General features: G+C 60.1%; 111 protein-coding genes and 1 riboswitch (2 of these 112 only partly in view). Of the genes, 30 read left to right on the forward strand and 81 right to left on the reverse strand.

Going from position 1 to position 113423, the window contains the following annotated elements; all coding sequences use genetic code 11:
• The 7 genes from cobU to cobO form a co-directional block, all read right to left on the reverse strand.
• Positions 1 to 492, reverse strand: the 5' portion of a protein-coding gene (gene cobU, locus AB4N48_RS16265; RefSeq protein ID WP_039763697.1) for a bifunctional adenosylcobinamide kinase/adenosylcobinamide-phosphate guanylyltransferase. The gene continues 30 nt to the left of window position 1, outside the view; 492 of the gene's 522 nt are visible here — the first part of the coding sequence; it begins with the start codon at positions 490 to 492; the stop codon falls past the left edge of the window.
• Between the two features lie 120 nt (positions 493 to 612).
• Positions 613 to 2064 (reverse strand): cobyric acid synthase, encoded by a 1452-nt coding sequence (locus tag AB4N48_RS16270; RefSeq protein WP_460093955.1) that lies wholly within the window; start codon positions 2062 to 2064, stop codon positions 613 to 615.
• Positions 2061 to 3053 carry a threonine-phosphate decarboxylase CobD gene (cobD, locus tag AB4N48_RS16275; RefSeq protein WP_150636724.1) on the reverse strand — a complete coding sequence of 331 codons (993 nt, stop codon included), beginning with the start codon at positions 3051 to 3053 and terminating at the stop codon, positions 2061 to 2063. Before cobD ends, AB4N48_RS16270 begins: the two co-directional genes overlap by 4 nt.
• On the reverse strand, positions 3046 to 3954 hold the full coding sequence (cbiB, locus tag AB4N48_RS16280) for an adenosylcobinamide-phosphate synthase CbiB (RefSeq protein ID WP_041479543.1): 909 nt from the start codon (positions 3952 to 3954) through the stop codon (positions 3046 to 3048). Before cbiB ends, cobD begins: the two co-directional genes overlap by 8 nt.
• Positions 3951 to 4601, reverse strand: a complete 651-nt coding sequence (bluB, locus tag AB4N48_RS16285) for a 5,6-dimethylbenzimidazole synthase (protein ID WP_460093956.1) — start codon at positions 4599 to 4601, stop codon at positions 3951 to 3953. The genes cbiB and bluB overlap by 4 nt, the downstream gene beginning before the upstream one ends.
• Positions 4598 to 5980, reverse strand: coding sequence for a cobyrinate a,c-diamide synthase (locus tag AB4N48_RS16290; RefSeq protein ID WP_460093957.1), 1383 nt, complete (start codon positions 5978 to 5980; stop codon positions 4598 to 4600). The genes bluB and AB4N48_RS16290 overlap by 4 nt, the downstream gene beginning before the upstream one ends.
• On the reverse strand, positions 5977 to 6588 hold the full coding sequence (cobO, locus tag AB4N48_RS16295) for a cob(I)yrinic acid a,c-diamide adenosyltransferase (RefSeq protein WP_016773703.1): 612 nt from the start codon (positions 6586 to 6588) through the stop codon (positions 5977 to 5979). The genes AB4N48_RS16290 and cobO overlap by 4 nt, the downstream gene beginning before the upstream one ends.
• An 82-nt stretch (positions 6589 to 6670) precedes the next feature.
• Positions 6671 to 6900: riboswitch (cobalamin riboswitch) on the reverse strand.
• A gap of 162 nt (positions 6901 to 7062) precedes the next feature.
• Here cobO and AB4N48_RS16300 point away from each other — a divergent pair.
• Both AB4N48_RS16300 and AB4N48_RS16305 read left to right on the forward strand, forming a co-directional pair.
• On the forward strand, positions 7063 to 7647 hold the full coding sequence (locus AB4N48_RS16300) for a hypothetical protein (RefSeq protein ID WP_457263926.1): 585 nt from the start codon (positions 7063 to 7065) through the stop codon (positions 7645 to 7647).
• Positions 7648 to 7713: 66 nt separating this feature from the next.
• Positions 7714 to 9027 carry a PQQ-dependent sugar dehydrogenase gene (locus AB4N48_RS16305; protein ID WP_460093958.1) on the forward strand — a complete coding sequence of 438 codons (1314 nt, stop codon included), beginning with the start codon at positions 7714 to 7716 and terminating at the stop codon, positions 9025 to 9027.
• A 127-nt stretch (positions 9028 to 9154) separates the two neighbouring features.
• Here AB4N48_RS16305 and AB4N48_RS16310 read toward each other — a convergent pair whose 3' ends face one another.
• From AB4N48_RS16310 to AB4N48_RS16330, 5 genes are all read right to left on the reverse strand, one after another.
• Complete coding sequence (locus tag AB4N48_RS16310; RefSeq protein WP_041479547.1) at positions 9155 to 9691, reverse strand: C40 family peptidase; 537 nt, start codon at positions 9689 to 9691, stop codon at positions 9155 to 9157.
• A gap of 215 nt (positions 9692 to 9906) precedes the next feature.
• A complete protein-coding gene (locus tag AB4N48_RS16315; RefSeq protein WP_236169126.1) occupies positions 9907 to 10524 on the reverse strand; it encodes a C40 family peptidase in 618 nt (205 codons plus the stop codon).
• Positions 10525 to 10715: 191 nt separating this feature from the next.
• Entirely contained in the window at positions 10716 to 11420 is a 705-nt protein-coding gene (gene hda / locus AB4N48_RS16320) for a DnaA regulatory inactivator Hda (RefSeq protein ID WP_007919828.1), read from the reverse strand.
• Between the two features lie 206 nt (positions 11421 to 11626).
• Positions 11627 to 12700: an AI-2E family transporter gene (locus tag AB4N48_RS16325; RefSeq protein WP_016773697.1), complete on the reverse strand. Its 1074-nt coding sequence runs from the start codon at positions 12698 to 12700 to the stop codon at positions 11627 to 11629.
• 34 nt (positions 12701 to 12734) lie between these two features.
• Positions 12735 to 13793 carry a DUF2066 domain-containing protein gene (locus tag AB4N48_RS16330; protein WP_460093959.1) on the reverse strand — a complete coding sequence of 353 codons (1059 nt, stop codon included), beginning with the start codon at positions 13791 to 13793 and terminating at the stop codon, positions 12735 to 12737.
• 373 nt (positions 13794 to 14166) lie between these two features.
• Here AB4N48_RS16330 and purM point away from each other — a divergent pair, with 373 nt between their 5' ends.
• The 3 genes from purM to AB4N48_RS16345 are packed head-to-tail and all read left to right on the forward strand — an operon-like array spanning position 14167 to position 16597.
• Positions 14167 to 15225 (forward strand): phosphoribosylformylglycinamidine cyclo-ligase, encoded by a 1059-nt coding sequence (purM, locus tag AB4N48_RS16335; protein WP_016773695.1) that lies wholly within the window; start codon positions 14167 to 14169, stop codon positions 15223 to 15225.
• The gene (purN, locus tag AB4N48_RS16340) at positions 15225 to 15875 is read left to right on the forward strand and encodes a phosphoribosylglycinamide formyltransferase (RefSeq protein WP_256811542.1); all 651 of its coding nucleotides are present in this window, start codon (positions 15225 to 15227) and stop codon (positions 15873 to 15875) included. Before purM ends, purN begins: the two co-directional genes overlap by 1 nt.
• Positions 15876 to 15883: 8 nt before the next feature.
• Positions 15884 to 16597: a DUF3108 domain-containing protein gene (locus AB4N48_RS16345; protein WP_056783915.1), complete on the forward strand. Its 714-nt coding sequence runs from the start codon at positions 15884 to 15886 to the stop codon at positions 16595 to 16597.
• A gap of 240 nt (positions 16598 to 16837) precedes the next feature.
• On the opposite strand, the gene AB4N48_RS16350 is transcribed toward AB4N48_RS16345, so the two are convergent.
• The gene (locus AB4N48_RS16350; RefSeq protein WP_406228573.1) at positions 16838 to 18463 is read right to left on the reverse strand and encodes a methyl-accepting chemotaxis protein; all 1626 of its coding nucleotides are present in this window, start codon (positions 18461 to 18463) and stop codon (positions 16838 to 16840) included.
• Between the two features lie 138 nt (positions 18464 to 18601).
• Positions 18602 to 19648, reverse strand: a complete 1047-nt coding sequence (locus AB4N48_RS16355; RefSeq protein WP_460093960.1) for an amidohydrolase family protein — start codon at positions 19646 to 19648, stop codon at positions 18602 to 18604.
• A gap of 129 nt (positions 19649 to 19777) precedes the next feature.
• Here AB4N48_RS16355 and AB4N48_RS16360 point away from each other — a divergent pair, with 129 nt between their 5' ends.
• Positions 19778 to 20194 (forward strand): OsmC family protein, encoded by a 417-nt coding sequence (locus AB4N48_RS16360; protein ID WP_095180751.1) that lies wholly within the window; start codon positions 19778 to 19780, stop codon positions 20192 to 20194.
• A 61-nt stretch (positions 20195 to 20255) separates the two neighbouring features.
• Positions 20256 to 21122 carry a pirin family protein gene (locus AB4N48_RS16365; protein ID WP_056783908.1) on the forward strand — a complete coding sequence of 289 codons (867 nt, stop codon included), beginning with the start codon at positions 20256 to 20258 and terminating at the stop codon, positions 21120 to 21122.
• A 457-nt stretch (positions 21123 to 21579) separates the two neighbouring features.
• On the opposite strand, the gene AB4N48_RS16370 is transcribed toward AB4N48_RS16365, so the two are convergent.
• The 4 genes from AB4N48_RS16370 to AB4N48_RS16385 all read right to left on the reverse strand — a co-directional run bounded on the left by AB4N48_RS16370 (position 21580) and on the right by AB4N48_RS16385 (position 25290).
• Positions 21580 to 22308 (reverse strand): dienelactone hydrolase family protein, encoded by a 729-nt coding sequence (locus AB4N48_RS16370; RefSeq protein ID WP_310215068.1) that lies wholly within the window; start codon positions 22306 to 22308, stop codon positions 21580 to 21582.
• 69 nt (positions 22309 to 22377) lie between these two features.
• Complete coding sequence (htpG, locus tag AB4N48_RS16375; RefSeq protein WP_150741309.1) at positions 22378 to 24282, reverse strand: molecular chaperone HtpG; 1905 nt, start codon at positions 24280 to 24282, stop codon at positions 22378 to 22380.
• Positions 24283 to 24364: 82 nt separating this feature from the next.
• Complete coding sequence (locus AB4N48_RS16380) at positions 24365 to 24817, reverse strand: PaaI family thioesterase (protein WP_150741308.1); 453 nt, start codon at positions 24815 to 24817, stop codon at positions 24365 to 24367.
• The gene (locus AB4N48_RS16385) at positions 24814 to 25290 is read right to left on the reverse strand and encodes a PaaI family thioesterase (RefSeq protein WP_024012154.1); all 477 of its coding nucleotides are present in this window, start codon (positions 25288 to 25290) and stop codon (positions 24814 to 24816) included. The genes AB4N48_RS16380 and AB4N48_RS16385 overlap by 4 nt, the downstream gene beginning before the upstream one ends.
• 158 nt (positions 25291 to 25448) lie before the next feature.
• Between AB4N48_RS16385 and AB4N48_RS16390 the strand changes: the two genes are divergently transcribed.
• Positions 25449 to 25685, forward strand: coding sequence for a hypothetical protein (locus AB4N48_RS16390; protein ID WP_007959016.1), 237 nt, complete (start codon positions 25449 to 25451; stop codon positions 25683 to 25685).
• Between the two features lie 62 nt (positions 25686 to 25747).
• On the opposite strand, the gene AB4N48_RS16395 is transcribed toward AB4N48_RS16390, so the two are convergent.
• Together AB4N48_RS16395 and AB4N48_RS16400 are read right to left on the reverse strand one after the other, a co-directional pair.
• The gene (locus AB4N48_RS16395) at positions 25748 to 26149 is read right to left on the reverse strand and encodes an MAPEG family protein (RefSeq protein WP_056783897.1); all 402 of its coding nucleotides are present in this window, start codon (positions 26147 to 26149) and stop codon (positions 25748 to 25750) included.
• Positions 26149 to 26886: a DUF599 domain-containing protein gene (locus AB4N48_RS16400; RefSeq protein ID WP_016773682.1), complete on the reverse strand. Its 738-nt coding sequence runs from the start codon at positions 26884 to 26886 to the stop codon at positions 26149 to 26151. Before AB4N48_RS16400 ends, AB4N48_RS16395 begins: the two co-directional genes overlap by 1 nt.
• A 232-nt stretch (positions 26887 to 27118) precedes the next feature.
• Here AB4N48_RS16400 and AB4N48_RS16405 point away from each other — a divergent pair, with 232 nt between their 5' ends.
• On the forward strand, positions 27119 to 28348 hold the full coding sequence (locus AB4N48_RS16405) for an NHL repeat-containing protein (RefSeq protein ID WP_460093962.1): 1230 nt from the start codon (positions 27119 to 27121) through the stop codon (positions 28346 to 28348).
• Between the two features lie 95 nt (positions 28349 to 28443).
• On the opposite strand, the gene brnQ is transcribed toward AB4N48_RS16405, so the two are convergent.
• The 10 genes from brnQ to sdhC form a co-directional block, all read right to left on the reverse strand.
• Positions 28444 to 29757, reverse strand: a complete 1314-nt coding sequence (brnQ, locus tag AB4N48_RS16410; protein WP_056783892.1) for a branched-chain amino acid transport system II carrier protein — start codon at positions 29755 to 29757, stop codon at positions 28444 to 28446.
• Between the two features lie 482 nt (positions 29758 to 30239).
• A complete protein-coding gene (gene sucD / locus AB4N48_RS16415) occupies positions 30240 to 31124 on the reverse strand; it encodes a succinate--CoA ligase subunit alpha (RefSeq protein WP_016773680.1) in 885 nt (294 codons plus the stop codon).
• The gene (gene sucC / locus AB4N48_RS16420; RefSeq protein ID WP_016773679.1) at positions 31124 to 32290 is read right to left on the reverse strand and encodes an ADP-forming succinate--CoA ligase subunit beta; all 1167 of its coding nucleotides are present in this window, start codon (positions 32288 to 32290) and stop codon (positions 31124 to 31126) included. The genes sucD and sucC overlap by 1 nt, the downstream gene beginning before the upstream one ends.
• A gap of 182 nt (positions 32291 to 32472) precedes the next feature.
• On the reverse strand, positions 32473 to 33909 hold the full coding sequence (lpdA, locus tag AB4N48_RS16425) for a dihydrolipoyl dehydrogenase (RefSeq protein WP_460093963.1): 1437 nt from the start codon (positions 33907 to 33909) through the stop codon (positions 32473 to 32475).
• A 108-nt stretch (positions 33910 to 34017) separates the two neighbouring features.
• Positions 34018 to 35244 carry a 2-oxoglutarate dehydrogenase complex dihydrolipoyllysine-residue succinyltransferase gene (gene odhB, locus AB4N48_RS16430; RefSeq protein ID WP_024012151.1) on the reverse strand — a complete coding sequence of 409 codons (1227 nt, stop codon included), beginning with the start codon at positions 35242 to 35244 and terminating at the stop codon, positions 34018 to 34020.
• A gap of 44 nt (positions 35245 to 35288) precedes the next feature.
• The gene (locus AB4N48_RS16435; RefSeq protein ID WP_041479560.1) at positions 35289 to 38120 is read right to left on the reverse strand and encodes a 2-oxoglutarate dehydrogenase E1 component; all 2832 of its coding nucleotides are present in this window, start codon (positions 38118 to 38120) and stop codon (positions 35289 to 35291) included.
• Positions 38121 to 38371: 251 nt separating this feature from the next.
• The gene (locus AB4N48_RS16440) at positions 38372 to 39076 is read right to left on the reverse strand and encodes a succinate dehydrogenase iron-sulfur subunit (RefSeq protein WP_016773675.1); all 705 of its coding nucleotides are present in this window, start codon (positions 39074 to 39076) and stop codon (positions 38372 to 38374) included.
• A gap of 11 nt (positions 39077 to 39087) precedes the next feature.
• Positions 39088 to 40860 carry a succinate dehydrogenase flavoprotein subunit gene (gene sdhA, locus AB4N48_RS16445; RefSeq protein ID WP_024012149.1) on the reverse strand — a complete coding sequence of 591 codons (1773 nt, stop codon included), beginning with the start codon at positions 40858 to 40860 and terminating at the stop codon, positions 39088 to 39090.
• Between the two features lie 3 nt (positions 40861 to 40863).
• Positions 40864 to 41232: a succinate dehydrogenase, hydrophobic membrane anchor protein gene (gene sdhD, locus AB4N48_RS16450; RefSeq protein ID WP_008049683.1), complete on the reverse strand. Its 369-nt coding sequence runs from the start codon at positions 41230 to 41232 to the stop codon at positions 40864 to 40866.
• Complete coding sequence (gene sdhC, locus AB4N48_RS16455) at positions 41226 to 41600, reverse strand: succinate dehydrogenase, cytochrome b556 subunit (RefSeq protein ID WP_016773673.1); 375 nt, start codon at positions 41598 to 41600, stop codon at positions 41226 to 41228. Before sdhC ends, sdhD begins: the two co-directional genes overlap by 7 nt.
• 363 nt (positions 41601 to 41963) lie before the next feature.
• Between sdhC and gltA the strand changes: the two genes are divergently transcribed.
• Positions 41964 to 43253 (forward strand): citrate synthase, encoded by a 1290-nt coding sequence (gene gltA / locus AB4N48_RS16460; RefSeq protein WP_003222994.1) that lies wholly within the window; start codon positions 41964 to 41966, stop codon positions 43251 to 43253.
• A gap of 1012 nt (positions 43254 to 44265) precedes the next feature.
• On the opposite strand, the gene AB4N48_RS16465 is transcribed toward gltA, so the two are convergent.
• The 3 genes from AB4N48_RS16465 to AB4N48_RS16475 form a co-directional block, all read right to left on the reverse strand.
• Complete coding sequence (locus tag AB4N48_RS16465) at positions 44266 to 45924, reverse strand: cation acetate symporter (RefSeq protein ID WP_016771015.1); 1659 nt, start codon at positions 45922 to 45924, stop codon at positions 44266 to 44268.
• Positions 45921 to 46232, reverse strand: coding sequence for a DUF485 domain-containing protein (locus AB4N48_RS16470; protein WP_016771016.1), 312 nt, complete (start codon positions 46230 to 46232; stop codon positions 45921 to 45923). Before AB4N48_RS16470 ends, AB4N48_RS16465 begins: the two co-directional genes overlap by 4 nt.
• 240 nt (positions 46233 to 46472) lie before the next feature.
• Entirely contained in the window at positions 46473 to 47324 is an 852-nt protein-coding gene (locus AB4N48_RS16475; RefSeq protein ID WP_056783890.1) for a glycine betaine ABC transporter substrate-binding protein, read from the reverse strand.
• A 297-nt stretch (positions 47325 to 47621) separates the two neighbouring features.
• Here AB4N48_RS16475 and AB4N48_RS16480 point away from each other — a divergent pair, with 297 nt between their 5' ends.
• Positions 47622 to 49217, forward strand: coding sequence for a glycoside hydrolase family 17 protein (locus tag AB4N48_RS16480; RefSeq protein ID WP_460093966.1), 1596 nt, complete (start codon positions 47622 to 47624; stop codon positions 49215 to 49217).
• A 120-nt stretch (positions 49218 to 49337) separates the two neighbouring features.
• Here the strand turns inward: AB4N48_RS16480 and AB4N48_RS16485 are convergent, their stop codons facing one another.
• Positions 49338 to 49706 (reverse strand): hypothetical protein, encoded by a 369-nt coding sequence (locus tag AB4N48_RS16485; protein WP_150741304.1) that lies wholly within the window; start codon positions 49704 to 49706, stop codon positions 49338 to 49340.
• Between the two features lie 224 nt (positions 49707 to 49930).
• Between AB4N48_RS16485 and AB4N48_RS16490 the strand changes: the two genes are divergently transcribed.
• The gene (locus AB4N48_RS16490) at positions 49931 to 51229 is read left to right on the forward strand and encodes a serine/threonine protein kinase (RefSeq protein WP_258707793.1); all 1299 of its coding nucleotides are present in this window, start codon (positions 49931 to 49933) and stop codon (positions 51227 to 51229) included.
• Positions 51222 to 52010 carry an MlaA family lipoprotein gene (locus tag AB4N48_RS16495; protein ID WP_041479602.1) on the forward strand — a complete coding sequence of 263 codons (789 nt, stop codon included), beginning with the start codon at positions 51222 to 51224 and terminating at the stop codon, positions 52008 to 52010. The genes AB4N48_RS16490 and AB4N48_RS16495 overlap by 8 nt, the downstream gene beginning before the upstream one ends.
• Positions 52011 to 52137: 127 nt before the next feature.
• Here the strand turns inward: AB4N48_RS16495 and AB4N48_RS16500 are convergent, their stop codons facing one another.
• A complete protein-coding gene (locus AB4N48_RS16500) occupies positions 52138 to 53052 on the reverse strand; it encodes a DUF808 domain-containing protein (protein WP_310215026.1) in 915 nt (304 codons plus the stop codon).
• 135 nt (positions 53053 to 53187) lie between these two features.
• Here AB4N48_RS16500 and AB4N48_RS16505 point away from each other — a divergent pair, with 135 nt between their 5' ends.
• Positions 53188 to 53796 carry a TetR/AcrR family transcriptional regulator gene (locus tag AB4N48_RS16505; RefSeq protein ID WP_041479604.1) on the forward strand — a complete coding sequence of 203 codons (609 nt, stop codon included), beginning with the start codon at positions 53188 to 53190 and terminating at the stop codon, positions 53794 to 53796.
• A gap of 128 nt (positions 53797 to 53924) precedes the next feature.
• Here AB4N48_RS16505 and AB4N48_RS16510 read toward each other — a convergent pair whose 3' ends face one another.
• Both AB4N48_RS16510 and AB4N48_RS16515 read right to left on the reverse strand, forming a co-directional pair.
• Positions 53925 to 54383 carry an REP-associated tyrosine transposase gene (locus tag AB4N48_RS16510; protein ID WP_056783876.1) on the reverse strand — a complete coding sequence of 153 codons (459 nt, stop codon included), beginning with the start codon at positions 54381 to 54383 and terminating at the stop codon, positions 53925 to 53927.
• Between the two features lie 212 nt (positions 54384 to 54595).
• On the reverse strand, positions 54596 to 55036 hold the full coding sequence (locus tag AB4N48_RS16515) for a GlcG/HbpS family heme-binding protein (protein WP_041479606.1): 441 nt from the start codon (positions 55034 to 55036) through the stop codon (positions 54596 to 54598).
• 268 nt (positions 55037 to 55304) lie between these two features.
• Here AB4N48_RS16515 and gcl point away from each other — a divergent pair, with 268 nt between their 5' ends.
• From gcl to AB4N48_RS16560, 9 genes are all read left to right on the forward strand, one after another.
• Complete coding sequence (gcl, locus tag AB4N48_RS16520; protein ID WP_460093968.1) at positions 55305 to 57080, forward strand: glyoxylate carboligase; 1776 nt, start codon at positions 55305 to 55307, stop codon at positions 57078 to 57080.
• 178 nt (positions 57081 to 57258) lie between these two features.
• Positions 57259 to 58041 (forward strand): hydroxypyruvate isomerase, encoded by a 783-nt coding sequence (gene hyi / locus AB4N48_RS16525; RefSeq protein ID WP_095180741.1) that lies wholly within the window; start codon positions 57259 to 57261, stop codon positions 58039 to 58041.
• Between the two features lie 162 nt (positions 58042 to 58203).
• Entirely contained in the window at positions 58204 to 59097 is an 894-nt protein-coding gene (locus AB4N48_RS16530; protein WP_056783869.1) for a 2-hydroxy-3-oxopropionate reductase, read from the forward strand.
• 154 nt (positions 59098 to 59251) lie between these two features.
• Complete coding sequence (locus AB4N48_RS16535; protein WP_460093970.1) at positions 59252 to 60526, forward strand: glycerate kinase type-2 family protein; 1275 nt, start codon at positions 59252 to 59254, stop codon at positions 60524 to 60526.
• Positions 60523 to 61938, forward strand: a complete 1416-nt coding sequence (gene pyk, locus AB4N48_RS16540) for a pyruvate kinase (protein ID WP_076566648.1) — start codon at positions 60523 to 60525, stop codon at positions 61936 to 61938. Before AB4N48_RS16535 ends, pyk begins: the two co-directional genes overlap by 4 nt.
• 226 nt (positions 61939 to 62164) lie before the next feature.
• Positions 62165 to 63079: an urea transporter gene (locus AB4N48_RS16545; protein WP_460093974.1), complete on the forward strand. Its 915-nt coding sequence runs from the start codon at positions 62165 to 62167 to the stop codon at positions 63077 to 63079.
• Positions 63080 to 63100: 21 nt separating this feature from the next.
• A complete protein-coding gene (locus AB4N48_RS16550) occupies positions 63101 to 63925 on the forward strand; it encodes an ion transporter (RefSeq protein WP_041479613.1) in 825 nt (274 codons plus the stop codon).
• Positions 63926 to 64028: 103 nt separating this feature from the next.
• Entirely contained in the window at positions 64029 to 65027 is a 999-nt protein-coding gene (locus AB4N48_RS16555) for a sulfate ABC transporter substrate-binding protein (protein WP_136492212.1), read from the forward strand.
• A gap of 167 nt (positions 65028 to 65194) precedes the next feature.
• Entirely contained in the window at positions 65195 to 66394 is a 1200-nt protein-coding gene (locus AB4N48_RS16560; RefSeq protein WP_353188651.1) for an MFS transporter, read from the forward strand.
• Between the two features lie 112 nt (positions 66395 to 66506).
• Here the strand turns inward: AB4N48_RS16560 and AB4N48_RS16565 are convergent, their stop codons facing one another.
• Both AB4N48_RS16565 and AB4N48_RS16570 read right to left on the reverse strand, forming a co-directional pair.
• Entirely contained in the window at positions 66507 to 66911 is a 405-nt protein-coding gene (locus AB4N48_RS16565) for a type II toxin-antitoxin system HicB family antitoxin (RefSeq protein WP_016771035.1), read from the reverse strand.
• Positions 66911 to 67123: a type II toxin-antitoxin system HicA family toxin gene (locus AB4N48_RS16570; RefSeq protein ID WP_041479616.1), complete on the reverse strand. Its 213-nt coding sequence runs from the start codon at positions 67121 to 67123 to the stop codon at positions 66911 to 66913. The genes AB4N48_RS16565 and AB4N48_RS16570 overlap by 1 nt, the downstream gene beginning before the upstream one ends.
• 184 nt (positions 67124 to 67307) lie before the next feature.
• Here AB4N48_RS16570 and AB4N48_RS16575 point away from each other — a divergent pair, with 184 nt between their 5' ends.
• Both AB4N48_RS16575 and AB4N48_RS16580 read left to right on the forward strand, forming a co-directional pair.
• Positions 67308 to 67775, forward strand: coding sequence for a helix-turn-helix domain-containing protein (locus AB4N48_RS16575; protein ID WP_056783858.1), 468 nt, complete (start codon positions 67308 to 67310; stop codon positions 67773 to 67775).
• Positions 67772 to 68347 (forward strand): PIN domain-containing protein, encoded by a 576-nt coding sequence (locus tag AB4N48_RS16580; RefSeq protein ID WP_460093979.1) that lies wholly within the window; start codon positions 67772 to 67774, stop codon positions 68345 to 68347. The genes AB4N48_RS16575 and AB4N48_RS16580 overlap by 4 nt, the downstream gene beginning before the upstream one ends.
• Positions 68348 to 68391: 44 nt before the next feature.
• On the opposite strand, the gene AB4N48_RS16585 is transcribed toward AB4N48_RS16580, so the two are convergent.
• The 10 genes from AB4N48_RS16585 to ccmA all read right to left on the reverse strand — a co-directional run bounded on the left by AB4N48_RS16585 (position 68392) and on the right by ccmA (position 75788).
• Positions 68392 to 68796, reverse strand: a complete 405-nt coding sequence (locus AB4N48_RS16585) for a hypothetical protein (protein ID WP_016771039.1) — start codon at positions 68794 to 68796, stop codon at positions 68392 to 68394.
• 25 nt (positions 68797 to 68821) lie between these two features.
• Positions 68822 to 70021: a c-type cytochrome biogenesis protein CcmI gene (ccmI, locus tag AB4N48_RS16590; RefSeq protein ID WP_056783853.1), complete on the reverse strand. Its 1200-nt coding sequence runs from the start codon at positions 70019 to 70021 to the stop codon at positions 68822 to 68824.
• Positions 70018 to 70488 (reverse strand): cytochrome c-type biogenesis protein, encoded by a 471-nt coding sequence (locus AB4N48_RS16595; protein WP_252869016.1) that lies wholly within the window; start codon positions 70486 to 70488, stop codon positions 70018 to 70020. The genes ccmI and AB4N48_RS16595 overlap by 4 nt, the downstream gene beginning before the upstream one ends.
• Positions 70485 to 71021 (reverse strand): DsbE family thiol:disulfide interchange protein, encoded by a 537-nt coding sequence (locus tag AB4N48_RS16600; protein WP_024012128.1) that lies wholly within the window; start codon positions 71019 to 71021, stop codon positions 70485 to 70487. Before AB4N48_RS16600 ends, AB4N48_RS16595 begins: the two co-directional genes overlap by 4 nt.
• A complete protein-coding gene (locus tag AB4N48_RS16605) occupies positions 71018 to 73006 on the reverse strand; it encodes a heme lyase CcmF/NrfE family subunit (protein ID WP_460093983.1) in 1989 nt (662 codons plus the stop codon). Before AB4N48_RS16605 ends, AB4N48_RS16600 begins: the two co-directional genes overlap by 4 nt.
• A gap of 3 nt (positions 73007 to 73009) precedes the next feature.
• Positions 73010 to 73465, reverse strand: coding sequence for a cytochrome c maturation protein CcmE (gene ccmE / locus AB4N48_RS16610; protein WP_056783845.1), 456 nt, complete (start codon positions 73463 to 73465; stop codon positions 73010 to 73012).
• Complete coding sequence (gene ccmD, locus AB4N48_RS16615) at positions 73462 to 73638, reverse strand: heme exporter protein CcmD (protein ID WP_016771045.1); 177 nt, start codon at positions 73636 to 73638, stop codon at positions 73462 to 73464. The genes ccmE and ccmD overlap by 4 nt, the downstream gene beginning before the upstream one ends.
• Positions 73635 to 74390 (reverse strand): heme ABC transporter permease, encoded by a 756-nt coding sequence (locus AB4N48_RS16620; RefSeq protein WP_122506031.1) that lies wholly within the window; start codon positions 74388 to 74390, stop codon positions 73635 to 73637. The genes ccmD and AB4N48_RS16620 overlap by 4 nt, the downstream gene beginning before the upstream one ends.
• 97 nt (positions 74391 to 74487) lie before the next feature.
• A complete protein-coding gene (gene ccmB, locus AB4N48_RS16625; RefSeq protein ID WP_039763615.1) occupies positions 74488 to 75156 on the reverse strand; it encodes a heme exporter protein CcmB in 669 nt (222 codons plus the stop codon).
• On the reverse strand, positions 75153 to 75788 hold the full coding sequence (gene ccmA / locus AB4N48_RS16630) for a cytochrome c biogenesis heme-transporting ATPase CcmA (protein ID WP_073472746.1): 636 nt from the start codon (positions 75786 to 75788) through the stop codon (positions 75153 to 75155). Before ccmA ends, ccmB begins: the two co-directional genes overlap by 4 nt.
• Before the next feature lie 197 nt (positions 75789 to 75985).
• On the opposite strand from ccmA, the gene fliK reads away from it, so the two are divergent.
• The 3 genes from fliK (at position 75986) to AB4N48_RS16645 (ending at position 79433) form a co-directional block, all read left to right on the forward strand.
• Positions 75986 to 77560 carry a flagellar hook-length control protein FliK gene (fliK, locus tag AB4N48_RS16635; RefSeq protein ID WP_406228554.1) on the forward strand — a complete coding sequence of 525 codons (1575 nt, stop codon included), beginning with the start codon at positions 75986 to 75988 and terminating at the stop codon, positions 77558 to 77560.
• Positions 77557 to 77886, forward strand: coding sequence for an EscU/YscU/HrcU family type III secretion system export apparatus switch protein (locus tag AB4N48_RS16640; RefSeq protein WP_041479625.1), 330 nt, complete (start codon positions 77557 to 77559; stop codon positions 77884 to 77886). The genes fliK and AB4N48_RS16640 overlap by 4 nt, the downstream gene beginning before the upstream one ends.
• A gap of 152 nt (positions 77887 to 78038) precedes the next feature.
• Positions 78039 to 79433 carry an RCC1 domain-containing protein gene (locus AB4N48_RS16645; RefSeq protein ID WP_252869013.1) on the forward strand — a complete coding sequence of 465 codons (1395 nt, stop codon included), beginning with the start codon at positions 78039 to 78041 and terminating at the stop codon, positions 79431 to 79433.
• A gap of 142 nt (positions 79434 to 79575) precedes the next feature.
• Here the strand turns inward: AB4N48_RS16645 and AB4N48_RS16650 are convergent, their stop codons facing one another.
• The 14 genes from AB4N48_RS16650 to flhA form a co-directional block, all read right to left on the reverse strand.
• On the reverse strand, positions 79576 to 79971 hold the full coding sequence (locus AB4N48_RS16650) for a DUF2802 domain-containing protein (protein ID WP_016771049.1): 396 nt from the start codon (positions 79969 to 79971) through the stop codon (positions 79576 to 79578).
• Between the two features lies 1 nt (position 79972).
• Positions 79973 to 80458, reverse strand: a complete 486-nt coding sequence (locus AB4N48_RS16655; protein WP_016771050.1) for a chemotaxis protein CheW — start codon at positions 80456 to 80458, stop codon at positions 79973 to 79975.
• A 90-nt stretch (positions 80459 to 80548) separates the two neighbouring features.
• Positions 80549 to 81502 carry a CheW domain-containing protein gene (locus tag AB4N48_RS16660; protein ID WP_305382452.1) on the reverse strand — a complete coding sequence of 318 codons (954 nt, stop codon included), beginning with the start codon at positions 81500 to 81502 and terminating at the stop codon, positions 80549 to 80551.
• Between the two features lie 91 nt (positions 81503 to 81593).
• Positions 81594 to 82382, reverse strand: a complete 789-nt coding sequence (locus AB4N48_RS16665; RefSeq protein ID WP_024012121.1) for a ParA family protein — start codon at positions 82380 to 82382, stop codon at positions 81594 to 81596.
• A 43-nt stretch (positions 82383 to 82425) separates the two neighbouring features.
• The gene (gene motD / locus AB4N48_RS16670) at positions 82426 to 83316 is read right to left on the reverse strand and encodes a flagellar motor protein MotD (protein WP_016771054.1); all 891 of its coding nucleotides are present in this window, start codon (positions 83314 to 83316) and stop codon (positions 82426 to 82428) included.
• 12 nt (positions 83317 to 83328) lie between these two features.
• Entirely contained in the window at positions 83329 to 84069 is a 741-nt protein-coding gene (locus AB4N48_RS16675) for a flagellar motor protein (protein ID WP_016771055.1), read from the reverse strand.
• On the reverse strand, positions 84069 to 85214 hold the full coding sequence (locus AB4N48_RS16680; RefSeq protein ID WP_056783833.1) for a protein-glutamate methylesterase/protein-glutamine glutaminase: 1146 nt from the start codon (positions 85212 to 85214) through the stop codon (positions 84069 to 84071). Before AB4N48_RS16680 ends, AB4N48_RS16675 begins: the two co-directional genes overlap by 1 nt.
• Before the next feature lie 49 nt (positions 85215 to 85263).
• Positions 85264 to 87549: a chemotaxis protein CheA gene (locus AB4N48_RS16685; protein WP_150636672.1), complete on the reverse strand. Its 2286-nt coding sequence runs from the start codon at positions 87547 to 87549 to the stop codon at positions 85264 to 85266.
• Between the two features lie 53 nt (positions 87550 to 87602).
• A complete protein-coding gene (locus AB4N48_RS16690; protein ID WP_016771058.1) occupies positions 87603 to 88391 on the reverse strand; it encodes a protein phosphatase CheZ in 789 nt (262 codons plus the stop codon).
• An 18-nt stretch (positions 88392 to 88409) separates the two neighbouring features.
• Positions 88410 to 88781 (reverse strand): chemotaxis response regulator CheY, encoded by a 372-nt coding sequence (locus AB4N48_RS16695; RefSeq protein WP_024012118.1) that lies wholly within the window; start codon positions 88779 to 88781, stop codon positions 88410 to 88412.
• Between the two features lie 167 nt (positions 88782 to 88948).
• Positions 88949 to 89689 (reverse strand): RNA polymerase sigma factor FliA, encoded by a 741-nt coding sequence (fliA, locus tag AB4N48_RS16700; protein WP_016771059.1) that lies wholly within the window; start codon positions 89687 to 89689, stop codon positions 88949 to 88951.
• Positions 89686 to 90516, reverse strand: a complete 831-nt coding sequence (fleN, locus tag AB4N48_RS16705; protein WP_016771060.1) for a flagellar synthesis regulator FleN — start codon at positions 90514 to 90516, stop codon at positions 89686 to 89688. The genes fliA and fleN overlap by 4 nt, the downstream gene beginning before the upstream one ends.
• 116 nt (positions 90517 to 90632) lie before the next feature.
• Positions 90633 to 91973 (reverse strand): flagellar biosynthesis protein FlhF, encoded by a 1341-nt coding sequence (gene flhF / locus AB4N48_RS16710; RefSeq protein ID WP_024012117.1) that lies wholly within the window; start codon positions 91971 to 91973, stop codon positions 90633 to 90635.
• Between the two features lie 11 nt (positions 91974 to 91984).
• Positions 91985 to 94114: a flagellar biosynthesis protein FlhA gene (gene flhA, locus AB4N48_RS16715; RefSeq protein WP_460093988.1), complete on the reverse strand. Its 2130-nt coding sequence runs from the start codon at positions 94112 to 94114 to the stop codon at positions 91985 to 91987.
• A gap of 623 nt (positions 94115 to 94737) precedes the next feature.
• Between flhA and AB4N48_RS16720 the strand changes: the two genes are divergently transcribed.
• Together AB4N48_RS16720 and AB4N48_RS16725 are read left to right on the forward strand one after the other, a co-directional pair.
• On the forward strand, positions 94738 to 95097 hold the full coding sequence (locus tag AB4N48_RS16720) for a DUF6124 family protein (RefSeq protein WP_217850644.1): 360 nt from the start codon (positions 94738 to 94740) through the stop codon (positions 95095 to 95097).
• Positions 95098 to 95373: 276 nt separating this feature from the next.
• Positions 95374 to 97683 carry an Ig-like domain-containing protein gene (locus AB4N48_RS16725; protein ID WP_460093991.1) on the forward strand — a complete coding sequence of 770 codons (2310 nt, stop codon included), beginning with the start codon at positions 95374 to 95376 and terminating at the stop codon, positions 97681 to 97683.
• Positions 97684 to 97975: 292 nt separating this feature from the next.
• Here AB4N48_RS16725 and AB4N48_RS16730 read toward each other — a convergent pair whose 3' ends face one another.
• The 18 genes from AB4N48_RS16730 to fliF form a co-directional block, all read right to left on the reverse strand.
• Positions 97976 to 98212, reverse strand: coding sequence for a hypothetical protein (locus AB4N48_RS16730; RefSeq protein WP_150636666.1), 237 nt, complete (start codon positions 98210 to 98212; stop codon positions 97976 to 97978).
• A 139-nt stretch (positions 98213 to 98351) separates the two neighbouring features.
• The gene (gene flhB / locus AB4N48_RS16735; RefSeq protein ID WP_016771065.1) at positions 98352 to 99491 is read right to left on the reverse strand and encodes a flagellar biosynthesis protein FlhB; all 1140 of its coding nucleotides are present in this window, start codon (positions 99489 to 99491) and stop codon (positions 98352 to 98354) included.
• A 3-nt stretch (positions 99492 to 99494) separates the two neighbouring features.
• Entirely contained in the window at positions 99495 to 100280 is a 786-nt protein-coding gene (gene fliR / locus AB4N48_RS16740; RefSeq protein WP_016771066.1) for a flagellar biosynthetic protein FliR, read from the reverse strand.
• Positions 100281 to 100283: 3 nt separating this feature from the next.
• Complete coding sequence (fliQ, locus tag AB4N48_RS16745; RefSeq protein ID WP_016771067.1) at positions 100284 to 100553, reverse strand: flagellar biosynthesis protein FliQ; 270 nt, start codon at positions 100551 to 100553, stop codon at positions 100284 to 100286.
• Positions 100550 to 101308 carry a flagellar type III secretion system pore protein FliP gene (gene fliP, locus AB4N48_RS16750; protein WP_150636664.1) on the reverse strand — a complete coding sequence of 253 codons (759 nt, stop codon included), beginning with the start codon at positions 101306 to 101308 and terminating at the stop codon, positions 100550 to 100552. Before fliP ends, fliQ begins: the two co-directional genes overlap by 4 nt.
• Entirely contained in the window at positions 101308 to 101760 is a 453-nt protein-coding gene (fliO, locus tag AB4N48_RS16755; protein ID WP_460093993.1) for a flagellar biosynthetic protein FliO, read from the reverse strand. Before fliO ends, fliP begins: the two co-directional genes overlap by 1 nt.
• Entirely contained in the window at positions 101761 to 102219 is a 459-nt protein-coding gene (gene fliN / locus AB4N48_RS16760) for a flagellar motor switch protein FliN (protein ID WP_016771070.1), read from the reverse strand.
• Between the two features lie 54 nt (positions 102220 to 102273).
• Entirely contained in the window at positions 102274 to 103242 is a 969-nt protein-coding gene (fliM, locus tag AB4N48_RS16765; protein WP_003222890.1) for a flagellar motor switch protein FliM, read from the reverse strand.
• Positions 103243 to 103251: 9 nt separating this feature from the next.
• A complete protein-coding gene (gene fliL / locus AB4N48_RS16770; RefSeq protein ID WP_016771071.1) occupies positions 103252 to 103755 on the reverse strand; it encodes a flagellar basal body-associated protein FliL in 504 nt (167 codons plus the stop codon).
• Between the two features lie 338 nt (positions 103756 to 104093).
• Positions 104094 to 105461, reverse strand: coding sequence for a flagellar hook-length control protein FliK (locus AB4N48_RS16775; RefSeq protein WP_460093996.1), 1368 nt, complete (start codon positions 105459 to 105461; stop codon positions 104094 to 104096).
• Positions 105462 to 105566: 105 nt separating this feature from the next.
• The gene (locus tag AB4N48_RS16780) at positions 105567 to 105914 is read right to left on the reverse strand and encodes an Hpt domain-containing protein (protein WP_056783810.1); all 348 of its coding nucleotides are present in this window, start codon (positions 105912 to 105914) and stop codon (positions 105567 to 105569) included.
• Between the two features lie 30 nt (positions 105915 to 105944).
• Positions 105945 to 107648, reverse strand: a complete 1704-nt coding sequence (locus AB4N48_RS16785) for an ATP-binding SpoIIE family protein phosphatase (protein WP_460093999.1) — start codon at positions 107646 to 107648, stop codon at positions 105945 to 105947.
• 5 nt (positions 107649 to 107653) lie between these two features.
• On the reverse strand, positions 107654 to 107959 hold the full coding sequence (locus tag AB4N48_RS16790; RefSeq protein WP_056783805.1) for an STAS domain-containing protein: 306 nt from the start codon (positions 107957 to 107959) through the stop codon (positions 107654 to 107656).
• A 164-nt stretch (positions 107960 to 108123) separates the two neighbouring features.
• Complete coding sequence (gene fliJ, locus AB4N48_RS16795; RefSeq protein ID WP_016771076.1) at positions 108124 to 108573, reverse strand: flagellar export protein FliJ; 450 nt, start codon at positions 108571 to 108573, stop codon at positions 108124 to 108126.
• 6 nt (positions 108574 to 108579) lie between these two features.
• A complete protein-coding gene (gene fliI, locus AB4N48_RS16800) occupies positions 108580 to 109938 on the reverse strand; it encodes a flagellar protein export ATPase FliI (RefSeq protein ID WP_016771077.1) in 1359 nt (452 codons plus the stop codon).
• Positions 109928 to 110734, reverse strand: a complete 807-nt coding sequence (gene fliH, locus AB4N48_RS16805; protein ID WP_236167926.1) for a flagellar assembly protein FliH — start codon at positions 110732 to 110734, stop codon at positions 109928 to 109930. Before fliH ends, fliI begins: the two co-directional genes overlap by 11 nt.
• A gap of 4 nt (positions 110735 to 110738) precedes the next feature.
• Positions 110739 to 111758 (reverse strand): flagellar motor switch protein FliG, encoded by a 1020-nt coding sequence (fliG, locus tag AB4N48_RS16810; RefSeq protein WP_016771079.1) that lies wholly within the window; start codon positions 111756 to 111758, stop codon positions 110739 to 110741.
• Positions 111751 to 113423, reverse strand: partial view of a flagellar basal-body MS-ring/collar protein FliF gene (fliF, locus tag AB4N48_RS16815; RefSeq protein ID WP_041479017.1) — the 3' portion only. The gene runs 115 nt beyond the window's last position; 1673 of the gene's 1788 nt are visible here — the last part of the coding sequence; the start codon falls outside the window, past its right edge; the stop codon is at positions 111751 to 111753. Before fliF ends, fliG begins: the two co-directional genes overlap by 8 nt.

A 113423-nucleotide genomic window follows, 5' to 3' on the forward strand; every position in this document is an offset into this window, starting at 1 on the left:
CAGGCCGGCAACAGTCAGGACAACTCGCTGACAACGCTCGGCCAGAGCTTGATGCAGCCAACCGGCTTCATCGACATAGCGGCGAGTCAATTCGCCCAGCGGCACGACACCCATTCCGGTCTCGTTGCTGACAAAGATGATTTCACCCGGCAACGACGCCAGGCAGTCGAGCAAGGCTTCACGCTCGGCGGCGAGACGTTCGGCGTCGTCGAGCATGAGCAGATTGGTCAGCCACAGGGTCAGGCAATCGACCAGCAGGCAGCGCTCGGCGCCGGCGGATTCGCGCAGCACGCGGGCCAGTTCCAGCGGCTCTTCGATCAACGCCCATTCAGCCGGGCGGCGTGCGCGGTGATGGGCGACGCGTTGATTCATTTCGCCGTCCAGCGGTTGGCTGGTGGCGATGTAGGTGACCGCCAGATGGCTGTCGCTGGCGAGTTTTTCCGCCAGACGACTCTTGCCGGAACGGGCGCCGCCGAGGATCAGTTGGAGCATGAGTTCATCCAAAAATGTGTGGTAAGGCAGCCGCCCCCTTCGCGAGCAGGCTCGCTCCCACGGTTGATCGCAGTTCCCTGTGGGAGCGAGCCTGCTCGCGAAGAGGCCAGTCCAGACAACTCAAATCCCGCAGAGCTGCCGCAACAGCCCGGTATCCAGATGCTTCTCCACCAGATCCGCCAGCCGCTCGATGTCGCGTTCGCGCAAGCCGTGGTAATCGACTTCCTGCACATCACTCAACCCGGCCCAGCGCAGCAACGCCGCGCTCGCCTCGGGGGATTCGAACAAGCCATGCAGATAGGTGCCGAACACCTGACCATCGGCACTTTGCGCACCATCGCAACGACCGTCGTCCAAATGTACCGCCGGGTTTTCCAGTGCCGGTCCGCTGGTTACGCCAGCATGAATTTCGTAACCGCTGACTGCGGCGCTTTCCAACGCCAGCCGCCCGCGCACGTTGCGCAATTGCTTCTCGGCTTCGAGTTGCGTTTCGAACGCCAGCAGCCCCAGACCGGCGCTGGAGCCGGCAGCGCCTTCCAGCCCAAGCGGATCGTGTACTTGCTCACCGAGCATCTGCAGACCGCCGCAAATCCCCAGCACCTTGCCGCCGTAGCGCAGATGCCGATTGATCGCCGCGTCCCAGCCGTTGGCGCGTAGATAAGCCAGATCACTGCGCACGCTTTTCGAGCCCGGCAGAATGATCAGATCGGCGGCGGGAATTGCCTGGCCCGGGCCGACAAATTGCAGATCCACCTGCGGATGCAGACGCAGCGGGTCGAAGTCGGTGTGATTGCTGATGCGCGGCAGCACCGGCACCACCACTTTCAATACCTGCTCGGCCTTGTCGGCCTGGCGTTGGTCGATGCCGTCCTCGGCCTCAAGGTGCAGGTCCATCACGTAGGGCAACACGCCGACCACCGGTTTGCCGGTGCGCTGCTCCAGCCAGTCGAGGCCCGGTTGCAACAAGGCGATATCGCCGCGAAAGCGGTTGATGATGAAGCCTTTGACCCTCGCCTGTTCGCTCGGCGAGAGCAATTCCAGCGTGCCGACCAAATGCGCAAACACGCCGCCGCGATTGATGTCGGCGATCAGCAAAACCGGGCAATCCACCGCCTCGGCAAAGCCCATGTTGGCAATGTCGCCGGCGCGCAGATTGATCTCCGCCGGCGAACCGGCGCCTTCGACCATTACCAACGAGTACGCAGCGCTGAGTCGCTCGTGCGAGGCGAGCACCGCTTGCATCGCGATGGCCTTGTAATCGTGATAGGCGACGGCGTTCATCGTCGTCACCGCGCGGCCATGAATGATCACTTGCGCGCCGGTGTCGCTGTTGGGCTTGAGCAGCACCGGGTTCATGTCTGTGTGCGGTTCAAGACCGGCCGCTTGCGCCTGCACTGCCTGCGCGCGGCCGATCTCGCCGCCGTCAGCGGTGACTGCGCTGTTGAGCGCCATGTTCTGCGGTTTGAACGGCACCACCGCCACGCCCTGGCGAGTGGCCCAGCGGCACAACGCGGTCACCAATGTGCTTTTGCCGGCATCGGACGTGGTGCCTTGCACCATCAGAGTGGTCATGGGTGGTCCTTGGCGAATGCTTGCAAAGCCTGTTCGAGACGCAGCTCTTGCGCGGCATCGGCTGGCAGGCCGAAACGCACGCTGCTGTTGTGGCTGAACAGGCGCAGGAGGATGCCGCGCCGGGCGAGGAATTCGTGCAGCGCTTCGGCGTGCTCGGTGATCAGCCACTGAAACAGCGCGCAGCCACCCTGCGGTGCAAAACCGCAACGGGTCAGCAGCGCCGCCAGCCGTTCGCTCGCTTCATCGCTACGAATCCGCTGACGGGTGTGACCCTCGGTGTCTTGCAGGCACGCCGTACCGAGTACCCGCGTCGGCCCGCTCACCGCCCACGGCCCGACCTGTTCGGCGAGCAGTTTGAGCAACTTGCGCTCAGCCAGAACGAAACCGAGGCGCACCCCGGCCAGACCGAAAAACTTGCCGAACGAACGCAACACCACCAGCCCGACCTGATGCGCATAGGGCGCCAGGCTCAGTTGCGGTGTGTTGTCCATGAATGCTTCGTCGACCACCAGCCAGCCGCCGCGTTGCGCCAGCCGCGCATGCCAGTCGAGCAGGCGTGCCGGGGTCAGGCTGAGGCCGGTCGGATTGTTCGGATTGACTACCACCAGCACATCGAGACTGTCGAGAAAGAACTCGACTTCCTGCTCGAGCACTTCACGGACGATGTAACCGCTGCGCCGCCAGGCTTCGGCATGCTCGGCATAGCACGGCGACAACACGCCGACCTTGCCGGCCCGGCGCAGACGCGGCAGCAACTGGATAGCCATTTGCGAGCCGGCGACCGGTAGCACCTGCGCGGCGCCGTAATAATCGCAGGCGGCCTGTTCCAGTCCGTCATCGGTTTCCGGCAAGCGCGCCCAGGCGCGTAGCGGGATCTCCGGGATCGGGAACGGCCATGGCGCGAGGCCGCTGGACAGGTCAAGCCAGTCGGCCTCGGCAATCCCGTAATCGAGTGCAGCCTTGCGCAGCCGGCCACCGTGCTCAAGCATAAAATTCCGCCCCCAGGCAAAGCATCAGCAGCCACAACCATACGCCGCGCTGGACCAATTGCCAGCCACGGTCAATGGAATCGGCATCCGCCGGCGCACCTTCGCCCAGTTGTGGGCGCTCATGCAGTTCGCCGTGATAGATCGCCGGTCCACCCAACTCGACGCCGAGCGCACCGGCACCGGCCGCCATCACCGGGCCGGCGTTAGGGCTGTCCCACTGCGGCGCCTGGGTGCGCCAGCACTTCAGCGCGAGGCGGGTTTTGCCGAGCAGCGCGTAGGTCAATGCCACCAGACGCGCAGGAATGTAGTTCAACACGTCGTCGATTTTCGCCGCCGCCCAGCCGAAACGTTCGAAGCGTTCGTTGCGATAACCCCACATCGCATCGAGGGTATTGCTCAAGCGATACAGAACCACGCCCGGGGCGCCGGCGACGACAAACCAGAACAGCGCAGCGAACACCGCATCGCTGCCGTTCTCCAGCACCGACTCAGTCGCGGCACGGGCCACGGCAGTGCTGTCGAGTTCATCGGTCTGGCGGCTGACCAGATAACCGACACGCTTGCGCGCCTCGTCCAGATCATCGGCGCGCAAAGCAGCCGCGACCGGTGCGACATGTTCGCCGAGGCTGCGCATGCCGAGGGCGCAATACAGCGCGAGAATCTCGACAATCCAGCCCACATAGGGCGCCCAGGAAAATGCGGTGGCGAGCAGAGTCAGCGGCAGCACCGCGAGCACCCACGCGGTCACACCATGGCTGCGCCAGCCACGGCCGCCGGCGTTGAAGCGTTGCTCGATGCGCCCGGCAAAATTGCCGAACGCCACCAGCGGATGCCAGCGTTTCGGTTCACCAAGCAGCGCATCCAGCGCTACTGCGGCGACACTCAGCAACGCCACACTCATTGATTCACTCCCCAATAATTTTCGTACAGCAACTCGTTGAGCGGCCGCGCCTGCGCCCAGCCTTCGAGCACCAACATCGGCGCCGGATAGAACTCCCTGACCGGGCCGAGACACAACACCGCCAGCGGCTTGGCACCGGCCGGCAACTTGAGCAAATCCGCCAGGGCTTGCGGTTCGAACAACGAAACCCAGCCCATGCCCAGGCCTTCGGCGCGGGAGGCCAGCCACAGATTCTGGATCGCGCAGGACAGCGAGGCCATGTCCATTTCCGGCAACGTGCGCCGACCGAAGATGTGTTTTTCGCGATCGTCCATCAGCGCTGCGACCAGCACTTCGGCGCAATCGTTGATGCCTTCGACCTTGAGCTGCATGAACTCATCGCTGCGCTCGCCAAGGGCTTCGGCAGTGCGGATGCGCTCTTCTTCCACCAGATCGCGGATCTGCCCGCGCAGAGCACGATCGCTGATGCGGATGAAGCGCCAGGGCTGCATCAGACCGACGCTCGGCGCTTGATGAGCGGCTTCGAGCAGACGACGCAGCAGTTGCGGCTCGACGCTGCCGCCGGTGAAGTGGCGCATGTCGCGGCGCTCGGCGATGGCCTTGTAGACCGCCGCGCGTTCGGCTTCGGAGAAGGTGTTGTCGGTCATGGCCCTTTCGCGAGCAGGCTCGCTCCCACAGGGTTCAGGTCATCCATTGTGGGAGCGAGCCTGCTCGCGAAGGCGGCCTCACGATCTGGCGCAAACAATGCGGCAATCGCAGTCGGATTCGACGGGAAATAAAAATGCACATAAGAAGCCGTCATCCGCCCCTCGCGATAAACCGCCTCGGCCCCACGCCCGCCATTAGGACTCACCCCCCGGGCAATCGGCGTCAGCTCTGTGGTGGTCAGGGAATGATGATAGGTATGCCCACGCAAGGAACCTTCCGGCAGCTCAACCGCCTGCAACGCCAGCGCCGCCAGACGCTTCTGCATCACCGCCTCGCCCTTGAGCAAACCGACCAGCTCAGCACGGGTGCCTTCCACGTCGGTCAGCGAATCAAGCAGATAAAGCATGCCGCCACACTCGGCGAGCAACGGCTTGCCCGCCGCATGGTGCGCGCGGATCGCCGCCAGCATTGAGGCGTTTTGCGCCAGCGCGACGTGATGCAGCTCTGGATAGCCGCCCGGCAGATACAGGCTGTCCGCCTCGGGCAATCGGGTGTCGCGAATCGGCGAGAAGAAGCGCAATTCGGCGCCCATCGCCCGCAGCAGATCGAGACTGGCGCCATAGGTGAAGGCAAAGGCTTCATCGCGGGCAACGGCGATGCGCACACCTTTTAATAGAGGCTCGGCGGCGATGACGTCAGGCCCGGCGAATTCAACGGCCGGTGGCAGCGCGACCTCGCAACTGCTGGCCAGCGCATCGGCGGCCGCGTCGAGGCGCAGATCCAGATCATTCAATTCGCTGGCCTGAACCAGGCCGAGGTGGCGGCTCGGCAATTCGATACCGGTTTCGCGGGACAGCGCACCGTACCAGCGCAGACCTTCGGTGAGGCTGCCTTCGAGTAATTGCGCATGGCGCAAGGTGCCGACGCGGTTGGCCAGCACGCCAGCGAACGGCAAGTCCGGCTGATACTTGGCCAGGCCCAGCGCCAAGGCGCCAAAGGTCTGCGCCATGGCGGTGCCATCGATCACGCCGAGCACCGGCACACCGAAGTGGCGCGCCAGATCAGCGCTGGATGGCGTGCCGTCGAAAAGGCCCATCACGCCCTCGATCAGAATCAGGTCAGCCTCGGCGGCGGCTTCCCACAACAGCCGGCGACTTTCCTGCTCGCCGACCATCCACATGTCCAGTTGATACACCGGCGCACCGCTCGCGCGCTCGAGGATCATCGGGTCGAGAAAGTCCGGACCGCATTTGAACACGCGCACCTTGCGCCCTTGGTTGCGATGCAAACGGGCGAGTGCGGCGGTGACGGTGGTCTTGCCCTGACCGGAGGCCGGCGCGGCGATCAACACCGCCGGGCAGTGACGTGGTTGCTTCAAAGTTCGACGCCTTTCTGCGCTTTGATCCCGGCCTGAAAGGCGTGCTTGAGCATGCCCATCTCGGTGACCGTGTCGCCCATCTCGATCATTTCCGGCTTGGCGCCGCGCCCGGTGACAACCACGTGCTGCATCGGCGGGCGCGCTTGCAGATCGCTGAGCACCTGATCGAGATCGAGGTAGCCGTGCTTGAGGGCGATGTTCAATTCATCGAGCACCACCAGACCGATCGAAGGGTCGCGCAACAATTCGCGCGAGACTTCCCAAGCGGCGGTCGCAGCGGCGATGTCGCGCTGACGATCCTGGGTTTCCCAGGTGAAGCCTTCGCCCATGACGTGGAAACGCACCTGCTCGGGGAAGCGGCGGAAAAACAATTCTTCGCCAGTGCTGTTGCGGCCCTTGATGAACTGCACCACGCCGCACTGCATGCCGTGGCCCATCGCGCGGGCGAGCATGCCGAATGCCGAGCTGCTCTTGCCTTTGCCGTTGCCGGTCAGCACCAGCACCAGGCCACATTCGTCGGGCGAGTTGGCAATGCGTTCGTCGATCACGGCCTTCTTGCGCTGCATGCGCGCCAGATGGCGTTCGTCACGCTCGGGGGAATCAGTCATGGGGGAGCTCTCCGTTGAGGCTGGATAACGGCGGGCAGGCAAAAGAATAGACGGCAAAAAGCCTGGCATCGCCCACCGTGATGCCGCTGAGATGGATCAGGCCGGTCTCCGGGCTCATGAGCGGCGTTTCGCCGGACTGCGCGCCTTCCCGCTTCTTTCGAGGCAGTGGCTCAAGGCGCAGTTTTCACTCATTTACCGTTGCGGGGGCAGCGCCGGGATCGTCGTGGCTTCGCTCGAAGACCACCCTCACCGGCTTCCCTGTTTCACTCTGTCGACGCTGGGCCACAGAGCACCTGAAACAAGCGGCGAAGGTTAGAGGGTTGGGGGTGGAGCGTCAATTGAAGAGGCGCTTTGCGCGCGAATAACTGCCGTTGATCCATTGTGCAGCGGCAATCTTGTGCCAGACTGCGACAAGTGATATCAAAGAGCCATGCTTTTCCCGAAAAGCCCACTACAACAATAAGGATGACGACGATGCAAGGCATGATCATCAGCAACCCGCGCCTGGAATTTCTGCGCCCGGTGCTGGAACGCTGGTTTGACTGTATCGATCGCTACAACACCGTACGCGGCGACAACGAAACGCCATATTGGCACGACGAGAAAGCCAATCTCGGCCTGCTCTCGGCAGCGGCGTGGATGGCTGAAATGGTCACGCTGAACGACACGGCCACGCGCAAACAGAACGAAGAAGGCGAACGCAATGCTCGCGCCGACCTGCTGATTGCCGGCGCCGAAGACCGCGCGTTCATTCAGGCCACGCAACGCTGGCCACGGGTCAACAACCTCAACCTGACCCAGGCACTGCTCGACGTCACCGCCGATGCCAAGCGCATCAGTTACGCCAGCGATCTCAAGCTCGGCTGCCTCTTTGTTGCTCCGCAAAAACCTCAGCACAGCGCCAGCCCCGAAGAATTGCAGGACATGGTAGACGACCTGCAAAAGGAACACACCTGCGCCGTGGCCTGGTATTTCCCCTACGCCTATCGCAAATTGCACAGCGACGCGGGCAACTATCATCCGGGCATCGCCATGCTGTTCAAGGAAGCCCGCGGTTGAGCAGTTGAACCATCGGGCCTGCGCCCTCCTCTATGTTTAGGAATGCATTCATAGGGAAGATCAGCAATGCGCAAGGCCCAACTCGCTCTTATCATCGCCGTCGCTGGCGGGCTCGCCGCCTGCGGTGAAACCTCCAGCCTGCAAGTCTCCGACGGCACCGGCCCGTCACCGAAACTGCCCGAACCGAACAAGACGCTGATCCCGACAGTCAACATCGCCCCGGCGGTGGGCTGGCCGGAAGGCGCGAAACCGACCGCAGCGGCCGGCACCCAGGTCGCCGCGTTTGCCGAAGGCCTTGATCACCCGCGCTGGCTCTACGTGCTGCCCAACGGCGATGTGCTGGTGGCGGAGACCAATGCGCCGCCCAAGCCCGATGACAGCAAAGGCATTCGTGGCTGGGTGATGAAGAAAGTCATGGGCAAGGCCGGCGCCGGCGTGCCCAGCCCGAACCGCATCACCCTGCTGCGTGATGCCGACCACGACGGCGTCGCAGAAACCCGCACGGTGTTCCTGCAGAACCTCAATTCGCCGTTTGGCATGACGCTGGTCGGCAACGATTTGTACGTTGCCGACACCGACCGCCTGCTGCGCTTCAACTACGAGCCGGGCGCCACCGAGATCAAGACCCAACCGATCAAAGTCGTCGACTTGCCCGGCGGCACGCTGAATCACCACTGGACCAAAAACGTCATCGCCAGCAAGGACGGCAACAAGCTCTACGTCACCGTCGGCTCGAACAGTAACGTCGGCGAAAACGGTCTGGATCAGGAAGAAGGCCGCGCGGCGATCTGGAAAGTGGATCGTGCGACCGGCAATCACCGGATCTTCGCCTCGGGTATCCGCAACCCCAACGGCCTCGCCTGGGAACCTACCAGCGGCGCATTGTGGACAGCAGTCAACGAGCGTGACGAAATCGGCAGCGATCTGGTGCCGGACTACATCACCTCGGTCAAGGACGGCGGCTTCTATGGCTGGCCGTTCAGCTACTACGGCCAGCACGTCGATGTGCGGGTCAAACCGCAGAATCCTGATCTGGTGGCCAAGGCCATCGCTCCGGATTACGCGGTCGGTCCGCACACCGCTTCGCTGGGCCTGACCTTCGCCGAGGGCAACCGCTTGCCGGCGCAATTCAAGGAAGGCGCATTCATTGGCCAACACGGCTCGTGGAACCGCAAACCGCACAGTGGCTACAAGGTGATTTTCGTACCGTTCACTGGCGGCAAACCGACCGGGCAGCCGGTGGATGTGCTGACCGGTTTCCTCGACAAGGACGACAATGCGCTGGGCCGCCCAGTTGGCGTGGTCATCGATCAGCAAGGTGGCTTGCTGGTGGCGGATGATGTGGGCAACAAGGTGTGGCGCGTTTCTGCCAGCAAGTAAGTTAAGCGCGAAGCAAAAAATGTGGGAGCGAGCCTGCTCGCGAAAGCGGTTTATCAGTTAAATCATTGTCAACTGACACTCCGCCTTCGCGAGCAGGCTCGCTCCCACATTTAGTTATGCATACGCACTAGGGGTTATGCGCCAGCTGCCCCGGCTGCAACACCCGCTTGGCGCTCAGATACGCCTTCTGCCAATACGCTTTCGACAGACTGTCGAGCTTGACCGTGCCGCCAGTGGCCGGTGCATGCACGAAGCGACCCTCGCCGACGTAAATCCCCGCATGACTGACCTGCGAGCCGCCATTGGTGGCGAAGAAAATCAGGTCGCCGGTTTGCAAGCCTTCCTTGCCGACATTCGGCGCCTGCATGACGATCATTTCGCGGGTCGAGCGTGGCAGCGAAATTCCCGCCGCGTCGCGGTAGACAAACCCGATCAGACCACTGCAATCAAAGCCCGAATCTGGCGTGTTGCCGCCCCAGCGATACGGCGTGCCAACCAGGCCGAGGGCGCGGAACAGCACGTCTTCAGCAACGGGGGAAAAAGCCTGGGAGGGAGCGAACACGATCGGCGCGCGAACCACGGGGGCTGGCGGCGGTGTACGGCTGGCGCAGGCGCTGAGCAGCGCGGCGCAAAGGATCAAGGTGAGGCGGGCCGACATCGTCATAAGCAGAACATCCTGATCTGGCTGCGGCTTTCTCTGCCGAATGGACAGAAACAAAACCGCCTGCGTCATCACGCAGGCGGTTTGCCATCAATATAGATTCAGGATTCTAGCGGCTACGCGGCAAACTTCAAGTAAGACTTTAACTTCACCTTGTAAAGTTTAGGTCTACTCCGTTGCCGTGCCGTTTTGTCGCCGCGAACGCAGCGACATGCAGGTTACTTGCGAGCGGTGACCACGGTCGGCGCCATGGCGAGTGCACGCTTGGCTTCGATGAAAGTCTTGCTCCAGTAGCTGTCACCCAGGCTGTCGATGCGAACACCGCCGCTGCGACGACTGCTGGAGTGAATGAACTGGTTGTCACCCAGGTAGATCCCGGCGTGACTGACACGACCGCGACGACCATTGGTGGCGAAGAACAGCAGATCACCCGGCTCAAGGTTGCTGCGCGAAACCAGCGGCGCATCAACGTTGATCATTTCGCGAGTGGAGCGCGGCAGGTTCATGCCCGCCTCTTCACGGAACAGGTAACCGATGAAACCGCTGCAATCGAAACCGGCTTCAGAGGTACCGCCGAAACGGTAACGAGTACCGATCAGGGACATGCCGCGTTCGAGGATGCTGTCAGCCAGTACAGGAAGCTGATAAGGCTTGCTGCCGTTGAACTGGTTGAGTTCTTTTTCGGTGTCCAGCTCTTCCTGGTAAATAACGGAAGACTGGGCGGTAGCAGAATTCTTGACCTGTTGCGGCGGCTCTTGAACCGGAGAATGAGCAGCACAACCGAATAACAGGGTAACGAGTGCGAAAGGCACGAGGGGTGCGAAGCGCTTTAGCATGGGCACGACCGTGGCTGATAGTTGTAAAGAAGCCGAGACTATGCCCCCTATCGTCCTCATTTGCAAATTCAATCGAACTTTATGTGACTTCCCGGTTTCGCGTTTACATCTAAGCGCTTAATCCGCCAGGCCGCTCAATCGCCGCAGGCACGGAGGTTTTCTGGCGCCTGAAAGCTGGCAAAAGCCCACTACTACCAGCCAAGAGTTTCCTTGAGGAAGGGAATGGTCAGCTTGCGTTGCGCTTGCAGGGACGCCTGATCAAGCTGCTCGAGGAGATCGAACAGCGCGCTCATGCTGCGCGTGCCGCGAGTGAGAATGAAGTGCCCGACTTCATCGGTCAGGTGCAGACCGCGACGGGATGCGCGCAATTGCAGCGCACGCAATTTGTCTTCATCGGAGAGCGGGCGCATCTGGAAGATCAGCGCCAGGGTCAGGCGCGATTTCAGGTCGGCCAGCTTCACTGGCAATTCGCGCGGCGAAGTGGACGCGGCGATCAGCAGGCGTCGGCCGCTGTCACGCAGACGATTGAACAGATGAAACATCGCCTCTTCCCAGTCGGCCTTGCCGGCAATCACCTGCAAGTCATCCAGACAGACCAGTTCGTACTGCTCAAGGTTGTCGAGGATTTCCACGCCGCGGTCCATCAACTCGGCCAGCGGCAGATACACCGCCGGTTCGCCCATCTGCTCGAAGCGCAGGCACGCGGCCTGCAACAGATGCGTGCGCCCGACGCCGTGCTTGCCCCACAGGTAGATCAGGCTCTCCGTCCACCCGGCGTCGGCTTCGCAGAGACGCTCGACATAGCCGAGTGCAGCGGCATTGGCGCCTGGGTAGTAGTTGATGAAGGTGGCGTCGTCACGCAGACGCACACCTAGGGGCAGCTGAATCGGTTTCATGCTGACTGAACAGTTCTCAAAGGAACCGTTAGTGGCCTCTGTGTAAAGTTGGCGAAGTTTATACCCGTGAGGCTGAGCGCACAATGCGACAGACCCCAAGCAAAATCAAAGGTTTGCGTTGACGCAGCGGTTTGATGACAGATTCTCTGGCGCCCTCGCTCGAACGAAACGGACCAGCCCGGCCAAGCGCCGGGCGGCCCGCGCCATCACAACTCAGGTTCGTCAACGCCGCTGTAGATCCCGGAATCCTTATACAAGTCGTGGACATGACGCACCAGCACCATGATCACCGCCGCCACCGGCAACGCCAGCAGCACGCCGGTGAAACCGAACAGCTCGCCGCCAGCGAGGATCGCGAAGATCACCGCCACCGGGTGCAAGCCGATGCGGTCCCCGACCAGCAGCGGCGTCAGCACCATGCCTTCCAGTGCCTGACCGACCATGAACACTGCAACGATCCCGACCATCGGGTACAGATCGCCCCCGAACTGGAACAATCCGGCGATCAATGCCGCACCGATGCCGATGACAAAACCCATGTACGGCACAATCGCCGCGAGCCCGGCAATCAAGCCGATCAACAGCCCCAGCTCCAGACCGACGATCATCAGGCCGGCGGCGTAGATTACGCCCAGCGCAACCATCACCAGCAACTGCCCGCGCACAAACGCGCCGAGCACTTCGTGGCACTCCCCCGCCAGCGCAACCACGCGCTCTTCGCGATCACGGGGCAACAGGCTGCGGATCTTGCCCATCATCACGTCCCAGTCGCGCAGCAGATAGAAGCTCACCACCGGAATCAGCACCAGATTCGCCAACCAGCCGATCAGCGCCAGGCTCGAGGCCGTCGCCTGACTCAGCACCACGCCGACGATGTCGGTGGTCTGGCCCATGTGCTCGCTGATCGCAGCTTTGACTTTATCGAACTTCCAGAAGCCGTCCGACAGCCCCAGTTTCGCTTGCGCCCACGGCACAGCGGTGTGCTGCAACCAGTCGAGCATCTGCGGCGCCAGCTCGTACAGACGCAGCAACTGCTTGGCGAGCATCGGCACCAGCACCAGCAGCAACGCGGTGACGATCAGCGTGAACAAGGCAAACACGGCAATCACGCCCCAAGTTCGCGACAGCCCGAGCCGTTCCAGACGATCCACCAGCGGATCGAACAGATAAGCCAGCAACAATGCGACCAGAAACGGCGTGAGGATCGGATGCAGCAACCATACAAACGCGCAAAGCAGGACTACCCCACCGAGCCAGAACCAACGCCGCGTATCGGCCATTTACCACTCCTGATGCTTCTATATAAGGAAAGACTTACCAGCGAAACCGCAACGACGGTGCCGCCGCTGCCGGGGCTGGCGCTGCAACCGCAGGCGTACCATCCGCCGCTGGCTGGGCAGACGCCACCGGGGCCGGCGCTTCGGCCGGCAGCTCCTGCAACTTCGCCAGCGACAATTGCGCGCGCAACTGATCGGCGCTGCCATTGACCCGATAGACGATCCGATCGCCCTGCACGCTTTGCAGACGCACGCCGAAGGGTTCGAGTAACCGCAGCAGCGCCGCATAATGCTCCAGATTCATGCCCTGCACTTCCAGGGTCTGCTGACCCGATGCGCCGGGTTTGGCGACAAATCGCGGCGCCAGACGCTCGGCCACCGCCAGCATCACCGCATCGGCAACCGCAACCTGATCGGCGCCCTGCACGCTGCCGGCCTCTTTCTGATCACCGAGCCACAAGCGCCATTTTGCCTGCCACTGCCCGGCCTCTTCGCGCGCGTGCACCGCCAGCAAGGCGTCGGCGTTGTAGCGCTCCGAAGCACTGCGCAAGGGCGCGGGGTCAGCGCTTTCCAGCGCGGGTGCGGTGGCAACCAATTGCTCGCTGAGATCAGCCAGCGGCAAGCGCAGTGGCAAACCGCGATGTTGTGCGGCCGTGCGCAATGCTGAGGCTGCGGTTTGACCGTCACCGACCAGGCTCGCACCTTCAGTTGAATCGTTCAGCCACCAGCCGAGGATCGACGGCCGACTGGTGCCCCACACCGGCAACCCGGCCCGGCGCAAGGCCTGCTCGGTGGTTGCCGGATCGAAATCGACTTTCAGCACTTCCGGTGGCCCGGCATCGAAACCGAACTGGCTGATGATCTGCTGCGGGTCCTTGCGGATCGGCGCCAGCCCCGGGTTCTGCGCGGCTTTCGGGTCGCCGGTCAGGCGCAGCACCAGGGTATCGAGCGCTGCCTGCGTGGCGCGATCGCGCTCTTCCGGCGCCTGGCCGTTGACCGGCTGACGCACCTGATACAGACCTTTGAGGTTTTCGGCATGGCTCGCCAGGCTGACCAGCGTCAGGCAGCCTACAAATAACAATTTACAAAAACGCATGGAAAATTCCCGTCGACAGGAGCGGCTGGAACACGCCGCGTGAACCGGTTGAGCAAGGCTGTGACCCCCACCTCTTGCAAAACATTCACACGGTGGCGGTAAGTTTTTGCACAGTCCTAACGATAGACGGTTAATCGCCACACCTTATACAGGCAGTCATACCCTGCGATTGCAAAAAATTTCCGCCGATATGGCCCTGCCCGTCGGTGCGAGGATGGCCGCTGCCCCTCAAGCCTGATAAAATCGCGCGCCTTCGCAGACCGGCAACAGCCGGGCCCCTCGAAACTCGCGTGAGGCGATCGCCCATCGAGTTCGATGTTCCCGCTAAACTCGGTCGTTACCCCCTGAATCCCCTCCCCTAAAGGCCTGGATCATGAGCAAGCAACCCTCCCTGAGCTACAAGGACGCCGGTGTAGACATCGACGCCGGTGAAGCATTGGTCGAACGCATCAAGAGCGTCGCCAAGCGCACTGCGCGCCCGGAAGTCATGGGCGGCCTGGGCGGTTTCGGCGCCCTCTGCGAAATCCCGGCCGGCTACAAGCAGCCGGTGCTGGTCTCCGGCACCGACGGCGTCGGCACCAAGCTGCGTCTGGCGCTAAACCTGAACAAGCACGACAGCATCGGCATCGACCTGGTCGCCATGTGCGTCAACGATCTGGTGGTGTGCGGCGCCGAGCCGCTGTTCTTCCTCGACTACTACGCCACCGGCAAACTGAACGTCGACACCGCTGCCCAGGTTGTCACCGGCATCGGCGCTGGCTGCGAACTGTCGGGTTGCTCGCTGGTCGGCGGCGAAACCGCTGAAATGCCAGGCATGTACGAAGGCGAGGACTACGACCTGGCCGGCTTCTGCGTCGGCGTCGTGGAAAAAGCGGAAATCATCGACGGCTCGAAAGTCGCCACCGGTGACGCCCTGATCGCCCTGCCATCGTCCGGCCCGCACTCCAACGGCTACTCGCTGATCCGCAAGATCATCGAAGTCTCCGGTGCCGACATCGAGAACACCCAGCTCGACGGCAAACCGCTGACCGATCTGCTGATGGCCCCGACCCGCATCTACGTCAAGCCACTGCTCAAGCTGATCAAGGACACTGGCGCTGTGAAGGCCATGGCCCACATCACTGGTGGCGGCCTGCTCGACAACATCCCGCGCGTGTTGCCAAAAGGCGCGCAAGCAGTGGTTGACGTGGCCAGCTGGACTCGCCCGGCCGTATTCGACTGGCTGCAAGAGAAAGGCAACGTTGATGAAACCGAAATGCACCGCGTGCTCAACTGCGGCGTCGGCATGGTCATCTGCGTGGCTCAGGAGCACGTCGAAGTGGCCCTGAACACCCTGCGTGACGCCGGCGAGCAGCCTTGGGTCATCGGTCAGATCGCCGTGGCCGCCGAAGGCGCTGCGCAGGTCGAGCTGAAGAACCTCAAGGCTCACTGATGCCAAAGTCCTGTGATGTCGTGGTGCTGTTGTCCGGCACCGGCAGTAACTTGCAGGCTCTGATCGACAGCACGCGGACCGGCGACAGCCCGGCCCGCATCGCTGCGGTGATTTCCAACCGCGCCGACGCCTACGGCCTGCAACGCGCCCGCGACGCGGGTATCGCCACCCGCTCGCTGGATCACAAGGCATTCGAAGGCCGCGAGGCCTTCGATGCCGCGCTGATCGAACTGATCGACCAATTCAACCCCGAACTCGTGGTGCTGGCCGGCTTCATGCGCATTCTCAGCGCTGATTTCGTGCGTCATTACCAGGGTCGCCTGCTCAACATCCACCCGTCGCTGCTGCCCAAATACAAAGGGTTACACACTCATCAGCGCGCGCTGGAGGCCGGCGATACGGAACATGGCTGCTCCGTGCACTTCGTCACCGAGGAACTCGATGGCGGACCACTGGTCGTACAAGCAGTATTACCGGTAGAGTTGCACGACACGCCGCAAAGTCTGGCGCAACGGGTCCACGCCCAGGAACACCTGATCTATCCGATGGCAGTACGCTGGTTTGCCGAAGGCAGGCTGACACTCGGTGACCAGGGTGCTTTACTCGACGGTCAGCCACTCGCCGCCAGCGGCCACTTGATTCGACACTAGGAGATATTATGCGTCGCGCCCTGCTCTTCGCTTGCGCTCTGCTCGCCCTGCCCTTCGCGCAGGCAGCGGACCTTCAACCGTTCTCCGCCAGCTACACCGCCGACTGGAAGCAGCTGCCCATGAGCGGCACCGCCGAACGCAGCCTGACCAAGGAAGCCGACGGCGTCTGGAAGCTCAGCTTCAAGGCCTCGATGATGATCGCCAGCCTGACTGAAGAAAGCACCCTGAAGCTGGACAAGGACACGCTGCTGCCGCAGTCCTACCACTTTGAACGTGGTGGTCTGGGCAAAGCGAAAAAAGCTGATCTGGACTTCGACTGGGCCAATAAACTGGTGACCGGCACCGACCGTGGCGACGCGGTGAAGATCCCGCTGAACCGCGGCATGGTCGACAAGTCGACCTATCAACTGGCGCTGCAGCACGACGTTGCCGCCGGCAAGAAAAGCATGAGCTATCAGGTGGTTGATGATGGCGAAGTCGATACCTACGACTTCCGCGTGCTGGGTTCGGAAAAGGTCGACACCAAGGCCGGCCAGATCGATGCGATCAAGGTCGAGCGCGTGCGCGATCCGACACAAAGCAAACGCATCACCGTGCTGTGGTTCGCCAAGGATTGGGATTACCTGCTGGTGCGCCTGCAACAGGTCGAGACTGACGGCAAGGAGTACAACATCATGCTCCAGGACGGTACGGTCAACGGTAAGACTGTCAAAGGCAGCTGATCCGTCGCAAGAACAGAGAGCCCCGCGAATGCGGGGCTTTTGTTTATCTGTTCGATGATACTGCGCGGCGGCCCTACCCCTCACCCCAGCCCTCTCCCGAGGGAGAGGGAGCCGACCGAGGTGTCTGCCGCTAACCATCGACCTGAGAAACCGAGTCGAATATGGATTCCAAAGCATCGCACGATTAGTCCCCTCTCCCTCCGGGAGAGGGTTAGGGTGAGGGGCTTTTGAAGGTCAAACTCACACCGAAAACCGCGCCACCATCCCGTTCAGATCCACCGCCAACTTCGACAACTCCTGACTCGCCGCACTGGTCTGATTGGCCCCAGCCGATGTCTGCATTGCCAGATCACGAATATTCATCAGATTGCGATCCACCTCCCGCGCCACCGCTGCCTGCTCTTCCGAGGCACTGGCGATGACCAGATTGCGCTCGTTGATCAAGGTAAACGCCGAGGCAATTTCCTCCAGGGCCGAGCCTGCGCTCTTGGCCAATTCCAGAGTCGAGCGCGCCCGAGAATTGCTTTGCTGCATCGAGCTGACCGCTGAATCGGTGCCCTGCTGGATCCCGCCGATCATTTGCTCGATTTCCTGGGTCGACTGCTGGGTGCGATGAGCCAGCGCCCGCACTTCATCTGCCACTACTGCAAAGCCACGCCCGGCATCGCCGGCGCGCGCGGCTTCGATCGCAGCGTTGAGGGCGAGCAGATTGGTCTGTTCGGCGATCGAGCGAATCACGTCCAGCACTTTGCTGATGCCATGAACCTTTTGCGCCAGCGCCTCGACCTGCGCGGCATTATTGGTGACATCGCCAGCGAGAAACTCGATCGACGTCACCGTCTGCTGCACTTGCTCGCGCCCTTGCCGGGCGATGCGGTCGGACTCGCGGGAAGCTTCGGACGTGGCCACGGCGTTGTTCGCCACCTCTTCCACCGCTGCTGTCATCTGGTTGACCGCAGTGGCGGCCTGTTCGATTTCCTGGCTCTGCTGATGCAGGCCGCGAGTGGCGTCTTCGGTGACACTGCTAAGTTCTTCGGCTGCCGAGGCCAACTGCGTTGACGACTCGGAGATGCGCCGGATCGTGTCGCGCAGATTGTGCTGCATGCTTTTCAACGCTTGCAGCAGACGCGCCGGCTCGTCTTTGCCAGTGATGTGAATGTCACCGGTCAAATCCCCACCGGCCACCACCTCGGCCACGCTGAGCGATTGCGACAATGGCACGACAATGCTGCGCGTCAGCAGCAACGCCAGGCCGACAGTAATCAGCGCAGCCATGGCGATCATTACTCCGACCCACAGTCGCGATTGTTTGAAGACCAAGCGCGCTGCCTCAGTGGCGAGACCGGCATTCTGTTTATTCAACTCGACCAGCTCACGCAGAGTAGCGGCGATTTCATCGGCCAGCGGGCTCATCTGATCATTGAGAATCGTCGAAGCCTCAGCGACCCTATTCTGCGCTGACAGCTGTAGGACTTGTGCCTGAAGCTCAAGGTATTTGTGCTCGGCGCCCTTGAAGCGTTCGAACAACACGCGCTCTTCAGGCAGCACGATCAGACCGTCATAACGCTGCTGCGCTTCGCTCAAGCCACTGCGCAGCTCGTCGAGCTTGGCGACATTCTGCTCCAGCGCCTTGGGGTCGCGGTTGAGCAACAGGCGCATGGTCAGCGCGCGCAGACGCAGCATGTCCTGACTCATTTCACCGACCGCCATCACGCTTGGCAGCCAGTTGTTGTCGACTTCATCGGACTGCGCACGCATGTTCGACATTTGCAGCAAAGCGAACGCCCCGAGGGCAAACACCATCAAGGCCAGCAGGCCGAAACCGAGACCGGCGCGCGGGGCAATATTGAGACTACGGATATTCATCACTCTGGCTCCTTCCAAAAGCGCTGCATCAGCCTGCAGCGGGTTGCTTTAGAAGGTATCGGCATTGCCCTGAAATTGCGTAAGACGAAAAGGCGATAGGCGGACGAGCGGCTAGTCCGAACCCTTGGCTGTGACGTTTCAGCGCGGAGCAGCGGGTTTTTCTGTGTTGCGCGGCAATATCGCCAGGAAGTTATCCCGCGCGACTTTGCGCGCCACCGCTTCCGGCAAAGCATCGAGAAACGGCTTGTAGCTGTGCATTTCCTGACCGAGCTTGTTGAACCGTCCTACCACGTCAGAGCCGAGCATGAAGCGCTCGGGGTACTTTTCCACCAGCGCCAGCCATTCGGCGCGGGGCTTACCCTGCTCGTCCAGCAAGTAAGGCGTGAGCATGCTCCACGACAGGTCGATAAACAGATTCGGATAGGCCTCAAGCATGCGCGTCAGGGTTGGCAGGAGAAACGGCAACTGGGTCTGATGCCGATGGATCTCGGCGCTGGTGCCGGCATGCGCCCAGATGAATCGCGTGTGCGGATGATTGCGCAGCGGCTCTTCAACTTCCTTCAGGTACAGCGGATTTTTCTCACGCTTGGAAGTGATGTTGGAGTGCAGCATCACCGGCAGATCGTTTTCCGCAGCGAGGTGATAGATCTTGGTCATTGCCTCGTTGTTCGCTCGAGGCGTGTCGCCGGAGGTCAGCGCGGTCAGGTCATCGTGTCGGGTGAACACCTCGCCGATGCCCTGCCACAACCCCGGATACAGGTCGAGCATGCGCTGGATGTGCGCGGCGGAATTCTTGTCATTGGGATTGAAGCCGGACAGGAACGGATGAAAGTACTGGCGCTGCTCCGGCGCAAGTTTTTCCACCGCGTCGGCAACGATCACGTCAGTGGCGCTGTACCAATAGGCATCGGCGTCATCGCCGGCGTAGTAGCGCGGACGCTTGGGTTCGTCTTCGTGCCATTTCTTCGCCACGGGAATGCCGGAAATCATGACGTGCTCGATGGAATTGTCCTTCATGGCCGTGAGCAATTTCTGCATGCCGGCGCTTTCCTGGAAAAAATCCACGTAATGCAGGTGCGCATCGCTGTAGGTGTATTCGCGGGCACTGGCGCTGCCAGCGAACAGCAGCAGACAGGCAAGACTCAGACGAGACAAGGACACAAGTAATCTCCGGCAGATGGGCATAGCCTAGACCGCGCCCGAACGACAAGGGTTCATCCCTGCCGAAAAGCGGAACGCCCACTGCCGCGAATGCTCTATAACTGCAAGGTCTGTTTTGATCGAACTATTTTTCCTGCCGCCTGTGAGGTTTCCATGACTGTTACCGTCAATACCGTCTCTGCCGAAGGTTTTCGTCACACCGTCCAGATCGACGACCACGAATTGTTTGCCGATGTACCGAAAGCCGCCGGGGGTGAAGGCACCGCGCCAGAGCCACACGACTATTTCGACGCCGCCCTTGGCGCCTGTAAAGCGCTGACCCTGAAGATGTACGCGAAGAAAAAAGACATCCCGCTGACCGGCGTGGGAGTCGAAGTGAAGCGCGACAACAGCCAGGAACAGAAAGGCAAATACGCCCTGCATGTCACCCTGACGCTCAAAGGCGTGCTGACTGACGCCCAGCGCGAGGAACTGCTGCGTGTGGCCGATCGCTGCCCGATTCACAAATTGATGACCACCAGCGAAGTCAGCATCGAAACCCACGCACCACAAGGCTTCGACAGCCAATAATCCTCCTGATGCCAGCGGCGGGTTATGCTTCTGGCATCACCCGCTCAGCCTGGAATGCACCATGGACACGCCACTCCTGATCATCCGCCCGCGCGCCGAAGACGTCGAAGGCCAGCCGATCCTGCGCCCGCTGCCGTCAGCCAAATGCCGCAACGTCGGGCCTTTCGTGTTTTTCGACCACATGCTCGAGACGATTTATCCGACGGGTAAAGGCATGGATATCCGACAGCATCCGCACATTGGCCTGTCGACACTTACCTATCTGTTCGAAGGGCAATTGCAGCACAAGGACAGTCTGGGCTCCGATCAGGTGGTCGGTGCCGGCGATGTAAGCTGGATGACCGCTGGTAGCGCCATCGCCCACGTCGAGCGTACGCCTGCGCCACTGCTTGCCGAGACCTTCACCCTGCACGGCCTGCAAGTCTGGCTGGCCTCGCCCAAGGCACACGAAGAAGGCCCGGGGCATTACAGTCATCACCCGGCAGCGACGTTGCCGGTCAGCGATAACCTCGGCGTGCAGATTCGCATGATTGCCGGGTCAGGCTTTTGCTTGGAATCGCCGGTGCCGGTGCTTTCTCCTACGCTGTATGCGGAAGTGAAGATGCAGACCGCGACCACATTGCTGATTCCGGCCGAGCATGAAGAACGCGCGGTGTATGTGTTGAGCGGGGATGCGCAGTTGAATGGCGAGGCGATCGAGCCGCATGCGCTGGTGGTGTTGCCAGCCGGCGAAGAGATGAGCCTGTTTGCCGAAAGCGATGTGCACGCGGTGGTGTTCGGCGGCGCGGCACTGGACGGGCCGAGACGGATCAACTGGAATTTTGTTGCAAGCGATCCGGCGGCGATTGATGAGGCACGGCGCAAGTGGGCGGCCGGGGATTGGCCGACGGTGCCGGGGGAAGTCGAGCGGATCGAACTACCGCGCTAGGCCGCTTACCCTCACCCCAGCCCTCTCCCAGAGGGAGAGGGAGCCGACCGAGGCGTCTTGCGTTATACATCGACCTGAAAAGTCTCGGCGATTATGGATTCGCCTAGTCACGTTCAGGTCGACGCCACTCCCGAGCAACCCCCAATCAGTCCCCTATCCCAGAGGGATAGGGAGCCGACCGAGGCGTCTTGCGTTATACATCGACCTGAAAAATCCCGGCGATTATGGATTCGCCTATTCAAGTTCAGGTCGACGTCACTCCCGAGCAACCCTCAATCAGTCGCCTATCCCAGAGGGATAGGGAGCCGACCGAGGCGTCTTGCGTTATACATCGACCTGAAAAGTCTCGGCGATTATGGATTCGCCTATTCACGTTCAGGTCGACGCCACTCCCGAGCAACCCCCAATCAGTCCCCTCTCCCTCCGGGAGAGGGCTAGGGTGAGGGGCTTTTCGCTTTTAACCGTTGAACACTTCATCCAGCAAATCATGCATCGACTTGAACGCGCGCTTGGCGGTCTTTTCGTCGTACATCATCTTGCCCGGCACATTGGCGTGCGGATCGGTAAAGGAGTGCACCGCGCCGCCGTAGCTGAGCAGTTGCCAGTCGACCTTCGCCGCGTTCATCTCATCTTCGAATGCCGGCAGTTGCTCTTTCGGCACCAATGGATCGGACGCGCCATGCAGCACCAGCACCGAGCCCTTGATGTTCTGCGCATCCGCCGGGTTCGGCGAATCCAGCGTGCCGTGGAACGACACCGCCGCTTTTACCGGCGCGCCGGTGCGGGCCAGATCCAGCGCACAGCAACCACCGAAGCAGAAACCGAACACCGCCAGTTTCGAGGTATCCACTGCCGCTTCGCCCTGGCTCTGCAATTGCTCAAATGCCACTTGCAGACGTTTGCGCAACAGCGCGCGGTCGTCCTTGAGCGGCATCATTGCTGCCAGCGCCTCATCAGCGTTCTGCGGACGTACGCTCTGGCCATAGACATCCGCAATCAACACCACGTAACCCTTGGCCGCCACGGCTTTGGCAATGTCTTCAGCACCGGCGCTGACGCCCATCCAGTTCGGCGCCATCAGCAAACCCGGGCGCGCAGCCTTGTGCTCGGCGTCGAACGCCAGGCGACCTTCATAGGTCTGGCCGTCAATCTGATAGACCACGGAACGTACAGTGACTTGGCTCATTTCTGACTCCTGATTGTGTAAACACCAGAATGAAAAAACCCGCCGAAGCGGGTTTTTCCTACAACGTGATCAAACCGACAGTTCAACCAGCAGCTTGTTCAGACGGCGCACATAAGCGGCCGGATCCTTCAAGCTGTCGCCCGCCGCCAAGGCGGCCTGATCAAAGAGGATGTGCGACAGATCGCCAAAACGCTCTTCGCTCTGCTCGCCATCGAGTTTCTCGATCAGCGGGTGGCTCGGGTTGAACTCGAAGATCGGCTTCGAATCCGGGACTTTCTGCCCGCTGGCTTCGAGAATCTGGCGCATTTGCAGACCCAGATCCTGTTCGCCGATGGCCAGAATGGCCGGCGAGTCGGTCAGACGATGGGACACGCGAACTTCAGCCACGGAATCACCCAGCGCAGTTTTCAGGCGCTCGACCAAACCCTCTTTGGACTTGGCGACTTCTTCAGCGGCTTTCTTGTCCTCTTCCGAGTCCAGATTGCCCAGATCGAGGTCACCGCGCGCCACGTCGACAAAAGTCTTGCCGTCGAATTCGCTGAGGTAGCTCATCAGCCACTCGTCGATGCGATCGGTCAGCAGCAGCACTTCGATGCCTTTCTTGCGGAAGACTTCCAGGTGCGGGCTGTTCTTGACCTGCGCGTAGGTTTCGCCGGTGAGGTAGTAGATCTTGTCCTGACCTTCCTTGGCGCGGGCCAGGTAGTCAGCCAGACCGACAATCTGCTCGCCGTCGTCGCCCTGGGTCGATGCAAAACGCAGCAGACCGGCAATTTTCTCTTTGTTGGCGAAATCTTCTGCCGGGCCTTCTTTCATGACCTGACCGAAGTTTTTCCAGAAGCCCTTGTATTGCTCAGGCTCGTTCTTCGCCAGTTTTTCCAGCATGTCGAGCACACGCTTGGTCAGCGCGGTTTTCATCGAATCGATGATCGGGTCTTTCTGCAGGATTTCCCGCGACACGTTCAGCGACAGGTCGTTGGAATCGACCACGCCTTTGATGAAGCGCAGGTACAGCGGCAGGAACGACTCGGCCTGATCCATTACAAACACACGCTGCACGTAAAGCTTCAGGCCTTTCGGCGCTTCACGCTGGTACAGGTCGAACGGCGCGCGGGCCGGCACATACAGCAGCGAGCTATACTCGAGCTTGCCTTCAACCTTGTTGTGGCTCCACGACAGCGGATTCTCGAAGTCGTGAGCGATGTGTTTGTAGAACTCCTGGTATTCCTCGTCTTTGACTTCAGTGCGGGGACGGGTCCACAGGGCGCTGGCGCGGTTGACGGTTTCCCATTCAACGGCCGGAGCCTCTTCGCCTTCGGCCGGAGTGACTTCCTTCGGCAGTTCGATCGGCAAAGCGATGTGGTCGGAGTACTTCTTGATGATGTTGCGCAGACGCCAGCCATCCGCGAATTCGTCTTCACCGGATTTCAGGTGCAGGACGATGCGGGTACCGCGCTCTGGCTTGTCGATGGTGGCGACTTCGAACTCGCCCTCGCCTTTCGACGACCAGTGCACGCCTTCGCTGGCGGCAGTGCCGGCGCGACGGCTGTATACATCAACCTTGTCGGCGACGATGAAGGCCGAATAGAAGCCGACACCGAACTGGCCGATGAGGTGCGAATCTTTCTTCTGATCGCCGGACAGGTTTTTCATGAAATCGGCGGTGCCGGATTTGGCGATGGTCCCCAGGTGGGTGATCACATCGTCACGGTTCATGCCGATACCGTTGTCTTCGAGAGTGACGGTCTTGGCGTCCTTGTCGAAGCTCACACGGATTTTCAGGTCAGCACCACCTTCGAGCAACTCAGGCTTGGCCAGGGCTTCGAAGCGCAGCTTGTCGACAGCGTCAGAGGCGTTCGAGATCAATTCGCGAAGGAAAATTTCCTTATTCGAATACAGCGAATGGATCATGAGGTGCAGCAGCTGCTTTACCTCGGTCTGGAAGCCCAGGGTTTCCTTTTGAGTTTCCACACTCATGGTCATCAAACTCCAATCAGATGGCAGTGGCCGCGACCCGAAATGGTCTGCGGCGGGTTGTCATCTGAGTTGGGGGCGCTGTTCAGGATTTCAAGGGCTCATCAATTTTGAAGTGCGCGCGGGCGGTGGCGATCGGTTCGCCCTCGGTACTCTGCCACGCAGTGACCGCAACGTTGGCCACGCGACGCCCCTGACGGCAGACCTGACACCTGGCCCACGTGTCGCGAAACTGCCCGGCGCGCAGGTAATCGAGGGAAAAATCGATGATCTTCGGCACGCCCGGCGTGCCGGTAAAAATCAGCAGATGCAGGGCCGCGGCCAGCTCCATGAAGCCGGCAATCACCCCGCCATGGATCGCCGGCAATAAAGGGTTACCAATGTTGTCCTTGTTCGCCGGCAGCTTGAACAGCAACTCATCGCCGACTCGCGAGCACTCGATACCGATCAGCCCGGCATAAGGAATCAGTGCCAGCAGCGGCGTGTAATCGCCCTGCGCGTGGGCCTGTTGCAGCTGCTCCCTGAGATCGTCGCTCATTGGCTCGCTCCCTTGATCGCGCCCGCGAAACCTTTGCTGCCCTTCAAGCCGATGCCCATGCGCATGAATGTGCCGACGACGTGAGCAATCGGTTGCTCGGGATCGTCCTGGTAGGCAAAACCACGGGCAAAGATCACGTCGGTGGTGACACGGTAGCACTGGGCAAAGCCGTACACGGCTTTGTTCGGTTCAGCGGCGTGCATGTAGTCGATGCGCAGATCGAGGGTCGGACAGACTTCGAACTCCGGCAGCACGCACAGGGTCGACATGCCGCAGGCGGTGTCCATCAGCGAAGTGATGGCGCCGCCATGGATGACTCCGGTTTCGGGATTGCCGACGATTTTTTCGCTGTACGGCAGGATCACCGTCAGCCCTTCGCTGGAGGCACTGTGCACCTGCAGACCGAGGACCTGACAGTGGCGCAATGCCGATAAAAAGCGCGTCGCGCGCTCAAAAACGGGGTTTTCGGCCATGTGATAATTACTCGCGTTTGGGCCTTGTGCCAGTATTGAGAAAAGCGGCAAAAGTTCCGTGATAAAACAAACTTATATATCTGAAACAATTGAGGAACTTAACCCGTAGCGCCGAGTTCTTAAGGCCAGTAGTTATTTTCCATAAGGAGATACACCCCATGCGTAAGACTTTAGCTATTGCCTTGATGTTGACCGCTTCCCTCGGTCTCGCTGCCTGCGATAAAAAATCCGAGGACAAAGCTCAAGATGCAAACCAACATGCTGAGCAAGCTCAGCAAGACATGAACAAAGCTCAGGATAAAGTGAACGACGCAGCAAAAGAAAACGCCGAAGCTGCCAAAGCTCAGGCTGAATCGAACGCCGCTGCTCAAGAAGAAGCCGCCAAAAAGCAATAAGCTTTGTGGTGTGAAAGGAAAACCCGCCAAGTGCGGGTTTTCTTTTGCCTGCGATTTACCGGCTAGAGCAACACGGTTCTAAAAGTCGGACTAATCATCAGCAACAGCGAACAGATGAAGCCAACTAGCCACATCAGGCTGCGCAACTTCGCCAGATCGGCCAGATAGAACCACAGATAGAAAATCCGCGAGATCACGAAGATGATCGCCAGCGCATCGATCAGCCAACCCGCGGTTTGCGTGGTATGCGCCATCAGCACGCCGACGGCGAAGAGGATGAAGGCTTCGATGCTGTTCTGATGGGCCGCCAGCGCCCTCGCACCGAAGCCAGTCAACTGCGCCTGCTGCTGCCGCGGCAAGTGATTGTCATACCCGCCCTGCTCTTTCATGGCCTTGGCCACCGGCATACGCGCCACGTAGATCAATAAAGCACTGATAAACACACACCAGAACGGAATACTCATCAAACAGCCTCTTTGTTTGCCTCAGGGACGGGCGCCTCTGTAGGGGTATAGACCATGACATCGAGAACGTCGGAATGAAACTCGCGGCGATACAAAACCACCACGACTCCCGCGCTCATGATCATGAACAGCCACGGGCTGACGAACCACGCCAGCATACTCATGCCGAAGTAATAAGAACGCAGGCCGAAGTTGAACTGGTTGGCCGCCATCGAAATCACCCGCGCCGCCCGCGAAGCGAACGCCTTGCGTTCTTGTTCAGTCACTTGGCGCTCACCGATCATCGGCGCTGAACCGACCAGAATCGCAGCGAAGTTGTATTGGCGCATGCACCAGCTGAAAGTAAAGAACGCATAGACGAACACCAGTGCCAGACACAGCAACTTGATCTCCGACATGCCCTGCGACGCCTGCTGCACCATCGGAATATCCGCCAACAACGACACGGCTCGGTCGGACGCACCGAGCACGGTGAGGATACCGGCGAGGATGATCAGCGTGCTGGAGGCGAAGAACGACGCGTTGCGTTCCAGATTGCCGATCACGCTGGCATCGGCGATGCGGTTGTCACGCAGCAGCATGCGGCGCATCCAGTCTTCGCGGTACAGGTGCAACACGCTGGCCAGACACGCCGTATCACGGGCCTTCCAGGTGGCATAACGGGTGTAACCGCCCCAGCAGACGACAAACCAGACGGCGGCGAGCAAGTGGATCAGATTGGCTTGGATGAACGACATTCGTTGTCCTGAGCAAGAGGAATGATGGAGGGAACCCTTCGTTTCGACGTGTTGGCTCGTAAAAAGACACGCTCATTGAAGAGTCAAATTTATTCAAAATAGACCGCAGCTATCAGTTTTCAGAGGCTTATACCTGTCAACTCTGACAGTAGCGCCGAGGGTATGGCGAGGCATAAGGTCGTTTTCTCAAACGGGAACACTGACCGCTCCCCTATCAGACAAGGATTTGAGCATGAGACCTTTGAACGCTGCGCTGCCCATTGACACAACGTTTGGCAACCGGGGGTACGCCGAGTCATTTGCTACGGGAAGCCAGGCTTTGAAAATCGCAGGCTTGCGCCCGGATGGAAAGATCCTTCTCGTGGGACAAACTGTTGTAGAGGGCAAAGTCAGTTTTCATTTGGCGCAATTACTCGCGGACGGTACTAACGATACTGGCTTCAACGAAAACGGTTTGATCGTAGGTACGTTTACAGGTTCGGGACAAGCCAGCGGAACTGGCGCCTGTCTTTATAAAGACGGCAAGGCGCTGCTTTTTGGGTATCAATATGATGAGGACCAAGGAACTCGATTTGCGCTTGCCAGATTCTTCGCTGATGGTGAAAGAGATCGCGATTTCGGTCCCGATGGGACGGTTTACGTCCCTTTCCTGCCACAGTCCGAATCGCAATTGCCAAAACCGGAAGCTTCCATCACGTCGCAATCCAGAACCAGGTTAGTACTGACTGCTGATGAAAAAATACTCGTCGGTCAAAGCGACCGACTGTTCAGACTTGATCAGAATGGAGATTTCGATACCGCTTTCAACAACAAAGGCTGGCTGGATCTTGCATTGGGCATTGCTTCGATTTCAATAGCAGAGGATGGAGTAATCACAGTTACAGGTTCGAGCGCTGGAGAAGGAAAGATTGTGCGCCTGAACGTCGATGGAACGCCCCATAAAGACTTCGGCGATGATGGCACCGGGACCGTCTACATTCCATCGGATTACCCGGTCAGCGTACGAAGCCTGATGTTACGTGCTGACGGCAGCTTCTTTGTTGCTGGCCAGGTCGACACATCCCCCAACGACGTTTGGGGGAAAGGACGCAAAGCAATGATGGCCGCGTACAACCCGAACGGTAGACCAAATCTCGCATTCAATCAGGGTAAGCCTGTTGTCACTGATCTTGGATTAACCGACGGTTGCACTTTGTTCGATCTAAGTGGGGAGCCTGAGGATGGTTTGGTTGTGGTGGGGAGTACAGGGCAAATAACCAGGGAGCAAATGCTTGCCTGCCGCTATCTGGCAACGGGTGAACTGGACACAACCTTTGGGGATGGCAAGGGATACGTTACTCACTCTATGGGGCCAGGTATGCAATGGATCTCGGTGGCAGTGCAGCCCGACAAGCGAATACTCCTGAGCCGTGACAGCGACAACGTCAATGTGGGAGCTCTGGTCGTACGTTATCTGGGTTGAGGATTATCAGCTCTGATAAAAAATGCCCCGTATCGATTGATACGGGGCATTTCTGTTTAACCGTGCCTGACCCGCTTGTGGCGGGTCACATCACGTCAGGCAGGGACTTCGCTGCGCTTGCCCAGCAGGCGATCACAGACCACGGCGACCACCAGGGTCATCACGCATGGCACCAGCCATGCCAGCCCTTGCTCGCTCAGCGGCAGATGGGTCAGCTGAGTTGGCATCCAGTCGGCCAGACCAGCGCCTTTCAGGGCGTCGATGGTGCCGAAAACGAAGGAAACCAGCATCACCGGGCCAAGAATGCGCCCGTGCTCATGCCAGAAATCCTTGCAGAAGCTCAGTGCGACCAGAACGATGCACGGCGGGTAGATCGCGGTGAGTACCGGAATCGAGAAAGCAATGAGCTTGGTCAGACCGAGGTTGGAGACCAGCAGGGAAAACGCTGCGAGGATAATCACCAGAGTCTTGTAGGACAACGGCAGCACACGGCTGAAGTATTCAGCGCAGGCACAGGTCAGGCCGACCGCCGTGACCAGACACGCCAGCGAGATCAGCACCGCAAGGAAACCACTGCCCAGCGAACCGAAGGTGTGCTGCACGTAGGCATGCAACACCGCCGCGCCGTTGGTCGCGCCGACCGCGACTTCATGGCTGCCGGAACCGAGACGGAACAGGCTGACGTAGACCAGTGCCAGCCCCACGCCGGCAATCAGCCCGGCGATGATCGCATAACGGGTGATCAGCGCCGGCGACTCGACGCCACGGGAGCGGATCGCGTTGACGATAACGATGCCGAATACCAGTGCGCCGAGGGTATCCATGGTCAGGTAACCATTGATGAAGCCCTGAGAAAACGGTGCCGCCACATATTCCGGTGTGCCGTGACCGATGTCACCCGCCGGCAAGGCGAACGCGGCGATGCCCAGTACTGCCAGCGCAATGATTTTCAGCGGTGCGAGGAAGCGGCCAACGGTATCCAGCAACCGCCCAGGGTAGAGCGAAATGAAGAACACCAGCAGGAAGTACACCGAGCTGTAGAGGAACAGCGCCAGCGGGCTTTCGCCGGTCAATGGCGCCAGACCTACCTCGAAGGATACGGTCGCGGTACGCGGGGTGGCGAACAGCGGACCCACGGCCAGGTAGCATGCCGCCGCGAGGATACCGCCAGCGATCTTGCCGATAGGGCTGCTCAACGCATCCATCGCACCGCCGACCTTGGCCAGCGCCACCACGGTGACCACCGGCAAACCAACGGCGGTAATCAGGAAACCCAGTGCGGCCATCCAGACGTGAGGTCCGGCCTGCAAGCCGACGATCGGCGGGAAAATGATGTTACCGGCCCCGACAAACAGGGCAAACGTCATAAAACCAAGTGCCAGGATGTCCTGACCTTTCAAAACTTTCATTAAGGTAATACCACACTACTGAAATCGGAATTTAGAGGGGGATTGCCCTGTTGGATTAGGGAAATGCTGTCGATCCGTATGGGACTGACCCTTAAAGCGCGTAGCTGCCTTGTGGGCGGCGGACGCAAAAATGGCGGCCAGCCTAACGAATTTGGCTGACAAACGCACTGTTAGAGGGCGAACTATCCGATACGCGACGTTTCAGTGTCGCGTTTACATATCTATTTTTCATACAGAGAACCTGTATTCATCACAACGAACCTGTGGCGAGGGGATTTATCCCCGTTGGACTGCGCAGCAGTCCCAAAGAATCCGAGCTGGAACTGCCTGACTGATCATGGTCGCTAGCATAGGGGCCGCTTCGCAGCCCAGCGGGGATAAATCCCCTCGCCACTACAGCTCTCAAAATTCTCATACGCCAGGAACGACAAAGGCCACCCGAAGGTGGCCTTTGTTGCTGGAGCTAAAAAGTCAGCCGAAGCTTACTTCTTCACTTCCCAGCCAGTCAGCTCGGCCAGGGCCTTGCCGATGTCTGCCAGCGAACGCACGGTTTTTACGCCTGCGTCTTGCAGCGCAGCGAATTTCTCGTCTGCAGTGCCTTTGCCGCCAGAGATGATTGCGCCAGCATGGCCCATGCGCTTGCCCGGAGGAGCAGTCACACCAGCGATGTAGGAAACAACCGGCTTGGTCACGTTAGCCTTGATGTAGGCAGCCGCTTCTTCTTCAGCCGAACCGCCGATCTCGCCGATCATCACGATCGCCTCGGTCTTCGGGTCTTCCTGGAACAGCTTCAGGATGTCGATGAAGTTCGAACCCGGGATCGGGTCACCGCCGATGCCGACGCAAGTCGACTGACCGAAACCGGCGTCAGTGGTCTGCTTCACAGCTTCGTAGGTCAGGGTGCCGGAACGGGAAACGATACCGACCTTGCCTGGCAAGTGAATGTGACCTGGCATGATGCCGATCTTGCATTCGCCTGGGGTGATCACGCCTGGGCAGTTAGGGCCGATCAGGACTACGCCCAGCTCGTCGCACTTAACCTTGGCGTCCAGCATGTCCAGGGTAGGAATGCCTTCGGTGATGCAGACGATCAGCTTGATGCCGCCGAATGCCGCTTCCAGGATCGAGTCCTTGCAGAACGGAGCCGGAACGTAGATCACGCTGGCGGTAGCGCCAGTGGCAGCTACTGCGTCTTTTACGGTGTTGAACACTGGCAGACCCAGGTGCTCGGTGCCGCCCTTGCCCGGAGTTACGCCACCAACCATCTTGGTGCCGTATTCGATGGCTTGCTGGGTGTGGAAACTACCTTGCGAACCGGTAATACCCTGGCAGATAACTTTGGTGTCTTTATTGATCAGGACGCTCATTATTTGCCCTCCGCAGCTTTGACAACTTGTTGAGCAGCGTCGGTCAGGCTGGTAGCAGCGATGATGTTCAAACCGCTTTCTGCCAGTACTTTAGCGCCCAGCTCAGCGTTGTTGCCTTCAAGGCGAACAACAACCGGGATTTTCACGCCGACTTCTTTCACGGCGCCGATGATGCCTTCGGCAATCATGTCGCAGCGAACGATGCCGCCGAAGATGTTGACCAGTACTGCCGCGACGTTCTGGTCGGACAGGATGATCTTGAACGCTTCAGTAACGCGTTCCTTGGTAGCGCCACCACCTACGTCGAGGAAGTTGGCTGGCTTGCCGCCATGCAGGTTGACGATGTCCATGGTGCCCATGGCCAGACCGGCACCGTTGACCATGCAACCGATGTTGCCTTCCAGCGCTACGTAGTTCAGTTCGAACTTGGCAGCGTGCGCTTCGCGCGGATCGTCCTGCGACGGATCGTGGAAAGCCTTCAGCTTAGGCTGACGGTACATGGCGTTGGCGTCGATGTTGATCTTCGCGTCGAGGCAGTGCAGATCGCCGTCAGCCTTGATCACCAGCGGGTTTACTTCCAGCAGAGCCAGGTCGTGGTCTTTGAACAGCTTGGCCAGACCTACGAAGATCTTGGCGAACTGAGTGACCTGCTTGCCTTCCAGACCCAGCTGGAATGCCAGCTCGCGACCCTGGGATGGCTGAGCGCCAACCAGTGGATCGATAGTGGCCTTGAGAATTTTTTCTGGAGTGTCGTGAGCGATTTTCTCGATGTCCACGCCACCTTCGGTGGAAGCCATGAACACGATGCGACGGCTCGAACGGTCAACGACAGCGCCCAGGTACAGCTCTTTAGCGATATCAGTGCACGATTCAACCAGGATCTTGGTGACTGGCTGGCCATTGGCGTCAGTCTGGTAAGTCACCAGACGCTTGCCCAGCCACTGCTGTGCGAAGGCTTTGGCGTCTTCTTTGCTGCGAACCAGCTTTACGCCGCCCGCTTTACCGCGACCACCGGCGTGAACCTGGGCTTTGACGACCCACTCGTTGCCGCCGATTTTGTCGCAAGCTTCTGCTGCTGCTTCCGGGGTGTCTACTGCGTAACCAGTGGAAACTGGCAGGCCGTATTCAGCGAACAGCTGCTTACCCTGATACTCGTGAAGATTCATGCTTTTTACCGTCTTCGTTAGGTACTGCGCATTCGGCGCTGCGCTCGTTTGAGTGCCGCGCCACCTGTGACTGCTGCTTGCGTAGCTGGGCTACGCAAGACTGCGTCCGGCGGACATTCCGCGGTGAGTCTTGCTCGCAAGGCTCACGACGGGCCGTTGCCGCCGTGGTTTCTTATTATGTCTTAACGCTTCTTGCGGTTGGCAATGTGAATGGCGCCGCCATTCACTGCCAGAGCAGCTTCGTGCAAGGCTTCGGACAGGGTCGGATGGGAGAAAACCATCATGCCCAGGTCTTCAGCGCTGGTGCCGAACTCCATACCGATCGCGCCCTGCTGAACCAGTTCTGCAGCGCTCGGGCCAATCACGTGCACGCCCAATACGCGGTCGGTCCTGGCATCGGCGATGACCTTGACGAAACCACCGGTATCGTTGGCAGCCATGGCACGGCCGGAAGCGGCGAACGGGAAGGTGCCGACGTTGACTTCAACGCCTTCGGCCTTCAGCGCCTGCTCGGTTTTGCCAACCCACGCGATTTCCGGGTGAGTATAAATAACCGAAGGGATCAAATCATAGTTCATCTGAGCCTTGTGGCCCTTGATGCGCTCGACAACCATGATGCCTTCTTCCGAAGCCTTGTGGGCCAGCATCATGCCGCGAACCACGTCACCGATGGCGAAGACGCCCGGTACAGCTGTGACGCAATGGTCATCGACCGCGATGAAACCGCGCTCGTCGATTTCCACGCCGCAGTCGGCAGACAGCAGATCAGTGGTCACCGGACGGCGACCAACGGCTACGATCAGCTTGTCGAAAGTGATGGTCTGTTCGCCGTTGGCATCGGTGTAGTTGACGACGACTTCTTCGCCGTTGACTTTCGAACCGGTAACGCGAGCGCCCAGCTTGATGTCCAGACCCTGTTTGGTCAGGGTTTTCAGCGCTTCCTTGGAAACAGCGGTGTCCGCTGCCATCAGGAAAGTGTCCAGTGCTTCGAGCACAGTCACTTCTGCACCCAGACGCGACCATACCGAACCCAGTTCCAGACCGATCACGCCAGCGCCGATCACGCCCAGACGTTTAGGTACGGACTGGAATTCCAGAGCGCCAGTCGAATCGACGATGACTTTCTGGTCAACCGGAGCCGGTGGAATGTCGATCGGACGCGAACCTGGCGCGAGAATAACGTTTTCCGCTTCGATGACTTCAACCGAACCGTCCGGCTTGGTGACTTCGACTTTCTTGCCGGCCAGCAGCTTGCCGTGGCCCTGGATCGAAGTAACGCCGTTGGCCTTGAACAGGGTGGCAACGCCGCCGGTCAGGTTCTTGACGATGCCAGCCTTGCGGCCAACCATCGCAGCGACGTCCATTTTGACTTCGCCGGTCGAGATACCGTGAACGTTGAAGCTCTCTTTGGCTTCCTTGTATTTCCACGAGCTGTCGAGCAGCGCCTTGGAAGGAATGCAACCTACGTTCAGGCAGGTACCGCCCAGGGCTTGCTTGCCCTCTGCGTCGGTGTACTTCTCGATGCAGGCAGTGGTCAGGCCCAACTGAGCAGCCTTGATGGCCGCTACATAGCCACCAGGGCCGGCACCGATCACTACTACGTCAAATTTCTGCGACATTCAAAAAATCCTCTTTAGCAATAAAGCTACAAGCCGCAAGCTCCAAGCTGCAAGCCCACCCGCTCGCCTTGAGCTTGAGGCTTGTAGCTGAAAGCTTGCAGCTGCTTTTTAGATATCCAGCAACAGACGAGCCGGATCTTCCAGCAGGTTCTTGATGGTCACCAGGAAGGTCACAGCTTCTTTGCCATCGATCAGGCGGTGATCGTAGGACAGAGCCAGGTACATCATCGGACGGATCACGACCTGACCATTGATGGCCATCGGACGCTGGATGATGTTGTGCATGCCCAGAATCGCTGCCTGCGGCGGGTTGACGATCGGCGTCGACATCATCGAACCGAAGGTACCACCGTTGGTGATGGTGAAGGTACCACCGGTCATCTCGTCCATCGACAGTTTGCCGTCACGGGCTTTCTTGCCAAATGTTGCGATGCCGCCTTCGATTTCAGCCAGGCTCATCAGCTCGGCGTTACGCAGAACCGGTACCACCAGGCCACGGTCGCTGGAAACGGCAACGCCGATGTCTGCGTAGCCGTGGTAAACGATGTCGCCGCCGTCGATCGACGCGTTGACAGCCGGGAAGCGTTTCAGTGCTTCGGTGGCCGCTTTCACGAAGAACGACATGAAGCCCAGGCGTACGCCGTTGTGGGACTTCTCGAACAGGTCCTTGTACTTCGAACGCAGAGCCATGACTTCGGTCATGTCGACTTCGTTGAACGTGGTCAGCATCGCCATGTTCGACTGGGCTTCAACCAGACGCTTGGCCACGGTGGCACGTACGCGAGTCATCGGTACGCGCTTCTCGATGCGGTCGCCGGCAGCGAACACAGGCGCAGCAGCCGAAGGAGCAGCAGCCTTGGCAGGTGCGGCAGCCGGTGCGGCTTTCTTGGCAGCAACTGCTGCTACCACGTCTTCCTTGGTCACACGACCGCCCTTGCCGGTGCCGGCAACGGAAGCGATGTTGATGCCGTTTTCTTCAGCCAGCTTGCGAGCGGCAGGAGCGGCGATCGGGTCATCTTCGCCATCGGCAGCAGCCGGTGCGGCAGCGGCAGTAGCAGCCGGAGCAGCAGCGGCGGCAGGAGCGGCAGCAGCAGCGCCGCCCTCTTCGATCGAGCCCAGGACCTGGTTCGACAGAACGGTAGCGCCCTCTTCGGCAACGATTGCGCCCAGCACGCCGTCTGCTTCAGCCAACACTTCGAGCACGACTTTGTCGGTTTCGATGTCGACGATCAGGTCGTCACGCTTGACGGCCTCACCTGGTTTCTTGTGCCAGGTGGCAACGGTGCCATCGGCAACCGATTCCGGGAATGACGGGGCTTTGATTTCGATAGCCATTATCTGTGGGTCCTTAAAATTCGGTTTCAGTCAGCGCGAAGGCGTTAAACAGTGAAAGCATCTTGCAGCAGTTTTTCCTGCTGCTCGGCGTGCATCGATGCGTAACCACAAGCTGGCGCAGCCGAAGCCTCACGGCCCGCGTACTCAAGTACGAGAGTCTTGTCGAGGTTGGCGATGCTGCGACGCAAGTGATGCTGGCTGCAGTACCAGGCACCCTGGTTCATCGGCTCTTCCTGACACCAAACGGCGTGTTTGACGTTGGTGTACGGAGCCAGGACTTCTTTCAAGTCGTCCTCAGGGAACGGATACAGCTGCTCGATACGCACGATGGCGATATCTTCGCGGCCTTCGGCACGGCGTTTTTCCAGCAGGTCGTAGTAGACCTTGCCGCTGCACAGAACCACGCGCTCGACCTTTTTCGGGTCCAGTGCATCGATTTCCGGGATCACGGTCTGGAACGAACCTTCGGCCAGATCTTCCAGCGTCGAGATGGCCAGCTTGTGGCGCAGCAGCGACTTCGGCGTCAGCACGACCAGCGGCTTGCGCAGCGGACGGATCACCTGACGACGCAGCAAGTGGTAGATCTGCGCTGGCGTGGTCGGCATGCACACCTGAATGTTGTGCTCGGCGCACAGCTGCAGGTAACGCTCAAGACGAGCCGAGCTGTGCTCAGGGCCTTGGCCTTCGTAACCGTGTGGCAGCAGCATGGTCAGACCGCAGAGACGGCCCCACTTGTGCTCGCCGCTGGTGATGAACTGGTCGATCACGACCTGAGCACCGTTGGCGAAGTCGCCGAACTGGGCTTCCCAGATCACCAGCGCGTTTGGCGTGGTGGTCGAGTAACCGTATTCGAATGCCAGTACCGCTTCTTCCGAGAGGAACGAGTCGTACAGGTCGAAACGTGGCTGACCGTCGTACAGGTTCTGCAGCGGAATGTAGGTGCCCGCGTCTTTCTGGTTGTGCAACACAGCGTGACGGTGCGAGAACGTACCGCGGCCGATGTCCTGACCGGTCATGCGGATCGGGTGACCTTCGAACGCGAGGGTCGCGTACGCCATGGTTTCAGCGTAACCCCAGTTGATCGGCAGGCCGCCGGCTTGCATCTTCTGACGGTCTTCGTAGATCTTCGCGACCTGGCGCTGAACAACGAAGCCTTCCGGAATTTCCAGCAGCTTGGCGGACAGCTCTTGCAGGGTCTTGAGATCGAAACGCGTGTCGTGACGCGCAGTCCAGGCGTGGCCCAGGTACGGACGCCAGTCGACGAACAGCTCTTTGTTCGGCTCTTTGACCAGCGATTTCACTACGTGCAGACCGTTGTCCAGCGCGTTGCGGTATTCGTCGACCTTGGCCTGAACGCGTTCAGCGTCAAGCACACCGGCCTGAGTCAGGCGATCAGCGTACAGCTCACGGGTGGTGCGCTGCTTGGTGATCTGCTGATACATCAGTGGCTGGGTGCCGCTTGGCTCGTCGGCCTCGTTGTGGCCGCGACGACGGTAGCAGACCAGATCGATCACCACGTCACGCTTGAACTGCATGCGGTAGTCGATGGCCAATTGGGTCACGAACAGCACGGCTTCCGGATCATCGCCATTCACATGGAGGATCGGCGCCTGGATCATCTTGGCAACGTCGGTGGCGTACTCGGTGGAGCGCGAGTCCAGCGGGTTGCTGATGGTGAAACCGACCTGGTTGTTGATCACGATGTGCACGGTACCGCCGGTCTTGAAACCGCGGGTCTGCGACATCTGGAAGGTTTCCATGACCACGCCCTGACCGGCAAATGCCGCGTCACCGTGGATGGAGATCGGCAGTACCTTCTCACCGGTCAGGTCGTTGCGACGGTCCTGACGGGCGCGCACCGAACCTTCGACCACCGGGGAAACGATTTCCAGGTGGGACGGGTTGAACGCCATGGCGAGGTGAACTTCACCGCCGGTGGTCATCACGTTGGACGAGAAGCCCTGGTGGTATTTAACGTCACCGGAACCCAGCTCGACCTTCTTCTTGCCTTCGAACTCGTCGAACAGCTCGCGCGGGTTCTTGCCGAAGGTGTTGACCAGCACGTTCAGACGGCCACGGTGGGCCATGCCGATGACGACTTCCTTGGTGCCGTACGAGCCGGAACGCTGGATCAGTTCGTCGAGCATCGGAATCAGGCTTTCGCCGCCTTCCAGACCGAAACGCTTGGTGCCCGGGTATTTGGTGCCCAGGTATTTTTCCAGGCCTTCACCGGCAGTCACGCGCTCAAGCAGGTGGCTCTTGATGTCGGCGGAGTACGTCGGACGGCCACGCACGCTTTCCAGACGTTGCTGGAACCACTGGCGCTGCTCGGAATCGGTGATGTGCGTAAATTCAGCGCCGATGGTGCGGCAATATGTCTGCTGCAACGCTTCGTGAATTTCGCGTAGGCTCGCTTCCTCTTTGCCGATGAACAGGTCGCCGGCACGGAAGGTCGTATCAAGATCGGCATTGGTCAAGCCGTAATGATTGATCGACAGGTCTGCAGGTGCAGGACGCTGCCACAGCCCCAGCGGGTCAAGCTGGGCTGCCTGGTGGCCACGCATACGGTAGGCCTGGATCAATCGCAGCACTTCAACTTGCTTCTTCTCGTGCTCACTGCTCACGCTGCCGGCGGAAACCGGTTGGGCGCGGCGCTGGTTCTTTGCCAGCAGCACGAAATGATCGCGAATCGTCGAGTGCGAAACATCAGTGGCAGAGTTGCCGTCGGCTGGCAACTTCTGAAAGTAGGTGCGCCACTCTTCTGGCACAGCGTTAGGGTCGTGCAGGTAGAGCTCATAAAGCTCTTCCACATAGGCAGCGTTTCCACCTGAAAGGTAGGCGCTGTTCCACATGCGCTGCATCACGCTTTCTTGCATGCTTGGTCACCCTCGGTTAGGGGAACACCATCGGTGTCGACACCGAGCAAACTTGCAGAAGTCCGAATGCAGCGACTAAAACAAGCCACCTAGGATCACACTGATAGTCCGGGTACCAGCCCGGATGCCCCTGCTTGTCTCATTTCTTCAAAAGAAGAGCTGCAGCTTATGGCTACTGCTCTGGTTATAGCCATGACGCGGGTTGAAGCCCGCGCCACAGCCTCTACGGTGCAACGGTTACAGCAGCTGAATCACACGCCGCTCGAAAGCAGCATGTTACGGATGTGACCGATGGCCTTAGTCGGGTTCAGGCCTTTCGGACATACGTTGACGCAGTTCATGATGCCCCGGCAGCGGAAAACGCTGAACGGGTCGTCAAGTGAAGCCAGACGCTCGCTGGTCTTGGTGTCGCGACTGTCTGCCAGGAAGCGGTAGGCTTGCAGCAGCGCAGCAGGACCCAGGAACTTGTCCGGGTTCCACCAGAAGGACGGGCAAGAGGTCGAGCAGCAGGCGCACAGGATGCACTCGTACAGACCGTCGAGCTTTTCGCGCTCTTCTGGCGACTGCAGACGCTCGATGGCCGGAGCCGGCGTGTCGTTCTGCAGGTAAGGCTTCACCTTCTCGTATTGCTTGTAGAAGATGCTCATATCGACGACCAGGTCACGGATAACCGGCAAACCTGGCAGCGGACGAACGATCAGCTTGTTGCCTTTTACAACGGCAGACAGCGGCGTGATGCAGGCCAGACCGTTCTTGCCGTTGATGTTCATGCCGTCGGAGCCGCAGACGCCTTCACGGCAGGAGCGACGATAGGAGAAACCTTCGTCCTGCTCTTTGATCAGGGCCAGCACGTCCAGCACCATCAGGTCTTTACCACCGGTATCGACCTGGAAATCCTGCATGAACGGCGCGGCGTCCTGATCAGGGTTGTAGCGATAAACACTGACTTGCAACATGGCGGTCACCCTTAATAAGTCCGGACTTTAGGTTCGAAAGTCGGAACAGTCTTCGGCGAGAAGTTCACGGCACGCTTGGTGACGCGCTTGTCACCCGGGAAGTACAGGGTGTGGCACAGCCAGTTTTCGTCATCACGGTCTTCGAAGTCTTCACGGGCGTGAGCGCCGCGGGACTCTTTACGTACTTCGGCCGCGATGGCGGTAGCTTCAGCCACTTCCAGCAGGTTCTGTAGTTCCAGCGCTTCGATACGTGCAGTGTTGAACGCTTGCGACTTGTCGTTGATCTTCACGTTGGCGATACGCTTGCGCAGATCGGCCAACTGAGCGATGCCCTTCTGCATGTATTCGCCGGTACGGAATACACCGAAGTAGTTCTGCATGCAGCTTTGCAGCTCGCGACGCAGGGTGGCAACGTCTTCACCGTCGGTACGGTTGTTCAGCGCGTTCAGACGCGACAGTGCAGCTTCGATGTCGGACTCGGTAGCGTCGTCGTATTCGATGCCATCGGTCAACGCCTTTTCCAGGTGCAGGCCGGCAGCGCGACCGAAGACCACCAGGTCGAGCAGCGAGTTGCCGCCCAGACGGTTCGCACCGTGTACCGATACGCAAGCCACTTCGCCTACCGCGAACAGGCCAGGGATGATCTGGTCCTGACCTTCGGCGTTCTGGGTGATCGCCTGGCCATGAATGTTGGTGGCAACGCCGCCCATCATGTAGTGGCAGGTCGGCACAACCGGAACCGGAGCAACGACCGGGTCAACGTGGGCGAAGGTCTTCGACAGTTCGCAGATGCCTGGCAGACGGCTGTGCAGCACTTCCTCGCCCAGGTGGTCGAGTTTGAGCATTACGTGGTCGCCATTCGGACCGCAACCGTTGCCGGCGATGATTTCCTTGACCATCGAACGGGCAACCACGTCACGACCTGCAAGGTCTTTCGCGTTCGGAGCATAACGCTCCATGAAACGCTCGCCGTGCTTGTTGATCAGGTAACCACCTTCACCACGGCAACCTTCGGTAACCAGTACACCGGCGCCGGCGATGCCGGTCGGGTGGAACTGCCACATTTCGATGTCTTGTACCGGCACGCCAGCACGCAGAGCCATGCCGACGCCGTCACCGGTGTTGATCAGGGCGTTGGTGGTGGACGCGTAGATGCGGCCTGCACCGCCAGTGGCCAGAACCGTGGCCTTGGCACGAATGTAGGAGGTTTCGCCGGTTTCGATGCAGATCGCGATCACACCCACGAATTCGCCTTCCTGGTTTTTCACCAGATCAACAGCGTAGTACTCGTTGAGGAACGTGGTACCGGCTTTCAGGTTGCCCTGATAAAGGGTGTGCAGCAGCGCGTGACCGGTACGGTCGGATGCAGCGCAGGTACGTGCAGCCTGACCGCCCTTGCCGTAATCCTTGGACTGGCCACCGAACGGACGCTGGTAGATGCGGCCTTGCTCGGTACGCGAGAACGGCAGACCCATGTGGTCCAGCTCGAACACGGCAGCCGGGCCTTCCTGACACATGTATTCGATAGCGTCCTGGTCACCGATGTAGTCGGAACCCTTGACGGTATCGTACATGTGCCAGCGCCAGTCATCGTTCGGGTCGGCGGAAGCGATGGCGCACGTGATGCCGCCCTGTGCGGACACAGTGTGCGAACGGGTCGGGAAAACCTTGGTGATCACCGCAGTCTTGTGGCCGCCCTGTGCCAGCTGCAGCGCAGCGCGCATGCCGGCACCGCCACCACCAATAATGATGGCGTCGAAAGAAATCGTTGGAATGTTAGCCATGAATCAGATACCCCAGAGAATCTGCACACCCCAGACGAAGTAAGCGAACATCGCAACGCCGCATACTGCCTGGAAAAGGAAACGTATCGCCGTTGCGGACTTGCCGAACGCCATTGGCGTCAGGTAGTCGGTCGCGATGGTCCACATGCCGACCCAGGCGTGAGCGCCCAGAGCAACAAGGGCCAGCAGGCTGAAAATACGCATTCCGTTGTGAGCGAACAGTTCATGCCACTGGGCATACTCGAGGCCAGGGTTGGCGACGATGTATCCGATCAGAAAGATGAAGTAAGCCGCGAGAACGACCGCAGACACACGCTGTGCCATCCAGTCATAGAGGCCCGAACGCGACAGGTTAGTGACGTTAGTTACCATATCCAGACTCCTGCCAGAACGATTACCACCACGGAAACGGCGATAACGATTTTCGAGCCCAGTTTGCCGCCTTCCAGCGTCTCACCGATGCCCATGTCCATGATCAAGTGGCGCACACCGGCTACCAGGTGATACAGCAGAGCGGACAGGATGCCCCAAATCACTAGCTTGGCTAGCGGACTGGTCAGACACGCTTTCACCTGACCGAAGCCTTCCTCGGAGCTCAGCGACTTGTCCAATGCGTAAAGCATGATGGCAAGGCACACGAAGAGGATGACACCGGAGATACGGTGAAGAATGGACGTGTAAGCAGTGACTGGGAGTTTGATGGTCCTTAGGTCTAGGTTTACAGGTCGTTGGCTTTTCACGGCTTTTTTTTCACACTGAAGAGCCCCTAACAATCAGGGCAAAGTTGTTGGGGAGTGCACTGGTCAGGTAACCACCACCCAGGGATGCGACCCCCAATGAAAGCAAGCCCAAAAGCCCTTGGCGGTCGGTGGCCGAGTATAGACAGTTAGGCTACTAATGACAACGCGTTCACCTACCCCCAATAGCGGATTGCACAAGTTGCATAAAAGGCGTAAATGGCAGGCAATTTCGAGGAAAAAGTCGGCTTAAAGCCTTCTGGAGCAAGACTTTAGGCAAATTGACATTCGAATTTATCTCACTATAGTGGTGCGGGCCCTGCGTGGGGGGTCTGTCTGATGGTTCAAGCATAAATAGGAGGCCACATGGCTGACAAAAAAGCGCAGTTGATCATCGAGGGCGCAGCCCCCGTCGAGCTGCCCATTTTAACCGGCACCGTTGGTCCCGATGTAATCGATGTTCGGGGCCTGACGGCCACGGGCCGCTTCACTTTCGACCCGGGTTTCATGTCGACCGCTTCGTGCGAATCGAAAATTACCTATATCGACGGCGACAACGGCATTTTGTTGCACCGCGGCTACCCGATCGAACAGCTGGCTGAAAAGTCGGACTACCTGGAAACCTGCTACCTGCTGCTCAACGGCGAATTGCCGACCGCAGAACAGAAGGCCCAGTTCGTCAGCACCGTGAAGAACCACACCATGGTTCACGAGCAGCTGAAAACCTTCTTCAACGGTTTCCGTCGCGACGCCCACCCGATGGCCGTCATGTGCGGTGTAGTCGGCGCCCTCTCGGCCTTCTACCACGACTCCCTGGACATCAATAACCCGCAGCATCGCGAAATTTCCGCGATCCGTCTGGTTGCGAAGATGCCGACCCTGGCAGCGATGGTTTACAAGTACTCCATGGGCCAACCCATGATGTACCCGCGCAACGATCTGACTTACGCGGAAAACTTCCTGCACATGATGTTCAACACCCCGTGCGAGATCAAACCGATCAGCCCGGTACTCGCCAAGGCCATGGACCGGATCTTCATCCTCCACGCCGACCACGAGCAGAACGCTTCGACCTCCACCGTGCGTCTGGCCGGCTCTTCGGGTGCCAACCCGTTCGCCTGCATCGCCGCCGGTATCGCCGCACTGTGGGGTCCTGCCCACGGCGGTGCGAACGAAGCCGTGCTGACCATGCTCGACGAGATTGGCGATGTGTCGAACATCGACAAGTTCATCGCCAAAGCCAAGGACAAGAACGATCCGTTCAAGTTGATGGGCTTCGGTCACCGCGTCTACAAGAACCGCGACCCTCGCGCGACTGTCATGAAGCAGACCTGCGACGAAGTGTTGAAGGAACTGGGCATCAACAACGATCCGCAACTCGAACTGGCCATGCGCCTGGAAGAGATCGCGTTGACCGACCCGTACTTCATCGAGCGCTCGCTGTACCCGAACGTCGACTTCTACTCGGGGATCATCCTCAAGGCGATCGGCATTCCGACCAGCATGTTCACGGTGATTTTCGCCCTGGCGCGTACTGTGGGCTGGATTTCGCACTGGAAAGAAATGCTTTCGAGCCCGTACAAGATTGGCCGTCCGCGCCAGCTGTACACCGGTTACGAGTCGCGTGACATTACCAAGCTGGAAGATCGCAAATAAGGGTTTTTCTTTTTTGTGATGGTTTAGTGGTGTGTCAGGAACGGCCTCTTATATAGAGGCCGTTTTTGTTTGTGGTTTCAGCGGCCTTCGGGCCGACTGGTTCTTGGATTTTGGGGGCATATCCGTTGCTGCGGGTGCTGCCGCTGGCGGTTTCGCTCTTACAGCGAGTCACCTTTTCCAAACGCCGAAAAGGTAACCCAAAAGGCTTTGCCCCGGCGTACGGCCCGCTCGCTAGGGCTCGGGGTATCTTCGTTACGGGACCGATCCGGGCGCAGCGGCTCCGGTTGGCTTCGCTGCACCTACACTCGCTGTGTACGACTACGTCGTACGGTCGCTACGCTCCCACCCCCGGATCGATCCCGTAACGAAGCCTGCCGAAGGGGCAAAAGATCAAAAGCAAAAGCCAAAGCCAGATCAAGAGCCCCTCACCCTAGCCCTCTCCCAGAGGGAGAGGGAACTGACCGAGGTGTTTGGGCGAAACACGCCGACTTGCGATACCGAGTCGAATGCAGGTTTTGAACACCACACAAATCGGCTCCCTCTCCCTCGGGAGAGGGCTGGGGTGAGGGGCGAATCCACCGAAAATCTCAAGCCATGCGACGCTTCTAACCACTCAACAATGAGCGCAAGCTCGAGTGCTTTTGATCTTGATCCACGGGCGACGTCGGAAGGCTGAGTGGAGGGATTGATCCGGGCGTGGGAGCGCAGCGACCGTCTGGCGCAGCCAGACACAGCGGAAGGAGGTGCAGCGAAGCAAACCGGAGCCGCTGCGCCCGGATCGATCCCGCAGCGAAGGGACCCGAGCCTGCGAGGGCCGAACGCAGGAGCAAGCCTTTTGGGTTACCTTTTTGGCGTTTGAAAAAGGTGACTCGCCGTAAGGGCGAAACCCTAAGCCGCCGTTACCGCAGCAACGGATATACACACCAAACCAACCAATAACCGCCCACAAAAAAAACGCCCCAATCTCTCAATCAGGGCGTTTTCTTGCAGCTTGCAGCTTACAACTGATCTCTTAGTGCGAAACCGCCCCACTCGCCCCCAACCCGGTCTGCGAACGCACAAACTGCGGGAAGAACAACGCCCGCTCATTGTCCGCAGCCGCCGACTTGTCGGTAATCGAGAAGAACCAGATCCCGATGAACGCAATCATCATCGAGAACAGCGCCGGATATTCGTAAGGGAAGATCGCCTTCTCGTGATGCAGAATCTGCACCCAGATGGTCGGGCCGAGGATCATCAGACCAACAGCACTCACCAGACCCAGCCAGCCACCAATCATCGCGCCACGAGTGGTCAGCTTCTTCCAGTACATCGAAAGCAGCAGCACAGGGAAGTTGCAGCTCGCCGCAATCGAGAACGCCAGGCCGACCATGAACGCAATGTTCTGGCTCTCGAACAGAATGCCCAGGCCAATCGCCAGCACCGCCAGGGCGATGGTGGTGATCTTCGACACGCGAATCTCATCCTTCTCGTTGGCCTTGCCCTTCTTGATCACACTGGCGTACAGGTCGTGAGAAACCGCCGAAGCACCCGCCAGCGTCAGACCGGCTACCACAGCCAGAATGGTTGCAAACGCCACTGCCGAGATGAAGCCTAGGAAGATGCTGCCGCCCACCGCGTTGGCCAGGTGCACCGCCGCCATGTTGTTGCCGCCGAGCAAAGCGCCCGCTGCATCTTTGAAGGCCGGGTTGGTGCTGACCAGCAGGATCGCGCCGAAGCCGATGATGAAGGTCAGGATGTAGAAGTAGCCAATGAAACCGGTAGCGTACAGCACGCTCTTGCGCGCTTCTTTTGCGTCACTCACGGTGAAGAAGCGCATCAGGATGTGCGGCAGGCCAGCGGTGCCGAACATCAGCGCCAGACCCAGCGAGAATGCCGAGATCGGATCCTTCACCAGACCGCCGGGGCTCATGATCGCTTCGCCCTTGGCGTGAACCTTGATCGCTTCGGAGAACAGCGTGTTGAAGTCGAAGCCCACGTGCTTCATCACCATCAGCGCCATGAACGAGGCACCGGACAGCAGCAGCACTGCCTTGATGATCTGCACCCAAGTGGTCGCGAGCATGCCGCCGAACAGCACGTACATGCACATCAGCACGCCGACCAGGATCACCGCAACGTGGTAATCGAGGCCGAACAGCAGCTGGATCAGCTTGCCGGCACCGACCATTTGCGCGATCAGGTAAAACGCCACCACCACCAGCGAGCCGCAGGCGGACAGGGTGCGAATCTGGGTTTGCCCGAGGCGGTAGGACGCCACGTCGGCAAAGGTGTATTTACCCAGGTTGCGCAGGCGTTCGGCAATCAGGAACAGAATGATCGGCCAGCCCACGAGGAAGCCGATCGAGTAGATCAGGCCGTCATAACCGGAGGTGAACACCAGCGCGGAAATCCCCAGGAAAGACGCAGCCGACATGTAGTCGCCGGCAATCGCCAGGCCGTTCTGGAAACCGGTGATCTTGCCGCCCGCCGCGTAGTAGTCGGCGGCCGAATTGTTTTTCTTCGAAGCCCAGTAGGTGATGTACAACGTCGCGCCGACGAAGGCCACGAACATCAGGATCGCCGGGATGTTCAGCGGCTGTTTGGCCACCTCCCCCGTTAACGCGTCAGCCGCCCAGACACTCGGCGCGAAAGCCGCAACACTCAATAGAGCCAGTAGACGCCGGATCATTGCTGAGCCTCCTTGAGAATCGCATTGTTCAGGTCGTCGAACTCGCCATTGGCGCGGCGCACGTAGATGCCGGTCAGGACGAAGGCTGAAATGATCAGGCCGACACCGATCGGGATGCCCCAGGTGATCGAGGATTCAGGACTGAGTTTCGCCCCGAGCACGTGCGGCCCGTATGCGATCAGCAGGATGAATGCGGAGTAGAGCCCAAGCATGATTGCCGAGAGAATCCAGGCGAATCGTTCCCGTTTCTGAACCAGCTCCTTGAATCGGGGACTGTTCTGAATCGAGAGGTAAATGCTGTCGTTCATTGTTTTTATCCTCGCAGCACAAATTATTGTTGGAACGTAGCTAATGTATGCGGCTGCGAGAGAGGTTCCAGACGACCTTAGTAGTAGATGGCCATGATGTTTTAGCCATTTTCCGGTACACAGAAAAAAACTGTGGGAGCGAGCCTGCTCGCGAAGGCGTCGTATCAGTCGATATTGCATCAACTGACAGATTGCATTCGCGAGCAGGCTCGCTCCCACAGGGGTGTGGCGGTGTTTAAATTATTTGGTCCAGTCAGCTACACGATCCGGGTGTTTGGCCACCCAGTCCTTGGCCGCTGCATCAGGCTTGGCACCGTCCTGAATCGCCAGCATGACCTCGCCGATTTCGTCTTTCGAGGCCCACTGGAAGTTTTTCAGGAACTTGGCCACTTCCGGCGCCTTGGCGTCCAGGCCTTTGCTGCCGATGCTGTTCACGGTTTCAGCCTGGCCATACACGCCTTTCGGGTCGTCGAGGAAGCGCAGTTTCCACTTGGCGAACATCCAGTGCGGCACCCAACCGGTGACGGCGATGGATTCGTTCTTCTTCTCGGCGCGGGTCAGCTCGGCAATCATGCCGGCGCCGGAACTGGCCTTGAGGCTGTATTTGTCCAGGCCGTAATCCTTGATCGCCTGATCGGTCTTGAGCATTACGCCTGAACCGGCGTCGATGCCAACAATGCGGTTTTTGAAGGTATCGTCGGTTTTCAGGTCTTCGATCGATTTGGCTTTGACGTACTCCGGCACGATCAGGCCGATCTTCGCGTCCTTGAAGTTCGGGCCGTAATCGACGACCTGATCCTTGTTTTTCGTCCAATAGTCACCGTGGGTCACGGGTAGCCAGGCCGAGAGCATCGCATCGAGTTTGCCGGTGGCCACGCCCTGCCACATGATCCCGGTGGCGACGGCTTGCAGCTTCACGTCATAACCGAGCTTCTGTTTGATCACTTCGGCCGCCACGTGGGTAGTCGCGACGCTGTCGGACCAGCCGTCAACGTAACCGATGTTCAGGGTCTGTTTTTCAGCGTTGGCGAAAGTGGAACTCATCGCAAGCACCAAAGCGGCACCTGCGCCTAAAAGTCGTCGCATCTTCATCGTTTACTTCCCCGAAATGCTGCGCCCGACGGATGCCGGGCATCGTCAACGTATTGTTATGGTGCACAGCGCCCCCATCACGCCGGACCTCACACACCGAACATCAGCCGATTTTTCAAAAAGGGTACTGATGGTTTGATCATCAACCTCAAGCGGCCGGCGACCTGCTCTGTCAGCGACCTCAAGGCAGCGAGAAACGACATCAGAAAGCCATTAATCAAGCGAGATTAATTGACGCCAGACAATCCGCCCGAACTTTGCATGTACAACGCCTGCGAGCCACCTGCCCTTCTATAAATGCAGGTAACATGCGTCGCTTTGCAGCCACTCGGCCTGACCATGTCCGCAACGTACCGATTTCCTTTTCTGCCTTATCTGTTCGCCTGCCTGCTCGGGCTCCTGGCCCTGGGCAGTTTCTGGTATGGCCTCGGCCAACCGGTGATCCTGCCGGACGCCGCGACGCCGACGCACAAGTTGCACTGCGCCTCCTACACACCGTTCGACAAAGACCAATCGCCGTTCGACGTGCCGTTCAAATTGCGCCCCGAGCGCATGGATGCCGACCTCGCGCTGCTGGCGACGCGCTTTGAATGCATCCGCACCTACTCGATGACCGGCCTCGACGCCCTGCCCGATCTGGCGCGCAAACACGGTCTGAAGTTGATGATCGGCGCCTGGGTCAACAGCAACCCGGTCGACACCGAACAGGAAGTCGAGCTGCTGATCAAATCGGCCAATACCAACCCCGACGTGGTTACAGCGGTGATCGTCGGCAACGAAGCGCTGCTGCGCAAAGAGGTCACTGGCGCACAACTGGCCCGGCTGATCAACAAGGTCAAAAGCCAGGTCAAGCAACCGGTGACCTACGCCGACGTCTGGGAATTCTGGCTCAAGCATCCGGAAATCGCCCCGGCCGTGGACTTTCTGACCATTCACTTGCTGCCGTACTGGGAAGACGATCCGTCGAATATCGACGTGGCGCTGCGGCATGTGGCGGATGTGCGTCAGGTGTTCGGCAACAAATTCGCTCCGAAAGACGTGATGATTGGCGAAACCGGCTGGCCCAGCGAAGGCCGCCAGCGCGAGACCGCCGTGCCGAGCCGGGTCAACGAGGCGAAATTCATTCGTGGATTCGTGGCGATGGCCGAGCAGGAAGGCTGGCGTTACAACCTGATCGAAGCCTTTGATCAACCGTGGAAGCGCGGCAGTGAAGGCGCGGTCGGCGGCTACTGGGGGCTGTTCGATGCGGATCGGCAGGACAAAGGCGTGCTCGCCGGACCGGTGAGCAACGTGCCGTACTGGAAAGAATGGCTGGCAGTCGGTGCTTTGATTTTCTTCGGCACGCTGATCCTTGGTGGACGCGTGCGCACCACTCGTTCGGCGTTGCTGCTACCGCTGCTGGGCGCGGTCGCAGCGTGCTCGATTGGCGCCTGGGGCGATCTGGCTCGATTGACCACACGGTTTGCCGGTGAATGGCTGTGGGTCGGCTTGCTGACCGGGTTGAATCTGTTGGTGCTCGCGCATGCCGCGCTGACGTTGAGCGCACGCAGCGGTTGGCGCGCGCGAGCATTCGATTTGCTCGAGCGTCGCGCCGGCTGGCTGGTCGCGGTGGCCGGTTTTGCCGCGGCGGTGATGATGCTGGAAATGGTCTTCGACCCGCGCTATCGCAGTTTCGCCAGCATGGCGTTCGTCCTCCCGGCGCTGGTCTACCTGTGCCGCCCGGTAAGCGTGCCGCGTCGGGAGGTTGCTCTGCTGACCTTTATCGTTGGCGCGGGGATTGCACCGCAGTTGTATCAGGAAGGGATGCTGAATCAGCAGGCGTGGGGCTGGGCGCTGGTCAGTGGATTGATGGTGGTGGCGTTGTGGCGCTGTCTGCGGGTTCGCAAGGCCTGATTTCAGCGCTTTCGAAATCGCCATCGCTGGCAAGCCAGCTCCCACAGGATTTCTGCTGCACACAAATGTTGTGTTCACCTCAATCCCTGTGGGAGCGGGCTTGCCCGCGATGACTGACTGTCAGGCGCTGCGGGACTCGCGGACCAGGCGCAATCCGGCAATCACCACCGCAAATACCGCTAATGTGGTGTTGTACAACGCCAGCGCCGGCAGGCCGAACACCAGCGCCAGCACCGCCAGCCACCACCCTGCCCGTCCCGGCAATACAAACGCCAATACCGCCGCGCCCACCGCCGCCCAGCCCAGCACCTTGAAATGAATCATCAGCCCAAGGTTCGAACGCACCACGCATTCCCAGCGGCCGGCGTCGTCGACACAGATGCCCACCCACTGCCCATCTTCCATGAAGCCATAGCGCGCGGCATAACTGCCGGCCAGCCACAGCGGCAACAAAACAAGCAGCACAATCACGGGCAAGCGGCGGGACATGGAGCACTCCAATCTGCGGAAATCGGCGGCCAGCTTAATCTGCCGACCGGCATTCGCAAGCACTAACAACTGTTAACTGTTCAGCGAGCCCTTGCAACGTGTATCGTCCAGCTACTATTACCCCGAATTCCGCCTGTTTGGTGCCGCAGCATGGCACTTTGGCGCACGGCCGGTGGTCATAGCCTGCGAACTTCAATCGGCACCTTCCTCTAAGGGATCTAGTCATGCTCCGTTCCTTGCGCTTCGCCGCGCTGTTCAGCGGCCTTATCTTGAGTGCGTCCGCGCTGGCGGTGGATATCGACGCCGCCAGCTATGGCTACCCGCTGACCAACCCGTTCGAGGCGACGATCGCCACGACACCACCGGACCTGCGTCCGGAGCTGCCGCTGGACGACGACATCAATCAATCGGACCGCAGCCTCACCCTGCGCCCGGAGCGTGAATTCCAACTGCCGGACAATTTCTGGGCAGTGAAGAAACTCACTTACCGCATCGCCACGCAGGACAAACCGGCGCCGCTTATCTTCCTGATTGCCGGCACCGGCGCGCGCTTTGACAGCACGCTCAACGAATACCTGAAAAAGCTGTATTACAAGGCCGGCTACCACGTCGTGCAGTTGTCCTCGCCGACCAGCTTCGACTTCATCAGCGCTGCCTCGCGTTTCGCCACGCCGGGCGTGACCAAGGAAGACGCCGAAGACATGTATCGGGTGATGCAGGCCGTGCGGGCGCAGAACCCGAAGCTGCCGGTCACCGAGTATTACCTGACCGGCTACAGCCTCGGCGCCCTTGATGCCGCGTTCGTCGCGCATCTGGACGAGACTCGCCGCAGCTTCAACTTCAAGAAAGTCCTGCTGCTCAACCCGCCGGTCAACCTCTATACCTCGGTGACCAACCTCGACAAACTGGTGCAGACCGAGGTCAAGGGCATCAACAACAGCACCACGTTCTATGAACTGGTACTGACCAAGCTGACCCGTTACTTCCAGCAGAAAGGCTACATCGATCTCAACGATGCGCTGCTGTACGACTTCCAGCAGTCCAAGCAGCACCTGACCAACGAACAGATGGCCATGCTCATCGGCACGTCGTTCCGCTTTTCGGCAGCCGACATTGCCTACACCTCGGACCTGGTCAACCGTCGCGGCCTGATCACCCCGCCGAAATTCCCGATCACCGAAGGCACCAGCCTCACGCCGTTCCTCAAGCGTGCGCTGCAATGCGATTTCGACTGCTACATCACCGAGCAGGTTATTCCGATGTGGCGCGCACGCACCGACGGCGGCAGCCTGCTGCAACTGATCGATCAGGTCAGCCTGTATGCGCTCAAGGACTACCTGCACGACAGCCCGAAAATCGCCGTCATGCACAACGCCGACGACGTCATCCTCGGCCCTGGCGACCTGGGCTTCCTGCGGAAAACCTTCGGTGATCGCCTGACCGTTTATCCACTGGGCGGCCACTGCGGCAACCTTAACTATCGCGTCAACAGCGACGCCATGCTGGAGTTCTTCCGTGGCTAAATATCTCCTGCTGATTGCAGCGTTCCTCTGTGCAGGCGTGGCCCAGGCCGACAACAGTAAAGCCGATGCACCGGTGGTGGTCGACAGCGACGGCTTCAAGCAGCCGCTGACCAAACTCAAGTTCAACCCGGGCCTGGATCAGCGCGAATTCGAACGCTCCACGCTCAATGCGCTGAACGTCTATGACCCGCTGGAATCGTGGAATCGCCGGGTCTATCACTTCAACTACCGCTTCGACCAGTGGGTGTTCTTGCCAGTGGTCGATGGCTATCGCTACATCACCCCAAGCTTCGTGCGTACCGGGGTGAGCAACTTCTTCAACAACATTGGCGACGTGCCGAACCTGGTCAACAGCCTGCTGCAGTTCAAGGGCCAGCGCTCGATGGAAACCACTGCGCGCCTGCTGCTCAACACCACGATCGGCATCGCCGGTCTGTGGGATCCGGCAACCGCCATGGGCCTGCCGCGCCAGAACGAGGACTTCGGGCAGACTCTGGGCTTCTATGGCGTACCGGGCGGCGCCTACTTCGTACTGCCGATCTTCGGCCCGTCGAACATCCGCGACACCGCAGGTCTGGCCGTGGATTACACCGCCGACACCGCGATCAACTTCCTCAACGTCGCGGAAGTCAGCTCCAACCACCCGGAAGTCTGGGCCTTGCGTGCGATCGACAAGCGCTACCAGACCAGCTTCCGCTACGGCCAGATGAACTCGCCGTTCGAGTACGAGAAAGTGCGGTACGTCTACACCGAAGCGCGCAAGTTGCAGATCGCCGAGTAAATCGGCTGGCGCAAAACACTGTGGGAGCGAGCCTGCTCGCGAACGCGGAGTTTCAGTCAACATCGATATTGACTGAACTACCGCATTCGCAAGCAGGCTCGCTCCCACATTTGTTATGTGTTGCTGACTAACCCTTCAGCGCTTTCCAGAGCTTGCCTACGACCGAAACCACCGCCAACACCACAGCACCGGCAATAATCCCCGCAACACCATTGAGCAGCATCGGTACGGCAAACCCGGCACTGCCCGCCGCTGCGCCGACACCTTCGATCCAGTGATGCAGCACCGGCACGCCATGGGTCAGGATGCCGCCGCCGACCAGGAACATCGCTGCCGTGCCAACCACCGACAGGGTTTTCATCATGTACGGCGCGGCGCTGAGAATGCCGCCGCCGATCTTTTTCGCCATCTGCCCGGGCTTCTGCGTCAGCCACAGCCCCAGGTCGTCGAGCTTGACGATGCCCGCCACCAAACCGTAAACGCCCACGGTCATGACAATGGCTATGCCGGACATGACGACCACTTGCTGGGTCAGCGAGGCATCTGCCACGGTGCCGAGGGTGATCGCAATGATTTCTGCCGAGAGAATGAAGTCGGTGCGGATCGCGCCTTTGATCTTGTCCTTTTCGTACGCCACCAGATCGGTCGCCGGATCGGCCACTGCTTCGGTCAACTGTGCGTGTTCTGCCTCGTCTTCCTCTTTGCTGTGCAGAAACTTGTGCGCGAGTTTTTCAAAACCCTCGAAACACAGGTACGCGCCGCCGACCATCAACAGCGGCGTCACCAGCCAAGGCACAAAGGCGCTGATTGCCAGCGCCGACGGCACGAGGATCAGTTTGTTGACGAACGAGCCCTTGGCCACCGCCCAGACCACGGGAATTTCCCGCTCGGCGCGCACGCCCGATACCTGCTGGGCATTGAGCGCCAGATCATCACCGAGCACCCCGGCGGTCTTCTTCGCGGCCATCTTGGTCATCAACGCAACGTCATCCAGAACGGTGGCGATGTCATCGATCAGCACCAGCAAACTGCTTCCTGCCATGAATCCTGTTTCCTTCTGTGTATGAATGTTGCCAAGCATAACGCGACCGCCGGCCACAGGCTGCATTGTTGAGCGCCGCTCAAGGCCGGTGCTACCATGCGCCACCGCCAGAACAGGCAAGGAACCACCGGGTTTATGAGCACAATCCGCGAGCGTAACAAAGAACTGATCCTGCGCGCCGCCAGCGAAGAGTTTGCCGACAAGGGCTTCGCGGCGACCAAAACCAGCGACATCGCCGCCAAGGCGGGATTGCCCAAGCCCAACGTCTACTACTACTTCAAGTCCAAGGAAAACCTCTATCGCGAGGTGCTGGAAAGCATCATCGAGCCGATTCTGCAGGCCTCGACCCCGTTCAACCCGGACGGCGTACCGAGCGAAGTGCTGAGCGGCTACATCCGCTCGAAGATCCGCATCTCCCGCGACCTGCCCTACGCCTCCAAGGTGTTCGCCAGCGAAATCATGCACGGCGCCCCACACCTGAGCGCTGACCTGGTAGAGCAGCTCAACGCCCAGGCCAAACACAACATCGCCTGCATCCAGAGCTGGATCGACCGCGGCCAGATCGCCCCGATCGACCCCAACCACCTGATGTTCAGCATCTGGGCCGCGACCCAGACCTACGCCGACTTCGACTGGCAGATTTCCGCAGTGACCGGGAAAGACAAGCTTGATGAAGCCGATTATGAAGCGGCGGCGCAGACGATTATCCGGTTGGTGTTGAAGGGGTGTGAGCCGGATCGGTGAGATCGGGGGAATCGCTTCGCGAGCAGGCTCGCTCCCACAGGGGTTGTGGTGTCCAGACATTTTGTGTCCAATCCAAATCCACTGTGGGAGCGAGCCTGCTCGCGAATGGCCGCAACGCAGATCTCAACTCATAACCAGATCGAATCCCACAACGGATAGTCGCCAAGGCTTTTGACCAGCCCTGCCCGCAATGGGTTGGCAATGACATACCGAGCCATCTTCACCAGATTCTCCTCTTTACGCAGTGCCCGGTCATGGAAGCCAGGTTGCCAAAGGCTGGACTTTCTACCGGTCGAAAGCTTTACCGCTTTGGTGCTGAGGGATTTGGTTCGCTGCATCAATTCGCCGAGCGAGCCACTCTTCAATTCAATCAGCCAGTGAAAATGATCTGGCATTACGACCCAAGCCAGAGAATTGGCCAATCCCGTTTCCTCAGCTGCCCGAAATTGGCTTACAAGCAATCTGCCCAGGAAGAAATCGCTGAATACGGGTTCTCTCCCGGCGGTATTGGCGGTCAGAAGGTAAATGCGGTTGTGTTCTGAATAGCGTCCGATGCGCAAGCGATGTGAAGCAGATAAACCCGGCATTCCGTTGCCTTCTCATATGTTGATCATGAGAAGGCTAGCCGTGGAGATGGCAAAGGGAGCGTCAGACTTTTAGCAAGATGTGTAGCGCAGATCGTATTCGCGAGCAGGCTCGCTCCCACAGTGGGCTTCAGGTGTTCAGACATTTTGTGTCCAACCCTGATCCCATGGGGGAGCGAGCCTGCTCGCGAAAGCGGTTATTCAGACACTGACATTCAACCAACCACCCCGCCATCCGCCCTCAAATCCAGCGCTTCCACCGCTCTGATCGCCACCTGCTCATCCACATCCGACAAATCCCCACTGATCCCGATCGCGCCCAGCACCTCACCCGCCTGATTTCGAATCAACACCCCACCCGGTGCCGGCACTACGCTGCCCTGCCCCATGCTGTTCAACGAAGAAAAAAACGCCGGGCGTTGTTGGGCGTCCTGGGCGAGCAGGCGGGAGCCTTTACCCAGGGCGATGGCGCCCCAGGCTTTGCCGATGGCGATGTCGGGGCGCAGCAGGCTGGCGCCGTCTTCGCGTTGCAGGGCGATCAGGTGGCCGCCGTTATCGAGTACCGCGATGGTCAGCGGTGCGGCGTTGATGCCGCGTCCTGCGTTGATGGCTTCGCTGACCAGGTTGACTGCGACTTTCAAGGTTAAAGCGCTCATGGTGCCGTCCTCATTTTGTTATAGGGAAAGTCGTGGGACTGCGCGTTTGTGCCGCAGTCCGATGCTACAAATAGAACACAACAAGTTATTTTTTTGTATACAATAATTCTCGAAAAGCGCCACATGCGACGAAAAGCCACAGCACAGCGGGCTTCCGACGAATGAAACAGGCGCTTGAGAAAATGGATTGACCTGCGCCGTCCGCCGTGAATACACTCTGCGCAAAGCCACTTGTATACAATTACAAAACGTAAAGAGGCACAAAACAATGAGCAAAATGAGAGCAATCGAAGCCGCCGTTCTGGTGATGCGCCGTGAAGGGGTTGATACCGCTTTTGGCATCCCGGGCGCAGCGATCAACCCGCTGTACTCCGCCTTGCAGAAAGTCGGTGGCATCGATCACGTCCTTGCTCGCCACGTTGAAGGCGCCTCGCACATGGCCGAGGGCTACACCCGCACCAAGGCCGGCAATATCGGCGTGTGCATCGGCACGTCCGGCCCGGCCGGCACCGATATGGTCACCGGGCTCTACAGCGCCTCAGCTGACTCGATTCCAATCCTCTGCATTACCGGCCAGGCACCCCGCGCCCGGATGCACAAGGAAGATTTCCAGGCTGTCGACATCACCAGCATCGTCAAGCCAGTCACCAAGTGGGCAACCACCGTTCTCGAACCGGGCCAGGTGCCTTACGCGTTCCAGAAAGCCTTTTATGAAATGCGCTCCGGCCGTCCAGGCCCGGTGCTGATCGACCTGCCGTTCGATGTGCAGATGGCCGAGATCGAATTCGACATCGACGCTTACCAGCCGCTGCCATTGGCCAAACCGACCGCAACCCGCGTTCAGGTTGAAAAAGCTTTGGCTTTGCTGGATCAGGCTGAGCGCCCACTGCTGGTGGCCGGCGGCGGCATCATCAACGCCGACGCCAGCGACCTGCTGGTCGAGTTCGCCGAGCTGACCGGCATTCCGGTCATCCCTACCCTGATGGGCTGGGGCACCATCCCTGACGATCACCCGCTGATGGTCGGCATGGTCGGTCTGCAGACGTCGCACCGTTACGGCAACGCCACCATGCTCAAATCCGACGTGGTGCTGGGCATTGGTAACCGTTGGGCCAACCGTCACACCGGTTCGGTGGATGTCTACACCGAAGGCCGCAAGTTCATTCACGTCGACATCGAAGGCACGCAGATCGGCCGCGTGTTCACCCCGGATCTGGGCATCGTTTCCGACGCCGCTGCCGCGCTGACCGTGTTCATCGAAGTCGCCCGTGAATGGCAAGCCGCCGGCAAGCTGAAGAACCGCAGCGCCTGGCTGCAGGATTGCCAGCAGCGCAAGGCCAGCCTGCATCGCAAGACCCACTTCGACAACGTGCCGGTCAAGCCGCAGCGCGTCTACGAAGAAATGAACCAGGTGTTCGGCAAGGACACCTGCTACGTCAGCACCATTGGTCTGTCGCAGATTGCCGGCGCGCAGTTCCTGCACGTCTACAAGCCGCGTCACTGGATCAACTGTGGCCAGGCCGGCCCGTTGGGCTGGACCATTCCGGCCGCACTGGGCGTGGTCAAGGCCGATCCGAGCCGTAAAGTCGTGGCCCTGTCGGGGGACTATGACTTCCAGTTCATGATCGAAGAACTGGCGGTCGGCGCTCAGTTCAAACTGCCTTACATCCACGTCGTGGTGAACAACTCGTACCTGGGCCTGATTCGTCAGGCCCAGCGCGGGTTTGAAATGGACTACTGCGTGCAGCTGTCCTTCGACAACTTGAACGCGCCGGAACTCAACGGTTACGGTGTTGACCACGTCGCAGTCGCCGAAGGCCTAGGTTGCAAGGCACTGCGTGTGTTCGAACCATCGGAAATCGCCCCTGCCCTGCGCAAGGCCGAACAGATGATCGAAGAGTTCAAGGTGCCGGTGATCGTCGAGATCATTCTGGAGCGTGTGACCAACATCTCCATGGGTACCGAGATCAACGCGGTCAACGAGTTCGAGGACCTGGCACTGGTCGGCAACGATGCGCCGACGGCGATTTCGTTGCTCGATTGATTGCTTTTAGCCCCCTCTCCCTCTGGGAGAGGGCTGGGGTGAGGGAGAGGTTTTGCGGTGTTCGCACAATCGGGATCAGACTCAGGATTCCCCCTCACCCTAACCCTCTCCCCAAGGAGAGGGGACTGATCGCGTTCAGTCTGACCTACCGTGCCTCATCAGTTTTTAGGAGACCACCATGCCGCGTTTCGCAGCCAACCTGTCCATGCTGTTCACCGAACAGGATTTCCTTGCCCGTTTCGACGCCGCCGCCAAGGCCGGTTTCAGTGGCGTGGAATACCTGTTCCCGTACGACTTCAGCTCGGCTGAAATCAAGGCAAAACTCGAGGCCAACGGTCTGACCCAAGTGTTGTTCAACCTGCCGGCCGGTGACTGGGCCAAGGGCGAGCGTGGCATCGCTTGCCTGCCGGATCGGGTCGAAGAGTTCCGCGCCGGGGTCGATCTGGCGATCGCTTACGCACAAGTGCTGGGCAACACCCAGGTCAACTGCCTGGCCGGCATCCGCCCGCAAGGCGTTGACGATGCCACTGTGGAAAAGACCTTCGTTGCCAACCTCAAATACGCCGCCGACAAGCTGCAAGCGGCGGGCATCAAACTGGTGATGGAAGCGATCAACACCCGTGACATTCCCGGCTTCTACCTGAACAACACGGCGCAGGCCCTGTCGATTCGCGAGCAGGTCGGCAGCGCCAATCTGTTCCTGCAATACGACATCTATCACATGCAAATCATGGAAGGCGATCTGGCCCGCACCCTGCAATCGCACCTGGGCGAGATCAACCACGTTCAGCTCGCGGACAACCCGGGGCGCAACGAGCCGGGTACTGGTGAGATCAACTACCGCTTCCTGTTCGAACACCTTGATCGCATCGGTTATCAGGGTTGGGTTGGTTGCGAATACAAACCGCTGACCACCACCGAAGCGGGCCTGGGTTGGTTGAAATCACACAACGCAATCTAAGAAACACAGCAAATCCCCTGTGGGAGCGAGCCTGCTCGCGAATGCGGTGGTTCAGTCAACACGGATATTGAATGTTCCACCGCATTCGCGAGCAGGCTCGCTCCCACATGAAAAGCAGCTCCCCTATTTGCTTGAGCACGACAAAAACAAGAGGATTTTCTCATGGCTAAAATCGGATTCATCGGCACCGGCATCATGGGCCACCCAATGGCGGCGAACCTGCAGAAAGCCGGTCACAGCCTGTTCCTGTCGCAACACCACGACGCGGCCCCGGCCGATCTGGTCGCCGCTGGCGCCGTCGCCCTGGCCAACCCGCGTGAAGTGGCGCAGGAAGCCGAATTCATCATCGTCATGGTTCCGGATACCCCGCAGGTCGATGACGTGCTGTTCCGCGCCGACGGTGTTGCCGCCGGTATCGGCAAAGGCAAAGTGGTCATCGACATGAGCTCGATTTCACCGACCGCCACCAAAGCCTTCGCGGCGAAGATCAACGAAAAAGGCGCGCAATACCTTGACGCGCCAGTGTCCGGCGGTGAAGTCGGCGCCAAGGCCGCGACCCTGAGCATCATGGTCGGTGGCGACGCCGATGCCTTCGAACGCGCCCTGCCGCTGTTCCAGGCCATGGGCAAGAACATCACCCTGGTTGGTGGCAATGGCGATGGTCAGACCGCCAAAGTGGCGAACCAGATCATCGTTGCGCTGAACATCCAGGCCGTTGCCGAAGCCCTGCTGTTCGCCTCGAAAAACGGTGCCGATCCGGCCAAGGTGCGTGAAGCGCTGATGGGCGGTTTCGCTTCTTCGAAGATTCTCGAAGTGCACGGCGAGCGCATGATCAAAGGCACCTTCGACCCGGGCTTCCGCATCAGCCTGCACCAGAAGGACCTGAACCTGGCCCTGCAAGGCGCCAAGGAGCTGAACATCAACCTGCCGAACACCGCCAATGCCCAGCAGGTATTCAGCACCTGCGCGGCCATCGGTGGCAGCAACTGGGACCACTCGGCGCTGATCAAGGGCCTTGAGCACATGGCCAATTTCTCGATTCGCGACAAAAAATAAAGTCTGCACAAAACCCTGTGGGAGCGAGCCTGCTCGCGAAAGCGGCTTCACATTCAACATCCATGTTGGCTGACATACCGCGTTCGCGAGCAGGCTCGCTCCCACAAGGGTTCCGAGTTGCCCTTTCGAATAACAAGAATTCCGGGAGCCCGCCATGTCGGTCGATCCGCAACAACTGCTGCGCGAGCTGTTTGCCACAGCCATCGACGCGGCCCATCCGAACCAAGTCCTCGAAGCCCATTTGCCTGCCGATCGCACGGGTCGGGTTATCGTCATCGGTGCCGGCAAAGCCGCTGCCGCCATGGCGCAAGTGGTCGAGCGCTGCTGGGAAGGTGAAGTCACCGGTCTGGTGGTGACCCGCTACGGTCACGGCGCCCCGTGCGAAAAAATCGAAGTGGTCGAAGCCGCGCACCCGGTGCCGGACGCCGCCGGTCTGGCCGTGGCCAAACGTGTGCTGGAACTGGTCAGCAACCTGACTGAAGACGACCGCGTGATCTTCCTGCTCTCCGGCGGCGGCTCTGCCTTGCTCGCCCTGCCGGCCGAAGGCATCACCCTCGCTGACAAGCAGTCGATCAACAAAGCCCTGCTCAAATCCGGTGCGACCATCGGCGAGATGAACTGCGTGCGCAAGCACCTCTCGGCGATCAAGGGCGGCCGCCTCGGCAAGGCCTGCTGGCCGGCGACGGTTTACACCTACGCGATTTCCGATGTGCCGGGCGACCTCGCCACCGTCATTGCGTCCGGCCCGACCGTGGCCGACCCGAGCACTTCGGCCGAAGCACTGGCGATCATCAAGCGCTACGGCATCGACATTCCCGCCTCCGTGCGCACCTGGCTGCAAAGTCCGGAATCGGAAACCGTCAAACCCGGCGACCCGTCCCTGGCGCGCAGCCACTTCCAGTTGATCGCCCGCCCGCAGCAATCGCTGGACGCGGCGGCGGTGAAGTGCCGTCAGGCCGGTTTCAGCACCTTGATTCTCGGCGATCTCGAAGGCGAATCCCGCGAAGTGGCGAAAGTCCACGCCGGCATTGCCCGACAGATCATCAACCACGGCCAGCCGCTGGCGGCGCCCTGCGTGATTCTCTCCGGCGGTGAAACCACGGTAACCGTGCGCGGCAATGGCCGTGGCGGACGCAATGCCGAATTCCTCCTCAGCCTGACCGACAGCCTCAAGGGCCAGCCCGGCGTCTACGCGCTGGCCGGCGACACCGATGGCATCGACGGCTCGGAAGACAACGCCGGCGCGATCATGACCCCGGACAGCTACGCCCGCGCCGCCGCACTGGGTCTGAGCGCCAGCGACGACCTGGATAACAACAACGGCTACGGCTACTTCCAGGCGCTCGATGCGCTGATCGTCACCGAGCCGACCCGCACTAACGTCAACGACTTCCGCGCCATTCTGATCCTTGAGAACTGCAAATCATGACGCCTGATAAAAAGGTCAAAATCCTCGCCACCCTCGGCCCCGCCGTCGACGGTATCGACGACATCCGCGAGCTGGTCGAGGCCGGGGTCAACATCTTCCGCCTGAACTTCAGCCACGGCGATCACGCCGACCACGCCAAGCGCTATCAGTGGATCCGCGAAGTCGAGCGCCAGCTCAACTACCCGCTGGGCATTCTGATGGATCTGCAGGGGCCGAAACTGCGCGTCGGCAAGTTCGCTGACGGCAAGGTGCAGTTGCATCGCGGTCAGGCGTTCCGCCTCGATCTCGATACGACAGCGGGCGATGAGCGCCGGGTCAACCTGCCGCATCCGGAGATCATTGCTGCGCTGGAAGCCGGCATGGATCTGCTGCTCGACGACGGCAAGCTGCGCCTGCGCGTGGTCACCAAATACGCCGATGCAATCGACACCAGCGTGCTCAACGGCGGCGAACTGTCCGATCGCAAAGGCGTGAATGTGCCGCAAGCGGTGCTCGACCTCAGCCCGCTGACCGCCAAGGATCGCCGCGATCTGAGCTTCGGCCTGGAATTGGGTGTGGACTGGGTCGCGTTGTCGTTCGTGCAGCGCCCGCAGGACATTGTCGAAGCCCGCGCACTGATCGGCGACAAGGCATTTCTGATGGCGAAAATCGAGAAGCCTTCGGCGGTCGAGCAACTGCGTGAGATTGCTGAGTTGAGCGACGCGATCATGGTCGCTCGCGGTGATCTTGGTGTGGAAGTGCCGGCGGAAAGCGTGCCGCAGATTCAGAAAAACATCATCACCACTTGCCGTGCGCTGGGCAAACCGGTGGTGGTGGCGACGCAGATGCTCGAGTCGATGCGTTTCTCCCCTGCCCCAACCCGTGCCGAGGTGACTGACGTCGCCAATGCCGTGGCCGAAGGCGCCGATGCGGTGATGCTCTCGGCGGAGACCGCGTCCGGTGAGTACCCGCTGGAAGCCGTGCAGATGATGAGCAAGATCATCCGTCAGGTTGAAAACGGCCCGGACTATCAGACCCAGCTCGACGTCAGCCGGCCGAAAGCCGAGGCGACGGTTTCCGATGCGATCAGCTGTGCGATCCGCCGGATCAGCAACGTGCTGCCGGTGGCGGTGCTGGTCAATTACAGCGAGTCCGGCGCCTCGACGTTGCGCGCATCGCGCGAGCGGCCAAAAGCGCCGATCCTCAATCTGACGCCGAACCTGCAAACGGCGCGGCGCTTGAGCGTGGCGTGGGGCATTCATTCGGTAGTCAACGATCGCCTGCGTCAGGTCGACGAAGTCTGCTCGACGGCACTGGAGATTGCTCAGGCGCAAGGCATGGCCGAGCGTGGCGATACGCTGCTGATCACCGCTGGCGTGCCGTTCGGGCAGCCGGGGTCGACCAATTCGCTGCGCATCGAGACGTTGATTTAACCCACCCTAAAAGTGGGTGCATAACCTTGTGGCGAGGGGATTTATCCCCGTTGGGCTGCGAAGCGGCCCCCCATCGGAGAATGCGGTTTCTCTGTGGAAACCGTCACACCCTCAAAAGCGACGACTGCTGCGCAGCCGAACGGGGCGGTGCGACGTTTCGCTAAATCCCTTCGCCACAGGGACTTGCAAGACCTTTTGATGTTCCAACTGCCCAGATTTTCTCAACATGCCTGCCAATCATTTCAACACCCACTGCCCCGACTGGGCCGAGGCTTTGCTCAACGGTTTCAGTCAGATTTTCTTTCAGCGCCACCCGCTGTGCGGCCTGCTGTGTCTGTTGGCGATTCTGCTGACCGCGCCGGTGCTGTTCGCCGGCGCGCTGCTTGGTGGCGTCGCCGGTCTGCTCACCGCGCAACGGCGCAACTACGCCAAGGCCGATCGCCAGGCCGGGTTGTTCAGCTACAACGGCGTGCTGCTCGGCCTGCTGCTGAGCCTGTATTTCCCATGGTCGCCACTGCTGCCGCCGTTGATTCTTGCAGCAGGCGGCTTGAGCGCGATGCTCACGCAGCAATGGCTCAAACACGTGTACCGCAGTCGCGCCATACCGGCGTATACCTCGCCGTTCGTGGCGCTCAGCTGGGTGCTGCTGATGTTCGCCGAGCCGTCCGCGCCGGCGGCATCGGTCGACCTGAACACGACAAATCTGCTGGCCGCTGAACTGCGCGGATTCGGCCAGGTGATGTTTCTCGACCATCCTTTGGCCGGGGCGTTGATTGCCAGCGGTTTGCTGATTGCTGATCGCCGCGCGTTCTGCTGGGCGCTGCTGGCGTCGGCGATCGGCCTGGGCTCGAGTCTACTGCACCACGAAACGTCCGCCGCACTGCTCGGGCTCGGTGGCTATAACGCCGTACTCGCCGCCCTCGCCTTCAGCGCTCAGCGACAAAATCCGTGGCTGCCGCTGCTCGCCATTGTCCTGGCGCTGCTGGTGACGCCGCTGTTTGCCGCCCTTGGAGTGGCGACGCTGACCGCGCCGTTCATCCTCGCCTGCTGGTTGATTCGTGCCGGCATTCAAATGCTTGGCAAAGCGTCGCTCGCGCATGAGTCTTGCGCTCACGAGGAGAATCACCCTAGGCTGCGCTGATCTTCGATTCAGGCGTTATCCATGGACAGCAGCAACAATTGGCGCGAACGGCTTTACGTCATGATTTTCCAGAGCGACACCCCGGCCGGGCGTCGCTTCGACGGCATTCTGCTGTTGATCATCCTCGCCAGTCTGGTGATCGTGATGCTCGACAGTATCGACAGCATTCACCGTAATTACGCCGATGTTCTGGCCTATATCGAGTGGGGCTTCACGGCGATTTTCCTCGGCGAGTACATCCTGCGTCTGTACTGCTCGCCCAAGCCGCTGCGCTATGCCTTCAGCTTTTACGGCCTGGTGGATCTGCTGGCGATCGTGCCGGGCATCCTCGCGCTGTATTACAGCGATGCGCAGTATCTGCTGATCATCCGCATCATTCGGATGCTGCGGATTTTCCGCGTGCTCAAGCTCAGCCCGTATCTCAAGCAAGCCAACTATCTGATGTCGGCGCTGCGCGGCAGCAAGCAGAAAATCGTCGTGTTTCTGGTCAGCGTGTGCACGCTGGTGACAGTGTTCGGCACGCTGATGTACGTGATCGAAGGCCCGGAACATGGCTTCACCAGCATTCCCAAAGGCATCTATTGGGCGATCGTGACCTTGACCACTGTGGGCTTCGGCGACATCGTGCCGAAGACGCCGCTGGGCCAGGTGATTTCCTCGCTGGTGATGATCACCGGTTACTCGATCATCGCCGTGCCCACAGGGATTTTCACCGCTGAGCTGGCCAACGCCATGCGCGGCGAACAGCTGCAACATGACTGCCCGGGCTGCCAGAAAAAGAGCCATGAACAGAGCGCAGCGTTCTGTTCGCGCTGCGGCAGTCAGCTGTTCAAGAAAGTGGAATAAGCACAGAGCTTTTTAATCTTTAAGCGACTATGCGAGGCCCGCTATAGTCGCTGGCAAATGGCTTCATTTTTGACAAGACACCCCACAGAACAAGGAATGCGCAGTGAAAAAACTCTTTGGCGCCTCACTTCTCGCCGCCGGCCTGGCCTTGGCCAACATCGCTCAGGCAGCACCGACGCTGCTCAACGTTTCCTACGACGTGATGCGCGATTTCTACAAGGACTACAACACTGCGTTCCAGAAGCACTGGCAAGCCGAGCACAAGGAGAACATCACCGTGCAGATGTCCTTCGGCGGCTCGAGCAAGCAGGCGCGTTCGGTGATCGACGGCCTGCCGGCTGACGTCATCACCATGAACATGGCCACCGACATCAATGCCCTCGCCGACAACGGCAAACTGGTCCCGGACAATTGGGTCACGCGCCTGCCGAACAACAGCGCACCGTTCACCTCGGCGACGGTATTCATCGTTCGCAAGGGCAACCCGAAAGCTTTGAAAGACTGGCCTGACCTGCTCAAGGATGGCGTTCAGGTGATCGTGCCCAACCCGAAAACTTCGGGTAATGGCCGCTACACCTACCTGTCAGCCTGGGGCTATGTGCTGAAAAACGGTGGCGACGAGAACAAGGCCAAGGACTTCGTCGGCAAGCTGTTCAAGCAGGCGCCGGTGCTCGACACCGGTGGCCGCGCCGCCACCACCACGTTCATGACCAACCAGATCGGCGACGTACTGGTGACCTTCGAAAACGAAGCGGAAATGATCGCCCGCGAGTTCGGTCGCGATCAGTTCGAAGTCATCTACCCGACCGTCTCAGCGGAAGCCGAGCCACCGGTTTCGGTGGTCGACAAAGTGGTCGACAAGAAAGGCTCGCGCGCTGCGGCTGATGAGTATCTGAAGTACCTGTGGTCGCCGGAAGGTCAGGAAATTGCGGCGGCCAACTACCTGCGCCCGCGTGACCCGGCGGTGCTGGCGAAGTACACCGACCGTTTCCCGAAAGTCGACTTCCTTTCGGTGGAGAAGACCTTTGGTGACTGGCGCACGGTGCAGAAAACCCACTTCAATGATGGTGGCGTGTTTGATCAGATTTATAGCGGGCAGTAAGGCTTGATCTGAAAAAATCAAAAGGCGACCCACCGGGTCGCCTTTTTGTTGCGCGGCAATACCGCTCATTACACTGCGTAATAACAGTTATCATCCGAAAACGTCTTCTGCCAGTCCACGTTGTCCATTAGCCTCAGCCCTTTCCTGTGCCCGACCCGAGATCCCCTATGACCACCACTCCTCACGCAATGACCCGAGGCATGGTCCTGCTGTTCGCGTTCTGCTGCGGCGCCATCGTTGCCAACATCTACTACGCACAGCCGATCATCGGCCTGATCGCGCCGGACATCGGCCTCTCCGACACCATGGCCAGTTTCATCGTCTCGCTGACGCAGATCGGTTACGCGTTGGGCCTGTTCTTTCTGGTGCCGCTGGGGGATCTGCTGGAGAACCGTCGGCTGATGATCATCACTACGCTGGTGGCGATCGCCAGTCTGCTTGGCGCCGCGTTCACTGAACAGCCGAACGTATTTCTGCTGATCTCGCTGCTGGTCGGCTTCAGCTCGGTGTCGGTGCAGATCCTGATTCCGCTGGCCGCGCATCTGGCGCCGGAAGAGTCCCGTGGCCGCGTGGTGGGCGGGATCATGGGCGGTTTGCTGCTGGGTATTCTGTTGGCGCGACCGGTGTCGAGTGTGGTCGCCGATCACCTCGGCTGGCGCGCCATGTTCATGATCGCCGCAGCGTTGATGGCGGCAATCAGCGTGGTGCTGGCACTGACCGTGCCCAAGCGCCAGCCCGATCACAGCGCAACTTATGGCCAATTGATCGGCTCGCTGTGGACGCTGCTGCGCCAGCAACCGGTGCTGCGTCAGCGGGCGTTTTATCAGGGCTGCATGTTCGCCACGTTCAGCCTGTTCTGGACCGCCGTGCCGCTGGAGCTGGCACGCAACCATGGCCTGTCGCAAAGCGAAATTGCGATCTTCGCTCTGGTGGGCGCGATCGGTGCCATCGCCGCGCCAATCAGCGGCCGCCTCGCTGATGCCGGTCACACACGCATCGCCTCGCTGCTGGCCATGCTCTTCGCCAGCCTGAGCTTCCTGCCCGCCTTCATTCACCCGGCCTACAGCGTCATCGGCCTGGCCGTGACCGGCGTGGTGCTGGACTTCTGCGTGCAGATGAACATGGTCCTGGGCCAACGCGCGGTGTACTCGCTGGACGCGAAAAGTCGTGGCCGTTTGAACGCGCTGTACATGACCAGCATCTTCATCGGCGGCGCGTTCGGCTCGTCGGTGGCCAGCGCGGTGTACGAGCATGGCGGCTGGTTGTGGATCGTGATTGTCGGCAGCGTGTTTCCGTTGCTGGCGTTGTTGCGGTTTCTGAGTGCATCGCAAAACGCTGCGCTGGCGCAGCGAAAAGTCGCGTCCTGACGCGATGTCATAGTGGGAGCGAGCCTGCTCGCGAAGGCGGTGTGTCAGCCATAGATCAGTGCCTGACCTGACGCCTTCGCGAGCAGGCTCGCTCCCACAATTGCGCAGACCCTCAATACCGAACCAGTTTCTCCATCGCCGCATCCGCCAGAAACGAGGAGCGGCTTTTGACGTTGTGCTCGCGTACATAGCGATCAATACGCTGAATCACATAGCCGGGCAGCGTAACGTTGACCTTTTCGGTCTTGCCCAGGTACGGCGAGATATCCAGCTCCAGCATGCCCCAGCCCATCTCGGCAAAATCCGGATGATTGCGATGCGCCGCTGCCGAGGTCGGCATCGGAATCGCCTGACCGGCCGCCGCGATCTCCTGCAGCATGAGGTGAGCCACTTCCACGGCCGCGTTGTAGGCCTCCTCAAAGCTGTCCCCGGCCGTGACTGCGCCGGGAATATCGGGGATCTGAATGCCGATGGCAGTGTTCTCGTCACCCCACTCGATGCAGATGGGATATTGCATTACGGATCTCCTTCATGACGGGTTGGCGGGCTGAATAACCCCGCGCGCCGCCGAATGCTTTTGACTGTCCCCAGCGGTAAATCCTTTTTCGGATGCGGGACGGCAATCGTGTTCGGGTTGTAACGATGAGTGAAGATGTAATGACTGCCCGCAACCCGATCCAGCGTCCAGCCCGCCTCCTCCAGCTCCTTCATCAATAGCCTGCTCTGCACCAACCGCCTCCTTGGCCTGGCCCATTAAAAATAACTCTAGAGTTATCTTTACTCAAGCACAGAATGGGACGGGGTGATGGTTGGTAGTTTTACAAAGTATTCCTGCACCAGTTTCGTTTATTGCGAATTTCGTTTAATTCGAATAACGTCGACACATCCTTCCATAGAATGCTGGAACAGTCTTATGACCACCGCTACTCCATCTGCCATCAATCTGCCTGTCGAACGAGAGGTCAAAGCCGCGATTGCAGGCCAGCGCGCCCTGAGCGCCTTCCTCACAACCGCTTTTGAAACTCAGCGAATCCAGATTTTTGATGAACAGAACGAAGCCCACAGCGTCGAGCTGCCAACATCGGCGTTGCGCTTGCTGAGCGATATCCTCGCGGCGCTGGCGCAGGGCAACGCTGTGAAGGTGGTACCGATCCACGCGGAACTGACCACGCAGGAAGCTGCCGATCTGCTCAACGTCTCACGTCCGCACATGATCAAACTGCTGGAGAGCGGTGAGATTTCCTACCACAAAACAGGCAAGCACCGACGTGTGCGTTTTGCTGATCTGATGGAATATAAAACCCGGCGAGACACCGCCAGCGAGCAGGCAATGATGCTTCTCGCGGAGCAGGCACAGGCGCTAAGGACAGGATACGAGTGAGGCATTCCTCTTTCACTGCTGTATACGATGCATGCGTTTTATATCCGGCCCCTTTAAGAGATTTCCTGATGTGGCTCGCGTTGTCAGGGCTGTATCGGGCTCGCTGGACTCAGGAAATACACCACGAATGGAAGCGTAACTTATTGAAGAACAGGTCCGACCTGACCCTCGAACAACTCGATCGCACATCGCAATTGATGGACCTGGCCATTCCAGACGCGTGTATCGATGGCTATGAAGACTTGGTGTCAGGCCTGACACTGCCTGCTGAGAACGACCGCTATGTTCTAGCGGCCGCAATCCGATGCGGTGCCGATGTAATAGTGACGTTCAACCTGAAAGATTTCCCCACCCGTCACCTCGCGCCATACGGCATTGAAGCTCAGTACCCGGATGAGTTTGTGGAAAACCTTTTCCATCTTGATTCGGCTGCCGTCGTCGCTGCGGCTCAAAGCCAGCGACGGCAATTGAAAACGCCCAATGTGGAGGTGGACAAATATCTCGGCTTTCTCCAACGGCAAGGATTGGTCGAGTCGGTAAAGGCGTTAGGTCACTATCGTGCGATTCTCTGAGAATCAGACGCAAAAAAACGGCGATCCCAGGATCGCCGTTTCTCTTACTGCCCGAATTTCTTGCCCAACCCCGGCGGGACGCCGTGGATGTTGGTGTCTTCCCACGGGCCGTTGGGGCTGACCGAGCGGCTCCAGCCGTTGTTCCAGCGGTAGTAGGTGCGCTGGCGGTAGAAGGTGTTGGTCTGGTCGTCGAGCACGTAGACGCCGAGCTTCTGGTCCCAGTGGCTGTTGCCGCCCGGTGGCGGGGCGAAGCTGGCCGAGGTGCGGGGCACGGGCTTGGCGGGTTTGGCCGGGATGCTCTTGCCGGGGCTCGGCGAGGTCGACGGGGTCGGGCTTGGCTGCGAGGGCGGGATTGGCGGCAGGCTGGTGGTCGGTTCCGGGCGTTGTACCGCACATGCACTCAAGCCCAGGGCCAGTGTGAGGACTGTGATGCGGGCGATGGTGTGCATGGCGGTGCTTTCCTGTTGGGTCCGGTTACTTGTCCGGGCTGTCGATAGTCAGTTTTTGTGGCGCGGTGGTGCTGCTGGCCACTGGGCCGCTGCGACCGATCCACTCACCGGCAGTCGGTTGACCGGCCCGTGAGATGCGCGCAACCAGTTGGACTTCAGGGAAGTTGGACAGTTTCAACTGCGGCATCATTGCGTCGGCATCGCCCAGTTCGACGGTCACCGGCAGGTCAGCCACGGTCAGACGTTTGGCCGCCAGCGGCGCCGGTGGGCCTGAAGTGGCGCGGGCGAAGATGAACACGCTGTCGCCCGGTTGCACCTTGCTCCTGAGTTCGCTGGCCAGATCAACGCTGACTGTCAGCAATGCCGCTTTCGGCGCCGGTGCCTGGGCAACTTTGCCGCCGCTGGCTTTCAAGCGTTCGGCGGCACGCTCGATGCCGCCTTGCAGCGCAGCGCGAGAGTTGTCATCCGGCGGCAGTTGCGCGAGCAGGCGATTCCAGTAGTCGATGGCCTCCTGATAACGCTCGCCTTCGAACGCGGCGATGCCGAGCAGGCCGAGGCTGGTAACTTCCTTCGGATCGGCCTTCAGCGCTTCGTCGGTCAGTTTCTGAATCTGCTCCGACCACTTTTTACCGTCAGCAAAATACTGCGCCTGCGCCCACTGGCCGAGCAGTTCCGGCTGGCGACCGGCGAGGTTGGCGGCGCGTTCGAACATCTTCGCCGCGTCTGCCGGACGGTCTTGAGCCATGTAGGTACGGCCGAGGAAATACAGACCTTCGGCGGAATCCGGTTGTGCGGCGACCGCACGCTCCAGACGCTGGGTCATCTCTTCCATCGACTGTGGTGCCTGAGCGAATTCGCGGGTCAGTTCGACCTTGTCGGCGGCGCCGAAATGCAGGTACAGACCGAGACCCAGCACCGGTACCAACACGGCGGCCAGCAGCGGCAACGGCTTGCCCAGGCGGGAGACACGCGGTGCGGTGACGCCTTCGGTGTCCGCGAGCAATTCACGCGCGGCTTCTGCGCGGCCGCTGTCCAGTTGCGCGGCGTCGAGCACGCCTTCGGCCTGCTGCGCTTGCAGCTCGGCAACCCGTTCCTGGTACAGCGCGACGTTCAACGCGGTGCGATCTTCTTCCCGCTGAGCGCGGCGTTCGCGCAGTACCGGGATCAGCAGAAAACTCAGGGCGACCAGAAGCAACAGCCCTGCGGCAAGCCAGAAATCAATCATTCTTGGTTTTTATCCAACAGTTGGTCGAGGCGCTGACGTTCTTCGGCAGACAGCGATGACGGCGTTTCGGCGCGTTGCCCGCGACGCCTGCGCACGATCAGCGCGATCACCACGAAACCACCGAGCAGCAGAGCGGCCGGGCCGAACCACAGCAGCGCAGTCTTGGCATTGAGCGCCGGTTTGTAGCGGACGAAATCACCGTAGCGATCGACCATGAAGTCGATGATCTGCTGATTGTCCTTGCCCTCGCCGAGCATGCGGAAAATCTCTTTGCGCAGGTCGGCGGCAATCGGTGCGTTGGAGTCGGCGATGTCCTGGTTCTGGCATTTGGGGCAGCGCAGTTCCTTGGTCAGCTCGCGGAAACGCTCGCGGTCGCCCTCTTTGGCAAATTCGTAGGTGTCGATGGCCGCATGGGCGACACCGGCCAGGCTCAAACCCAACACGACCGCAGCGAGAAAACGCTTCATGGCTTGGCCTCATCGACCAGCGCCTGATACTTGGCCGCGAGTTTTTCGCGCCAGACCTGCTCGTCGATCACCCCGACGAACTTGTCGCGGATGATGCCTTTGGCGTCGATAAAGAAGGTTTCCGGCGCGCCGTAGACACCGAGGTTGAGGCCCAGCGAACCCTCGTCGTCACGAATATCCAGCGCATACGGATTGTGGAACTCGGCCAGCCATTTCAAGGCGTCGGCATTGGTGTCCTTGTAGTTGATGCCGTAGATCACCACGCCGCGCTCGGCAAGTTTGTTCAGCACCGGATGCTCGACCCGGCAGGAAATGCACCAGGTGCCCCAGACATTGACCAGCGCCGGTTTGCCGAGGATGTCGGCCTTGGTCAGCGTCTTGTCACCCTGCACACTCGGCAGGGAAAACTCCGGGAACGGCTTGTCGATCATCGCCGACGGCAGCTCCGCCGGATCCAGGTACAAGCCGCGATAGAGAAACACCGCCACCAGCAGAAAAATCGCCAACGGCAACAACATCAACCAACGCCTCATGCCGCCGCTCCCGTCATGCCCAGCGCTTCGCGCACTTTGCTTTTCACCTTGACCCGATAACGCCGATCCAGCGCCGCCAGCAAACCACCCAATCCGGTGAGCAAGCCGCCGAACCAGATCCAGCGCACGAACGGTTTGACGTGAACGCGCACGGCCCAGGCGCCGTTATCCAGCGGCTCGCCGAGGGCGACGTAGAGATCGCGAGTGAAACCGGCATCGATCCCGGCTTCGGTCATCACCGAGTTCTGCACGGTGTACAGACGTTTTTCCGGGTGCAGCACGCTGATTTCCTCGCCGTCGCGAATGACGCGGATGGTGCCTTTGTCCGAGGTGAAATTCGGCCCTTCGAAATGCTTGGCGCCCTCGAAGACGAATTGATAGCCGGCCAGATCCATCGACTCGCCCGGCGCCAGACGCAGGTCGCGTTCGGCACTGTTCTGGCTCGACAACACCACGCCCAGCGCGCACACGGCGATGCCGAGGTGGGCGATCTGCATGCCCCAATAACTGCGGGTCAGCGTCGGCAAACCGTTGATCAGGCCTTTGTGCCGAGTCTTGTCGAACAGATCGCGCACACCGGCAAGCAACACCCACGCCGCCAACAGGAACGTCGCGATCACTGCCCAGTTAAAGTCGCCATAAGCCACGCCGGCCACCACGGCCAATGCGACGCTGCCGAGCAGCACCGGAGTGAGCATGCTCGCCAGCCATTTCACTGGCGTGTCCTTCCAGCGCACGATCACGCCGATCGCCATGACCAGCATCAGCAACGCCATCAACGGAATGAACAGCGCATTGAAGTAAGGCGGGCCAACCGACAGTTTGGCGCCGCTGATGGCATCAAGAATCAGCGGATACAAAGTGCCAAGGAGGATCATCGATGCAGCGACAACCAACACCAGGTTGTTGCCCAGCAGCAAGGTTTCCCGTGACCAAAGATTGAACCCGACCTGGCTTTTCACCACTGGCGCGCGCAGGGCGAAAAGGGTCAGCGAACCGCCCACCACGAACAGCAGGAAAATCAGGATGAACACACCGCGCTCGGGATCCGAAGCGAAGGCATGCACCGAAGTCAGCACGCCCGAGCGGACGAGGAAAGTGCCGAGCAGGCTCAACGAGAACGCGGCGATCGCCAGCAACACCGTCCAGCTCTTGAACACGCCGCGTTTCTCGGTGACCGCCAACGAGTGAATCAACGCGGTGCCGACCAGCCATGGCATGAACGAGGCATTTTCCACCGGGTCCCAGAACCACCAGCCGCCCCAGCCGAGTTCGTAATACGCCCACCACGAACCGAGGGTGATGCCGATGCCGAGGAAGGCCCAGGCGACGATGGTCCATGGCCGCGACCAGCGCGCCCACGCCGCATCGAGACGCCCGCCGAGCAGCGCGGCGATGGCAAATGCGAAGGCCACAGAGAAACCGACGTAACCCATGTACAGCATCGGCGGATGCACGATCAGGCCAATGTCCTGCAGCAACGGGTTGAGGTCGCGACCGTCTGCGGGAATCTGTGGCAGGATCCGCGAAAACGGGTTCGAGGTAAGAATCAGGAACAGCAGGAAACCGGTGCTGATCATGCCCATCACCGCCAGGACGCGGGCGAGCATGACTTGCGGCAACTGCCGGGAGAACACCGACACGGCGAAGGTCCAGCCGCCGAGGATCAACGCCCACAGCAGCAGGGAACCTTCGTGGGCGCCCCACACCGCGCTGAATTTGTAGTACCAGGGCAGCGCGCTGTTGGAGTTCATCGCCACGTAGCCGACGGAGAAATCGTCGGTCATGAACGCATAGGTCAGGCAGCCAAAGGCAAACAGCAGAAAGGCAAACTGGCCCCACGCCGCCGGTTGCGCCAGGCTCATCCACAAGCGGTCGCCGCGCCACGCGCCGAGCATCGGCACCAGCGCTTGGACGAGTGCAAAACACAGCGCGAGGATCATCGCCAGATGGCCCAGTTCGGGAATAAACAGTGCGGCGGCCATTGATCAACCCTCCTTCACAGGCGTCGGCGCGGATTGACCGCTATCTTTCAGCGCTTTGGTCACTTCCGGCGGCATGTACTTCTCGTCGTGCTTGGCCAGCACTTCATCGGCGACCACCACGCCATCGGCGTTGAGCTTGCCGAGGGCGACGATGCCCTGCCCTTCGCGGAACAGATCCGGGAGGATGCCGCGATAGGCGATGGTCACGGATTTGTTGAAGTCGGTGACGACGAATTTGACGTCCAGCGAATCCTTGGAGCGTTGCAGCGAACCGGCCTCGACCATGCCGCCGGCGCGGATGCGCGTGTCCTGCGGCGCATCGCCGTTGGCGATCTGCGTCGGCGTGTAAAACAGATTGATGTTTTCCTGCAACGCGCTCAGGGCCAGGCCGACAGCAGCGCCCACTCCGACCAGAATCGCCAGAATGATGATCAGACGTTTTTTGCGCAGCGCATTCACTTGCCGTTCTCCCGGCGCAGACGACGCGCCTCTTGTTGCAGATAACGCTTACGCGCCGCAATCGGCGCCACTACGTTGAGGGCCAGCACCGCCAGACAGATGCCGTAGGCCGACCAGACATACAGGCCGTGATGGCCCATGGCGAGAAAATCGCCGAATGAAGCAAAACTCATCGTGCTGCCTCCAGACTCTGCTGCACTTCGGCTTTCACCCAACTGGCGCGGGCCTCGCGTTTGAGCACTTCCAGACGCATGCGCAGCAACAGCACAGCACCGAAGAAGCAGTAGAAACCCAGCACCGTCAGCAGCAGCGGCAGCCACATTTCCGCTGGCATCGCCGGTTTTTCCGTAAGTGTGAACGTCGCGCCCTGGTGCAGGGTGTTCCACCACTCCACCGAGTATTTGATGATCGGAATGTTGATCACGCCAACGATCGCCAGCACCGCGCAGGCCTTGGCGGCGCTGTCGCGGTTGCTGATGGCATTGCCCAGCGCGATCACACCGAAATACAGAAACAGCAGAATCAGCATCGAGGTCAGGCGCGCATCCCACACCCACCACGAGCCCCAGGTCGGTTTGCCCCAGATGGCCCCGGTGACCAGCGCCACGGCGGTCATCCACGCACCGATTGGTGCGGCGCATTGCAGGGCGACGTCGGCCAGTTTCATCTTCCACACCAGCCCGACCACGCCGCAGACAGCGAGCATCACGTAGATCGACTGGGCGAGCATCGCCGCTGGCACGTGAATATAGATGATGCGAAAGCTGTTGCCTTGCTGGTAATCCGGCGGCGCGAACGCCAGGCCCCAGACCACGCCAACGCCGATCAGCAGCAACGCTGCAATGCTCAACCACGGCAGGAACTTGCCGCTGATGCCGTAGAACCACTTGGGCGAGCCGAGCTTGTGAAACCAGGTCCAGTTCATACTGTTTCCATCACGGTTGCCGCTCATCATCGCGAGCTGGCAGAGGGTCATGCCTTTCTTCTGGAAGAAGTGGTCAATTTTTGACCAGGCCTCATTATTATTCGCCGACGCTGATCTTCAGGCCAGCGGCTATTGCAAAGGGTGTCAGGGTGATCGCCAGCGCTGTAAGGCTGGCCATCCACAACAGGTATCCGGTCGCCGGCATGCCTTGCAGCGCCGCTTGCAACGCGCCGCTGCCTAGGATCAACACCGGGATGTACAACGGCAGAATCAGCAGCGCGAGCAACAGCCCGCCGCGCTTCAGGCCGACCGTCAGCGCCGCCCCGACTGCACCGAGCAGGCTCAACACCGGCGTGCCCAACAGCAACGACAGCAGCAGCACCGGCAGGCACGCGGCCGGCAAACCGAGCATCAGCGCCAGCAACGGCGACAGCAGCACCAGCGCCAGACCGGAGAACAGCCAGTGTGCCAGCACCTTGGCCAAGACCAGAAGCGGCAGCGGGTGCGACGAAAGGACCCACTGTTCCAGCGAGCCGTCTTCGAAGTCACTGCGAAACAATCCGTCCAGCGACAGCAGGACCGACAACAACGCCGCCACCCAGACTAACCCCGGGGACAGGTTTTGCAAGACTTGAGTTTCCGGGCCGACGGCCAGCGGGAAAAGGGCAATGACGATGGCAAAGAAAATCAGCGGATTGGCCAGCTCCGCCGGGCGGCGGAACAGCAGTCGCGATTCGCGGGCAAGCAGCAGGCCGAAGACACTCATACCGCCCATTTCCCCAGATCGATGTCGCGATAACCGGCCGGCATGCGGCTCAGGGTGTGGTGGGTGGTCAGCACCACCAGACCGCCGCGTTCGCAGTGGCCGGCCAGATGCTCTTCCAACTGAGCGACACCCTGCTTGTCCAGCGCGGTGAAAGGTTCATCGAGAATCCACAACGGCGGGCTGTCCAGATACAACCGCGCCAGCGCCACACGGCGCTGTTGACCGGCGGAAAGGCTGTGGCAGGGAACGTCTTCGAAACCGCGCAATCCTACCGCTGCCAGCGCCTGCCAGATCGCCTCGCGTTCGGCGGGATGATGCAGGGCGCACAGCCACGACAGGTTTTCTTCGGGAGTGAGCAGATCCTTGATCCCGGCGGCGTGGCCGATCCACAACAGGTTTCGCGCCAGTTCGCTGCGTTGCTCGGTCAGCGGCTGACCGTTGAGCAGCACCTGGCCGTCGGTGGGTTGCATCAAACCGGCGAGCAGACGTAAAAGACTGGTCTTGCCGCTGCCGTTGGGGCCGCTGATCTGCACCATGTCACCACTGGCCAGGCGCAATTCGAGGTTTTCGAAAAGCAGCCTGAGATCGCGTTCACACGCCAGGGCAACGGTTTGCAGGACAGGACTGGTCAAGGGATCACGGGCCTTATACGGTTCAAGTCGGCTCTAGAGCGGCCGTTAAAGAGATGCAGCATAGATGCTTTGATCGCTCGATCTGGCGAGCTGGATCAAACAATTGCCAGGTTTTTTGAACGAAGCGCACGACGCGCGGCATTATACATGCCGTGCCTTACTCTCAAGAGCGCAATTTCCTCAGGTTGTGTCCGCGTATGACAGGCGAAATGAACATCCTCCCGCTGCCGCCCACCGTGCCGGCGAGCGCTCGCCCGCAGATGGGTGAACTGCTCAAGCTGCTGACGCCGGTCGAGGGCTTGATCGGCGCGGGACAAAGCGCCAAGGCTGAGGTGTTGTCGCTCAAGCAGGCCGATCAGACCTTTGAATTGCTGTTGAAAGTGACCCTCGACAGCGGCCGTCAGACCACCGTGCAGGCCAGCAGCAACCTGCCGTTGCCACAGGGCACCAACCTGGCGATCACTCAGCCATCGGCCGGTAATCTGGCGATCACCGTACAGCAAGCGATCGCCAGCAGCGTCGCCACCCTCACCCGCATCGATACCGCGCAATTGCCCGCCGGCACCTTGCTGCAAGGCAAAGTCGTGACTTCGCAGGCCCTGCCGCAGACGCCGGGGCAAGCGGCGGTATTTCGCTCGATGGTCACCCTGCTCAACACCGCATTGAGCGGCAGCACTTTGACCGTCGACAGCCCGCAACCGCTGCGCATCGGCACCTTGTTGTCGGCGCAGGTGCAGGATGCGCAAACCCTCAAATTCGTGCCGCTGAGCAGCCGCCAGGAACAACTGGCGGTCAGTCAGCAATTGCTCGGTCAGCAAAGTCGTCAGGGCTCGCTCGATGGCTTGCTGAAGTTGTTGCAGAGCCTGCCGCCATCCAGCGATCAGACTTCGGCCGATCTGCGCGCGCTGGTCAACAAGCTGCTTGCCAGCCTGCCGGACCTGCCGCAAATGAGCACCGCCAAAGGCGTGGCGCTGGCATTGGCCAACAGCGGCGCGTTCCTCGAAGCGAAATTGCTCAGCGGACAAAACCCGACTCTCGCCCCGGACATGAAAGCCGACCTGCTCAAGCTGATCGCGCAACTGACCCCGGGCCTGCCGAGCAACACCAATTTCAATGCAATCATCGCCGCCAATACCCTGGCCCAGGCGCTGCCGAGTTTCGTCCGGAACGCCCTCGGCACCCTCGGCCAGGTCAGCGCCAAACCGGTGCCGAGCAGCTTCCCGTTGCCCGAACGACTGCTGGCGAAACTGGAAGGCGAAGGTGATCTCGAACAACTGCTGCGCCTCGCCGCCGCAGCGGTGTCGCGTCTGCAAAGCCATCAGTTGTCGAGCCTGGAACAGACCGGCGTCACCGACGATGGCCGCCTGCTCAGCACCTGGCAGCTGGAAATCCCCATGCGCAACCTGCAGGACATCGTGCCGCTGCAGGTCAAATTCCAGCGTGAAGAAGCGCCGGAGCGCGAACCGCAGCCCCACGAGCGCCGCGATGAGCGCGAAGCCAAACAGCAACTGTGGCGCGTCGATCTGGCCTTCGATCTGGAACCGCTCGGGCCAATGCAGATTCAGGCGCAACTGATCGCCGGCAGCCTGTCCAGTCAGCTGTGGGCCGAGCGGCCGTACACCGCCGACCTGATCGAGAACAATCTGTTTGCCTTGCGCCAGCGCTTGCTCGATTCCGGGCTCAACGTCGGCGACCTCGACTGCCACCACGGCACCCCGCCGCAAGGCAACCAAACCCGCCTCGAACACCGCTGGGTCGACGAAACCGCATGAACGATTCCACCGCCCCACGCCAGGCCATCGCCCTCAAGTATGACGGCAACCACGCCCCGACCCTCACCGCCAAGGGCGACGAGGAACTGGCCGAAGAAATCCTGCGTATCGCTCGCGATTACGAAGTGCCGATCTACGAGAACGCCGAACTGGTGCGCCTGCTGGCGCGGATGGAACTGGGCGACAGCATTCCCGAAGAGCTCTATCGCACCATTGCCGAGATCATCGCGTTTGCCTGGAACCTGAAGGGCAAATTCCCCGAAGGACAAGACCCGAACGCGCCGATGGTCGAGAAGGACATCACCGCGCGCGGGGATGACTACTGAGCCGCAGTCGCAGTCTCTTCTGCGCCCTGCCATATACCGTTTGTCGCTACTGTCAGGTCTGACAGTAGCGCATGCCCGATCCCGCAGCGCTTGATTACGGACCAGACCTGACCAGGTTGCCCGCAGGTCCACAATCTTGAGGGATTGATTCCATGCCAAACGAGAAAGATGAATTGCCCCTGAAGATAAACGCTGAAGGCGGACTGCTGGTCATGGGCGCACGCGGCAATCGGGGTGGTCTTGGCAACTTCTACACGCGCAGCTGGCGACTTGTAGCGCTGGACGCCTCAACGCTCAAACCGTTGAACGTCACGTGGCAGTATGTTGGAGACAAGCAGCCAGCCACTGGTAGCGAATTTTTCGATGTCCGGCCTTATGAGGAACTGGTCGTCTGGTCGGGCAAGAAACGGATAACCCTGAACCCGTCAAACATTATCGGTACATCATTCGCCCTGTGCGCTGTTTTGGACAGCCGGGCAGTCCATGCATGGGGTCACGTCGATGGCGGCGGCACTTTGCCGGAACCGGTAAGAGAAGCGCACGACGTCGTAGAGTTGTCGGCGGGGATGAGAGCCTTTGCGATTCGGCGCGCGCAAGGCAATGTCCTCGCTTGGGGACTTCAGCCCAGCGGGACCGTCCCCGAAGATATCGCACAGCTGAATACGGTTGTCGCGGTGTCGGGAAGCACTTATGTTTTCGTAGCCCTTCTTGAATCGCGCAAGCTTGTCGCATGGGGCATGCCCGAGATGGGAGGCGCACTTCCGCCCGAAATCGCCGATTTGACCGATATCATGCAAGCGTCGGGTGGCCAGTATGGTTTCGCCGCGCTGCGCAGCACTGGCAACGTCGTCTGTTGGGGCTATCATGACCATTCAGCGCAGTTGCCGGACGATATCGCGTTGCTCACCGACATAACCAGACTGGCTTGCTCGACTCATGCTTTCGCAGTACTGAGCGGCAATGGCCAAGTGCGCGCATGGGGGCATGAATCGCTTGGAGGCCAAGTGCCGTCGGACATCGCAGCGCTTAGAGATATCGTCGACCTGGCCAGTAACAGCTCAGCCTTTGCAGCACGCAGAAGCAATGGCGCACTGGTCGTATGGGGACATATGCCGGCCATGCCAGAAGAGATTGCCAGTCGCAACGACATCGTCCACGTCATAGGCTCCGGATCCGGATTTGTCGTGCTGTGCGGGGATGGCTCAGTGCACGCTTGGGCTACCCTCCCCAGCGATATCGTTGACATTCCGCCAGACATTCGCCAGTTGAGAGACATTGTCGCCATTAATGCCAACCAAGACGCGGTCGTAGCATTGCGCAGCAACGGCGTGGCAGTTGCGTGGGGAAGAGAGAACGGCGGCGGCGATACCAGCGCAGTTGCCCATTTGCTCACTGACGTGCGTGCTGTGTACGGAGGAGGCGATACCTTCGTGGCACTCAGGGCAGATCGTCGGGTAGTGGCCTGGGGCAACGCCGACTTCGGCGGTAACGGTGAGCAGAAAGCCCTGTATCAACTGATCAGTTACACAAAAACTCCGGCGAGCTGATGCGGACAACTGCGGATCGCTATGCCTGCGATGCAATCGAGAAAAAAGATCGCAGCCTTCGACACCGCTTACACGAGATTTATGCAGGCGCTGCCTCCGATGCGATCTTTTGATCTTGCTTGCCGCTTGAAGCTTGAAGCCCCTAGCTGCCCTTGTGCAACTTGCGCATCAACTCCGCCTCAGCCTGGGTCAAGCCGCACGACTGAGTCAGTTCATCGACGCTGGCGCCCATGCCCACCAGTTTCGCCGCTTGGGCGAATGACAGGCTCGACGGGTCGCGTTGTTCCAGTGCAACGATCTTGTCCGGCAACGGGCTTACCACCGCGCGCAACTCGTGCAGGGCCTCGCCCATGCGCACGTTGCCGTTCTGGTAATCGTCGACGCGTTTGGCCAGTTCCTTGATGCGCTGATCACGCAGCGCATCACCCTGGGCCTGCTGTGCAGCGATCACTCGCTGCGCCTTGATGTACGAGACGAACATCGCCAGCGTGCCGGCCCAGAACAGGAACAGAACAATTACCGCAACCTCGAGAATCAAATCAGATGCTCTCCAGTTCCGACCATTCTTCTTCGCTCATCATCTTGTCCAGCTCGACCAGAATCAGCAGTTCGTTGTTCTTGTTGCACACGCCCTGAATGAACTTGGCCGATTCTTCGTTACCGACGTTCGGCGCGGTTTCGATTTCCGACTGACGCAGGTAAACCACTTCGGCCACGCTGTCGACCATGATGCCAACGACTTGCTTGTCGGCTTCGATGATCACGATACGGGTGTTGTCGCTGATCTCGCCGCTGTGCAGGCCGAAGCGCTGACGGGTGTCGATCACGGTGACCACGTTACCGCGCAGGTTGATGATGCCCAGCACGTAGCTCGGTGCACCCGGCACCGGCGCGATCTCGGTGTAGCGCAGCACTTCCTGCACGCGCATCACGTTGATGCCGTAGGTTTCGTTATCCAGTTTGAAGGTCACCCATTGCAGGATCGGATCTTCAGAACCTTTTGCATTCGACGCCTGACTACTCATACCCTGACCCCTCGAAAAAACCGCCCCGGGCGGTGTGTGTTCTGTGTGGTGGCATTGGAAAATGCCATCGCCTGATTGTTATGTCGGCTGCTATGTCGGTTTATGTAGCGGCTTGTTGCCACTCAAGTGCTTTGCCCCGCCGCTGGCGATCAACTCGGCCAGTGCGGATACGTCAAGCAATGCACACATGTGCTCGATCACGGTGCCGGCGAGCCATGGCCGCTGACCCCGGTGACTTCTCCATTTGATTTCATTCGGGTCCAGGCGCAACGAGCGGCTGACCTGATGCACCGCCAGCCCCCACTCGTAACCTTGTACCGAAATCACGTATTGCAGGCCCTGCCGGAAGTCATCGCGGTAACGGTCCGGCATGACCCAGCGCGCGGTGTCCAAAACTTTCAGGTTGCCAGCCTGGCTCGGCAGAATGCCGAGGAACCACTCCGGCTGACCAAACAGCGGCGTCAGCTCGTGGCCGGCCAGCGAATAGATCGAGCCGAGGCACACCAGCGGCACCGCCAGGGTCAGCCCGGCAACGTCGAACAGCAAGCATTCGAAAGCATCGGCAGCCCAGGCCGGACGGCCATCGGGCTCGACCGGTGGCGGCGGGTTGTTCGGTGGCAGATGCACTTCGACCAGCGGCGGGACCAGCACCTTCGGCTCCGCAATCTGCGGCGCGGGTTCTGGCTCCGGCTCGGGTTCCGGCACGGTCAATAATTGCGTTTGCAGCAGCGGCGCCAAGGTCGACAGCGGCGCGCGCGGTTCGTCGATCAGCGCGACTGGCGCTTTGGCCACGGGGGCAGCAGCGGGCGCGGTAATCGGAGCGACGGATTTCTGCGCGTCGCGGGCCTGTTCTTCCAGCACGGCGGCCTGGAACTCGTCCATGGCCTCGGTGCTTTCCACCACTTCAGGCTGCGCCTGTTCGACGACTGGCGGCAGCGCTTCGACCGGCGCAGGCAAGTCCTCGGGCAGGTCGAGCAACAGGTCTTCCAGATAGGACTGCAAGGCCTGTTGCGGACGTGACGTGAGTTTCACTGGGCGGTTCATCGGTGATCAACGCCAGGCAGGGAAACCGCGTCGTCTGCTTCGCGAGCAGGCTCGCTCCCACAGGGTTCGGGCAAGCGAATAAAGATCATGCTCAGGCCACCTGCGGAACAAGTTGCTGCGCGAGCAGGTGCTTGAGCAGCGCGCGGTAGGCCAGCACGCCACGGCTCTTGCCGTCGAATTGCGAAGGCGTGACGCCCGCCCGGCTGGCGTCGCGCAGACGAGTATCGACCGGGATGTAGCCGTGCCAGATGTCGTCGGGAAATTTGTCACGCAGCACGCGCAAGGTGCCCATCGACGCCTGCGTGCGGCGGTCGAACAGGGTCGGCACGATGCTGAACGGCAACGGCTGTTTGCGCGAACGATTGATCATCGCCAGGGTGTTGACCATGCGCTCCAGACCTTTCACGGCCAGGTGCTCGGTCTGTACCGGGATCACCAGTTGCTGGCTCGCCGCGAGGGCGTTGACCATCAGCACACCGAGCAACGGCGGGCTGTCGATGATCGCGTAATCGAAGTCCTGCCACAATTGCGCCAGACTCTTGGCGATCACCAGGCCCAAGCCACTCTGCCCCGGCGACTGTCGCTCAAGGGTGGCCAGTGCGGTGCTCGATGGCAGCAGGGAAATGCGTTCGTCGCTGGTCGACAACAGCAACTGCCCCGGCAGGCCTTGCGGCACGCTGCCCTTGTGCAGAAACAGGTCGTAGTTACTGTGCTCCAGGCTGTCGGGGTCGTAGCCGAAATAGCTGGTCATCGAGCCGTGCGGGTCGAGATCGACCACAACCACGCGCTTGCCCGCCTCGGCCAGCAATCCGGCTAAAGCGATGGAGGATGTGGTTTTACCAACACCACCCTTTTGATTGGCGACTGCCCAGACTCTCATTCAGTTCGTTCCTCCCGGCCAGGTTGATTGGCCGAGACATGCTTCAGCGTGTTAATGCGGGCGACGGAGAATTGACGGCACTCTCGCGTCCCGGCGTCTTGACCGGGGTCGGTGCAGTTTGTGTGCCAGCGCGCTTCAACGCCGCGTCCGGTTGCGCATTGGCGGTTCCGGTGCCCGTCAGGCTGCGGCGCACATCAAGATTGCGCGACACCACCAGCACCACGCGACGGTTCTTCGCCCGGCCTTCGACCGTGGCGTTGTTGGCCACCGGCTGGAATTCGCCGTAGCCCACCGACGCCAGTCGCCCAGGGTTTACGCCCTGCATGGCGAGCATCCGCACGATGCTCGCCGAGCGCGCCGAGGACAGTTCCCAGTTGGTCGGGTACTGCGCGGTGCGGATCGGTTGATCGTCGGTGAAGCCTTCGACGTGGATCGGGTTGTCGAACGGTTTGAGGATCGCCGCGACCTTGTCGATGATGTTGAACGCGATGTCGCTCGGCATGGCGTCGCCGCTGCCAAACAACAGGCTGGAATTGAGCTCGATCTCGACCCACAACTCGTTGCCGCGCACGGTCATCTGGTTGGAGCTGATCAAGTCACCGAACGCGGCGCTGATGTCATCGGCGATGCTTTTCAGCGGATCGCTGGCCCCGGATATACCGGCGTCGACCTGCTCGGCATCCTTGACCAGCGGCTTGGCCGGGGTCACGGTTTTCGGTCGTTCGTCGCCGATCGGAATCGGTTTTAGCGAGCGATCGGAGTCGGTAAACACGCCGATCAGCGCTTCGGAAATGACTTTGTATTTGCCTTCGTTGATCGACGAGATCGAGTACATCACCACGAAAAACGCGAACAGCAAAGTGATGAAATCCGCGTAGGACACGAGCCAGCGCTCGTGATTGACGTGTTCTTCCTGGTGGCGACGACGAGCCATGAGGTTATTCCCTTAGTCCATGAAGCCTTGCAGCTTCAACTCAATGGAACGAGGGTTTTCACCTTCGGCGATCGACAGAATTCCTTCCAGCAACATTTCGCGATAACGCGACTGCCGCAACGCGATGGACTTGAGCTTGGCCGCGACCGGCAAGAGGATCAGGTTGGCACTGGCCACGCCATAGATGGTCGCGACGAACGCCACGGCAATGCCGTTGCCCAGTTGCGACGGATCAGCGAGGTTGCCCATCACGTGAATCAGGCCCATCACCGCACCGATGATGCCAATGGTCGGCGCGTAGCCGCCCATGCTTTCGAACACCTTGGCCGCTTCGATGTCGCGGGATTCCTGGGTGTAGAAATCCACTTCGAGAATGCTGCGAATGGCTTCCGGCTCGGCGCCGTCGACCAGCAGTTGCAAACCCTTGCGCGAGTAGCTGTCAGGTTCAGCGTCGGCCACGCCTTCGAGGCCGAGCAAGCCTTCCTTGCGCGCCGTAAGGCTCCAATTGACCACGCGGTCGATGCCGCCGGCCAGATCGACACGCGGCGGAAAGAAGATCCAGCCGAGAATCTGCATGGCGCGCTTGAACGCACTCATCGGCGATTGCAGCAGCGCAGCACCGACCGTGCCGCCCAGCACGATCAGCGCTGCCGGGCCGTTGGCCAGCGCGCCGAGGTGACCGCCTTCAAGGTAGTTGCCGCCGATGATGGCGACGAACGCCATGATGAGGCCGATTAGGCTGAGAACATCCATCAGATACACGCCTCGACGATGTGCTTGCCGATGTCGTCCAGACCATACACGGCATCAGCCAGATCGGCTTTGACGATGGCCATCGGCATGCCGTAGATCACGCAGCTTGCTTCGTCCTGCGCCCACACCGAACTGCCGCCCTGCTTGAGCAGACGCGCGCCTTCGCGGCCGTCGGCGCCCATGCCGGTCAGCACCACTGCCAGAACTTTGTCACCGTAAGACTTGGCTGCAGAACCGAAGGTGATGTCCACGCACGGCTTGTAATTCAGACGCTCGTCACCCGGCAAAATTTTCACCGCGCCACGGCCGTCGATCATCATCTGCTTGCCACCCGGCGCCAGCAGCGCCAGGCCCGGACGCAGGATGTCGCCATCCTCGGCTTCCTTGACGCTGATACGGCAGAGCTTGTCGAGACGTTCGGCAAACGCTTTGGTGAACGCCGCCGGCATATGCTGGATCAGCACGATCGGCGCCGGGAAGTTCGCCGGCAACTGCGTCAGTACGCGTTGCAGCGCGACCGGGCCACCCGTCGAGGTGCCGATGGCAACCAGTTTGTAGGCTTTGCGTTTCGGTGCCGGCGACGAAGCGCTGGCAGCGGATGCGCGAGCAGGCGCTGGCGCAGGTGCCGGACGTGCCGGGACAGGGCTGCTGTGGCTCGTGTGGCTGCCGTAGCTCGACGCTGCCGGAGCAGGCGTCGGCGCTGGCGCAGCGGCGGGAGCCGGCGCGCTGTAGGCACTGAAACGACGATTGCTGCGCGAGATGCTGTGGACTTTCTCGCACAGCAGCTGCTTGACCTTCTCGGGGTTGCGCGAGATGTCTTCGAAATTCTTCGGCAGGAAATCCACCGCGCCGGCGTCCAGCGCATCGAGGGTTACCCGCGCGCCTTCATGCGTCAGCGAGGAGAACATCAACACCGGGGTCGGGCAGCGCTGCATGATGTGCCGCACTGCCGTGATGCCGTCCATCATCGGCATCTCGTAGTCCATGGTGATCACGTCAGGCTTGAGGGCCATGGCCTGATCGATCGCCTCTTTACCGTTGGTGGCCGTGCCGACCACCTGGATGCTCGGATCCGCCGAAAGAATTTCCGAGACGCGGCGGCGGAAAAAACCCGAATCGTCCACCACCAGGACTTTGACTGCCATAAACACTCCATTAGGTGCAGCGGCGCGTCATCGCGCCGCCGCCCCGGATTCAAATACGCTTTGTGGCGTAACGCTTGAGCATGCTTGGAACATCGAGAATCAGCGCAATGCGGCCGTCACCGGTGATGGTGGCGCCGGACATGCCCGGAGTTCCCTGGAGCATTTTGCCCAATGGCTTGATGACCACTTCTTCCTGACCGACCAGTTGATCGACGACGAAGCCGATGCGCTGAGTGCCCACCGAAAGAATCACCACATGGCCTTCGCGCTGCTCTTCGTGAGCGGCGGAGCTGACCAGCCAGCGCTTGAGGTAGAACAATGGCAGCGCCTTGTCGCGCACGATCACCACTTCCTGACCGTCGACGACGTTGGTGGTCGACAGGTCGAGGTGGAAGATTTCGTTGACGTTGACCAGCGGGAACGCAAACGCCTGATTGCCCAGCATGACCATCAGCGTCGGCATGATCGCCAGGGTCAGCGGCACCTTGATGACGATCTTCGAGCCTTGGCCCTTGGTCGAGTAGATGTTGATCGAACCGTTGAGCTGGGAAATCTTGGTCTTCACCACGTCCATGCCGACACCACGGCCGGACACGTCGGAGATCTCGGTCTTGGTCGAGAAACCCGGGGCGAAAATCAGGTTGTAGCACTCGGTATCGCTCAGGCGATCGGCGGCGTCCTTGTCCATCACACCGCGTTTTACCGCGATCGAACGCAGGACGTTCGGGTCCATGCCTTTGCCGTCGTCGGAGATCGACAGCAGGATGTGGTCGCCTTCCTGCTCGGCCGCCAGCACCACGCGACCGCCACGGGCCTTGCCCGATGCTTCGCGTTCTTCCGGCGACTCGATGCCGTGGTCGACGGCGTTGCGCACCAAGTGGACCAGCGGGTCGGCGAGGGCCTCGACAAGGTTTTTGTCGAGGTCGGTTTCTTCGCCCACCAGTTCCAGGTTGATCTCTTTCTTGAGCTGACGCGCGAGGTCGCGAACCAGGCGCGGGAAGCGCCCGAAGACCTTCTTGATCGGCTGCATCCGCGTTTTCATCACGGCGGTCTGCAGGTCAGCGGTGACCACGTCGAGGTTCGACACGGCCTTGGACATGGCTTCGTCGCCGCTGTTGAGGCCCAGGCGCACCAGACGGTTACGCACCAGCACCAGCTCGCCGACCATGTTCATGATCTCGTCGAGCCGCGCGGTGTCGACGCGCACGGTGGTTTCCGCTTCGCTGGCCGGCTTTTCTGCCGGGGCAGCAGCTGGCGCACGGGCCGGAGCCGGTGCAGCAGCGGCGGCCGGTTTCGGCGCCTCGGCTTTCGGTTCAGGCTTGGCGGCAGGCTTCGGCGCAGCAGCGGCAGCCGGAGCTTTCGCCGTTGGCGTGGCGACGCTCGACACGGAGCCGGCAGTCGCAGCGCTGGCGTCAAACTTGCCTTTGCCGTGCAATTCGTCGAGCAGCGATTCGAATTCGTGATCGCTGATCAGATCACTGCCGGCCGCAGCGGCTGCCGGTGCAGCAGGTGCTGACGGGGCCGAAGCGATGGCCGATTCCAGCGCGTCAACGGCGAAGTTGCCCTTGCCGTGCAACTGATCGAGCAAGGCTTCGAATTCGTCGTCGGTGATGTCCGAGCTGTCACCCGCAGCAGGCGCGGCCGGAGCAGCCGGCGCTGCTGGTGCCGCCGGAGCGACCGCATCGACAGCAAACTGGCCCTTGCCGTGCAGCTGATCGAGCAGCGATTCAAATTCGGCGTCGGTGATTTCATCGCTCGCCGCCGTGTCGGCAACCGGCGCGGGCGCCACAGCAGCGGCCGGAGCCTCGGCCTGGGCCTTGACGGCATTCAGCGAGTCCAGCAGTTGTTCGAATTCGTTATCGGTGATGTCGTCCGAGGAGTCGCTTTCAACGACCAGTTCTTCGATCATCTCGGCAACCGGCGAAGCCGGGGCTTCATCCGCCGATTGCGGTTCGGCCAGACGCGCCAGTGCGGCCAGCAGTTCCGGCGTGGCAGCGGTGATCGGTGCACGCTCACGGACTTCGCTGAACATGCTGTTCACCGCGTCCAGTGCTTCGAGCACCACGTCCATCAGTTCTGCATCAACGCGACGCTCACCCTTGCGCAGGATGTCGAAGACGTTTTCGGCGATGTGACAGCACTCCACCAGCTCATTGAGCTGAAGGAAGCCGGCGCCCCCTTTTACAGTGTGGAAACCGCGAAAAATTGCATTGAGCAGATCTGCATCATCCGGACGGCTTTCCAGCTCGACCAGTTGTTCGGACAGTTGCTCAAGAATCTCGCCGGCCTCAACCAGGAAATCCTGAAGGATCTCTTCATCGGCGCCGAAGCTCATTAATGGGGTGCTCCTACAGGTCTAAAAACCCAAAAAACCCGAATTCCGAAACTCTAGAATCCAAGGCTGGATAACAAATCGTCCACATCGTCCTGACCGGACACAACGTCTTCTCGTTTATCGGCATGAATCTGCGGACCTTCACCCTGCGAGAGATGTTTTTGTGGATCTTTTTCAGCAAGCATTGCGGCGCGGTCATGTTCGATGCCCGCAAAGCGGTCGACCTGACTGGCCATGAGCACGAGTTTGAGCAGATTGCTTTCGACTTCGGTGACCAGCTGGGTCACACGCTTGATCACTTGACCTGTGAGGTCCTGGTAATCCTGAGCCAGCAGGATGTCGTTGAGGTTGCTCGACACCGCACGGTTGTCCGTGCTGCTGCGTGACAGAAAACCGTCGACCCGGCGCGCCAGTTCACGGAACTCTTCAGCCCCGACCTCGCGACGCATGAAGCGGCCCCAATCGGCGCTCAACGTCTGCGCTTCATCAGCCAGACTGTTGACCACCGGCGTGGCGCTTTCCACCAGATCCATGGTGCGGTTGGCCGCGGCTTCCGTCAGCTTGACCACATAGCCCAGGCGTTCGGTGGCGTCGGTGATTTGCGACACTTCCTCGGCCTGCGGCATGTGCGGATCGATCTGGAAATTGACGATCGCACTGTGCAGTTCACGTGTGAGCTTGCCCACTTCCTGATACAGGCCGCGGTCACGGGTCTGATTGAGCTCATGGATCAGTTGCACCGCGTCGCCGAACTTGCCTTTTTCAAGGCTCTCGACCAGTTCGACCGCGTGTTTTTTCAGGGTCGATTCGAAATCGCCCTGTGATGATTCGTTATGCTCCATAGCTCCCCCGCGCATTCATCAGCCGATGCGTTCGAAAATCTTCTCGATTTTGTCTTTCAACGCTTGAGCCGTGAAAGGTTTGACTACGTAACCGTTCACACCGGCCTGAGCGGCCTCGATGATCTGCTCGCGCTTGGCTTCAGCAGTCACCATCAACACCGGGAGGTGCTTGAGTTTCTCATCGGCGCGCACGTGACGCAGCAGGTCGATACCGGTCATGCCCGGCATGTTCCAGTCCGTTACCAGAAAGTCGATGCTGCCGCTGTTGAGCACCGGAATGGCAGTGGTGCCATCGTCGGCCTCGACGGTGTTGGTGAACCCAAGATCGCGCAGCAGGTTCTTGATGATCCGCCGCATCGTTGAGAAGTCATCAACGATGAGGATTTTCATGTCTTTGTTCAATTCGACCTCCAAGCAGTCTTAAACGCGCCCAGCACCTGGACGCGCCACTTCAATCAATCGGCGCAGCACTTAAAGTTTGTCTGGAGCACAACGGATCGAGACCGGCGCCGCTTATCACCGCACCAGCCTCGTTTCGCAGTGTCCCCACACTGCCTTCAGCGCGCTCGCCACTCCCCCAAACGCCCCCGCAGACGGGCCGCGCACTGGCTGTGTAACTGGCTGACCCGCGATTCACTGACGCCAAGGACTTCACCGATTTCCTTGAGGTTCAGCTCTTCGTCGTAGTACAGCGCCAACACCAGTCGCTCACGCTCCGGCAAATTGGCAATCGCGTCCGCCAGCGCCGCCTGAAAGCGTTCATCTTCCAGATCGCGTGACGGCTCCATATGAGCACTGGCGCCATCCTCGTGCAGCCCTTCGTGTTCGCCGTCCTGCAAGAGGTCGTCGAAACTGAACAGGCGACTGCCCAAGGTGTCATTCAGAATCCCGTAGTAATCGTCGAGACTCAATTGGAGTTCGGCCGCAACCTCGTGATCTTTAGCGTCACGGCCGGTTTTAGCTTCAATCGAGCGAATCGCGTCGCTGACCATCCTGGTATTACGGTGAACCGAGCGTGGTGCCCAATCCCCTTTGCGCACTTCATCGAGCATCGCGCCGCGGATTCGAATGCCCGCGTACGTTTCGAAACTGGCGCCTTTGCTGGCGTCGTATTTGGTCGAGACTTCCAGCAAACCGATCATCCCGGCCTGGATCAGGTCTTCGACCTGCACGCTGGCCGGCAGGCGCGCCAGCAAGTGATAGGCAATGCGCTTGACCAGTGGCGCGTAACGCTCGATCAATTCGTATTGCGCGTCACGCGCCGACTTTTTGTAAAGATTCATGCCACTGGCGGTCATATCACAGGCCCTGCGGTTTGCTGCACGAGACGCTCGACGAAAAATTCCAGATGCCCGCGCGGGTTGGCGGGCAGCGGCCAGGTATCGACCTTCTGGGCGATGGCTTTGAAGGCCAGTGCGCACTTGGAACGGGGAAAGGCTTCGTAGACGGCGCGCTGCTTCTGCACTGCCTTGCGCACGCTTTCGTCGTATGGCACGGCGCCGACGTATTGTAGGGCGACGTCGAGGAAGCGATCCGTGACCTTGGTCAACTTGGCGAACAGGTTGCGCCCTTCTTGCGGGCTCTGCGCCATGTTGGCCAGCACGCGGAAGCGGTTCATGCCGTAGTCGCGGTTGAGCAACTTGATCAGCGCGTAAGCGTCGGTGATCGAAGTCGGCTCGTCGCAGACCACCAGCAACACCTCTTGCGCGGCACGAACGAAACTGACTACCGAGTCACCAATACCCGCAGCGGTGTCGATCACCAGCACGTCGAGATTGTCGCCGATGTCGCTGAACGCCTGGATCAGGCCGGCATGTTGCGCCGGGCTCAGGTGCACCATGCTCTGCGTGCCGGAGGCCGCCGGCACGATGCGAATCCCGCCCGGGCCTTGCAACAGCACGTCGCGCAGTTCGCAACGGCCTTCGATAACGTCGGCCAGTGTGCGCTTGGGTGTCAGCCCCAGCAGAACGTCGACGTTCGCCAGGCCCAGGTCGGCGTCCAGCAGCATGACCCGACGGCCAAGCTCTGCCAGCGCCAGCGACAAGTTCACTGACACGTTAGTCTTGCCGACGCCACCTTTGCCGCCGGTCACCGCGATCACCTGTACGGGATGCATGCTGCCCATGTTATTTCTTTACCTTGTCTTGCATAGACGGAGGCCACATTACTGGCTGCGCGTTCCTGATCGGAACAATGCGTGGCAGACCATCGATGTAGGTACAAAAACTGTTCATGATTACCTCAGCCAACCTGCTTGGTCGGGCTGTGATAGATATCAGCGAACATGTCAGCCATGGCTTCTTCGCTGGGTTCTTCCTGCATTTGCACGCTGACGGCGCGGCTGACCAGTTGATGACGGCGCGGCAGATGCAGATCATCCGGAATCCGTGGGCCATCGGTCAGATACGCGACCGGCAATTCATGACTGATCGCCAGGCTCAACACTTCGCCGAGACTGGCCGTTTCATCCAGTTTAGTCAGGATGCAGCCGGCCAGCCCGCAACGCTTGTAACTGTGATAAGCGGCGGTTAGAACCTGTTTCTGGCTGGTGGTTGCCAGGACCAGATAATTTTTTGAGCGAATGCCACGCCCGGCCAGGCTCTCAAGCTGCATGCGCAACGCCGGATCACTGGCTTGCAGGCCGGCAGTATCGATCAAAACCACGCGTTTGCGTAGCAGTGGATCCAATGCCTGCACCAGCGACTGACCCGGATCGACGTGCGTTACCGGCACGTTGAGGATGCGCCCGAGGGTTTTCAATTGTTCCTGCGCGCCGATGCGGAAGCTGTCCATGCTCACCAGCGCAACGTTCTGCGCGCCGTACTTGAGCACATAACGCGCGGCAAGCTTGGCCAGCGTGGTGGTCTTGCCCATGCCGGCGGGGCCGACCATGGCAATCACACCGCCCTCTTCCAGCGGCTCGACTTCCGGTACGGCAATCATCCGCGCCAGGTGCGCCAGCAGCATGCGCCAGGCCTGACGGGGTTCTTCGATATCGGTGATCATCGCCAACAGATCGCGCGACAGCGGGCCGGACAGGCCGATGCGCTGCAGACGGCGATACAGATTGGCCTGGGCCGGACGGCTGCCTTGCAGCTGATTCCAGGCCAGGGTGCCGAGCTGCACTTCCATCAGCTCGCGCAAGCTGTTCAATTCAAAACGCATCGAATCCAGTGCACGCGGATCGACACCCGCCGAGGCCTGCGCAGGCGCTGCGGCCGGGCGCGTCGGTGCGGCGTAGGTCGGCTCGCTCAGCGGTTCGGCAGCAGTCAGCGGCAGGCCTGCGGTCAACGGCAGCCCGGCGAACAACTGCTGATTGGTGTTGCCGTCGGCTTCGCCACGCAGGCTCAGCTCGGCCTGGGCGGTGACGATGCGCGACTGGGTCTTGCGCAGCTCGTCTTCGAGCTCCATGTTCGGAACCCGTGGCGCCAGCGCCGACAATTTGTAATCCAGAGCCGCCGTCAACTCGACGCCGCCGGCAATGCGGCGGTTGCCGATGATGGCGGCATCAGCGCCCAGCTCATCGCGAACCAGCTTCATGGCCTGACGCATATCGGCGGCGAAAAAACGCTTAACTTGCATAAACCACTACCTCAGCCGTTGGGCCCTACTGTCGCAACGATGGTCACTTGCTTGTTGTCCGGTACTTCCTGGTAGGCCAGTACATGCAGCCCTGGCACTGCGAGGCGGCCGAAACGCGAGAGCATCGCGCGAATCGGGCCGGCTACCAGCAGGATCACCGGTTGGCCTTGCATTTCCTGACGCTGGGCCGCTTCGATCAACGAACGTTGCAGCTTCTCGGCCATGCTCGGCTCCAGCAGAACGCCCTCTTCCGAGCCTTGTCCTGCCTTCTGCAGACTATTGAGCAATATCTGTTCCAACCTTGGTTCCAATGTGATTACAGGCAGCTCGGACTCAGTGCCTACAATGCTTTGGACGATTGCACGGGATACGCCGACCCGCACAGCGGCGACCAGCGCGGCGGTATCTTGACTCTTGGCAGCGTTGTTCGCGATCGCTTCGGCGATGCTGCGAATGTCGCGCACCGGCACGTGCTCGGCGAGCAGCGCTTGCAGGACCTTGAGCAACTGCGACAGCGAAACCACGCCCGGCACCAGCTCTTCCGCCAGTTTCGGCGAGCTCTTGGCCAGCAATTGCATGAGTTGCTGCACTTCCTCGTGGCCAATCAGCTCACTGGAGTGCTTGTACAGAATCTGGTTCAAGTGCGTGGCGACCACGGTGCTGGCGTCGACCACGGTGTAGCCGAGTGATTGCGCCTGGGCGCGCTGGCTGATTTCGATCCACACCGCCTCCAGGCCGAAAGCCGGATCTTTGGCGTTGATCCCGTTGAGCGAGCCATACACCTGGCCGGGGTTGATCGCCAGTTCGCGGTCCGGGTAGATCTCGGCCTCAGCGAGAATCACGCCCATCAGCGTCAAGCGATACGCGCTCGGCGCCAGATCAAGGTTGTCGCGGATGTGCACGGTCGGCATCAGGAAGCCCAGATCCTGCGAGAGCTTCTTGCGCACACCCTTGATCCGCGCGAGCAATTGCCCACCCTGATTGCGGTCTACCAGCGGAATCAGGCGATAGCCGACTTCGAGGCCGATCATGTCGATCGGCGTGACGTCGTCCCAGCCCAGCTCTTTGGTTTCCATGGCGCGGGCCGGCGACGGCAGCAGTTCCTGCTGACGCTTGACCTCTTCCAGCGCCACGACCTTGGCAACGTTCTGCTTTTTCCAGAACAGGTAAGCGCCGCCCGCAGCCAGCGCCGCCATACTCAGGAAGGAGAAGTGCGGCATGCCCGGCACAAGGCCCATCACCGCCATCAAACCAGCGGCCACGGCCAGTGCTTTCGGCGAGGCGAACATCTGGCGATTGATCTGCTTGCCCATGTCTTCCGAGCCGGAAGCGCGGGTCACCATGATCGCCGCTGCTGTAGATAACAACAGTGATGGCAATTGCGCCACTAAACCGTCACCGATGGTCAGCAAGGCGTAAACCTTGCCCGCATCGCCGAAGCTCATGCCGTGCTGGAAGATACCCACGGCCATGCCGCCGATGAGGTTGATGAACAGAATCAGCAGGCCGGCGATGGCGTCACCACGGACAAACTTGCTGGCACCGTCCATCGAACCGTAGAACTCCGCCTCCTGGGCGACTTCCTGACGGCGCGATTTGGCCTGGTTCTGGTCAATCACACCGGCGTTGAGGTCGGCGTCGATCGCCATTTGTTTGCCGGGCATCGCATCGAGGGTGAAGCGCGCGCTCACCTCGGAAATCCGCCCGGCACCCTTGGTCACCACGACGAAGTTGATGATCATGAGGATCGCGAAGACCACGATACCGACCACGTAGTTACCGCCGATCACCACCTCACCGAACGCCTGAATCACCTTACCGGCCGCGGCATGGCCGTCCTGACCGTGGAGCATTACCACCCGCGTCGAGGCCACGTTCAGCGCCAGTCGCAGCAACGTCGCCACCAGCAGAATCGTCGGGAACACGGCGAAATCCAGCGGCCGCAGCGCGTACACGCAGACCAGCAGGACGACGATGGACAGGGCAATGTTGAAGGTAAAGAAGACGTCGAGCAGGAACGGCGGTACCGGCAACATCATCATCGCCAGCATGACCAGCAGCAACAACGGCACGCCCAGATTGCCTCGACTGAGGTCGGCAACGTTGGTGCGTGCTGTATTGAATAACTGAGTGCGATCCACCGGTTTTCCCCGTTCCTTTAAAGCAAACTTTTGACGCCCCGAACGGGCGCAGGGCGGCTACTGCAAGAAGCTTTCCAACTTTTGCCGGGGAATGAAATAGAGCGGTTTTACTTGGGATTTATCGGCTGATTGGGCTGGCCCCTTCGCGAGCAGGCTCGCTCCCACAGTTTGACATGCATTCCCAATCGGACATTTGGAATACGGCCCCTGTGGGAGCGAGCCTGCTCGCGAAGAGGCCTTCGAATGCGGCGCATTTTTTTCGATTTAAACGAAGCTGTTTACAAGACACCAGCAGACACGGTCTCAAGGCTACAAATCCTTGCGCCATTGCCTACAGCCAAGCCAGAATCCGCCGGCTTGTGCACCTGGGGGTCGGATTCTATTGTGGTCCGGTCGCTGACGAATCAGCGATCGGGTTTAGCGACTCGAACTCAAGTCAAAGGTGCATCAGCGTTCCAGGCTTCGTTGCGGATCTGTATTTTCGCGATTTCGTCATGGTGGCTGTATGCGGGAGACCTTCGGGTCTGCCGGGTGCCTTTGACCGGTTCGCTAACCCGCGTACAGCCGCCACCCTCCCTGTTTAGCGACAGGTTGTCGCGGCTCCATTTCAAAGGAGCTTCACCATGATCAAACCAACACCCAACCCGCCCGAATCCGACCCCACCTCCCCCTACGAATCCCTCGATTCAAAAAAACTCCACGAAGCCGCCGATCGCGCCCTCGACCACTACCTCTGCCCACCCGGCTCGACCCCACCACCCTTCAGCCCCCGCGCCATGTACGCCGTCACCGCCGACACAAAAAACGAAGACCTGCTGGCCAACGCCTGCGAAACCCTCGCCTCGGCCAAAACCATCGCCCAGGAATTCGCCGGGCTGGTCAAACCATCGCAGCGCCGAACGCTGATGGGGATTGCGCAACTGATCATGCTCGGGGAACTGGCGGTAAATCGGGTGCTGGATAATCTGGAGTTGCCTGGATGATGCGGTTCGGCTGAGTGATTCGAGTGAGAGAGCCGGCCTTTTGGCGAGCAAGCGCGCTCCCACATTTTGATCTTCTTGGATGCAAATCTTGCAGCGGCTGAAGATCCTGTCGAGTGCAGCTTGCGCGAGCTAGGCCTCTCGGCGGCGCAGGAGCGCCCACTCCTTCAGCGATACCATTGGTCGGAAAACCGTCCCCACCTGTCAGATCTGACAGGTGACGGGCGCCTCGTTCTGCGTTGTGATGAACCTTGCCTGCCATTGTTCCTGGAGAACAGAATGAGCGTTCAAGTCCATTCAACCGAAGCCAACGCTGCCCTGGCCTTGTATCCCGTGTACCCCCCGCAATGGATAACACCGGTGCTGCCTCCAGGTACTGCCGATGGTGGCCTTCCTCTCTCGGCATTCACTCCATCTGGGGTAGAACTTGTCATCGACCCCATAACCGGCTTGCGGAATTGGGTCATGGCGGCTTATGACGTCGTGACTATTTTTGTCAACGGAGTCAACACCGGCATCAGCAAAACCATCTATCCCGGTGAGGAGCAGGAACGCATTCTTTTGCACGTGCCGGCGAGCTGGTTCACAAACGGTGTCAACGATGTCCGCTACAGAGTGACCCGAGCCAGCGGTAACGACGCTGACTCACCCACACTTAAGCTGCTCTACAACAACCCGGCGCCTACCGTCACCGTCAGCCATCCACCCAGCGTCGCACCGGGGCAGACGGCAGTCATCACGATCACCGTCGGTTACTCACGGCCTCACGACACGGTCACGCTCACCATAGGCACCTGGAGCATCACATTTCCCAACCCCACAAGCCCGATCAACCATACCCTGACGGCTGCAGAATTGCAGTTGATAGGCGACGGCACCCATTCGGTCTTCGCCAGGGTGCGCGATCAATTGACCAACAACAATGAGTCGGCGACGACCCCGATCACTATCACCGCCAATCAGAAGGTGTACAACTCGCCGATAATCGCTGAGGCCGTGGACGGCATGCTCGACGTGGCCGCACTGAGGGGCCAGGACGCCACGCTGCGAGCACGCGACTGGACGGGAATCCAGGTCGGTCAGCAGGTGTGGTTGAAGCTCACCGGCCAGAAACCTGACGGCTCGGCGCACGTCCTGCAATTCTGGAATGGTGACACCCACAAGGTGAATGCGACCTGGGTCAGTCAGGGGTTCTGGGATAAACCGCTGCTCATAGCTTTTCTGAAAGAATTGAAAGAAGGATCGCTGTTGAAACTGGAATTCTGGGTATCGGAGGACAAGAGCAATGACTTCGCTAGCGCCACGCAGTTTCCGTATCAGGTGTATACCGTCATTGGCCTGCAACTTGTCCTGCCACCCCCAACCTTGAACCCGCCCACAGTGCCGATTGACGTTTTGGCTAATCCGGATGGAGTGAAGCTTCAGATAACAGGCTTCGCAGCAGAGAAAGACGATAAGGCTCAATTCGTCCAGGTGAACGCGCCGGCCGGTGCGCCGCCGTTTCCGGTGGTGGATTTTGTTGGTGGGATTGCAGAGATTTCATTGAGCGCTGCGTTTCTGGCGGCTTGGCATGGCAAGGCGATTGAGTTGCGGTGGGATTTGATTCGTACCGGAGTTCCGGCTGGAGAATCACCAACAGTCAGGTTTGATGTCATGACAATCGCTGATGGAGACCCGCGTTTGCCGACACCCGTAATTCTCCAAGCAATTGGGCCGGACGAAGGAAAAGTACTTGATTTATCGACTTTTGATGGCGATGCGACTGTGACAGTCGATACCTGGACAGCCATGGCAAAGGGACAAAAGTTCTGGCTGCTTTGCGTAGGAAAAAAAGATGATGGATCGGACTACGAAATTTCGTTGGCTAATGGAATTGAAATTGAAATGCCAGGTAAATTGAGCAGAACGCTTTTGCGTTCGGAACTAGACCGCCTTGTTGATGGATCTCTTCGCGTGGACATTAGTGTTGGATTCAGCACCAACGGGGACAAAAACGACGCTACTCTGTTCCCTAGTCTAAATGTAGGCCTCAAGGTACGTGCAAAACTCATCATAGATGATTCACCTTTAGAGTTGTCAGGCAGGACAGTGTCAATCGTGAATACCAGTGGTCAGTACATCGATAGATGGCGCCTTACGGGTGTTCATCCGTCTGGAGCCTCAGCAAATCGTCAAGCGTCAGGAGGAGTGGGTCAAATTACTTATCAATCGGATAATCCAAAAATCGCAAACGTCAATGACGTCGGGTTAATCTGGAGTGAAGGTAATGGCAGCACCACCATCAATGTAAGAGATAGCTCAGGCCAACATGCCTCAATTTCTGTTTCTGTAAGCAACGTCGAACAATGCATTGTCTCACCATCACTTATAGCTGATTCAAAGATTGATCAGTGGGTCAATGCGAATGGCCGTGCTGTAAAAACGTCAGACCTGGTTTTGTTCCGAACTAAATTTTTTGTGACTCAGCCCGCTGCCTATGGAATTCGCTCAGACGTTAGTTTGTATTGGGGGTTGTACAACGAAGGACACGGGTGGAGAGAGCATGCTTATCATTCTAGCCCTGGACACACTGTCTTGTGTTTGCGGTAGTGAGTCGACGCTTCGCCTCATCAGAATTGAGAGAAAAGGGGACAGGAGTAAAGGGAACGGATTTATTTAACCAGTGATCTAGAACAGCGGGGCTTGAACTTGGTTGTTTTCCTGACCGGGATGACCCCTTAGCGAGCAGGCTCACTTTCGACGGTTGATCGCATTACAAGTGGAATCAAGTTTGCTCGCGAAGGCTACTGACAGGCAATAATCGCCCAAAAAAACCGCCGTTGCGCATCATCGGGACGGCGGTTTTCTTTTCAGGTGTTTGGCGATGAGGGCAAACTGCCGGTCAATACCGAAGGATTTTCACTTTCCCATTTTTGGTCCTGGGCAATTCGAACTCGACTTCGCCGCCCACTTTGATCTTCGCCTGCAAGGCCTCAGCCAATGGAACGCTGAATCGGTACTCTTTGGCAGTCAGAAAAAAACCCGTGGCTTCGGCAAAGGAAAGGCATCGTCCCGTCGGCTTCGGCGTGATGGTGCCTTTGCCGGTTTTTTCATCGTAGCTGCTGAAAATACCTTTCATCGTCGTGCTCCCTTGCACTCGCTCGCCTGACCGCGCCAGTACGCAGCTGCATCTTGCATCAAACTGCAAAATCACGGCGACTGCACCTGTCAGAGTTGACAGTAAAGGGGAATCTCAGACAAAAGGCTGCGCAGCAACGTCAGGAATCCCGACGCAAATCCGGCGGAATCGGCAAATCATCCTTCAACGGGTCCGGCCGCTTGCCCTTGCCCGCCTGGTGTTGGCGAATCTGATAGACGTAGGCCAACACCTGCGCCACTGCCAAATACAGCCCGCCAGGAATCTCCTGCTCAAGCTCAGTTGAGTAATAGATCGAGCGCGCCAGCGCAGGCGACTCGAGCAGCATGACGTTGTTGGCCACTGCGATTTCGCGGATTTTCAGGGCGATGAAGTCGCTGCCCTTGGCCAGCAGCACCGGTGCGCCGCCCTTCTCCGAGTCGTACTTGAGCGCGACCGCGTAGTGGGTCGGGTTGGTGATGACCACGTCGGCTTCGGGAATCGCCGCCATCATCCGTCGCTGGGACATTTCGCGCTGGGTCTGGCGAATGCGTTGCTTGACCTCCGGGCGGCCTTCCTGATCCTTGTGTTCGTCGCGCACTTCCTGCTTGGTCATCTTGAGCTTCTTCATGCTCTCCCAGATCTGCACCGGCACGTCGACGGCGGCGATGATGATCAGACCGCAGGCCAGCCACAGCGTGCTCCAGCCCACCAGCAAGACGCTGTGAATGATCGCCATATCCAGTGGTTCGTGGGCGATGCGCAGCAAGTCGTCGACGTCGGCGGACAACACCAACAGCGCCACGCCCAAGGTGATCAGAAACTTCGCCAATGCCTTGAGCAGTTCAACCACAGCCTTGAACGAGAACATCCGTTTGAGGCCGGCGGCCGGGTTCATCCGGCTGAATTTGGGTGCCAGCGAACTTGCCGCGAACAGCCAGCCACCCAGGGAGATTGGCCCGATGATGGCGGCGAGCAACAGGGTTATCATCACCGGCTGAATCGCCAGCAAGGCGATCAACCCTGACTCCAACAGAAAACGGCCCATGGCGCCCTGATCCATGACCACTTCGCGGGACAGGGTGAAGTTCAGGCGCATCACGTCCATCATTTCTTGCGCAAGCATGCCGCCGAAAATCAGCAGCGCAGAGGCGCCGGCCATCATCACGGCCAGAGTGTTGAGCTCTTTGGAGCGAGCAATCTCACCCTTCTCTCGGGAGTCCTTTTTGCGTTTCTCCGTGGGGTCTTCTGTCTTGTCCTGACCGCTTTCGCTCTCTGCCATGACTCAGCGCGCCCGTGCCAGTTCGCGTAGCAACTGCAAGGCCTCGCTGGCCAGCGGTTGATACTGGTTGAGAATATCCGCAAGGCCGACCCAGACGATGAACAGGCCGAGCACCAGGGTCAGCGGAAAACCGATCGAGAAAATGTTCAGTTGCGGCGCGGCGCGGGTCATCACGCCGAAGGCTATGTTGACCACCAACAGCGCGGTGACGGCGGGCAACACCAGCAGCAGCGCGGCGCCGAGCACCCAGCCGAGTTTGCCGGCCAGTTCCCAGTAATGCGCGACCATCAAACCGCCGCCGACCGGCAGCGTGGTGAAGCTTTCAGTGAGGACTTCGAATACCACCAGATGGCCGTTCATTGACAGGAACAGCAGCGTCACCAGCATGGTGAAGAACTGCCCGATCACCGCCACTGAAACGCCGTTGGTAGGGTCGATCATCGAGGCGAAGCCCATGCCCATCTGGATCGCGACGATCTGTCCAGCCACGGCAAACGCCTGAAAGAACAGTTGCAGGGAAAAGCCGAGTACGGCGCCAACCAGAATCTGCTCACCGATCAGCAGCAGGCCGCTGAGATCCAGCGGGCTGACGGCGGGCATCGGCGGCAGCGCCGGGGTGATGACCACGGTGATCGCCACGGCGAAATACAGGCGCACGCGGCGCGGGATCAGGGTGGTGCCGAACACCGGCATGACCATCAGCATCGACGCCACGCGAAACAGCGGCAACATGAACGACGCCACCCAGGTGCTGATCTGGGTGTCGGTCAGCTGAAGCAGCGATTGCATGGCTTAGCCGATGACCATCGGAATGTTTTTGTACAGCTGGATGATGTATTCCATGAACGTCTGCACGATCCACGGACCGCCGATGATCAGGGTCACCAGCATCACCAGAAGACGCGGCAGGAAGCTCAGGGTCTGTTCGTTGATCTGCGTGGCGGCCTGGAACATCGACACCAGCAGGCCGACCAGAAGGCTCGGCACCACCAGGATGGCGACCATCATGGTGGTCAGCCACAGGGCTTCACGAAAGATATCGACCGCGACTTCCGGCGTCATGGCGAAACACCTCCAAAACTGCTGGCCAGAGTACCGATGATCAGCGCCCAGCCATCGACCAGCACGAACAGCATGATCTTGAACGGCAACGAAATGATCAGCGGCGAGAGCATCATCATACCCATGGCCATCAGCACGCTCGCCACGACGAGGTCGATGATCAGGAACGGAATGAAGATCATGAAGCCGATCTGGAAGGCGGTTTTAAGCTCGGAAGTCACGAACGCCGGCACCAGAATGGTCAACGGCGCCTGATCCGGGCTGGCAATGTCGGTGCGCTTGGACAGGCGCATGAACAGCTCCAGATCGCTGGTGCGGGTCTGCGCGAGCATGAAGTCCTTGATCGGCACCTGAGCCTTTTCCACCGCTTGCTGGGCGGTGAGGGTTTCCGCCAGATACGGTTGCAGCGCGTCGTTGTTCACCCGGTCGAACACCGGCGCCATGATGAACAGCGTCAGGAACAGCGCCATGCCGGTGAGGATCTGGTTCGACGGCGTCTGTTGCAGGCCGAGGGCCTGACGCAATATCGAGAAGACGATGATGATCCGCGTGAAGCTGGTCATCAGGATGACCGCCGCTGGAATAAAGCTCAGCGCGGTCATGATCAGCAGGATCTGCAGACTGACCGAATATTCCTGCGCGCCGTCGGCATTGGTGCCCAGCGTGATCGCCGGGATCGACAACGGATCGGCGGCCAACGCCAGCGGCGCGGCCAGCAACAGGACCAGCGTCAAGACGATGCGGAGCGCACCCATTACTTCGTATCCTTTTGGTCCTTGCCAAGAATCTTCAGCAGATGCTGAGCAAATTCCGGCGTCGCTTTTTCACTGGCGGTGGGGACTTCGACCGGCTCTTTGAGCACGTGCAGCGCGGTGATGGTGCCGGGGCTGAGGCCGAGCAGAATCTGCTCGTTGCCGACCTGCACCAGCATCAAGCGGTCACGCGGACCGAGCGCGCGTGAGCCGATCAGCTCGATCACCTGGCCCTTGCCGGCCGGCCCCGCCTGCTGCACGCGGCGCAGCAGCCAGGCGAGGAAGAAGATCAAACCCAGCACCAGCAGCAAACCGAACACCAGTTGCGTCAACTGACCGGCCACGCCGCTATTGACCATCGGCGCGGTGGCGGCAGGCCCGGCAGTGGTTGCGCCCGGCTCGGCAGCCAGCACGCTCAACGGCCATGCCAGCAGCACCCAGAGAAACCTTTTCACTCAGCGCAGCTTCTTGATGCGTTCGCTTGGGCTGATCACGTCGGTCAGGCGGATGCCGAACTTCTCGTTGACCACCACTACTTCGCCGTGGGCGATCAAGGTGCCGTTGACCAGCACGTCGAGCGGCTCACCGGCCAGACGATCAAGCTCGATCACCGAACCCTGGTTGAGTTGCAGCAGGTTGCGGATGTTGATGTCGGTACTGCCGACTTCCATCGAGATCGACACCGGGATGTCGAGGATCACGTCCAGGTTCGGACCGTCGAGGGTCACCGGATCATTGTTCTTCGGCACGCTGCCGAACTCTTCCATCGGCAGACGGTTGGAGCTGGAAGTGCCGGCGTCGGCGGCCAGCAGTGCATCGATGTCAGCCTGGCCGGCGTCACCGGTTTCTTCCAGGGCCGCAGCCCATTCATCGGCCAGTGCCTGGTCGTCCTGCGCGTTCATATCGTCGTTCATCATGTGTCCTCGGCGGGCAACAATTCGGTTAAATACGGGGTGAAAAGCGCCGCCTCAGCGACGCTCGATCGGCTCGATCACCTGCAACGCGAGGTTGCCTTTGTGCGAGCCCATCTTGACCTTGAAGGCCGGCACGCCGTTGGCGCGCATGATCATGTCTTCCGGCATCTCGACCGGGATCACATCGCCCGGTTGCATGTGCAGGATGTCGCGCAGCTTCAACTGGCGGCGGGCTACGGTGGCACCGATCGGCACGTCGACATCGAGCACGTCCTGGCGCAGGGCGTTGACCCAGCGCTCGTCCTGATCGTCGAGGTCGGATTGGAAACCGGCGTCGAGCATCTCGCGCACCGGCTCGATCATCGAGTACGGCATGGTCACGTGCAGATCGCCGCCACCGCCATCGAGTTCGATGTGGAAGGTGGAGACCACAATCGCTTCGCTCGGGCCGACGATGTTGGCCATGGCCGGGTTCACTTCCGAGTTGATGTACTCGAAATTGACTTCCATGATCGCCTGCCAGGCTTCTTTCAGATCGACGAAAGCCTGCTCGAGCACCATGCGCACTACGCGCAGTTCGGTCGGGGTGAACTCACGCCCTTCAATCTTGGCGTGACGGCCGTCACCACCGAAGAAGTTGTCCACCAGCTTGAACACCAGTTTGGCGTCGAGGATGAACAGCGCGGTGCCGCGCAGCGGTTTGATCTTGACCAGGTTGAGGCTGGTCGGCACGTACAGCGAGTGCACGTATTCGCCGAACTTCATCACCTGCACGCCACCGACAGCCACGTCCGCCGAGCGGCGCAGCATGTTGAACATGCTGATGCGGGTGTAGCGGGCAAAGCGCTCGTTGATCATTTCCAGCGTCGGCATGCGTCCACGGACGATGCGATCCTGACTGGTCAGGTCGTAGCTTTTGACACTGCCGGGTTCGGCAGCATTATCGGTCTGTACCAGACCATCATCGACGCCATGCAGCAGCGCATCGATTTCATCCTGGGACAGCAGATCCTGCACGGCCATGTCGTGTTCCTACTGCAGTACGAAATTAGTGAAAAGCAACTGTTCGATGACCACTTTGCCCAGTTCTTTCTGCGCCACTTCCTGGACGCTGGCGGTGGCCTTCTGGCGCAACATCTCTTGGCCGACCGGTGTCGCCAGTGTGGCGAAATCCTGACCGGAGAAGAGCATTACCAGGTTGTTGCGGATAACCGGCATGTGCACTTTGAGCGCGTCCAGATCGGCCTGATTCCGCGCCAGCATGGTGATGCTCACCTGCATGTAGCGCTGACGGCCGTTCTGGTTGTAGTTGGCCACGAAGGCCGGCGCCATCGGCTCGAAAATCGCCGCCTGCTTGCCGACCGGCGCTGCTTCAGCGGCCTCGGCAGGCTTGCTTTGCGCGCCGTGCATGAAGAACCAGGTCGCCCCGACGGATGCACCAATGGCCACCAGCAACGCCAGCACGATCACGATGATCAGCTTGAGTTTGCCTTTGGTTGCGGGGTCTTTTACTGCTGCAGCTTCGCTCTTCGCCATGCCAATAATCCGTCACTAATCGGGGGTTTCACAGTCGCACGGCAAGGCAAGAGCAAGTGTTATGCCAGAAGTGTCGGAGGTCGAGAACGACGCTAAAGTCAAAAGCACCCTCACCCCAGCCCTCTCCCTGAGGGAGAGGGGGCCGACCGAGATGTAATGGGGCTGGACATCGACCTGCACAACCGAGGTGATTGCAAGTTCAGGGCGGGAATCAACAGGTCGCCGAATGTCGAACGGATTCAGCGATGCTCGTTCAGGTCGGCGTAGTTCTTCAAGATTCCCCAATCGGTCCCCTCTCCCTCTGGGAGAGGGCTAGGGTGAGGGGGCTCTTGATTTGCTCAGGCGTAATAGTCGACCGCGCTGCTGCCAATTACGCTGGTAGTCTGCGCCGCCACTTCAGCGACAGTAGCCGGTGCCAATTCCTCATCCACCGAGTCAAGACGCCCACCCGCAGCACTGGTCCGGCCACTCTGCCCATGCTGCGCCTGTTCCTGACCTTGCTGCCCCTGCCAGCCACGGTTCTGGTCGGCGACATTGACATCCACCTGGCCCATACCCTGCTGGTTGAACATGTCGCGCAGGCGGTGCATCTGGCTGTCGAGCGCTTCACGCACGCTCGGGTGCGCGCTCATGAAGGTGACCTGGGTCTGCTGATCGGGAACCATGTTCACGCGGATATCCAGACGCCCAAGCTCCGCCGGTTGCAACTGAATGTCGGCGGCCTTCAGATTGACGCTGGACAGGTACATGACGCGGTTGACCACTTCTTCGGTCCAGCCGCTCTGGTGCATGGCGATCGGCTGATTCACCGGCAGCGCATTGGCGGTTTTCGGCGTAGCGGCCTGGGTCAGTGCCGCCAGACGGTTGGCGAAGTCATCGACGCGGGTGTCGCTGGTAGCCGATTTCAGATCCTTCAGACCATCGTCGATCAGCCCGCTGAAAGCTTGTTCGCCGCGCTGACTGGTGCTGTCCTTGTCGTCCTGCACGTCGAGCATGCTGGCCATGCCGGCGGCAAAGTTCTGCGCGGCGGTCAATTCACCGTCAGCCTGAGCTTGAGCAGGCGTGGCTTTCGGTTGCGCCTGACTGGCGGCGGAAATATGCCCGCCCTGCTCCATCGCCATGCGCACGGCCGGCAGCGAATCGAGCGGGTCGGCCGACGGATCGAAATCGCTGTCGGTTGCCGCCGGATCTTTGACCATGCCCGACACGACCGCCAATGCAGGCGTCTCGGTTTCCGGCTGGGCTGGCGTGGCGACTGTTGGCGTTTGCACCACAGGCGCTGCCACCAACGGCTGAACGACTTGCGCGAGGACCGGATCCAGCGTCGGGTCTACAGGCGCGGCATCGGCCACAGGGGTTAGTACGGTTTCAGCGGTGTCATCGGCAGTGGCAGTCGCGTCGTCGCTCGCCGCCGCTTTGTCGGCAGGCAACGCTTTGCCGCTATCGGCAACTGCTGGCTGGGGCGCGGCAGACTGCTCTTTGCCGATATCCTTTTTGCCGCTGCTGTCCGCGACCTTGTCGCGTGCCGGCCTGACTGAATTGTCAGCGCTCACGGCGGGCTTGGCCGGCGCCTGATCGGCGAACACTTTGGCGAAGCTGGAGGCCTTGTCCCCGGCGTCTGCGGCCATTGCCGACGATTTGGCAGAGGCGGCTTGGGCCTTGGCCTGAGCGGCGGTCTGAAGAAGAATGTTGGGGGTCGCAGGCATGACACGGTCTCCGCTGCACTGGGATCGTAGGTACAGTTGAGCAAGTTGACTGCAAGTGCCGGGCCAGTTTGGCCAGACACTTGCGAAAAGCGCCGGACGGCAGCTTTAGTGGATGTGGGCGTGGTGCTTTTCGCTTTCGTACACCGGACGTACTTCGGCGAATTCAGAATGGATATCGGCGACTAGCTGAGCGAGCGCTTCCGGGCTTTTGTCCTTCGCATTCGACTCCAGGTCCTGACACAACTCGGCCAGTCGAACCGCGCCCATGTTGCTGGCGCTGCCCTTGAAGCTATGCGCTACATCGGAAAGCGCTTTGGCGCTGGTGCTGTCCTGCAACTCGTGCAGGCGGCTTTGCGAATCTGCCAGAAAAGTCTCCAGCAATTCCGTATAGCCGTCCTCCATCACCTCGCGCAAAGTATCGAGGACTTCGCGATTTACATGTGCGTCTGTCACTTGCTCACTCCTTGATCAAGAATGGGCGGATTATGCCTCAATCTCCCAGAAAAACTCCACGCTGGCACTACGACCCTGGTCCGACCAACTGGCGTTGCGCCCCAGTTGCCGGACCAGGCTGATGCCGCGACCCGACAAGCGGTCGTGATCCAGCGGGCGATCCATGACCCGCGTTACATCGAAACCCTTGCCGCTGTCCTCGACGCGAATGACCAGGCGCCCACCCTCGCCTTGCGGCTGGACCTGCAGATGCACGCGCACGAAACCGTCTTGCAGCGCCTCCAGCCGCGCCGCGCGCATTTCATAGTAGCGGGCGAAACCTGCCGCATCGCGTTTGAGGCTCGAGTCCAGCCCGAGCACGCCATGCTCCAGGCCATTGGAATACAACTCGGCGAGCACGCTGTACAGCGCCCCGCTTTGCGCGCGCAGGCCATGCACTTCAAGCAGCAACTGCAAGAGGAACGGCAATGGATTGAAGCGCCTGAGTGTGGCGCCGCGAAACTCGAAACTGGCCGACCAGTCCAGCGGGCACGACTGGCCGCTGTCGGAATACACCGGCGCGGCGCCGTGGGCCTGCGCCGACTCAAGCAGACTGACTTCGACCATGCTTACGTCATCACGGGCCTGTCCGCGAAAATCGCGCAACGCCTGTTCGATATCCTCGAATAACCGATCCGGCTCACGGTTCGCCGCAAACACCTGCTGCAAGCGTTCGACGCCGAACAACTGGTCATTGGCATCGCAGGTATCGATTACCCCGTCCGATAACAGAAACACTCGATCATCGACGGCCATCGGATACACATCCGTACGGTCATCGAAGGCTTGCGCGCTGAGAATCCCCAGGGGCAAATGCCGCGCCGGCAAGGGCACGCGTTCGCCACTGGCCATGCGGTGCAGGTAACCGTCGGGCATGCCGCCGTTCCACACCTCCACCGAACGGCTCTGGAAACTCAGACTGAGCAAGGTGGCACAGCAGAACATGTCCACCGGCAGGATGCGCTTGAGCTTGGAGTTCATCTCGCGCAGGGTTTCGGCCAGGCCATAGCCCTTGGCGGTCATCCCATAAAACACTTCGGCCAGCGGCATCGCCCCCACCGCTGCCGGCAAGCCATGCCCGGTGAAATCGCCGAGCATGACGTGCATGTCACCGGCCGGCGTGTACGCCGCGAGCAGCAGATCGCCATTGAACAGCGCGTAAGGCGATTGCAGGTACCGAATGTTCGGCGCACTCAGGCACCCGGAATGCGCGACCTTGTCGAACACCGCTTTGGCCACGCGTTGTTCGTTGAGCAGATAGTCATGATGTTTCGCGATCAGATCGCGCTGCTGCAGGACCGTGGCCTGAAGGCGCCGCAAGCGATCCATCGCCTTGATTTTGGCGGCGAGTATCACTTGGTTGTACGGCTTCGCCAGAAAATCGTCACCGCCAGCCTCCAGACAACGGGCCAGCGCTTCACTCTCGGTCAGCGAGGTGAGGAAGATGATCGGCACCAACGCTTCACCCGCCAGCGCCTTGATCTGCCGCGCCGCTTCGAAGCCGTCCATCACCGGCATCAGCGCGTCCATCAACACCAGATCGGGTTGTTGCTGCTGGAAGCATTCGACCGCCTCCGCACCATTGGCCGCTGTCAGCACCTGATGACCTTGACGGCGGACAATGGTCGACAGCAGCAGCCGGTCGGCGGCACTGTCTTCGGCGATAAGAATAGTCAGCGGCTCTTGCGCCTGCATGGGCGTCAACTGATGTCGAAGAGTTTGTCGAAGTTGGAAATCGCGAGGATTTTCTTCACATCGGAGCTGCTGTTGACGACGCGGATATCCGAATTGTCGCCACCGGCGTGATCACGCAGCAGAAGCAGCATGCCCAGCGCAGAGCTGTCGAGGTAAGTGGCCTCTTTGAGATCGACCACGATGGATTCGGGTTTGTGTGGGAGCCGTTCATACGACTCGCGAAATTCCTGATGGCGACCGAAATCGAACCGGCCTTTGACGGCGATCGTGAGCTTTTTCTGGTCTGGAGAGACTTCTGTAACGACTGACATTGACTGGCTTCCTTGTCATTGACGAACCTGTACAAGGTTTAGCACCTGGATAGGGTTGGGGCAAGGCTGGAAAAGCAGATCAAAAGATCGCAGCCTTCGGCAGCGCCTACATTTGAAAATGCATTCCCCTGTAGGAGCTGCCGAAGGCTGCGATCTTTTGATCTTTAAAAGGCATCACGCCGTGGCAACCGCTGCGACAGTTCATCGAGCAGCTTCTGCTCGCGCTTGTCTTCCAGGCGTTGCGCCTCATCACGATAGCGCTGCACCAGTTTGCGCAAACCCTCGACGCGGGCAAACGCCTGCTGCCACTCTTCACGAGCCTTGTCGAGCTTGTTCTGGTGCCAGACCAGGCTCTGCCGTTGCTGGTCGACGGCAGTATCGAGTTGCGCCAGGAAACCCTGAAAACCCAGCAGCCATTGCCCGGTCACGCCGGTGCTGCCGCGCACGATCCATTGCTGCGAGTAATCCAGACGAAAGGCATTGAGGTCGGCCAGTTTGCTTTCGGCAACTTTGACCTGGCCCTGAAAGTAGGCGAGGCGCTGCACGGCGGCTTTCTCGGCCTTCTCGGCCATGTCCACCACCGGTGCCAGGCGCGCAGCGCGGCTGACGGCCATGGCCGGTTACCCGCCCGCCGCAGGGGCGAACAGGGTTTCCAGATAGGCCTGGCTTTCACCCAGATTGATTTTGTCGTTGAGGCCCTGGCGCTGATACCTGACCAACTGCGGTTGCAGGGAAATCGCCAGATCGGTCTCGCGATCGCCACCGGCCACATAGGCACCGACGCTGATCAAATCACGGCTCTGCTGATAGCGTGACCAGAGCTGTTTGAAATACTGCGCGCGCTGCATGTGATCCGGCGAAACCACTGCTGGCATTACCCGGCTGATCGAGGCTTCGATGTCGATCGCCGGATAGTGGCCTTCCTCGGCCAGGCGCCGCGACAGGACGATGTGGCCGTCAAGCACGCCCCGCGCCGAGTCGGCAATCGGGTCCTGCTGGTCATCGCCTTCGGACAGTACGGTGTAGAACGCCGTGATCGAACCGCCGCCCTTCTCCGCATTACCGGCGCGCTCCACCAGTTTCGGCAGTTTGGCGAACACCGAGGGCGGATAGCCCTTGGTTGCTGGCGGTTCGCCGATGGCCAGCGCGATTTCACGCTGGGCCTGGGCGAAACGGGTCAGCGAGTCCATCAGCAGCAGAACGTTCTTGCCCTTGTCGCGGAAATACTCGGCGATGCGCGTGCAATACATCGCCGCGCGCATACGCATCAGCGGTGCATCGTCCGCTGGCGAGGCAACCACTACCGAGCGTTTGAGGCCTTCTTCACCGAGGATGTGCTCGATGAATTCCTTAACTTCGCGACCACGCTCACCGATCAGGCCGACGACGATGATGTCGGCTTCGGTGAAGCGGGTCATCATGCCCAACAGCACCGATTTACCGACACCGGTACCGGCGAACAGACCCAGACGCTGGCCACGGCCGACCGTCAGCAAACCGTTGATGCAACGGATGCCGACATCCAGCGGTACGCTGATCGGATCACGGTTGAGCGGGTTGATGGTCGGGCCGTCCATCGGCACCCAGTCTTCGGCCTTCATGCCGCCCTTGCCGTCCAGCGCGCGACCGGCGCCGTCGAGGACACGGCCGAGCATGCTCATGCCCATCGGCAAACGGCCGGTATCGGCCAGCGGCACCACGCGCGCGCCCGGGGCAATGCCGGCGACGCTGCCGACCGGCATCAGAAAGACTTTGCTGCCGGAAAAACCCATGACTTCCGCTTCCACCTGAGACGGATGGTAGCTGTCGTCATTGATCACCATGCAGCGGGTGCCCATGGCGGCGCGCAAGCCTTCGGCTTCCAGGGTCAGGCCGACCATGCGCAGCAGCCGACCTTCAAGGATCGGCGCGCCGGCAATCTCGGTGGCCTCGGCGTAGGTGCTCAGGCGCTTGGCGAAGCTGGTGCGTTCAAGGCGCATCGCTGGCGTCCGCGCGCGGCTCGTCAGAGTCGACAGCCACTGGGGTGTCTTCGGGAATGTCCAGACTCAAGTCAGGCGCTGCCGGATGCAGAGCCTGCTCATGCAATTGGTCGAACAGCTTGGCCATAACCTGGGTCACCCGCGATTCGACGCTGGCGTCGATGCGGCTGTGCTCGGTTTCAACCCGGCAACCGCCCGGCAACAGCGACTCGTCCTCGACGATGCGCCAGGTTTCTTCGTGGCGTTCGCGCAGGGCTTTGACCTGGGCGAAATCCTGCGGATTAACGTACAGGCGCACGTTTTCCACGCCCAGCGGCAACAGCTTGAGGGCATCGCGCATGACGTGTTCGATCTGTGTCGAGTCGATGGCCAGTTCGCGCTTGATCACTTGTTTGGTGATGTGCTGCACGAGGTCGACCAGCGACTTTTCAATCTGGGTGTCTTGCTCGGCGATCGGTTCGAACAGGTTGGCCATCAAAAGCTCGAGGCTGGCGATTTTCGCCGCCAGCGCTGTTTCGGCTTCCTGACGCACCTTCAGCGTGGTGCTGTGAAAACCTTCTTTTTCGCCGATGGCGAAGCCCTCGTTGTAAGCCTCCTGACGGATGCTTTCGAGTTCTTCCAGGGTCAGTGGCTGGACTTCTTCCAGCGGCACTTCTTCCATTTCCGGCGGTTCGGGCTCGGGTTCCGGCTCGGGTTCCGGTTTCGGCGGGTCGAAGCTGGGCAGCGCCCAGGATTCGAAACCACGAACATCGCGGGCGCGGATCAGATCTGTCACAGACTCGTCAGGCTTATCCATGGGCTTAGATCATTTCCTCGCCGCCCTTGCCACCCAGCACGATCTCGCCGGCTTCGGCCATACGACGGGCAATGGTGAGGATTTCCTTCTGCGCGGTTTCGACATCGCTGACGCGCACCGGGCCTTTCGCCTCGAGGTCGTCGCGCAACAGTTCGGCGGCACGCTTGGACATGTTCTTGAAGATCTTTTCCTTGACGCCCTCGTCCGAGCCCTTGAGGGCCAGCACCAGCACATCGGAAGAGACTTCGCGCAACAGCGCCTGAATGCCACGGTCGTCGACGTCGGCAAGGTTGTTGAACACGAACATGAGGTCTTCGATCTGACCGGACAGGTCTTCGTCGACTTCGCGGATCGAGTCCATGAGCTGGCCTTCGATCGAGCTGTCGAGGAAGTTCATGATGTCGGCCGCACGCTTGATGCCACCCAGGGTGGTGCGCGAGGCGTTCGAGTTGCCGGAGAACTGTTTCTCGAGAATCTGGTTGAGTTCTTTCAAGGCGGCCGGTTGCACGGTGTTCAACGACGAGACGCGCAGGATGATGTCCAGACGCACTTTGTGGTCGAAGTTGCCGAGCACTTCACCGGCCTGATCCGGGTCGAGGTACGCGACCACGATTGCCTGGATTTGCGGGTGTTCGTAACGGATGACGTCAGCGACTGCGCGCGGCTCCATCCATTTCAGGCTGTCGAGGCCGCTGGTGTTGCCACCGAGCAGGATGCGGTCGATCAGGCCGTTGGCCTTATCTTCGCCCAGGGCCTGGGTGAGCATCTTGCGCACGTAGTCGTCGGATCCGACGCCGAGGCTGGTCTGATCACCGACGATGTCGACGAACTCGCTCATCACCTGCTCGACCTGTTCGCGATGGACGTTGCCCATCTGCGCCATGGCCACGCCGACGCGCTGAACCTCTTTGGGCCCCATGTGGCGCAACACTTGCGCAGCATCGGTCGAACCCAGGGACAGCAGCAGAATCGCGGCTTTGTCGACCTTGGTCAGTTTGACGGTGGCGGCTCGGTTATCACTCATCTGCGTTAATCCACTCTTTCACGACCTGAGCCACGCGACCCGGGTCTTCAGCTACCAGACTCTTGATTGCATTCAGTTGTGCGTCATAACCCTCGCTCGGGCTCGGCAACAGAATGCTCTGCGGACCACCGAGGCTCACGCGGTCGTTGGCCAGTTCGCCGTCCAGGCCGCCCATGCCACCGAGTTCCACGTCGCTGCCCAGACCGGCCAGCTCCTTGCCTTTGCCACCGCCGGTGATGTTGTTGAGCACCGGACGCAGCACACCAAACACCAGTACGAGGATGAACAGCACACCCAGCACTTGTTTGACGATGTCCCAGAACCATGGCTGGGAGTAGAACGGAATATCGGCAATCACTTCGCCGCGCTCGGCGGAGAACGGCATGTTGATCACACTGACGCTGTCGCCACGGCTGGCGTCGAAACCGACCGCGTCCTGCACCAGACGGGTAAAGCGCGCCAATTCGTCGGCGCTCCACGGCGCACGGCTGGTTTCGCCGTTGGCCGGGTTGATCTTGACCTGATCGTCGACCACCACCGACACCGACAGGCGATTGAGACGGCCCTGCTGCTGCTTGGTGTGGCTGATCGAACGGTCGAGCTCGAAGTTCTTGGTGGATTGTTGACGCTTGTCCGCCGGGTACGGTGCGAGCATCGGCTGGCCGGTGGCCGGGTCCATGATCTGCTGGCCGTTGGCATCAACCAAAGGCTGACCTGGCTGAATCATTCCGGCCGGTGCGGCGGTGCCACCGGTGGTCTGCGGCGCCGAGGCAGGCGACGGCGGCTGGTTGCTCAGGGCACCCGGCACACCTTGCGGACCATTGCTGGCGGTGCGTTGTTCATTGACCGACTGCTCGCTGCGCAACGCCGGTTGGTCCGGGTTGAACTGCTCGGCAGTCGATTCGACGGCACTGAAATCGACGTCGGCGGAGACTTCAGCCTTGTAGCGATCGTTGCCCAGTACCGGTTGCAGAATGTTGTGCACGCGCTGGGTGAGCATGCTTTCCATGCGGCGGCTGTAATCGAACTGCTTGCCGGCCATGGTCATTTCCGAGTTCTCCGCCTGATCGGAGAGCAGGTTGCCCTTCTGATCGACGACGGTGATCTGCGATTTGCTCAACTCGGGCACGGAAGTCGCGACCAAATTGATGATCGCCACCACCTGACCCGGCTCAAGCGAACGCCCGCTGTACAGCTCGACCAGTACCGAAGCGCTAGGCTTGCGCTCGTCACGGACGAACACCGAACTCTTCGGAATGGCCAGATGCACGCGGGCACCCTTGACGTTGTTCAGGCTGGAGATGGTCCGCGCCAGTTCGCCTTCGAGGCCGCGACGATAACGGGTCGCTTCCATGAACTGGCTGGTGCCCAGACCCTGTTCCTTGTCGAGGATTTCGAAACCGATGTTGCCGTCGCTGGGAGTGACACCAGCGGCAGCGAGTTTCATCCGCGCACGGGACAGGTCGTCGGCCTTGACCAGCAAGGCGCCGGAATTGGGTTCTACGTTGTAGGGAATGTCAGCGGCGGCCAGGGTTTCCATGACCTGCTTGGCGTCCATACCGGCAAGGCTGCCGTACAGTGGACGGTAATCCGGCTGCTGCGACCACAGCACCACGGCAAAGCCAATCGCCACGCTCGCTGCCAGACCAACCAACAGGCCGACCT

This window comes from Pseudomonas sp. S2_C11, from assembly GCF_054668395.1.

Coding starts and splice junctions, on each gene's coding strand:
- AB4N48_RS16270 (WP_460093955.1), bottom strand. CDS start 2,064: ATGACCACTCTGATGGTGCAAGGCACCACGTCCGATGCCGGCAAAAGC.
- cobD (WP_150636724.1), bottom strand. CDS start 3,053: ATGCTTGAGCACGGTGGCCGGCTGCGCAAGGCTGCACTCGATTACGGG.
- cbiB (WP_041479543.1), bottom strand. CDS start 3,954: ATGAGTGTGGCGTTGCTGAGTGTCGCCGCAGTAGCGCTGGATGCGCTG.
- bluB (WP_460093956.1), bottom strand. CDS start 4,601: ATGACCGACAACACCTTCTCCGAAGCCGAACGCGCGGCGGTCTACAAG.
- cobO (WP_016773703.1), bottom strand. CDS start 6,588: ATGACTGATTCCCCCGAGCGTGACGAACGCCATCTGGCGCGCATGCAG.
- AB4N48_RS16300 (WP_457263926.1), top strand. CDS start 7,063: ATGCAAGGCATGATCATCAGCAACCCGCGCCTGGAATTTCTGCGCCCG.
- AB4N48_RS16305 (WP_460093958.1), top strand. CDS start 7,714: ATGCGCAAGGCCCAACTCGCTCTTATCATCGCCGTCGCTGGCGGGCTC.
- AB4N48_RS16310 (WP_041479547.1), bottom strand. CDS start 9,691: ATGACGATGTCGGCCCGCCTCACCTTGATCCTTTGCGCCGCGCTGCTC.
- AB4N48_RS16315 (WP_236169126.1), bottom strand. CDS start 10,524: ATGCTAAAGCGCTTCGCACCCCTCGTGCCTTTCGCACTCGTTACCCTG.
- hda (WP_007919828.1), bottom strand. CDS start 11,420: ATGAAACCGATTCAGCTGCCCCTAGGTGTGCGTCTGCGTGACGACGCC.
- AB4N48_RS16325 (WP_016773697.1), bottom strand. CDS start 12,700: ATGGCCGATACGCGGCGTTGGTTCTGGCTCGGTGGGGTAGTCCTGCTT.
- AB4N48_RS16330 (WP_460093959.1), bottom strand. CDS start 13,793: ATGCGTTTTTGTAAATTGTTATTTGTAGGCTGCCTGACGCTGGTCAGC.
- purM (WP_016773695.1), top strand. CDS start 14,167: ATGAGCAAGCAACCCTCCCTGAGCTACAAGGACGCCGGTGTAGACATC.
- purN (WP_256811542.1), top strand. CDS start 15,225: ATGCCAAAGTCCTGTGATGTCGTGGTGCTGTTGTCCGGCACCGGCAGT.
- AB4N48_RS16345 (WP_056783915.1), top strand. CDS start 15,884: ATGCGTCGCGCCCTGCTCTTCGCTTGCGCTCTGCTCGCCCTGCCCTTC.
- AB4N48_RS16350 (WP_406228573.1), bottom strand. CDS start 18,463: ATGAATATCCGTAGTCTCAATATTGCCCCGCGCGCCGGTCTCGGTTTC.
- AB4N48_RS16355 (WP_460093960.1), bottom strand. CDS start 19,648: ATGCCCATCTGCCGGAGATTACTTGTGTCCTTGTCTCGTCTGAGTCTT.
- AB4N48_RS16360 (WP_095180751.1), top strand. CDS start 19,778: ATGACTGTTACCGTCAATACCGTCTCTGCCGAAGGTTTTCGTCACACC.
- AB4N48_RS16365 (WP_056783908.1), top strand. CDS start 20,256: ATGGACACGCCACTCCTGATCATCCGCCCGCGCGCCGAAGACGTCGAA.
- AB4N48_RS16370 (WP_310215068.1), bottom strand. CDS start 22,308: ATGAGCCAAGTCACTGTACGTTCCGTGGTCTATCAGATTGACGGCCAG.
- htpG (WP_150741309.1), bottom strand. CDS start 24,282: ATGAGTGTGGAAACTCAAAAGGAAACCCTGGGCTTCCAGACCGAGGTA.
- AB4N48_RS16380 (WP_150741308.1), bottom strand. CDS start 24,817: ATGAGCGACGATCTCAGGGAGCAGCTGCAACAGGCCCACGCGCAGGGC.
- AB4N48_RS16385 (WP_024012154.1), bottom strand. CDS start 25,290: ATGGCCGAAAACCCCGTTTTTGAGCGCGCGACGCGCTTTTTATCGGCA.
- AB4N48_RS16390 (WP_007959016.1), top strand. CDS start 25,449: ATGCGTAAGACTTTAGCTATTGCCTTGATGTTGACCGCTTCCCTCGGT.
- AB4N48_RS16395 (WP_056783897.1), bottom strand. CDS start 26,149: ATGAGTATTCCGTTCTGGTGTGTGTTTATCAGTGCTTTATTGATCTAC.
- AB4N48_RS16400 (WP_016773682.1), bottom strand. CDS start 26,886: ATGTCGTTCATCCAAGCCAATCTGATCCACTTGCTCGCCGCCGTCTGG.
- AB4N48_RS16405 (WP_460093962.1), top strand. CDS start 27,119: ATGAGACCTTTGAACGCTGCGCTGCCCATTGACACAACGTTTGGCAAC.
- brnQ (WP_056783892.1), bottom strand. CDS start 29,757: ATGAAAGTTTTGAAAGGTCAGGACATCCTGGCACTTGGTTTTATGACG.
- sucD (WP_016773680.1), bottom strand. CDS start 31,124: ATGAGCGTCCTGATCAATAAAGACACCAAAGTTATCTGCCAGGGTATT.
- sucC (WP_016773679.1), bottom strand. CDS start 32,290: ATGAATCTTCACGAGTATCAGGGTAAGCAGCTGTTCGCTGAATACGGC.
- lpdA (WP_460093963.1), bottom strand. CDS start 33,909: ATGTCGCAGAAATTTGACGTAGTAGTGATCGGTGCCGGCCCTGGTGGC.
- odhB (WP_024012151.1), bottom strand. CDS start 35,244: ATGGCTATCGAAATCAAAGCCCCGTCATTCCCGGAATCGGTTGCCGAT.
- AB4N48_RS16435 (WP_041479560.1), bottom strand. CDS start 38,120: ATGCAAGAAAGCGTGATGCAGCGCATGTGGAACAGCGCCTACCTTTCA.
- AB4N48_RS16440 (WP_016773675.1), bottom strand. CDS start 39,076: ATGTTGCAAGTCAGTGTTTATCGCTACAACCCTGATCAGGACGCCGCG.
- sdhA (WP_024012149.1), bottom strand. CDS start 40,860: ATGGCTAACATTCCAACGATTTCTTTCGACGCCATCATTATTGGTGGT.
- sdhD (WP_008049683.1), bottom strand. CDS start 41,232: ATGGTAACTAACGTCACTAACCTGTCGCGTTCGGGCCTCTATGACTGG.
- gltA (WP_003222994.1), top strand. CDS start 41,964: ATGGCTGACAAAAAAGCGCAGTTGATCATCGAGGGCGCAGCCCCCGTC.
- AB4N48_RS16465 (WP_016771015.1), bottom strand. CDS start 45,924: ATGATCCGGCGTCTACTGGCTCTATTGAGTGTTGCGGCTTTCGCGCCG.
- AB4N48_RS16470 (WP_016771016.1), bottom strand. CDS start 46,232: ATGAACGACAGCATTTACCTCTCGATTCAGAACAGTCCCCGATTCAAG.
- AB4N48_RS16475 (WP_056783890.1), bottom strand. CDS start 47,324: ATGAAGATGCGACGACTTTTAGGCGCAGGTGCCGCTTTGGTGCTTGCG.
- AB4N48_RS16480 (WP_460093966.1), top strand. CDS start 47,622: ATGCAGGTAACATGCGTCGCTTTGCAGCCACTCGGCCTGACCATGTCC.
- AB4N48_RS16485 (WP_150741304.1), bottom strand. CDS start 49,706: ATGTCCCGCCGCTTGCCCGTGATTGTGCTGCTTGTTTTGTTGCCGCTG.
- AB4N48_RS16490 (WP_258707793.1), top strand. CDS start 49,931: ATGCTCCGTTCCTTGCGCTTCGCCGCGCTGTTCAGCGGCCTTATCTTG.
- AB4N48_RS16500 (WP_310215026.1), bottom strand. CDS start 53,052: ATGGCAGGAAGCAGTTTGCTGGTGCTGATCGATGACATCGCCACCGTT.
- AB4N48_RS16505 (WP_041479604.1), top strand. CDS start 53,188: ATGAGCACAATCCGCGAGCGTAACAAAGAACTGATCCTGCGCGCCGCC.
- AB4N48_RS16510 (WP_056783876.1), bottom strand. CDS start 54,383: ATGCCGGGTTTATCTGCTTCACATCGCTTGCGCATCGGACGCTATTCA.
- AB4N48_RS16515 (WP_041479606.1), bottom strand. CDS start 55,036: ATGAGCGCTTTAACCTTGAAAGTCGCAGTCAACCTGGTCAGCGAAGCC.
- gcl (WP_460093968.1), top strand. CDS start 55,305: ATGAGCAAAATGAGAGCAATCGAAGCCGCCGTTCTGGTGATGCGCCGT.
- hyi (WP_095180741.1), top strand. CDS start 57,259: ATGCCGCGTTTCGCAGCCAACCTGTCCATGCTGTTCACCGAACAGGAT.
- AB4N48_RS16530 (WP_056783869.1), top strand. CDS start 58,204: ATGGCTAAAATCGGATTCATCGGCACCGGCATCATGGGCCACCCAATG.
- AB4N48_RS16535 (WP_460093970.1), top strand. CDS start 59,252: ATGTCGGTCGATCCGCAACAACTGCTGCGCGAGCTGTTTGCCACAGCC.
- pyk (WP_076566648.1), top strand. CDS start 60,523: ATGACGCCTGATAAAAAGGTCAAAATCCTCGCCACCCTCGGCCCCGCC.
- AB4N48_RS16545 (WP_460093974.1), top strand. CDS start 62,165: ATGCCTGCCAATCATTTCAACACCCACTGCCCCGACTGGGCCGAGGCT.
- AB4N48_RS16550 (WP_041479613.1), top strand. CDS start 63,101: ATGGACAGCAGCAACAATTGGCGCGAACGGCTTTACGTCATGATTTTC.
- AB4N48_RS16560 (WP_353188651.1), top strand. CDS start 65,195: ATGACCACCACTCCTCACGCAATGACCCGAGGCATGGTCCTGCTGTTC.
- AB4N48_RS16565 (WP_016771035.1), bottom strand. CDS start 66,911: ATGCAATATCCCATCTGCATCGAGTGGGGTGACGAGAACACTGCCATC.
- AB4N48_RS16575 (WP_056783858.1), top strand. CDS start 67,308: ATGACCACCGCTACTCCATCTGCCATCAATCTGCCTGTCGAACGAGAG.
- AB4N48_RS16585 (WP_016771039.1), bottom strand. CDS start 68,796: ATGCACACCATCGCCCGCATCACAGTCCTCACACTGGCCCTGGGCTTG.
- ccmI (WP_056783853.1), bottom strand. CDS start 70,021: ATGATTGATTTCTGGCTTGCCGCAGGGCTGTTGCTTCTGGTCGCCCTG.
- AB4N48_RS16595 (WP_252869016.1), bottom strand. CDS start 70,488: ATGAAGCGTTTTCTCGCTGCGGTCGTGTTGGGTTTGAGCCTGGCCGGT.
- AB4N48_RS16600 (WP_024012128.1), bottom strand. CDS start 71,021: ATGAGGCGTTGGTTGATGTTGTTGCCGTTGGCGATTTTTCTGCTGGTG.
- AB4N48_RS16605 (WP_460093983.1), bottom strand. CDS start 73,006: ATGGCCGCCGCACTGTTTATTCCCGAACTGGGCCATCTGGCGATGATC.
- ccmD (WP_016771045.1), bottom strand. CDS start 73,638: ATGAGTTTTGCTTCATTCGGCGATTTTCTCGCCATGGGCCATCACGGC.
- AB4N48_RS16620 (WP_122506031.1), bottom strand. CDS start 74,390: ATGAACTGGACCTGGTTTCACAAGCTCGGCTCGCCCAAGTGGTTCTAC.
- ccmB (WP_039763615.1), bottom strand. CDS start 75,156: ATGAGTGTCTTCGGCCTGCTGCTTGCCCGCGAATCGCGACTGCTGTTC.
- fliK (WP_406228554.1), top strand. CDS start 75,986: ATGACAGGCGAAATGAACATCCTCCCGCTGCCGCCCACCGTGCCGGCG.
- AB4N48_RS16640 (WP_041479625.1), top strand. CDS start 77,557: ATGAACGATTCCACCGCCCCACGCCAGGCCATCGCCCTCAAGTATGAC.
- AB4N48_RS16645 (WP_252869013.1), top strand. CDS start 78,039: ATGCCAAACGAGAAAGATGAATTGCCCCTGAAGATAAACGCTGAAGGC.
- AB4N48_RS16655 (WP_016771050.1), bottom strand. CDS start 80,458: ATGAGTAGTCAGGCGTCGAATGCAAAAGGTTCTGAAGATCCGATCCTG.
- AB4N48_RS16660 (WP_305382452.1), bottom strand. CDS start 81,502: ATGAACCGCCCAGTGAAACTCACGTCACGTCCGCAACAGGCCTTGCAG.
- AB4N48_RS16665 (WP_024012121.1), bottom strand. CDS start 82,382: ATGAGAGTCTGGGCAGTCGCCAATCAAAAGGGTGGTGTTGGTAAAACC.
- motD (WP_016771054.1), bottom strand. CDS start 83,316: ATGGCTCGTCGTCGCCACCAGGAAGAACACGTCAATCACGAGCGCTGG.
- AB4N48_RS16675 (WP_016771055.1), bottom strand. CDS start 84,069: ATGGATGTTCTCAGCCTAATCGGCCTCATCATGGCGTTCGTCGCCATC.
- AB4N48_RS16680 (WP_056783833.1), bottom strand. CDS start 85,214: ATGGCAGTCAAAGTCCTGGTGGTGGACGATTCGGGTTTTTTCCGCCGC.
- AB4N48_RS16685 (WP_150636672.1), bottom strand. CDS start 87,549: ATGAGCTTCGGCGCCGATGAAGAGATCCTTCAGGATTTCCTGGTTGAG.
- AB4N48_RS16690 (WP_016771058.1), bottom strand. CDS start 88,391: ATGGAGCATAACGAATCATCACAGGGCGATTTCGAATCGACCCTGAAA.
- AB4N48_RS16695 (WP_024012118.1), bottom strand. CDS start 88,781: ATGAAAATCCTCATCGTTGATGACTTCTCAACGATGCGGCGGATCATC.
- fliA (WP_016771059.1), bottom strand. CDS start 89,689: ATGACCGCCAGTGGCATGAATCTTTACAAAAAGTCGGCGCGTGACGCG.
- fleN (WP_016771060.1), bottom strand. CDS start 90,516: ATGGGCAGCATGCATCCCGTACAGGTGATCGCGGTGACCGGCGGCAAA.
- flhF (WP_024012117.1), bottom strand. CDS start 91,973: ATGCAAGTTAAGCGTTTTTTCGCCGCCGATATGCGTCAGGCCATGAAG.
- AB4N48_RS16720 (WP_217850644.1), top strand. CDS start 94,738: ATGATCAAACCAACACCCAACCCGCCCGAATCCGACCCCACCTCCCCC.
- AB4N48_RS16725 (WP_460093991.1), top strand. CDS start 95,374: ATGAGCGTTCAAGTCCATTCAACCGAAGCCAACGCTGCCCTGGCCTTG.
- AB4N48_RS16730 (WP_150636666.1), bottom strand. CDS start 98,212: ATGAAAGGTATTTTCAGCAGCTACGATGAAAAAACCGGCAAAGGCACC.
- flhB (WP_016771065.1), bottom strand. CDS start 99,491: ATGGCAGAGAGCGAAAGCGGTCAGGACAAGACAGAAGACCCCACGGAG.
- fliR (WP_016771066.1), bottom strand. CDS start 100,280: ATGCAATCGCTGCTTCAGCTGACCGACACCCAGATCAGCACCTGGGTG.
- fliQ (WP_016771067.1), bottom strand. CDS start 100,553: ATGACGCCGGAAGTCGCGGTCGATATCTTTCGTGAAGCCCTGTGGCTG.
- fliP (WP_150636664.1), bottom strand. CDS start 101,308: ATGGGTGCGCTCCGCATCGTCTTGACGCTGGTCCTGTTGCTGGCCGCG.
- fliN (WP_016771070.1), bottom strand. CDS start 102,219: ATGAACGACGATATGAACGCGCAGGACGACCAGGCACTGGCCGATGAA.
- fliM (WP_003222890.1), bottom strand. CDS start 103,242: ATGGCCGTGCAGGATCTGCTGTCCCAGGATGAAATCGATGCGCTGCTG.
- fliL (WP_016771071.1), bottom strand. CDS start 103,755: ATGGCGAAGAGCGAAGCTGCAGCAGTAAAAGACCCCGCAACCAAAGGC.
- AB4N48_RS16775 (WP_460093996.1), bottom strand. CDS start 105,461: ATGCCTGCGACCCCCAACATTCTTCTTCAGACCGCCGCTCAGGCCAAG.
- AB4N48_RS16785 (WP_460093999.1), bottom strand. CDS start 107,648: ATGCAGGCGCAAGAGCCGCTGACTATTCTTATCGCCGAAGACAGTGCC.
- AB4N48_RS16790 (WP_056783805.1), bottom strand. CDS start 107,959: ATGTCAGTCGTTACAGAAGTCTCTCCAGACCAGAAAAAGCTCACGATC.
- fliJ (WP_016771076.1), bottom strand. CDS start 108,573: ATGGCCGTCAGCCGCGCTGCGCGCCTGGCACCGGTGGTGGACATGGCC.
- fliI (WP_016771077.1), bottom strand. CDS start 109,938: ATGCGCCTTGAACGCACCAGCTTCGCCAAGCGCCTGAGCACCTACGCC.
- fliH (WP_236167926.1), bottom strand. CDS start 110,734: ATGGATAAGCCTGACGAGTCTGTGACAGATCTGATCCGCGCCCGCGAT.
- fliG (WP_016771079.1), bottom strand. CDS start 111,758: ATGAGTGATAACCGAGCCGCCACCGTCAAACTGACCAAGGTCGACAAA.